The sequence below is a fragment of the Streptomyces broussonetiae genome (assembly GCF_009796285.1).
In the GTDB taxonomy this organism is placed as follows: domain Bacteria; phylum Actinomycetota; class Actinomycetes; order Streptomycetales; family Streptomycetaceae; genus Streptomyces; species Streptomyces broussonetiae.
This window is the reverse complement of sequence record NZ_CP047020.1, coordinates 5793850-5906176: the sequence shown is the minus strand read 5'-3', so window position 1 is coordinate 5906176 and position 112327 is coordinate 5793850. Positions and strand designations below refer to the sequence as shown.

106 protein-coding genes and 2 pseudogenes (2 of these 108 running past the window's edge) are annotated in these 112327 nt (G+C 71.0%); 53 read left to right on the top strand and 55 right to left on the bottom strand.

The window, feature by feature from the left end:
* The 3 genes in view from GQF42_RS27420 to GQF42_RS27410 are tightly spaced (at most 33 nt apart) and all read left to right on the top strand, a layout consistent with a single transcriptional unit that may run on beyond the window.
* On the top strand, positions 1–980 hold the 3' portion of the coding sequence (locus GQF42_RS27420; RefSeq protein WP_158924184.1) for an MFS transporter. 565 nt of this gene lie to the left of the window's left edge; only the last 980 of its 1545 coding nucleotides appear in the window; its start codon lies beyond the left edge, outside the window; it ends in the stop codon at positions 978–980.
* Between the two features lie 5 nt (positions 981–985).
* Positions 986–1618 carry a TetR/AcrR family transcriptional regulator gene (locus GQF42_RS27415; protein WP_158924182.1) on the top strand — a complete coding sequence of 211 codons (633 nt, stop codon included), beginning with the start codon at positions 986–988 and terminating at the stop codon, positions 1616–1618.
* A gap of 33 nt (positions 1619–1651) precedes the next feature.
* Positions 1652–2383 carry a Mut7-C RNAse domain-containing protein gene (locus tag GQF42_RS27410; RefSeq protein ID WP_158924180.1) on the top strand — a complete coding sequence of 244 codons (732 nt, stop codon included), beginning with the start codon at positions 1652–1654 and terminating at the stop codon, positions 2381–2383.
* 34 nt (positions 2384–2417) lie between these two features.
* Here the strand turns inward: GQF42_RS27410 and GQF42_RS27405 are convergent, their stop codons facing one another.
* The 6 genes from GQF42_RS27405 to GQF42_RS27380 form a co-directional block, all read right to left on the bottom strand.
* Positions 2418–4817, bottom strand: a complete 2400-nt coding sequence (locus GQF42_RS27405; RefSeq protein WP_158924178.1) for a galactose oxidase-like domain-containing protein — start codon at positions 4815–4817, stop codon at positions 2418–2420.
* Positions 4814–5983, bottom strand: a complete 1170-nt coding sequence (locus tag GQF42_RS27400; RefSeq protein WP_158924176.1) for a glycosyltransferase — start codon at positions 5981–5983, stop codon at positions 4814–4816. The genes GQF42_RS27405 and GQF42_RS27400 overlap by 4 nt, the downstream gene beginning before the upstream one ends.
* Positions 5980–7635, bottom strand: a complete 1656-nt coding sequence (locus tag GQF42_RS27395; protein WP_158924174.1) for an ArnT family glycosyltransferase — start codon at positions 7633–7635, stop codon at positions 5980–5982. Before GQF42_RS27395 ends, GQF42_RS27400 begins: the two co-directional genes overlap by 4 nt.
* The gene (locus GQF42_RS27390) at positions 7632–8900 is read right to left on the bottom strand and encodes a glycosyltransferase (protein WP_158924172.1); all 1269 of its coding nucleotides are present in this window, start codon (positions 8898–8900) and stop codon (positions 7632–7634) included. Before GQF42_RS27390 ends, GQF42_RS27395 begins: the two co-directional genes overlap by 4 nt.
* 240 nt (positions 8901–9140) lie before the next feature.
* A complete protein-coding gene (locus GQF42_RS27385; RefSeq protein WP_158924170.1) occupies positions 9141–11174 on the bottom strand; it encodes a thioredoxin domain-containing protein in 2034 nt (677 codons plus the stop codon).
* On the bottom strand, positions 11155–11745 hold the full coding sequence (locus GQF42_RS27380; RefSeq protein WP_158924168.1) for an ArsR/SmtB family transcription factor: 591 nt from the start codon (positions 11743–11745) through the stop codon (positions 11155–11157). Before GQF42_RS27380 ends, GQF42_RS27385 begins: the two co-directional genes overlap by 20 nt.
* Positions 11746–11886: 141 nt before the next feature.
* Between GQF42_RS27380 and GQF42_RS27375 the strand changes: the two genes are divergently transcribed.
* Entirely contained in the window at positions 11887–12285 is a 399-nt protein-coding gene (locus GQF42_RS27375; RefSeq protein ID WP_158924166.1) for a hypothetical protein, read from the top strand.
* 76 nt (positions 12286–12361) lie between these two features.
* Complete coding sequence (locus tag GQF42_RS27370; RefSeq protein ID WP_158924164.1) at positions 12362–15565, top strand: tetratricopeptide repeat protein; 3204 nt, start codon at positions 12362–12364, stop codon at positions 15563–15565.
* A gap of 9 nt (positions 15566–15574) precedes the next feature.
* On the opposite strand, the gene GQF42_RS27365 is transcribed toward GQF42_RS27370, so the two are convergent.
* Positions 15575–15814: a hypothetical protein gene (locus GQF42_RS27365; protein WP_199272814.1), complete on the bottom strand. Its 240-nt coding sequence runs from the start codon at positions 15812–15814 to the stop codon at positions 15575–15577.
* Positions 15807–16688 carry a mycothiol conjugate amidase Mca gene (mca, locus tag GQF42_RS27360; protein ID WP_158924160.1) on the bottom strand — a complete coding sequence of 294 codons (882 nt, stop codon included), beginning with the start codon at positions 16686–16688 and terminating at the stop codon, positions 15807–15809. Before mca ends, GQF42_RS27365 begins: the two co-directional genes overlap by 8 nt.
* Positions 16689–16791: 103 nt before the next feature.
* On the opposite strand from mca, the gene GQF42_RS27355 reads away from it, so the two are divergent.
* Positions 16792–17190 (top strand): DUF4307 domain-containing protein, encoded by a 399-nt coding sequence (locus GQF42_RS27355; RefSeq protein ID WP_158924158.1) that lies wholly within the window; start codon positions 16792–16794, stop codon positions 17188–17190.
* Positions 17191–17380: 190 nt separating this feature from the next.
* Complete coding sequence (gene greA / locus GQF42_RS27350) at positions 17381–17881, top strand: transcription elongation factor GreA (RefSeq protein ID WP_158924156.1); 501 nt, start codon at positions 17381–17383, stop codon at positions 17879–17881.
* A gap of 79 nt (positions 17882–17960) precedes the next feature.
* Here the strand turns inward: greA and GQF42_RS46105 are convergent, their stop codons facing one another.
* From GQF42_RS46105 to ilvA, 5 genes are all read right to left on the bottom strand, one after another.
* Positions 17961–19316 carry a SpoIIE family protein phosphatase gene (locus GQF42_RS46105; protein WP_233273481.1) on the bottom strand — a complete coding sequence of 452 codons (1356 nt, stop codon included), beginning with the start codon at positions 19314–19316 and terminating at the stop codon, positions 17961–17963.
* Entirely contained in the window at positions 19256–20380 is a 1125-nt protein-coding gene (locus GQF42_RS46100) for a PAS domain-containing protein (RefSeq protein WP_233273480.1), read from the bottom strand. Before GQF42_RS46100 ends, GQF42_RS46105 begins: the two co-directional genes overlap by 61 nt.
* Before the next feature lie 197 nt (positions 20381–20577).
* The gene (locus tag GQF42_RS27340) at positions 20578–21378 is read right to left on the bottom strand and encodes an ABC transporter permease (protein WP_158924154.1); all 801 of its coding nucleotides are present in this window, start codon (positions 21376–21378) and stop codon (positions 20578–20580) included.
* A complete protein-coding gene (locus GQF42_RS27335) occupies positions 21375–22376 on the bottom strand; it encodes an ATP-binding cassette domain-containing protein (RefSeq protein WP_158924152.1) in 1002 nt (333 codons plus the stop codon). The genes GQF42_RS27340 and GQF42_RS27335 overlap by 4 nt, the downstream gene beginning before the upstream one ends.
* Before the next feature lie 205 nt (positions 22377–22581).
* Positions 22582–23811 carry a threonine ammonia-lyase gene (gene ilvA / locus GQF42_RS27330; RefSeq protein WP_158924151.1) on the bottom strand — a complete coding sequence of 410 codons (1230 nt, stop codon included), beginning with the start codon at positions 23809–23811 and terminating at the stop codon, positions 22582–22584.
* A gap of 162 nt (positions 23812–23973) precedes the next feature.
* Here ilvA and GQF42_RS27325 point away from each other — a divergent pair, with 162 nt between their 5' ends.
* From GQF42_RS27325 to GQF42_RS27315, 3 genes are all read left to right on the top strand, one after another.
* The gene (locus GQF42_RS27325; protein ID WP_199273100.1) at positions 23974–24477 is read left to right on the top strand and encodes a MarR family winged helix-turn-helix transcriptional regulator; all 504 of its coding nucleotides are present in this window, start codon (positions 23974–23976) and stop codon (positions 24475–24477) included.
* A 166-nt stretch (positions 24478–24643) separates the two neighbouring features.
* Positions 24644–25147, top strand: coding sequence for a sigma factor-like helix-turn-helix DNA-binding protein (locus tag GQF42_RS27320; protein WP_158924149.1), 504 nt, complete (start codon positions 24644–24646; stop codon positions 25145–25147).
* Between the two features lie 64 nt (positions 25148–25211).
* On the top strand, positions 25212–25460 hold the full coding sequence (locus GQF42_RS27315; RefSeq protein ID WP_158924148.1) for a hypothetical protein: 249 nt from the start codon (positions 25212–25214) through the stop codon (positions 25458–25460).
* 33 nt (positions 25461–25493) lie between these two features.
* On the opposite strand, the gene GQF42_RS27310 is transcribed toward GQF42_RS27315, so the two are convergent.
* Positions 25494–26648, bottom strand: a complete 1155-nt coding sequence (locus GQF42_RS27310; protein ID WP_158924146.1) for a cystathionine gamma-synthase — start codon at positions 26646–26648, stop codon at positions 25494–25496.
* A gap of 219 nt (positions 26649–26867) precedes the next feature.
* Here GQF42_RS27310 and GQF42_RS27305 point away from each other — a divergent pair, with 219 nt between their 5' ends.
* The 4 genes and pseudogenes from GQF42_RS27305 (at position 26868) to GQF42_RS27290 (ending at position 29966) form a co-directional block, all read left to right on the top strand.
* Positions 26868–27986 (top strand): hypothetical protein, encoded by a 1119-nt coding sequence (locus GQF42_RS27305; RefSeq protein ID WP_158924144.1) that lies wholly within the window; start codon positions 26868–26870, stop codon positions 27984–27986.
* A gap of 131 nt (positions 27987–28117) precedes the next feature.
* Positions 28118–29221, top strand: coding sequence for a hypothetical protein (locus GQF42_RS27300; protein ID WP_158924142.1), 1104 nt, complete (start codon positions 28118–28120; stop codon positions 29219–29221).
* Between the two features lie 156 nt (positions 29222–29377).
* Positions 29378–29524: pseudogene (locus GQF42_RS27295) on the top strand (DUF4291 family protein); the annotation flags it as partial.
* A 76-nt stretch (positions 29525–29600) separates the two neighbouring features.
* A complete protein-coding gene (locus GQF42_RS27290; protein ID WP_158924138.1) occupies positions 29601–29966 on the top strand; it encodes a hypothetical protein in 366 nt (121 codons plus the stop codon).
* Positions 29967–30028: 62 nt separating this feature from the next.
* On the opposite strand, the gene GQF42_RS27285 is transcribed toward GQF42_RS27290, so the two are convergent.
* A complete protein-coding gene (locus GQF42_RS27285; protein ID WP_199272813.1) occupies positions 30029–30310 on the bottom strand; it encodes a hypothetical protein in 282 nt (93 codons plus the stop codon).
* On the opposite strand from GQF42_RS27285, the pseudogene GQF42_RS27280 reads away from it, so the two are divergent.
* Positions 30268–30909: pseudogene (locus GQF42_RS27280) on the top strand (DUF4291 domain-containing protein). The gene GQF42_RS27285 and the pseudogene GQF42_RS27280 overlap by 43 nt on opposite strands.
* Before the next feature lie 150 nt (positions 30910–31059).
* Here the strand turns inward: GQF42_RS27280 and msrA are convergent.
* The gene (gene msrA, locus GQF42_RS27275) at positions 31060–31572 is read right to left on the bottom strand and encodes a peptide-methionine (S)-S-oxide reductase MsrA (RefSeq protein ID WP_158924136.1); all 513 of its coding nucleotides are present in this window, start codon (positions 31570–31572) and stop codon (positions 31060–31062) included.
* 386 nt (positions 31573–31958) lie between these two features.
* Between msrA and GQF42_RS27270 the strand changes: the two genes are divergently transcribed.
* Positions 31959–32339, top strand: coding sequence for a hypothetical protein (locus GQF42_RS27270; RefSeq protein WP_233273479.1), 381 nt, complete (start codon positions 31959–31961; stop codon positions 32337–32339).
* Positions 32340–32363: 24 nt separating this feature from the next.
* Here the strand turns inward: GQF42_RS27270 and GQF42_RS27265 are convergent, their stop codons facing one another.
* Positions 32364–32912 (bottom strand): DUF4142 domain-containing protein, encoded by a 549-nt coding sequence (locus GQF42_RS27265; RefSeq protein WP_158924134.1) that lies wholly within the window; start codon positions 32910–32912, stop codon positions 32364–32366.
* 198 nt (positions 32913–33110) lie between these two features.
* Between GQF42_RS27265 and GQF42_RS27260 the strand changes: the two genes are divergently transcribed.
* Entirely contained in the window at positions 33111–34193 is a 1083-nt protein-coding gene (locus GQF42_RS27260) for a sulfite oxidase (protein ID WP_199272812.1), read from the top strand.
* Between the two features lie 276 nt (positions 34194–34469).
* Here the strand turns inward: GQF42_RS27260 and GQF42_RS27255 are convergent, their stop codons facing one another.
* A complete protein-coding gene (locus GQF42_RS27255) occupies positions 34470–35513 on the bottom strand; it encodes an NAD(P)-dependent alcohol dehydrogenase (protein ID WP_158924132.1) in 1044 nt (347 codons plus the stop codon).
* A gap of 167 nt (positions 35514–35680) precedes the next feature.
* On the opposite strand from GQF42_RS27255, the gene GQF42_RS27250 reads away from it, so the two are divergent.
* The gene (locus GQF42_RS27250; protein WP_158924130.1) at positions 35681–36589 is read left to right on the top strand and encodes a helix-turn-helix transcriptional regulator; all 909 of its coding nucleotides are present in this window, start codon (positions 35681–35683) and stop codon (positions 36587–36589) included.
* 65 nt (positions 36590–36654) lie between these two features.
* On the opposite strand, the gene GQF42_RS27245 is transcribed toward GQF42_RS27250, so the two are convergent.
* From GQF42_RS27245 to GQF42_RS27225, 5 genes are all read right to left on the bottom strand, one after another.
* Positions 36655–39957 carry a S8 family peptidase gene (locus GQF42_RS27245; protein ID WP_199272811.1) on the bottom strand — a complete coding sequence of 1101 codons (3303 nt, stop codon included), beginning with the start codon at positions 39955–39957 and terminating at the stop codon, positions 36655–36657.
* A gap of 254 nt (positions 39958–40211) precedes the next feature.
* On the bottom strand, positions 40212–40895 hold the full coding sequence (locus GQF42_RS27240) for an ABC transporter ATP-binding protein (protein ID WP_158924128.1): 684 nt from the start codon (positions 40893–40895) through the stop codon (positions 40212–40214).
* A gap of 48 nt (positions 40896–40943) precedes the next feature.
* Positions 40944–42419 (bottom strand): ABC transporter permease, encoded by a 1476-nt coding sequence (locus GQF42_RS27235; RefSeq protein ID WP_158924126.1) that lies wholly within the window; start codon positions 42417–42419, stop codon positions 40944–40946.
* Between the two features lie 135 nt (positions 42420–42554).
* Positions 42555–43802 carry a L,D-transpeptidase gene (locus GQF42_RS27230; RefSeq protein ID WP_199272810.1) on the bottom strand — a complete coding sequence of 416 codons (1248 nt, stop codon included), beginning with the start codon at positions 43800–43802 and terminating at the stop codon, positions 42555–42557.
* A gap of 258 nt (positions 43803–44060) precedes the next feature.
* Entirely contained in the window at positions 44061–44396 is a 336-nt protein-coding gene (locus GQF42_RS27225) for a hypothetical protein (protein WP_158924124.1), read from the bottom strand.
* Between the two features lie 109 nt (positions 44397–44505).
* Between GQF42_RS27225 and GQF42_RS27220 the strand changes: the two genes are divergently transcribed.
* Both GQF42_RS27220 and GQF42_RS27215 read left to right on the top strand, forming a co-directional pair.
* Positions 44506–44811 carry an LAETG motif-containing sortase-dependent surface protein gene (locus tag GQF42_RS27220; protein ID WP_158924122.1) on the top strand — a complete coding sequence of 102 codons (306 nt, stop codon included), beginning with the start codon at positions 44506–44508 and terminating at the stop codon, positions 44809–44811.
* Between the two features lie 42 nt (positions 44812–44853).
* Positions 44854–45630: a hypothetical protein gene (locus GQF42_RS27215; protein WP_233273478.1), complete on the top strand. Its 777-nt coding sequence runs from the start codon at positions 44854–44856 to the stop codon at positions 45628–45630.
* 53 nt (positions 45631–45683) lie between these two features.
* Here the strand turns inward: GQF42_RS27215 and hutH are convergent, their stop codons facing one another.
* From hutH to GQF42_RS27200, 3 genes are all read right to left on the bottom strand, one after another.
* Positions 45684–47222 (bottom strand): histidine ammonia-lyase, encoded by a 1539-nt coding sequence (gene hutH / locus GQF42_RS27210; protein WP_158930644.1) that lies wholly within the window; start codon positions 47220–47222, stop codon positions 45684–45686.
* A gap of 88 nt (positions 47223–47310) precedes the next feature.
* Positions 47311–48456 (bottom strand): GGDEF domain-containing protein, encoded by a 1146-nt coding sequence (locus tag GQF42_RS27205; RefSeq protein ID WP_158924120.1) that lies wholly within the window; start codon positions 48454–48456, stop codon positions 47311–47313.
* Positions 48457–48523: 67 nt separating this feature from the next.
* Positions 48524–49318 carry an enoyl-CoA hydratase/isomerase family protein gene (locus GQF42_RS27200; RefSeq protein ID WP_158924118.1) on the bottom strand — a complete coding sequence of 265 codons (795 nt, stop codon included), beginning with the start codon at positions 49316–49318 and terminating at the stop codon, positions 48524–48526.
* Positions 49319–49515: 197 nt separating this feature from the next.
* On the opposite strand from GQF42_RS27200, the gene GQF42_RS27195 reads away from it, so the two are divergent.
* Positions 49516–50112 (top strand): hypothetical protein, encoded by a 597-nt coding sequence (locus GQF42_RS27195; protein WP_233273477.1) that lies wholly within the window; start codon positions 49516–49518, stop codon positions 50110–50112.
* 2 nt (positions 50113–50114) lie between these two features.
* On the opposite strand, the gene GQF42_RS27190 is transcribed toward GQF42_RS27195, so the two are convergent.
* The 3 genes from GQF42_RS27190 to GQF42_RS27180 form a co-directional block, all read right to left on the bottom strand.
* Positions 50115–51221, bottom strand: coding sequence for an adenylate/guanylate cyclase domain-containing protein (locus tag GQF42_RS27190; RefSeq protein WP_158924116.1), 1107 nt, complete (start codon positions 51219–51221; stop codon positions 50115–50117).
* 71 nt (positions 51222–51292) lie between these two features.
* The gene (locus tag GQF42_RS27185; protein WP_158924114.1) at positions 51293–51601 is read right to left on the bottom strand and encodes a hypothetical protein; all 309 of its coding nucleotides are present in this window, start codon (positions 51599–51601) and stop codon (positions 51293–51295) included.
* A 311-nt stretch (positions 51602–51912) separates the two neighbouring features.
* Complete coding sequence (locus GQF42_RS27180) at positions 51913–52779, bottom strand: biotin--[acetyl-CoA-carboxylase] ligase (RefSeq protein WP_158924112.1); 867 nt, start codon at positions 52777–52779, stop codon at positions 51913–51915.
* A gap of 110 nt (positions 52780–52889) precedes the next feature.
* Here GQF42_RS27180 and GQF42_RS27175 point away from each other — a divergent pair, with 110 nt between their 5' ends.
* The 4 genes from GQF42_RS27175 to GQF42_RS27165 all read left to right on the top strand — a co-directional run bounded on the left by GQF42_RS27175 (position 52890) and on the right by GQF42_RS27165 (position 55601).
* Positions 52890–54485 carry an acyl-CoA carboxylase subunit beta gene (locus tag GQF42_RS27175; RefSeq protein ID WP_158924110.1) on the top strand — a complete coding sequence of 532 codons (1596 nt, stop codon included), beginning with the start codon at positions 52890–52892 and terminating at the stop codon, positions 54483–54485.
* A gap of 24 nt (positions 54486–54509) precedes the next feature.
* The gene (locus GQF42_RS27170; RefSeq protein WP_158924108.1) at positions 54510–54719 is read left to right on the top strand and encodes an acyl-CoA carboxylase epsilon subunit; all 210 of its coding nucleotides are present in this window, start codon (positions 54510–54512) and stop codon (positions 54717–54719) included.
* A 103-nt stretch (positions 54720–54822) separates the two neighbouring features.
* A complete protein-coding gene (mmpB, locus tag GQF42_RS46985; protein WP_267906150.1) occupies positions 54823–54951 on the top strand; it encodes a morphogenic membrane protein MmpB in 129 nt (42 codons plus the stop codon).
* A 32-nt stretch (positions 54952–54983) separates the two neighbouring features.
* Complete coding sequence (locus tag GQF42_RS27165; protein ID WP_158924106.1) at positions 54984–55601, top strand: Maf family protein; 618 nt, start codon at positions 54984–54986, stop codon at positions 55599–55601.
* On the opposite strand, the gene GQF42_RS27160 is transcribed toward GQF42_RS27165, so the two are convergent.
* Complete coding sequence (locus GQF42_RS27160; RefSeq protein ID WP_233273476.1) at positions 55573–56160, bottom strand: hypothetical protein; 588 nt, start codon at positions 56158–56160, stop codon at positions 55573–55575. The genes GQF42_RS27165 and GQF42_RS27160 overlap by 29 nt on opposite strands.
* 364 nt (positions 56161–56524) lie before the next feature.
* Between GQF42_RS27160 and GQF42_RS27155 the strand changes: the two genes are divergently transcribed.
* Positions 56525–58297 (top strand): acetyl/propionyl/methylcrotonyl-CoA carboxylase subunit alpha, encoded by a 1773-nt coding sequence (locus tag GQF42_RS27155; protein WP_158924104.1) that lies wholly within the window; start codon positions 56525–56527, stop codon positions 58295–58297.
* Positions 58298–58494: 197 nt separating this feature from the next.
* On the opposite strand, the gene GQF42_RS27150 is transcribed toward GQF42_RS27155, so the two are convergent.
* Together GQF42_RS27150 and GQF42_RS27145 are read right to left on the bottom strand one after the other, a co-directional pair.
* The gene (locus tag GQF42_RS27150) at positions 58495–59430 is read right to left on the bottom strand and encodes a DeoR/GlpR family DNA-binding transcription regulator (protein WP_158924103.1); all 936 of its coding nucleotides are present in this window, start codon (positions 59428–59430) and stop codon (positions 58495–58497) included.
* Between the two features lie 165 nt (positions 59431–59595).
* Positions 59596–61044 carry an NAD(P)H-quinone dehydrogenase gene (locus GQF42_RS27145; RefSeq protein ID WP_158924101.1) on the bottom strand — a complete coding sequence of 483 codons (1449 nt, stop codon included), beginning with the start codon at positions 61042–61044 and terminating at the stop codon, positions 59596–59598.
* Between the two features lie 107 nt (positions 61045–61151).
* On the opposite strand from GQF42_RS27145, the gene GQF42_RS27140 reads away from it, so the two are divergent.
* The 4 genes from GQF42_RS27140 (at position 61152) to GQF42_RS27125 (ending at position 64541) form a co-directional block, all read left to right on the top strand.
* A complete protein-coding gene (locus tag GQF42_RS27140) occupies positions 61152–61589 on the top strand; it encodes a gamma-glutamylcyclotransferase (protein ID WP_158924099.1) in 438 nt (145 codons plus the stop codon).
* A gap of 51 nt (positions 61590–61640) precedes the next feature.
* Positions 61641–61922 carry a type II toxin-antitoxin system RelE family toxin gene (locus tag GQF42_RS27135; protein ID WP_158924097.1) on the top strand — a complete coding sequence of 94 codons (282 nt, stop codon included), beginning with the start codon at positions 61641–61643 and terminating at the stop codon, positions 61920–61922.
* Between the two features lie 110 nt (positions 61923–62032).
* Positions 62033–62857 (top strand): purine-nucleoside phosphorylase, encoded by an 825-nt coding sequence (locus GQF42_RS27130; RefSeq protein ID WP_158924095.1) that lies wholly within the window; start codon positions 62033–62035, stop codon positions 62855–62857.
* A gap of 52 nt (positions 62858–62909) precedes the next feature.
* A complete protein-coding gene (locus GQF42_RS27125; protein ID WP_158924093.1) occupies positions 62910–64541 on the top strand; it encodes a phospho-sugar mutase in 1632 nt (543 codons plus the stop codon).
* Between the two features lie 219 nt (positions 64542–64760).
* Here GQF42_RS27125 and GQF42_RS27120 read toward each other — a convergent pair whose 3' ends face one another.
* Positions 64761–65471 (bottom strand): PH domain-containing protein, encoded by a 711-nt coding sequence (locus GQF42_RS27120; RefSeq protein WP_158924091.1) that lies wholly within the window; start codon positions 65469–65471, stop codon positions 64761–64763.
* 147 nt (positions 65472–65618) lie between these two features.
* Here GQF42_RS27120 and deoC point away from each other — a divergent pair, with 147 nt between their 5' ends.
* Genes deoC through GQF42_RS27105 form a run of 3 tightly spaced genes read left to right on the top strand, consistent with a single transcriptional unit; the run spans position 65619 to position 68913 of the window.
* Positions 65619–66578 carry a deoxyribose-phosphate aldolase gene (gene deoC, locus GQF42_RS27115; protein WP_158930638.1) on the top strand — a complete coding sequence of 320 codons (960 nt, stop codon included), beginning with the start codon at positions 65619–65621 and terminating at the stop codon, positions 66576–66578.
* Between the two features lie 12 nt (positions 66579–66590).
* Complete coding sequence (locus tag GQF42_RS27110; protein ID WP_158924089.1) at positions 66591–68036, top strand: aldehyde dehydrogenase family protein; 1446 nt, start codon at positions 66591–66593, stop codon at positions 68034–68036.
* Positions 68029–68913, top strand: a complete 885-nt coding sequence (locus tag GQF42_RS27105; RefSeq protein ID WP_158924087.1) for an aldehyde dehydrogenase family protein — start codon at positions 68029–68031, stop codon at positions 68911–68913. The genes GQF42_RS27110 and GQF42_RS27105 overlap by 8 nt, the downstream gene beginning before the upstream one ends.
* A 91-nt stretch (positions 68914–69004) precedes the next feature.
* Here GQF42_RS27105 and GQF42_RS27100 read toward each other — a convergent pair whose 3' ends face one another.
* Complete coding sequence (locus GQF42_RS27100; protein ID WP_158924085.1) at positions 69005–69409, bottom strand: hypothetical protein; 405 nt, start codon at positions 69407–69409, stop codon at positions 69005–69007.
* A 160-nt stretch (positions 69410–69569) separates the two neighbouring features.
* Between GQF42_RS27100 and GQF42_RS27095 the strand changes: the two genes are divergently transcribed.
* Positions 69570–70172 (top strand): uridine kinase family protein, encoded by a 603-nt coding sequence (locus GQF42_RS27095; RefSeq protein ID WP_158930636.1) that lies wholly within the window; start codon positions 69570–69572, stop codon positions 70170–70172.
* A gap of 158 nt (positions 70173–70330) precedes the next feature.
* Here GQF42_RS27095 and GQF42_RS27090 read toward each other — a convergent pair whose 3' ends face one another.
* Positions 70331–71074, bottom strand: coding sequence for a SigE family RNA polymerase sigma factor (locus GQF42_RS27090; RefSeq protein WP_158924083.1), 744 nt, complete (start codon positions 71072–71074; stop codon positions 70331–70333).
* A gap of 240 nt (positions 71075–71314) precedes the next feature.
* On the opposite strand from GQF42_RS27090, the gene afsQ1 reads away from it, so the two are divergent.
* From afsQ1 to GQF42_RS27065, 5 genes are all read left to right on the top strand, one after another.
* Positions 71315–71992 carry a two-component system response regulator AfsQ1 gene (gene afsQ1, locus GQF42_RS27085; RefSeq protein WP_199272809.1) on the top strand — a complete coding sequence of 226 codons (678 nt, stop codon included), beginning with the start codon at positions 71315–71317 and terminating at the stop codon, positions 71990–71992.
* Positions 71989–73641: a sensor histidine kinase gene (locus GQF42_RS27080; protein ID WP_233273475.1), complete on the top strand. Its 1653-nt coding sequence runs from the start codon at positions 71989–71991 to the stop codon at positions 73639–73641. Before afsQ1 ends, GQF42_RS27080 begins: the two co-directional genes overlap by 4 nt.
* A complete protein-coding gene (locus GQF42_RS27075; RefSeq protein ID WP_158924081.1) occupies positions 73638–74243 on the top strand; it encodes a hypothetical protein in 606 nt (201 codons plus the stop codon). Before GQF42_RS27080 ends, GQF42_RS27075 begins: the two co-directional genes overlap by 4 nt.
* A gap of 80 nt (positions 74244–74323) precedes the next feature.
* Entirely contained in the window at positions 74324–74902 is a 579-nt protein-coding gene (locus tag GQF42_RS27070; protein ID WP_158924079.1) for a VanZ family protein, read from the top strand.
* Between the two features lie 112 nt (positions 74903–75014).
* Positions 75015–75215, top strand: coding sequence for a PspC domain-containing protein (locus tag GQF42_RS27065; protein WP_158924077.1), 201 nt, complete (start codon positions 75015–75017; stop codon positions 75213–75215).
* Between the two features lie 137 nt (positions 75216–75352).
* Here GQF42_RS27065 and GQF42_RS27060 read toward each other — a convergent pair whose 3' ends face one another.
* Positions 75353–75694, bottom strand: a complete 342-nt coding sequence (locus GQF42_RS27060) for an ATP-binding protein (protein WP_158924075.1) — start codon at positions 75692–75694, stop codon at positions 75353–75355.
* A gap of 150 nt (positions 75695–75844) precedes the next feature.
* On the bottom strand, positions 75845–77032 hold the full coding sequence (locus GQF42_RS27055; RefSeq protein ID WP_158924073.1) for an adenosine deaminase: 1188 nt from the start codon (positions 77030–77032) through the stop codon (positions 75845–75847).
* A gap of 135 nt (positions 77033–77167) precedes the next feature.
* On the opposite strand from GQF42_RS27055, the gene GQF42_RS27050 reads away from it, so the two are divergent.
* Positions 77168–77929: an alpha/beta hydrolase gene (locus GQF42_RS27050; RefSeq protein WP_158924071.1), complete on the top strand. Its 762-nt coding sequence runs from the start codon at positions 77168–77170 to the stop codon at positions 77927–77929.
* A 188-nt stretch (positions 77930–78117) separates the two neighbouring features.
* Here the strand turns inward: GQF42_RS27050 and GQF42_RS27045 are convergent, their stop codons facing one another.
* Complete coding sequence (locus GQF42_RS27045; protein ID WP_158924069.1) at positions 78118–79080, bottom strand: LysR family transcriptional regulator; 963 nt, start codon at positions 79078–79080, stop codon at positions 78118–78120.
* 63 nt (positions 79081–79143) lie between these two features.
* Between GQF42_RS27045 and GQF42_RS27040 the strand changes: the two genes are divergently transcribed.
* The 3 genes from GQF42_RS27040 to GQF42_RS27030 all read left to right on the top strand — a co-directional run bounded on the left by GQF42_RS27040 (position 79144) and on the right by GQF42_RS27030 (position 82800).
* Entirely contained in the window at positions 79144–80436 is a 1293-nt protein-coding gene (locus GQF42_RS27040; RefSeq protein WP_199272808.1) for an MFS transporter, read from the top strand.
* A gap of 92 nt (positions 80437–80528) precedes the next feature.
* The gene (gene dnaN / locus GQF42_RS27035) at positions 80529–81677 is read left to right on the top strand and encodes a DNA polymerase III subunit beta (protein ID WP_158924067.1); all 1149 of its coding nucleotides are present in this window, start codon (positions 80529–80531) and stop codon (positions 81675–81677) included.
* A gap of 109 nt (positions 81678–81786) precedes the next feature.
* Positions 81787–82800: a sigma-70 family RNA polymerase sigma factor gene (locus GQF42_RS27030; RefSeq protein ID WP_158924065.1), complete on the top strand. Its 1014-nt coding sequence runs from the start codon at positions 81787–81789 to the stop codon at positions 82798–82800.
* On the opposite strand, the gene GQF42_RS27025 is transcribed toward GQF42_RS27030, so the two are convergent.
* The 9 genes from GQF42_RS27025 to GQF42_RS26985 all read right to left on the bottom strand — a co-directional run bounded on the left by GQF42_RS27025 (position 82684) and on the right by GQF42_RS26985 (position 92612).
* On the bottom strand, positions 82684–83073 hold the full coding sequence (locus GQF42_RS27025; RefSeq protein ID WP_158924063.1) for an STAS domain-containing protein: 390 nt from the start codon (positions 83071–83073) through the stop codon (positions 82684–82686). The genes GQF42_RS27030 and GQF42_RS27025 overlap by 117 nt on opposite strands.
* Positions 83074–83127: 54 nt before the next feature.
* Complete coding sequence (locus GQF42_RS27020; RefSeq protein ID WP_158924061.1) at positions 83128–83712, bottom strand: Uma2 family endonuclease; 585 nt, start codon at positions 83710–83712, stop codon at positions 83128–83130.
* A gap of 95 nt (positions 83713–83807) precedes the next feature.
* Complete coding sequence (locus tag GQF42_RS27015; protein ID WP_199272807.1) at positions 83808–85085, bottom strand: thymidine phosphorylase; 1278 nt, start codon at positions 85083–85085, stop codon at positions 83808–83810.
* Positions 85086–85158: 73 nt separating this feature from the next.
* Positions 85159–85563, bottom strand: a complete 405-nt coding sequence (locus tag GQF42_RS27010; RefSeq protein ID WP_158924056.1) for a cytidine deaminase — start codon at positions 85561–85563, stop codon at positions 85159–85161.
* Positions 85560–86846, bottom strand: coding sequence for an ABC transporter permease (locus GQF42_RS27005; RefSeq protein ID WP_158924054.1), 1287 nt, complete (start codon positions 86844–86846; stop codon positions 85560–85562). The genes GQF42_RS27010 and GQF42_RS27005 overlap by 4 nt, the downstream gene beginning before the upstream one ends.
* Positions 86846–87970 carry an ABC transporter permease gene (locus GQF42_RS27000; RefSeq protein WP_158924052.1) on the bottom strand — a complete coding sequence of 375 codons (1125 nt, stop codon included), beginning with the start codon at positions 87968–87970 and terminating at the stop codon, positions 86846–86848. Before GQF42_RS27000 ends, GQF42_RS27005 begins: the two co-directional genes overlap by 1 nt.
* Positions 87970–89493, bottom strand: a complete 1524-nt coding sequence (locus GQF42_RS26995) for an ABC transporter ATP-binding protein (protein ID WP_199273098.1) — start codon at positions 89491–89493, stop codon at positions 87970–87972. The genes GQF42_RS27000 and GQF42_RS26995 overlap by 1 nt, the downstream gene beginning before the upstream one ends.
* A 202-nt stretch (positions 89494–89695) precedes the next feature.
* Positions 89696–90751: a BMP family lipoprotein gene (locus tag GQF42_RS26990; protein ID WP_158924050.1), complete on the bottom strand. Its 1056-nt coding sequence runs from the start codon at positions 90749–90751 to the stop codon at positions 89696–89698.
* A 622-nt stretch (positions 90752–91373) separates the two neighbouring features.
* Positions 91374–92612, bottom strand: coding sequence for an amidohydrolase (locus tag GQF42_RS26985; protein WP_158924048.1), 1239 nt, complete (start codon positions 92610–92612; stop codon positions 91374–91376).
* A 233-nt stretch (positions 92613–92845) separates the two neighbouring features.
* Between GQF42_RS26985 and GQF42_RS26980 the strand changes: the two genes are divergently transcribed.
* A complete protein-coding gene (locus GQF42_RS26980; RefSeq protein ID WP_233273474.1) occupies positions 92846–93502 on the top strand; it encodes a class I SAM-dependent DNA methyltransferase in 657 nt (218 codons plus the stop codon).
* 45 nt (positions 93503–93547) lie between these two features.
* Here GQF42_RS26980 and GQF42_RS26975 read toward each other — a convergent pair whose 3' ends face one another.
* The gene (locus GQF42_RS26975; RefSeq protein WP_158924044.1) at positions 93548–93958 is read right to left on the bottom strand and encodes an ATP-binding protein; all 411 of its coding nucleotides are present in this window, start codon (positions 93956–93958) and stop codon (positions 93548–93550) included.
* 185 nt (positions 93959–94143) lie between these two features.
* On the opposite strand from GQF42_RS26975, the gene GQF42_RS26970 reads away from it, so the two are divergent.
* The 3 genes from GQF42_RS26970 (at position 94144) to GQF42_RS26960 (ending at position 95627) form a co-directional block, all read left to right on the top strand.
* Positions 94144–94995: a helix-turn-helix domain-containing protein gene (locus GQF42_RS26970; RefSeq protein ID WP_158924042.1), complete on the top strand. Its 852-nt coding sequence runs from the start codon at positions 94144–94146 to the stop codon at positions 94993–94995.
* An 8-nt stretch (positions 94996–95003) separates the two neighbouring features.
* A complete protein-coding gene (locus tag GQF42_RS26965) occupies positions 95004–95210 on the top strand; it encodes a DUF397 domain-containing protein (protein WP_158924040.1) in 207 nt (68 codons plus the stop codon).
* A gap of 63 nt (positions 95211–95273) precedes the next feature.
* Positions 95274–95627 carry a hypothetical protein gene (locus GQF42_RS26960; RefSeq protein WP_158924038.1) on the top strand — a complete coding sequence of 118 codons (354 nt, stop codon included), beginning with the start codon at positions 95274–95276 and terminating at the stop codon, positions 95625–95627.
* Positions 95628–95651: 24 nt separating this feature from the next.
* On the opposite strand, the gene GQF42_RS26955 is transcribed toward GQF42_RS26960, so the two are convergent.
* From GQF42_RS26955 to GQF42_RS26940, 4 genes are read right to left on the bottom strand one after another with little or no spacing between them, the layout of a single operon-like run.
* Entirely contained in the window at positions 95652–96800 is a 1149-nt protein-coding gene (locus GQF42_RS26955; RefSeq protein ID WP_158924036.1) for a hypothetical protein, read from the bottom strand.
* A 44-nt stretch (positions 96801–96844) separates the two neighbouring features.
* The gene (locus GQF42_RS26950) at positions 96845–97783 is read right to left on the bottom strand and encodes an N-acetylneuraminate synthase family protein (protein WP_158924034.1); all 939 of its coding nucleotides are present in this window, start codon (positions 97781–97783) and stop codon (positions 96845–96847) included.
* 13 nt (positions 97784–97796) lie between these two features.
* Positions 97797–99026, bottom strand: a complete 1230-nt coding sequence (locus GQF42_RS26945) for an N-acylneuraminate cytidylyltransferase (protein WP_158924032.1) — start codon at positions 99024–99026, stop codon at positions 97797–97799.
* A gap of 17 nt (positions 99027–99043) precedes the next feature.
* On the bottom strand, positions 99044–100354 hold the full coding sequence (locus tag GQF42_RS26940; RefSeq protein ID WP_158924030.1) for a DUF6716 putative glycosyltransferase: 1311 nt from the start codon (positions 100352–100354) through the stop codon (positions 99044–99046).
* A 198-nt stretch (positions 100355–100552) separates the two neighbouring features.
* On the opposite strand from GQF42_RS26940, the gene GQF42_RS26935 reads away from it, so the two are divergent.
* From GQF42_RS26935 to GQF42_RS26925, 3 genes are all read left to right on the top strand, one after another.
* Positions 100553–101530, top strand: coding sequence for a glycosyltransferase family 2 protein (locus GQF42_RS26935; protein WP_158924028.1), 978 nt, complete (start codon positions 100553–100555; stop codon positions 101528–101530).
* Complete coding sequence (locus tag GQF42_RS26930) at positions 101527–102861, top strand: polysialyltransferase family glycosyltransferase (protein WP_158924026.1); 1335 nt, start codon at positions 101527–101529, stop codon at positions 102859–102861. The genes GQF42_RS26935 and GQF42_RS26930 overlap by 4 nt, the downstream gene beginning before the upstream one ends.
* A 155-nt stretch (positions 102862–103016) precedes the next feature.
* Positions 103017–104153, top strand: a complete 1137-nt coding sequence (locus GQF42_RS26925) for an acyltransferase family protein (RefSeq protein WP_158924024.1) — start codon at positions 103017–103019, stop codon at positions 104151–104153.
* Between the two features lie 62 nt (positions 104154–104215).
* Here GQF42_RS26925 and GQF42_RS26920 read toward each other — a convergent pair whose 3' ends face one another.
* Complete coding sequence (locus GQF42_RS26920; RefSeq protein WP_158924022.1) at positions 104216–104866, bottom strand: TetR/AcrR family transcriptional regulator C-terminal domain-containing protein; 651 nt, start codon at positions 104864–104866, stop codon at positions 104216–104218.
* A gap of 65 nt (positions 104867–104931) precedes the next feature.
* Here GQF42_RS26920 and GQF42_RS26915 point away from each other — a divergent pair, with 65 nt between their 5' ends.
* The gene (locus GQF42_RS26915; protein ID WP_158930630.1) at positions 104932–106338 is read left to right on the top strand and encodes an FAD-dependent monooxygenase; all 1407 of its coding nucleotides are present in this window, start codon (positions 104932–104934) and stop codon (positions 106336–106338) included.
* On the opposite strand, the gene leuE is transcribed toward GQF42_RS26915, so the two are convergent.
* Entirely contained in the window at positions 106313–106963 is a 651-nt protein-coding gene (gene leuE, locus GQF42_RS26910) for a leucine efflux protein LeuE (RefSeq protein WP_158924020.1), read from the bottom strand. The genes GQF42_RS26915 and leuE overlap by 26 nt on opposite strands.
* 140 nt (positions 106964–107103) lie before the next feature.
* On the opposite strand from leuE, the gene GQF42_RS26905 reads away from it, so the two are divergent.
* The gene (locus GQF42_RS26905; protein WP_158924018.1) at positions 107104–110094 is read left to right on the top strand and encodes a COR domain-containing protein; all 2991 of its coding nucleotides are present in this window, start codon (positions 107104–107106) and stop codon (positions 110092–110094) included.
* A 9-nt stretch (positions 110095–110103) separates the two neighbouring features.
* Here the strand turns inward: GQF42_RS26905 and GQF42_RS26900 are convergent, their stop codons facing one another.
* Positions 110104–111684 carry an acyl-CoA mutase large subunit family protein gene (locus tag GQF42_RS26900; protein WP_158924016.1) on the bottom strand — a complete coding sequence of 527 codons (1581 nt, stop codon included), beginning with the start codon at positions 111682–111684 and terminating at the stop codon, positions 110104–110106.
* 82 nt (positions 111685–111766) lie between these two features.
* Here GQF42_RS26900 and GQF42_RS26895 point away from each other — a divergent pair, with 82 nt between their 5' ends.
* A protein-coding gene (locus tag GQF42_RS26895) for a L,D-transpeptidase family protein (RefSeq protein WP_158924014.1) crosses the window boundary here: on the top strand, positions 111767–112327 show its 5' portion. It continues 288 nt past the right edge of the window; only the first 561 of its 849 coding nucleotides appear in the window; the start codon lies at positions 111767–111769; the stop codon falls past the right edge of the window.

The window sequence follows — 112327 nt, the reverse complement described above, 5'->3', positions numbered from 1 at the left end:
AGACCAGCGACCCCGCCTCCCCCCGGGTCGACCCGCTGTCCACCGTGCTCACCGCGACCGGCCTCGGCGCCCTCATCTACGCGATCATCGAGGCGCCCAGCCGCGGTTGGAGCGACGCCCTGATCCTGGCGATGTTCGCCGCCGCCGCGGTGCTGCTGACCGCGCTGGTGCTGCGCGAGCGGCGGGCCACCCGTCCCATGCTCGACATGACGCTACTGGCCCACCGCGGCTTTCTGTTCAACACCTCCGCCGCGACTCTCGCGATGTTCGTCCTGTCCGGCCTGATGTTCGTGCTGCCCCCGTACATCCAGGCCGTCCTCGGCCACGACGCCTTCGGCACCGGTCTCAGGCTGCTGCCGATGATGGGCGGTCTGATGGTCGCCGCCCGGGGCGCCCAGCCGGTCGTCGCCCGGTTCGGGCCGCGTGCCGTGGTGAGCGCCGGTCTGGTGGTGCTGGCCTTCGCCGCACTGCTCGGCAGCCGTACGACGGTCGACTCCGGCTACGGCTTCACCGCGCTGTGGCTCTCGATCACCGGCGTCGGCTTCGGTTTCTCCATCGTGCCCGCGATGGACGGCGCCCTCGGCACCCTGCCCCGCGACCGGGCCGGCAGCGGTTCCGGGCTGCTCATGACGCTGCGCCAGGTCGGCGCCGCGATCGGCATCGCCCTGCTCGGCAGCCTGCTGGCCGGCATCTTCCGCGACCGGCTCGACGTCACGGGGCTGCCCGGGCCCGTCGCGCACACCGCCGGCAACTCGGTGGTCGCCGCGCACCTGATCGCCCAGAGGACCGGCTCGTCCCACCTCGCCGCCTCCGCCGACGACGCCTACGTCCACGGCATGGGCGTGGTCCTGCTGGTGTGCGGCGTCGCCGCGCTGGCCGCCGCGCTGCTGACCGCGGCCCTGCTGCCGCGGACGGCGCCCGCGCGGGAGACGGAAGGCGGCGCCGACATGGTCGTCCCGGCGGGGGATGCCCGACAATGAACCGTATGACGGCCGCACGTTCCCCCCTCTCCCCCACCGACCTCCCCCGCCTCGGCCTGCGCGAACGCAAGAAGATCAAGACCCGCGAGGCGATCCGCGCCGCGACCTACGCGCTGATCAGGGAACAGGGGTACGACGCCACGACGGTCGAGCAGATCGCCGAGCGGGCCGAGGTGTCGCCGTCGACCGTCTTCCGCTACTTCCCGACCAAGGAGGACATCGTCCTCACGGACGAGTACGACCCGCTGATCGCCGAGGAGTTGCGCGCCCGGCCCGCCGACGAGTCGTGGATGGACTCGCTGCGGCACGTGCTGCACAAGGCCATCGACGCGAACCTGAGCGAGGACCCCGAGGTGCTGCGCCTGCGCACCCACCTCGGGGCGCAGGTCCCGGCCGTCCGCTCCCGGATGTTCGAGAGCATGTCGGAGACCGGCCGGCTGCTCCGCGAGGCCCTCGCCGAGCGGTCCGGCCTGGCCGCCGACAGCCTCGAGATCCGGGTCTACGCGATGTCCCTCATCGGCAGCCTGATGGAGGTCTCCATGTACTGGGCGGAGAACGACTTCGAGGGCGAGCTGCGCGACCTCATGGACCGGGCCCTGGACGTCCTGGAGCACGGCCTGCCCCACGATAACCACTGAGGCGGGGGCAGCCCGGCGTGCGATGCTGACTAGGTGAACGGAGTCGAGATCCACGTCGAAGTCGCCCCCGCGCTCCATCTGTTCGTGCCCCCGCCCCGGCGCCGCGGCGCCACCCCCCTGGCCACGGACGGCGTCTCGACCCTCGGTCATGTCATCGAGTCCCTCGGCGTCCCGCTGACCGAGGTCGGCGCGCTGCTCGCGGACGGCCGCGAGGTGCCGGTGTCGCACATCCCGCAGCCGGGCGAGACGGTGAGCGTACGCCCCGTCGAGCGTCCCCAGCCCGTCCCCGGCGCCCCGCTCCGCTTCCTCCTCGATGTCCACCTCGGCACCCTGGCCCGCCGGATGCGCCTGCTCGGCGTGGACACGGCGTACGAGTCGAGCGACATCGGCGACCCGGCCCTCGCGGCCCGTTCGGCGGCCGAGAAACGTGTGATGCTCAGCCGCGACCGGGGCCTGCTGCGCCGCCGCGAACTGTGGGCCGGCGCCTTCGTCTACAGCACCCGCCCCGACGACCAACTCCACGACGTCCTCGAACGCTTCGCCCCCGAGCTACGCCCCTGGACCCGCTGCACTGCCTGCAACGGCCTGCTGAGACAGGCCACGAAGGAAGAACTGTCCGACCGGCTCGAGTCCGGCACCAGGCGCTCCTACGACGTCTTCGCCCAGTGCACGTCCTGCGGCCGCGCGTACTGGAAGGGCGCACACCACGACCAGCTGGAGGCCATCGTGGAGCGGGCGTTGGGCATGCGCGCCCGGGGGGCCTGAGCACGGAACCGGCTCCCCCCGGGCGCGATGGTCCTCAGCGGCGCGTGACGTCCCCCTTCCCGCACGCCACCCCGTCCCGGTTCGGGTCGAGGCCCAGGGGGTCGTCCCCGCCGTTGACCTTCAGCCGGCCGTAGTCGTTCTGCTGCAGCCAGGCGCAGCGGGCCGCTGTCGTCTTCTTGACCTGCGAGGGGAAGACCGTCGGCACGCACACGTTGATCGAGCCGTAGTGCCGGTCGCAGCCGGAGAGGGTGGGGCTGACCTGCTGCGCCGTCCGCTTCCTGCCGGGCCCCGAGACCTTGCCGGACAGCGAGTCGGCGAAGGAGTGGACGTGCGGGGAAGCGGCGTTCAGGGCCGTCGGGCCCGTCAGGTGCACCCACTGTGCCACCGAAGGCACCCCGTTGGCATCGACCGCGAAGAGCATGTACCAGCCGGGCGGGGCCAGGTTGGGGTTGTTCGTCACGTTCAGGTCGACGTTGTTGCCGTCCACCGAGAGCGGGAGATCCACGAAGCGCTGGTTCGGGTCGGAGGAATGGGTGACCGCGGCGGGGCGGATCAGCTCCGCCTTGGCGATCGGACGGTCGACGGTGATCCGCTGGGTGTCGCCGTACTTCCACTCCTGGCTGATCACCGAGGTGATCGTCGGGCGCGGGCCCTTGAAGAGGTAGGGCGGGGTGTAGATCGACACGTTGTGGTTCCAGCTGCCGTTGCCCGGGTTGTCGCCGGTGGCCATCACCCGGCCGTCGGGCAGCAGGAACGCCGAGGAGTGGTAGCCACGGGCCTGCGGGTCGGCGGTGACCTGGTCGAAGGTGTTGGTGCCGGGGTCGTAGAGCGAGGACTCGTAGACCGGGTTGGCCCGGTTGTGCAGGGCGCCGCCCGTCTCCAGCACCTTGCCGTCGGGCAGCAGCACGGCGGAGACGTACATCTTGCCCTGGTTGCCGGTCTCGGGCACCGGCCCGTTGCCGAGGTCGACCGTGCCCTGCGGCAGCGGCGGACCGGCGACGTACGCCGGGTTGGGCTGCTTCAGATCGATCACGTCGGTGAGGCGGCCCGCGTCGGGGTTGGAGTCGATGTTGCCGCCGCCGATCGTGAGCACCTTCTGGTCCTGCGCCGGCGGCAGCAGCACGCTCGCCGACTGGTCGCGCACGTCCTTGTCCTGCAGGCCCGGGATCTGCGTGATCGTGTTCGCGTTGTAGTCGTAGACCGCCGAGCCGGTGCCGGGGATGTTGTTGCCGAAGACATGGCTGCCCGTGTAGAAGAGGCGGCCGTCCTGCATCAGGACCATCGCCGGGTACAGGCCCCAGTACGACCAGGTCTGGTTGACCTGCGAGGTCGGCAGCCACTGGTTCTGCGCGGCCGAGAACCGCTCCGCGGTCACCGACCCGGTGGAGTCCTCGCGCAGCCCGCCGAAGGTGATGACGTCACCGTTGCCCAGCTCGGTCGCCGAGGGGTACCAGTGGCCGTCGTTGAGGTCGTTGGTCCTGGTGTAGGTCTCGGTCTTGGGGTCGAAGACGTACGAGTCCCTGAACCCCTCGTAGCCGTGAGTGCCGTTCGGGTCCGGGTAGGCCTTGTTGCCGCTCAGCACGAGCACCCGGCCGTCCTGCAGCTGGACGTGCCCGGCGCAGAACATGTCCTTCGGGGTGGGGATGACCTTGTAGGTGCCGTCGGCGGGGTTGTACACCGCGCTCGTGAACGTGCCCGCGTTGAAGGCGTCCTGGCTGTTGCCGGAGCCGGCGATCAGCAGCACCTTGCCGTCGTTCAGGACGACGGAGTGCATGGAACGGACCGGGTTCTGCGTCGGCAGGACGGACCAACTGCCGTTCGTGCACTGGTCGTTCGTACCAGTGCACTGGGCGGGCGGGATCGCGTCCGGGACCTGGTCCATGGTGTAGTCGTCAGTGGTCGCCGAGCCGGTGCCGTAGACCGAGACACCCCAGGTGATGCGGTCGGTGCCGGGCGGGATCTCGGGCGTGCGGACGGTGGCCTGCGTCCAGGCCGAGGCCATGTCGAGGGTCTTGACGTCGGTCCAGTACTGCCAGCCGGCACTCGTGTCGTGCCGGAACAGCGTGACGTTGGCGTCCGGGGTGGTGGTCTTGTACCAGACCCCGAGGTCGTACTGCTTGCCGACGGTCACGGCCGGTGCGCAGTCGGTGGACTCGGTGAGCATCGCCTTGCGGTCGCCGTCGACCCGGCGGGTCAGCGTGACCTTCATGGCCTTCGACCCGGAGTGCGCGTCCGAGGTCGTCTCGAAGCTGAAGTCGTTGTCGCCCCAGCCCGACTTCTCCCAGCAGTACGGCATGCCGTCCGTACCGGCGGTCTCGAAGCCGGGGTTCTTGATCAGGTTGGCGGCCTCGGCGCTCTGCGGCGCGGCGAGGAGCAGCCCGGCGGTCAGGGCGCCCACCCCGGCCAGCGCGGTCCGTCTGCGGTACTTGCTCAAGCGGCTCTCCTTGCTCGGCTCCCCCGGCGGCGGGGGAGGTAGACCAGCGCTTCGGTCCCGGCGAAGCGCACGACGAACGTCATGACCAGCGCGAGCGCGGTCGCGGGCAGCACGCCCATCCCGAACCGGTCCACGAGCAGCGCGATCAGCGGGATGCGCAGCACCAGGTCGGCGTTGGCGAGCAGGCCGAACCGGCCGAGCCGGTCCCACCAGCGGCGGTGCGCCCTCCGGTCGCGGAACAGCAGCTGCTCGATGAGCAGGAAGTTCCAGGCGACGCCGAGCTGGTTGGCGAGGATCTCGGCGGGCACGTAGGGCACGGTGAGTGCGGTGAGCGCCCACAGTCCGACCAGGTTGGGCACGAAGCCGCTCGCGCCGATCAGCCCGAAGCCGGCCAGGCGGGCCGCCGGTGAGGCGGTGCGCAGCCCGGCCAGATGGCGCAGGAAGCGCAGGCCCTCCCGCGCCGTCGACTTGGACTCGCCCGCGAACCGGTCCCGGAAGACGAACGGCACCTCGGCGACCTGCCGGGGCCGGCTGCGCACGGCCAGCTCGAGGAGGATCTTGTAGCCGAGAGGCTTGAGCACCTCGGCCGTGACCGCGCTGCGCCGGATGGCGAAGAAGCCGCTCATCGGGTCGCTGATGCCGCGCAGCCGGCGCGGGAAGAGGGCCTTGGCCAGCAAGGTCGCGCCACGCGAGACGGCCACCCGGTAGCCGCCGGCGAGCCCGGCCCGGCTGCCGCCCTCGAGATATCGGGAGGCGACGACGAGAGCGGCGTTCGTGCGCTCGCCGGCCTCGATCAACTCCGGGACCAGGGACGGCGGATGCTGGCAGTCGCCGTCCATGACGACGATCCACTCCGAGGCCGCCGCCTCGAGCCCCTCGACGACCGCACCGCCGAGCCCGCCGACGGGTTCGTCCCGGTGCAGGACGGCCACCGGGTACGGGCAGTCCTTCGCGGCCTCGCGGACGACCTCGGGGGTGTCGTCGGTGGAGTCGTCCACGAAGAGGACCTCGCACGCCATCCGCGCCGGCACCGACTCGGTGATCTGGTGCAGCAGCCGCCGGACGTTCGCGGACTCGTTGAAGGTCGGTACGACGAGGGTGACGGCCCCGGGTTCCGGGACCTCCACGGCGTCGAGGCCCTGCGCCGGGGCCGTGTGCTCGCTCACCGGCCGCCCCCTTCGGCCGCCGTGCCCCGGATGCGCCGGATCTCGATGCGGTCGTCCCCGGTGCCGAAGGTGGCGACCGCGGTGGAGTGCCGGATCGCGGCCCTGACGTTCGGCAGGTCCTTGGCGTCACGGCGGACGGTGGGTGAGGCGACGACGTAGTCGATGTCGCGCCAGCCGTGCGGCATGGTCCTGGTGACGGCCGGGTCGAGGTCGGCCTTGTAGAACCAGATGGCGCCGAGTCCCGGCCGGTATCCGGCGTGCACGAGATCCAGCCAGAGGGCGTCGTCCACGAGGACCCGGGTGTGCTTCGGGTCGGCCACCTTCGTGCCGAGCCAGTGGGAGGCCTGCCGGTAGGGCTTGTTGGCGTCGGCGGTGACGGCGGTGCGGTCGCCGTCGTACCAGTGCGGTACGACGTAGGCGCAGGCGGCGAGGGCGAGGCCGGTGACGAGCAGGTGACGGCCTGCGGTGACGTACCGCTTCTCGCTCTCGGTCCGCCACCTGCGGACGACCACGTGCGCCACGGACGCGGCGCCGCCGGCCAGCACCAGGGCGAGGAAGGGCAGCGCGCCGATGACGTACATGGCGGGCAGATAGCCGCCCGGGCGCAGCGCGACCAGGGCGAGGACCGCGACGGTCAGGGACGGTCCGGCGAGCGCGCGGGCGGTGACCGACCGGCGCCAGGTGACGATCAGCAGCAGGGCCCCGGCGAGGCCTCCGAGGGGCAGGACCCGGTCGTAGTACAGCCAGGAGTGCAGCACGTCGTACGAACCGGAGCCCCGGTCGAGGATGAACCCGGAGCCGGGCCGGGACATCTGGTAGGTGATGCCGTCCCACAGCGAGACATGTCCCGCGCCCGGGAACAGCTCGCCCTTGAGCAGGGCGAAGAGCGGATAGGACAGGCCGATCAGGGCGCAGGCGGTGACGGCTCCGGTGAGGGCGAACTTACGGGTGTCGCGGTGGCTGTGCCGCCACATGGTGACGAACAGGGCGGGCAGGACGACGAGCATCGTCTCCTTGGTGAGCACGGCCGCGGCGGCGGCGAGACCGGCACCGAAGTGGTGCCAGAGGTGGCGGCTGGGCGAGGCGGCGAGGCAGAAAGCCAGCAGCAGCCACATCACGGCGATGTTGTCGAGGAAGATCTCCCGGCTGAGCACGACCGCGAGCGGCGAGAGGCCGAACAGGGCCATGGCGAGTCCGGCGGCCCAGCGGGGCAGGGAGAGCCGGCGGCCGAGCACGTAGACGAGGACCGCGCTGGCCCCGCTGATCCCGAGCATGGCGATGCGCATGGTTTCGACCGTCATGGAGCCGGGGCTGAGCTTCGAGGGGATCCAGCCGAGCAGGGCTATCTGGATCCAGCCGAGCGGCGGGTGGTCGTACCAGTAGGTGTAGTGGGCGAGGCCCCGGCCCTGCTGGACGGCCCAGGCCTGGGCGAGATAGGTGCCCTCGTCGTCGCTGAGGGTCGGGTAGTCGGTGATGTTCCAGCCCTGGACGACCAGGATCAGCACCAGCAGGGCGGCGCAGAGCAGCAGGTCGGGGCGGGAGGAGCGGAGTCGTACCGGAGGCTGTGTTCGACCGGTCGAACGGCTCGCGGGCGCAGGTTGGCCTGGCGCGGGGACCGTGGCTGCGGTCACCGCGGGAAGAGTGGAGGTCACGCGGGAATGTCCTCTCGGAGGGCCTCGGCCGCGGTGAGGTGCGCGCCGACGTGCGTGGTCAACTCCCAGTCGTTACGGCCGCGTTGCTCGCGCCACACGGCACGGATCGCGGCGCCGGCGAGGAGGACCTGGTAGAAGGGGCCGCCCACGACGAGCTTCACGTAGTGGACGAGGCGGACCCTCAGGTCGTACTGGACGCCGAAGTCGTGCAGGCCGACCACCTCGAAGACGAAGGTGACGGCGGCGGTGACGAGCGGCAGGAAGGTGAGGAAGGCGACGCCGACGGGGACGTCGAGGAAGAGCGCGACGGCCGCGTTGAGCGGGATGATCACCCCGGAGAAGGCCTGCAGGAACGGGGTCATCAGGGTGTAGCGGGCGAGCAGCCGCTGCCCGAATCCCGGCAGTTGGCGCCAGTCCTTCTTCCGGTACACCTGGAGGAAACCCTGGTTCCAGCGGGTGCGCTGCTTGAGCAGCGACATGAGGCTGCCGGGTGTCTCCTCGCGGGTGACCATGTCGGAGTCGTAGGCGACGACGACCTTCCTGCCGACGGACGACAGCCGGACACCCAGGTCGCAGTCCTCCGCGAGGCAGTCGGGGTCCCAGCCCTCGGCTTCCCTGAGCACGTCGGTGCGGACGAAGACGGTGTTCCCGCCGAGCGGGATGAACCCCTTCTGCGCGTGCAGGTGCAGCCGGGAGCGGAACCAGAAGAAGTACTCCAGGCAGTTGCGCAGGCTGTACCAGCTGGAGTGGAAGTTGATGAGCTGGACGCCCCCCTGGACGACGTCCGCCTGTGTGGTCCGAAAGGCGTGGTCGACGTGGGCGAGCAGCTCCGGGTGGACCTGGTCCTCGGCGTCGAAGACCCCGACGACGTCGCCGCGGCAGTGCGGCAGCGCCGTGTTCATGGCCTTGGGTTTGTTCTTCTTCTCGTGGGTGTCGACGACGACCCTGACGCGCGGGTCGCGTTCGGCGGCCGCCTCGGCCACCGCCGTGGTCTCGGGGTCGTCGTGCCCCACGATCACGATGATCTCGAAGTCGGTGTGTGTCGACTGAAGCAGCCGCTGGATGGTGTGGTCGAGCACCGCCTGTTCATGGCGGGCCGGCAACAGCAGTGAGAACGAGACGTGTTCGTCGCCGTCCGGTCTGCCGAACCGGGTGGAGGCGAGCACCTCGGGCGTGCGCCACGCGTGCATCTGCCACCACAGGGTGAAGGCCGCCATCCAGAAAAGGGCAAGCGAGACGGCAGCGATGAAGACAGACGTCAGCAAAAGATCCCCCCAGATCCCCCTGAAACCCCCTGTGCGCACGACGGTGAGTAACATCTGTCGTACGCGCTGTGGAGAGCGTAGGGGGGATCTGTGAAATGCGGGCGCTGTTCCGATAAATAGCTTGTTTCATAACGGTCGTGCGGTAAGCGGTACCTATCCGAACACCTGCTCAGTTTCGGACAGTTGCCGCTTTCCGCCGCCGGGCCGCCGTCACCCCCTCGGCGCCCCTTCCGCGTGCCTTCAGTGGTCGTTCAGGGCCGTGCGCAGCCGCTCCGGATCGGCGGTCGGGGCGTCACAGGTGAAGTTGCGGCAGACATAGGCCGCCGGTCCACCGGCCACCAGAGGCCGGTCGGCCAGGAGCGGGAACTCGTCACTGTCCGGAGCGCCGACGGCGACGACGGCCCCCGGAGCCGTGGACAGAAGTGCCGTGCGGTGCAAGGCGGTTGTCCTGTTGTCGTCCGGGGCGGGGCCCACGACGGCGACCTCCCTCGGTCCGTCGAGGAGGGCCTCGGCGACGGCGAGCCCCCAGCCGATGAACCGCGGCACACGCGGCCCGAGCGTGGTGACGACGCCCAGCGCCCGCTCGGCGGCGGTCCGGTGGGCCTCGGAGCCGGTGTGCGCGGCATAGCCGAGCAGCGCGCCCGCCGCGGCCGTCCAGCCGGAGGGGGTGGCGTTGTCGGTGGGGTCCTGCGGCCGGCGGATGAGCCGCTCGGCGTCGGCGGCCGTGTCGTACAGGGCGCCGGTGTCCGGGTCGGTGAAGCGGACGAGTACGTGGTCGAGGAGCAGCCCGGCGAAGTCCAGCCAGACACCTTCGCCGGTGACGGAGGCGAGCGCGAGGAAGCCCTCGGCGACGTCCGCGTAGTCCTCCAGCACCCCGGCGTTGGGGCCGACACGGCCGTCCTTGCTGGTCCGGGCGAGCCGGGCCTGTTCGTCGAGATGCACCCGCACGAGGAGGTCGGCGGCGCCGAGGGCCGCCTCGATCAGATCGGGCCGCTCGAAGTAGGCGCCGGTCTCGGCCAGCGCGGCGATGGCGAGCCCGTTCCAGGCGGCGACGACCTTGTCGTCCCGTCCGGGCGCGGGGCGTGCGGCACGCTCGGCGAGCAGTCGCTCCCTGATGGAGGCGATCTTCTCCGCGTCGAAGACGCTGCTGCTCTGCGGCAGTTGGAGGACGGACAGGCCGTGCTCGAAGGTGCCCTCGTCGGTCACGCCGAAGTACTGGGCGGCGAGGTCGCCGTCCGCGTCGCCGAGAGTGGCGCGCAGCCGCTCGGGCGTCCAGGCGTAGTAGACCCCCTCGACGTGCCGTCCGCTGCCGTCGTCACTGTCGGCGTCGAGCGCCGAGGCGAACCCGCCCTGCTCGGTGCGCAGTTCGCGCACGAGGAAGTCGGCGCTCTCCAGGGCGACGCGCCGGGCGAGGGCAGAGCCCGTGGCCCGCCACAGATGCGCGTACACGCGGCACAGCAGCGCGTTGTCGTAGAGCATCTTCTCGAAGTGCGGCACGACCCAGTCACGGTCGACGGAGTAACGGGCGAAGCCGCCGCCGAGCTGGTCGTAGATGCCGCCGCGGGCCATGCGCTCACAGGTGTCCCGGGCCATCTGTAGGGCGCCCTCGGAGCCGGTGCGCGCGTGCCGGCGCAGCAGGAACTCCAGCACCATGGACGGCGGGAACTTGGGCGCCCCGCCGAAGCCGCCGCGCTGCGGGTCGTACTCCCGGGTCAGCCCGAGCAGGGCCTGGGCCAGCTCCTCCTCGCCGGGCGTCCGGTCGCCCTGGTGGCTGATCTCCCGCTGGGCGAGGTCGCGCACGATCTTCCCGGCGACCTCCGCGACCTCGTCGCGGCGCGTGTCCCAGGCCTGCCGGACCCCCTCCAGCACCTGCCGGAAGGAGGGCATGCCGTGCCGGGGCGCCGGCGGGAAGTAGGTCCCGAAGTAGAAGGGTTCGGCGTCCGGGGTGAGGAACACGGTCATGGGCCAGCCGCCCTGGCCGGTGGCGGCCTGTACGGCCTCCATGTAGACGGCGTCGACGTCGGGGCGCTCCTCGCGGTCCACCTTGACGCTGACGAAGTGCTCGTTGAGGTAGTCGGCGGTGGCCTGGTCCTCGAAGGACTCGTGGGCCATGACGTGGCACCAGTGGCAGCTGCTGTAGCCGACACTCAGCAGGACGGGTCTGTTCGTCTTGCGGGCCTCGTCGAAGGCCTCGGCCGACCAGGGCCACCAGTCGACGGGGTTGTCGGCGTGCTGGAGGAGATACGGGGACGTCTCATCGGCCAGTCGGTTCACCGTTCCACTCTCCCACGGGCTCGGGGGCGGCGTAGAAACGCATCTGCACCGGGCGCGCCCCGGCCGGGGCCTCCTCGCGCGGATGGCCGTAACGGCCGAGCAGCGCGTGGTACTCCCGCATGAAGTCGAGGAGTTCCTCCCTGGTCAGCCAGGTTCCGCTGCGCTGGACCTGGGCCCACCCCTCGGGGCCGCGGTACTCCTGGTGGGCGCGCCGGTACAGGACGGTGTCGAACTCGATCTTGAGATGGGCCAGCTCGGCGGCGGCCGCGTACTCCTCGGGAGCCATTGCGGCGGGGTCGGGCGTGGTGTGGCTGAAGGGCAGCGAACGCCACCAGCGCTCGCGCCCGCCGGATTTCTCCGGGATCTCCTCGATGAGCTTCTGCTCGGCGAGTTTGCGCAGGTGGTAGCTGGTGGTGCCGGAGCTTTCGCCGAGTTCGCGGGCGAGGACGGTGGAGTTGGCCTCGCCGTGCCGGCCGAGGTACTCGAGGATCCGGCGGCGCAGCGGGTTGCCGAGGGACTTGTAGAGGGCGGTGCGCTCCAGGCCGGTCATCTCGGGCATGCCGTCGGTCATGCCGCCACGGTAACCCTGAGGACCCTGAGCCGTCCCCGATATCCGCCGAGATTTCTTTGCAGACTTTTCTCTGCGTTCTACGGTGGAGGCAGTCGGAGGTTCCGGGGAGCAGCCGGTGGAGGCTGCGGGATGGGGGGTGTGATGAGGGCGAAGTGGGCACTGATCGCGCTGGCCGCGGCGGCGGTCCTGCTGGTGCCGTGGATGGTGGTGCTGGCCGTGACACTGCCGGGCAGCACTCGGGTGGACAACTGGCCGCTGGCCTGGATCGGCATGGACGTCCTGATGGCGGCGGGCTGCGCGGCCACGGCCGTGCTCGGCCTGTGCGGCGATCCCCGCTCCCGCCTCACCGCCTCCGCGACCGCCTCGGTGGCGGTCCTGGACGCCTGGTTCGACATAACGACGGCCCGGGCCGGCAGCGCATTGGTCCAGGCTCTGGCCTGCGCGGTGGCGGAGGCGGCCCTGGCCGCGGCGTGCGTGGTGCTGGCGGTGGCCCACCGCGGCCCCGCGAAGCCGCCACGGAACCCTCACCGCACCCGCTGATCGTCGCCCCCTCGCCATCGCGTCCTGCTCGAAGGACACTCGTAGGCACGGCAGTTGCCTGCGGAGGGGACGGGACATGCGGGAGAGCCATCGGACCGAGGCCGAGCGGTTGCTGGCACGGGCCGTGGAGGAGGAGGTACGGCGTTCGGGCGGGCGGATCGACGGGCCGGTGCTGCTGTCGCGGGCACGTAGTGCGCTGGATGCGATGGCACAGGCGGCCGGCGAGGAGTACGAGACGTACACCCACGCGCTGGACGAGGCCGGGGCCGGCCAACTGACCTTCGGGCAGCGCTACGCCCGCGAGGGTGCCGCAACGGCCCTGCTGGTGGCGGTCGTTGCCGCGGTCGCCGCCGCGGTCGCCGACCTGTCCCTGGGCACCGGTGCCGGTACGGCCGTCGGCGCGGGCGTGGCCGCCGGGGTGGCCGGTGCCGCCGCCTCCGTGGCGAAGGCGGCCGGCACCCATCTGCCGGCTGCCCACCACCGAGCCGGCGCGGCCGGGCAGCCCGGTGGCCCGGAGCAGTTGCGGCTGCAGTGGCTGACCGCCCTGGAGGTGCGGGGCATCCGCCCCTTCCTCGACCAGCAGCGGATGCTCAGCGCCTCCACGGGCCCGAAGAAGCCCGCGAGCCCCGCGCTGCGCGGCGCGGACAAGAGCGCGGCGGCCCGCAGGCGCACAGTGCTGGAGCAGTCCTTCGGCCAACTCCCCGATCCGGACGGCCCGTTCGCCGGACGCCGGGCGGAGCTGGCGCGGATCCGGCAGTGGGCGCAGGCGGCCCGCGCGACCACCGAGACCCGGCCGACGGTGGTCGTGCTGCACGGCGAGCCCGGCTCCGGCCGGACCACGCTCGCGGTGCGCGCGGCACACGACCTGCGGGACCACTTCCGCGGCGCGGTGGTCGTGGACCTGCGCGGCGGCAGGCGGGAGGAGACGCCACTGCCCACCCGGGACGCCCTGCTGCATCTGCTCAACCGGCTCGGCGCGCCCCGCGAGCAACTGCTGTTCCGGGAGCGCTCCTCCCCCGACCAGCAGGTCAAGCGGCTCGCCGAGCTGTACCACCGGCAGCTGACCGGTCTGCCGGTGACGATCGTGCTGGACGAGGCCTCGGACCCGGAGCAGGTGCGGGCGCTGGTGCCCGAGCGCTCCGACAGCCTGGTCCTGGTCACCGCCCGCACCGCCCTCGACCTGCCCGCGGACCTGCCGGCCTGGGTGCACCACCTGCCGGTCGAGGCACTGGACGCGGCGGGCGCCGAGGAACTGCTGGGCGCGGCCGCCGAGGACACGACGGGCCCGTACGACGCCGAATCCGCCGACCGGATCCGCGAATTGTGCGGTGGTCTGCCGCTGGCGCTGCGGGTGGCCGGCTCCGCGCTCGGCCCACGCTCGCCCCGGCAGCTCGCGGCGGACCTGAGCGCGTACGGCCCGGTGGAGCCGGTCGAGCGCGCCCTGTGGCTGCGCTACAGCGACCAGCCCGAGCCCGCGCGCCGGCTGTTGCGAAGGCTCGCGCTCGCCGGGCGGGCCTCGCTCGGCACCGCGGCGGCGGCAGCCCTGCTCGCCACGGACGAGGGTGAGGCCACCCGCCGTCTCACCGCCCTCGCCCGGGCCGGCCTCATCGACCATGTGCGCGGCAGCCGCTACCGGCTGCACGACCTGGTGCGCGCGTTCGCCCAGGCCCGGCTGCTGGACGAGGAGGACCCGGCCGAGCGCACGGCGGCGCAGGAACGGCTGATCGTGAACTACGCGGACCTGGCCGACTCGGTGCTGCGCCTGGTCGACGGGAACATGTCGACGCGTTCGCACCAGTTCGGCTCGCACGGCTTCACCTCGCTGGACGAGGCGCTGCGCTGGCTGGACGACGAGTCCAGCTTCATCACGGCGACCCTGCGCCAGTCGGAGGACGTGAACCGGGCGGCGGTGCTGAACCTGCTGGGCGCACTGTGCGACTACTGCCTGCTGCGCGGCGATCTGTACCGGCTCGGCGAGATCAGCGAGCTGGCGCAGGCCGTGGACGAGGGGCTGCTGGTGCGCTCGGTGCAGTGGCGCACCGGTATCGCGGCCCGCCAGCTGGGCGAGCTGGACCAGGCGCGCACCACGCTGGCCTCGGTGGTCGACCTGTACCGGGAGGCGCATCACGACGCGGGGGCGGCCCGCGCCCTGTGCTCGCTCGGCATCACCCTGCACCACCAGGGCCAGCTCACCGAGGCCGCCGCCAAGCTCCAGGAGGCGCTGGATCTGCAGGCGGCGCCGGAGCTGGCGACGGACCGGGCCTGGACGATGCACGCCCTGGCGGCCGTCCAGCGCGACCGGGCCCGGCTGTCGGAGGCACTCGAGCTGCTCACCCGCTCCCTGGTCCTGCACCGCGAGGGCGGCTCGGTCCACGGCGAGGCCTGGGCGCACTTCCAGCTCGGCCAGCTGGCGCTGCGGATGGGCGACGTACCGCGCGCCCAGACGGAGCTGCGCTGCGCCCTGGAGCGGTACGGGCAGACGCACGACGCGCGCGGCGAGGCCTGGGCACTGACCCAGCTGGCCCGGGCCCGGCTGGTGGACGGCGACCCCGCACCGGCCGTCGAGGGTCTCAGGCAGGCCGCCGCCCGGCACCGCGAGAACGAGGACGCGCGCGGCGAGGCATGGACGCTGTACTACCTGGGCCAGGCGCTGGAGGAGTCCGGCGAGCTGGACCGGGCGGTGCGCGACCTGGAGCGGTCCCGCACGATGTTCTCCCGGATGCGGGACGTCTACGGCCTGGCCTGCGCCCGGCACCACTCGGCCCGGGTCACCCGTGACCAGCGGGCCGCGCAGACCGGCTCGCTGCGCAACTCCGGCTTCGCCCGGCAGCTCCTGGTGGACGCCCGGGCCGACTTCCAGCGCATCGGCGTCGCGCACGGCGAGGCATGGACCTGCCTGGAGCTGGCGGTGGTCGACGCGGGCAACGCACGCACGCAGCAGGCGCTGGCCCTGTGCGACGAGGCACGGGACCTGTTCGCCTCCTACGGCGACCGGCGCGGCGAGGACTGGGCCCGCTTCCTGCGCTGCACCCTGCTGCCGTACGCCGCGCCGGGCGGGGTGGAGGTGGGCACGGCGGTCGCCCAGGAGGAGCTGGCCCAGCTGACCCGCGCCACCCATCCCCTACGGGACGAAAAGCTCACCGCCGGCCTCACCGCGTACACCCTGCTGCTGGAGCGGGGCATCAGCCTGGAGGCCGGCTGGCAGGCCTGGCACCTGCGCATGACTCCGGCCCGCCACGCCCGGGAGGTGATGGGAGTGGCGGTACCGGCGGAACGCTGACGTGCGGGGTCAGCCCCGCTGCGCCGCGGCGTCGGCCTTCTGATCGGCCTCCGTGTCCGAGGCTTCCTTGAAGTCGACCTTGTTCATGTGCTTGCTCATCGACTTCATCAGCCCCCACACCGCCAGGGCCATCACCGCGAAGACGATGAAGCCGAGGACACCGGGGGTGACCTTGTTCTCGTCCACCTCCTTGGCGAGGGGGACGAGGTGCGTCACTGCCAGGCTCACGCTTGCGCTCATGTCAGGCATTGTCGCGGATGCCCGCGAAGAGGTCGTCCTCGGGGAGGGAGGTATCGACGTACGACTTCGCCAACTCGTACTCCTCCGTCGGCCAGACCTCCTTCTGCAGCTCCATCGGCACCTTGAACCAGCCGCCGTCCGGGTCGATCTGCGTGGCGTGCGCGATCAGCGCCTTGTCCCGGATCTCGAAGAAGTCCGCGCACGGGATGTGCGTGGTCAGCGTGCGCTCGGCGCGCTCGAACTCGCTCCAGCGCTTGAGCCACTCCCCGTACGGGGACTCCAGGCCGCGCTCGAGCATCGCGTTGTGCAGCGCCTCGGTGCGCGGACGGTTGAAGCCCTGGTTGTAGTAGAGCTTCTGCGGCTGGTGAACAGGCCCGAACTCACCCTCGGGGTACTTCTCCGGGTCCGCCGCGCCCTCGAAGGCCACCATGGAGATCTTGTGGGTCATGATGTGGTCGGGGTGCGGGTAACCGCCGTTCTCGTCGTAGGTGGTGATCACCTGCGGGCGGAAGGCGCGGATCTTGCGGACCAGCTCACCGGCCGCCTTGTCGACGTCCTCCAGGGCGAAGCAGCCCTCGGGCAGCGGGGGCAGCGGGTCACCTTCGGGCAGACCCGAGTCGACGAAGCCGAGCCACTCCTGCCCGACGCCGAGGATCTCGCGGGCCTCGTCCATCTCCTTCTTGCGTACCTCGTGGATGTGCTCCTCGATGTACTTGTCGCCCTGGAGCTTGGGATTGAGGATGGACCCGCGTTCTCCGCCGGTGCAGGTGACCACCAGCACGTCCACCCCCTCGGACACGTACTTCGCCATGGTGGCCGCGCCCTTGCTCGACTCGTCGTCGGGGTGCGCGTGTACAGCCATCAGTCGCAGCTGGTCAGTCAAGACTCGATCCTCGGGTAAGTCGGCGCCCCGCGGCTTGGGGTGCGTACGGCGGCTTCTATAGTGACCGAATCGGGGGGCGAATAATTCCGCGGAGAGGACGATCATGAGTACGGCGAGCACGCGGCTGCCCGAGGGCCGCTATGGCCGCTCCTCGGACGAGCGCGCCGACCGCAAGCTCAGGATCGCCGCCATGGTGCTCGGCACGGCCCTGCTCGTCCTGGTCGGCTACTTCGCCTATCACTACGTCGTCGAGACGAAGATCAGCGCCCAGGTGATCACCTTCGAGGCCTCGGACAACGCGGTCAAGGTACATCTGGAGGTCCACAAGGACTCCGGCACCGACGGCTACTGCACCCTGCGCTCCCAGGCTGCGGACGGCTCCGAGGTGGGCCGGGCGGACTTCCGCTTCGACGGCAAGGCCACGCGGATCGACAAGGTCGTCACGCTCCGTACGACGGCGAAGGGCACGACGGCCGAGCTGCTCGGCTGCCACACGGGCTGATCTGTCGCCCACCGGCTGACACATCACCCGGACCGCCTACGCACTGACCTGCGTTGATGCAATTCTTATGGCTTATGTCCTCCCCCTTTCGCCACTGAATTGTTAGGCTCGTGGTTTCGCCCATCCAAGAGGGAACATTCTTCTGGGTAGGGCGATGCTTTGTATTCCCAGTACCGACGAGGAGCACCCTGTGACCCAGACCAGCGAGAACGTCACCTGGCTGACCCAGGAGGCGTACAACAAGCTCAAGGTCGAGCTTGAGTACCTTACTGGTCCTGCGCGCACGGAGATCGCCGCCAAGATCGCCGCCGCGCGTGAGGAGGGCGACCTGCGCGAGAACGGCGGGTACCACGCGGCCAAGGAGGAGCAGGGCAAGCAGGAGCTGCGTGTGCGGCAGCTGACCCAGCTTCTCGAGAACGCCAAGGTGGGCGAGGCTCCGGCCTCCGCCGACGGTGCCGTCGCGCCGGGCATGGTCGTCACGATCGCCTTCGACGGTGACGAGGACGACACGATGACGTTCCTGCTCGCCTCCCGCGAGTACGCGAGCGCCGACATCGAGACCTACTCGCCGCAGTCCCCGCTCGGCACCGGCGTCATCGGCCACAAGGTCGGCGAGGACGCGCAGTACGAGCTGCCGAACGGCAAGAAGGCCTCGGTGAAGATCCTCAAGGCCGAGCCGTACTCGGGCTGACCCCCGGGACCCTGCCTGGCCTCGAGCCCCCGCTGTCCGCCGAATCCCGCGGACACCGGGGGCTTCGCCGTACCAGGGGTCATGCGGTCGGCAGCGGCTGCTCCGTCCAGACGGTCTTGCCGTCGTGGGAGTAGCGGGTGCCCCACCGCTCGGTGAGCTGCGCGACCAGGAAGAGTCCGCGTCCGCCCTCGTCCGTGCTGAGGGCCCGGCGCAGGTGGGGGGAGGTGTGACTGGTGTCGGACACCTCGCAGATCAGGCAGTGCGTGCGGATGAGGCGCAGGGTGACGGGGCCGGCCGCGTACCGGTAGGTGTTGGTGACCAGTTCACTGGCGACCAGCTCGGTGGTGGAGGCCAGTTCGGTCAGCCCCCACTCGGTCAGCTTCGCCGTGACCAGCTCCCTGGCCCGGGCCGCGGCGGTCGCTTCCAGGGGCAGCTGCCACGAGGCGACGTTCTGCGGGCGCAGCACCCGGGTACGTCCGATGAGCAGTGCGATGTCGTCGAGGGGGAGATGGTCCTTGGGCAGCAGCGCTTCGACCACGGTGTGGCAGATGTGGTCCAGGGGTTCCGTGGTGTGGGTGAGACATGCGCGCAGGTGCTCCAGCGCGGCGTCTATGTCGCCGTCGCGTGCCTCCAGGAGGCCGTTGGTGTAGAGCGTGAGCAGGCTGCCCTCGGGGAGTTCCAGATCGTGCGTTTCGAAGGGCAGTCCGCCGAGACCCAGCGGTGGACCCGCGGGCAGCTCGAGCACGGTCACCTCGCCGTCCGGGGTGGACACCAGCGGCGCCGGGTGGCCGGCACGTGCCAGGGAGCAGTGCCGGGAGACCGGATCGTAGACCGCGTAGAGGCAGGTGGCTCCGAGCACCTGCTCGATCGCCGACCGGTTGCCTTCGGCGTTCGCCTCCAGCTCGGAGGCCAGCAGACTGACCAGGTCGTCCAGCCGCGCCACCACCTCGTCCGGATCCAGGTCGAGGCTGGCCAGGGTGCGCGCCGCGGCGCGCAGACGGCCCATCGAGGCCGCCGCGTGGATGCCGTGGCCGACCACGTCGCCCACCACGAGGGCGACCCGGGCCCCGGACAACGGGATCACGTCGAACCAGTCACCGCCGATGCCCGGTTCGCCGCTGGCCGGGAGGTACCGGCAGGCCGCCTCCACGGCCGGCAGGTCGCATGCCGCGCTCGGCAGCAGACTGCGCTGGAGAGTCAGAGCGGTGCTCTGCTGCTGGGTGAACCGGCGGGCGTTGTCGATGCAGACGGCCGCACGCGAGGCAAGCTCCTGGGCCACCGCCGCATCGTCGTCCTCGAAATGCTCTGAATTGCGCGCCCGCCACAGGCTCACCACGCCGAGGACCAGGCCGCGGGCGACCAGGGGTACCGCGATCAGCGAATGGACGCCGAGCCCCAGGGCGATCTCGATCCGCCGCCGGTCCGGGCGTACCACTCGGGGCGCAGGGACAGCAGCCCTTCGAGAATCGGGCGGCGCTCGGCCATGCACCGCGCCTGCGGGGCTTCCGGAAGCAGCGGGACCGCATCGCCCACCCGGAACGGCACGCGGTGTTCGGGTGGTGAGAAGGCGACCCGGAGCAGCGGACCCGCGGTACCGGGAACCGGTTCGTCACCCAGTGTCACAGGCTTGAGGAGGTCCACCGAGCAGTAGTCGGCGAGGCCGTGTGCGACGACCTCGGCCAGTTCCCGGGCGGTCTGTGTCACGTCCAGCGAGGTCCCGATCCGGGCGCTCGCGTCGTTCAGCAGAGCGAGCCTGCGTCGCGCACGGTGGCGGTCGGTGACGTCCTCGATCGTCTCGGCCACGCCGAGAACCCGGCCCGAGGGGTCTTCCATCCGGAACGCCGAGACGGACACGAACCGTTCCCGACCCGGGTCGTGACGGGCCCGGGCGGACTGCTCCGTGAAGATCAGCGGCTCGCCGGTCTCCAGGACGTGCCGTACCCGTTCCTCTGCCGGACCCGCGTCCTCGTCGACCATGAATTCGCTGGGGCGACGGCCGACCGGCGCCTCGGCCGGGACGCCGCTCGCCTTTTCGACGGCCCGGTTGACCCGGATCACCCTCCTGTCCGGGCCGTGGACGACCAGGCCGATCGGGGACCGGCGGTACAGGCCGTCCAGCAGCGCACGGTCCCGCTGCCAGGCAATGACCTCCGCGGCGGGAGCACCGACCAGGAGCCATTCCTGACCGCCTCCCTCGCGGGTGACCGCACGGACCCGGAAACCCATCTCCACACGGCGTCCGTCGCGGCGCCGGACGGGCAGGACACCGAACCATCCCCCCGCCTTCACGGCGTTCACGGCGACGGACCGCGCGACGGACAGGTCACGGGCGTCGACCAGGAGGTCCTGCCACGCCCGGCCGAGTACTTCCTTGGCCGGGTAGCCGAGCAGCTCCTGTGCACGTGCACTCCAGCCGACCACGATGCCTTGGTCGTCGAGCACGGCCGACGCGCCGTGCCCGAGGGCGAACGGATCCTCGGGGCTCTCGCTGAAATGCATCGACGGCGTCCCCATAGCCACCACCTTGCCTCCGTGACTCCGATGTTCCTCCCCGTGCTCTCCGTCCGCGACTCCCCCGTTCGGCCGGACGGCTCGGTCGTCGTGCCGCGCCCATGAGGGTCGACGCCCCGGTACGAGAAGAGCCCCCTCCGTCCAGGAGAGGGCTCCGCTGCGGGTCGCCGTATCCGGCGGAGCTGTCAGCCGGCCGCCCGGCGGTACTTGCGGACCGCGAGCGTACGGAAGATCACGATGATCACGACCGACCAGATCAGCGAGGCCCACACGGGGTGCTGCATGGGCCAGGCGCCGGACGCGTGGAAGCCCGGGGGAAGGTTGCCGAACAGCTCGCGGGAGGCCTGGACGGTGGCGCTGAACGGGTTCCACTCCGCGATGTGCCGCAGGAAGGACGGCATCTTGTTCGCGTCCACGAAGGCGTTCGAGATGAACGTCAGCGGAAACAGCCAGACCAGACCGCCCGAGGTCGCCGCCTCGGGAGTGCGCACGGACAGGCCTATGAGCGCGCCGATCCACGAGAACGCGTACCCGAGCAGCAGGAGCACGCCGAATCCGGCGAGCACCTTGGCGAGGTTCTCGTGCGTGCGCCAGCCGACGATCAGGGCGACGACGGCCAGGACGACGAGGGTGAGCGCCGTCTGGACCAGGTCGGCGAGGGTGCGCCCGGTCAGGACCGCGCCACGGGCCATGGGCAGGGAACGGAAGCGGTCGATGAGCCCCTTGTGCATGTCGTCGGCGATGCCCGCACCCGCGCCCGCCGTGGCGAACGTGACGGTCTGGGCGAAGATGCCGGCCATCAGGAACTCGCGGTAGGCGTGGGTGGAGTTGGACGCGCCGACCTGGATCGAGCCGCCGAACACATAGGTGAACAGCACCACGAACATGATGGGCTGGATCAGCCCGAACACGAGTATCTCGGGGATCCTGCCCATCCGGATCAGGTTCCGGCGGGCGACGACCAGGGAATCGTTCACGGCGCTCACTTGACGGCCTCCTTGCCGCTCTCCGCGGAGCTGTCGCCCCGGGCGTCCTGGTCGGCGGCCTCGGCCACATGCCCCGTCAGTGACAGGAAGACGTCGTCGAGGGTGGGGCGGCGCAGTCCGATGTCGTCTATCTCGATTCCCCTGGTGTCCAGCTCCCGGATGATCTCGGCGAGCAGCTTGGCGCCGCCCGTGACGGGGACCGTGAGCCTGCGGGTGTGTTCCTCGACGCTGGTGTCGCCCTTGCCGAAGCCCGTGAGCACCTCGGCGGCGGTCGCGATGTGCTCGCGCTCGTGCACCACGACCTCGACGCGCTCGCCGCCGGTGCGGGCCTTGAGCTGGTCGGACGTGCCCTTGGCGATGACACGGCCGTGGTCGACCACCGCGATGTCGTGGGCGAGGTGGTCGGCCTCCTCCAGATACTGCGTGGTGAGCAGCAGGGTCGTACCGCCGGAGACGAGCTGTTTGATGACCTCCCACAGCTGCTGGCGGTTGCGCGGGTCGAGGCCGGTCGTCGGCTCGTCCATGAACATCACCGGCGGCGAGACCACCAGCGCCGCGGCGAGGTCGAGGCGGCGCCGCATGCCGCCGGAGTAGGTCTTGGCGGGGCGGTCGGCGGCGTCCGCGAGGTGGAACTGCTCGAGCAGCTCCGCCGCGCGCGCCTTGGCCGCCTTGGCCCTCATCTGGTAGAGCTGGCCGACCATCTGCAGGTTCTCCCTGCCGGTCAGGTACTCGTCGACCGCCGCGAACTGGCCGGACAGGCCTATGGAGCGGCGCACCGTGTCGGGGTGCCTGAGTACGTCCACGCCCGCGACGACCGCCTTGCCGCTGTCGGGGCGCAGCAGGGTCGTCAGGCACCGGACGGTCGTCGTCTTGCCGGCGCCGTTCGGCCCGAGCAGGCCGAGGACCGTGCCCTCGGGCACGTCGAGGTCGACGCCGTCCAGAGCCTTTACGTCGCCGAAGGTCTTCACCAGACCTTCGGCATGGATGGCGCCTGGCATGTCTTCTCCACGTCGTCAGGGATTCGTAGTCCGGAGTTCTCCGGCACAAAGCTAAGTTGGCGCGCTCGAATACGTCTGCGATTCCACCGCATCGGCGGACGACCCGGCGACCACACGACACACCATAACGCGATGTATCGCGTCCCTCAATGGGTTTGACTCGAACGAGTGAGCGTGGGCGGACCCTGCCAGGCCGGTGCCGGGGTCAGTCGATGACCGTGTAGCCCGCGTCCCGCAGGGCCTGGCCGACCTCGGCGCAGTGCACCGGACCCTTCGTCTCGAGGTGCAGCTCCACCTCCGCCTCCGTGAGCCCGAGCCGTGGATCGGTTCGGACGTGGCTCACGTCGAGGACATTGGCGTCGGCCGCCGACAACACCCCGAGCAGCATGGCGAGGGCACCCGGGCGGTCGGTCAGCCGCAGCCGGACGGCCAGGTACCGGCCCTGTGCGGCCATGCCGTGCCGCAGCACACGCTGCATCAGCACCGGGTCGACGTTGCCACCGGACAGCACCGCCACGACCGGACCCTCGAAGCTGTGCGGTGCGGCCAGCAGCGCCGCCACCGGGCTCGCCCCCGCCGGCTCCACGACCAGCTTGGCCCGTTCCAGGCACAGCAGCAGCGCGGCCGACAGCTGGTCCTCGCCGACTGTGCGCACCTCGTCCACCAGATCCTTGACGATCGCGAACGGCACCACGCCCGGCCGCCCCACCTTGATGCCGTCGGCCATCGTCGCCGGGTTCCGGACCGACACCGGATGTCCGGCGGCCAGCGAGGGCGGATAGGCCGCCGCGCCCTGCGCCTGCACGCCGACGATCCTGACCTCCGGCCGGATCGCCTTCACCGCGACCGCGATGCCGGCCGCGAGCCCGCCGCCGCCGATGCCCACGACGATCGTGCGCACCTCCGGGCACTGCTCCAGGATCTCCAGGCCGACCGTGCCCTGACCTGCGATGACGTCCGGGTGGTCGAAGGGATGAATGAACACGGCGCCCGTCCTCGCCGCGTACTCCTCGGCGGCGGCCAGTGTCTCGTCGACCACCTGGCCGTGCAGCCGCACCTCGGCGCCGTACTCGCGCGTCGCGCTGATCTTCGGCAGGGGCGCACCGTTCGGCATGAACACCGTGGCGTGCACGCCGAGCAGCGCGGAGGCCAGGGCCACGCCCTGCGCGTGGTTCCCGGCGCTCGCGGCCACCACCCCGGCCGCCCGCTCCTCCGGCAGCAGCCCGGCGATCCGCACATAGGCGCCGCGCAGCTTGAACGAGCCGGTCCGCTGGAGGTTCTCGCACTTGAGATGCACCGGCGCGCCGACGAGCTGGGACAGGTACCGGCTGCTCTCCATCGCGGTCACCCGAGCCACGCCCGAGAGCATCTTCTGGGCGCCGCGCACGTCGTCGAGGGTGACGGAATGCAAGGAGTCAGCCGTGCCGTAGCGCATGACTCCAGCATCGCAGTTCACGGTCGTACCCGGCGGGTGTGACCAAGCTCCGAGACCGGTTTGCGCAGCGCCGGTACGGTCCGCCCCCGGGCCGCGTACCCTGTCCCCCAACCCAGCAGCCCTTCATGAAGCGAGCCTCCGGCCATGCCCACAACACCTGAAATGTCGATGGACATGACGACCGTCGGTGACACCGGTCTTCTCGACACCCTCCAGCACGAGGTGGCGGTGTTCGCCCGCCGTGCCGAACAGACGCGGCTGGGCGGTGTCGGGCAGGTGCGCAACTCCATGGACCGCGCGGCGTATCTGCTGCTCAACCGCCTCGACAGGGAAGGCCCGATGGGCGTCAAGGCGCTCGCCGCGAGCATGGGCATCGACTCCTCGACGGTCACCCGGCAGGTGGCCCCGCTGGTCGACACCGGGCTCGTCAAGCGCACGTCGCACCCCGAGGACGGCCGGGCCGTGGTGCTTCAGCTGTCCCCGCGCGGGTCGGCCCGGCTGGAGGAGGTGCGCTGCTCCCGGCGGCAGCTGATGGCGGAGCTGACCGACGACTGGGCGCCGGAGGAGCGCGAGCAGTTCTGTGCGCTGCTGACCCGCTTCAACCGCGCGCTCTCCGCGCGGATGACGCCGGGGACCTCGTCGGCGGACCAGCCGACGGCCTCCTGACCGCGCCGGGCGGCCACCGGCTGCGCAGCTCCGGATCCCCGCAAGCGCCGGTCTGTTCCGGACTCTTGACCCCGGGGCCGCCGCGGGCCTCATATGAGACCGGGTCCTGCGTCGTACGCGGTTCACCTGTCCCGTACCGGACAGGGCCCCTCTAGGGGGAGGCGCGGTGCGTGATCGGCAGGTGGCCCGAAATGCCCGCCGGGCCCGGGAGTTCGAGGCATTCGTCGCGGGCGCGGCCGGACGTCTGCTGCATGCCGCCACGCTGCTCACCGCGGAGGCGCCCGGCGGCAACCCGCGCGCGCGGCGCCTGCTGACGCAGGCGCTCGCCCACACCTACGCGCGCTGGGACCGGCTGCGCGGCGAGGATCCCTACGAGTGCGCCCGCCAGCACCTCGCCGGCCGGTTCGCACGCACGACGTGGCACCGGTACGGCGCCTTCGGCCGCGCCCGGCCGGATCCGCGCAGTCCGCTCGCCGACCTCGGCCCGCAGGAACGGCTCATCCTGGTGCTGCGGCTCTACGAGGGTGTCGCCGAGCAGCAGACGGCGGCCCTGCTGGGCCTGCCGACCGAGCGCGTGCACACCATCTGCGACCGCGCGACCGCCACCCTGCTGCACCCGGTCCGCCCGGCCGCCCCGCGCGCGATGGGCACGAAGGTGGCGCCGTCATGAGGCAGGGCGCCCGTCACGGGTCGGAGGGTGCCGTGGTCAGGCCCACGCGCGCGTGGAGGATGCCGTGAACCGGCCCGAGCGGGAGGCCGCGGTGCGGCAGATCATGGAGCGGGCCCCGGCCGCGGTGCCGCCGGACCTGTACACGGAGGCGGTGCGCCGTGGTGAGCGCCTGCTGCGGCGCAGGCGGCTGGTCCATCGGGTGCTGTGGCTGCTGGCGTGGACCGCGGCCGTCGCCTTCGCCGTGTGGGCGGCCCGCGTGCACCCGTGGACGCAGCCGCCCTCCCGGACGACCCCGCCGATCACCGGATGGTGAGCCCACCGGCCCGGTGATCGGCGCCCGAAGGCCTCAGCCCAGGGCCTGCTGGAGGTCCTGGAGCAGGTCGTCGACGTTCTCGATGCCGACCGACAGGCGCACCAGGTCGGCGGGGACCTCCAGCGCAGAACCCGCCGCCGAGGCGTGCGTCATCCGGCCGGGGTGCTCGATCAGGGACTCCACGCCGCCCAGCGACTCGCCGAGAGTGAACACCTTGGCGCGGTTGCACACCTCGACGGCGGCCTCCTCGCCGCCGTCGACGCGGAAGGACACCATGCCGCCGAACGCCCGCATCTGCTTGGCGGCGACCTCGTGGCCGGGGTGGTCGGGCAGACCCGGGTAGAGCACCTGCGTCACGCGCGCGTGCCGGGTCAGCATGTCGGTGATCTTCGTGGCGTTCTCGCTGTGCCGGTCCATGCGCACCGCGAGGGTCTTGGTGCCACGCAGCACCAGCCAGGAGTCGAAGGGGCCGGCGACGGCGCCCATCGCGTTCTGGTGGTAGGCCAGCTCCTCGCCGAGCGCCTGGTCGGAGACGATCAGCGCACCGCCGACGACGTCCGAGTGACCGCCCATGTACTTGGTCAGGGAGTGCACGACGACGTCCGCGCCGAGCGACAGCGGCTGCTGGAGGTAGGGCGTGGCGAAGGTGTTGTCGACGACGAGCCTGGCGCCCGCGTCGTGGGCGACCTGGGCGACGGCGGCGATGTCGGTGATGCCGAGCAGCGGGTTGGAGGGGGTCTCCACCCAGACGGCCTTGGTCCTGGGGGTGAGCGCGGCCCGCACGGCCGCCGGGTCGCTGGTGTCGGCGACGGACCACTCCACGCCCCAGCGGGTGGCGACCTTGGCGAACAGACGGAAGGTGCCGCCGTAGGCGTCGTTGGGAATGACCACGTGGTCGCCGGGGGTGAGCAGCGTGCGCAGCAGGGTGTCCTCGGCCGCGAGACCGGACGCGAACGCGAGGCCGCGGCGCCCGCCCTCCAGCGCGGCGAGGTTCTCCTCGAGGGCGGTACGGGTGGGGTTGGCGCTGCGGCTGTACTCGTAACCGCCGCGCAGCCCGCCGACGCCGTCCTGCTTGTAGGTCGAGACCTGGTAGATGGGCGGGACGACCGCGCCGGTGAGGGGATCCGCGGTGTTGCCCGCGTGGATCGCAAGGGTCTCGAAGTGCTGACTGATGTGCCTGTCGCTCATGGACACCGAGCGTAGTGCGCTTGGCCGAATGCCGTCGCCCGCCGGGCTCGAGAGGCGCCGGCGGGAGCGTCGGCCCGAGGGTTTTCCCTGTGCAGCGCACGGCCCGGCGTGGACCGACGCGGCCGACCCACCACGTGTCTGTCATGACCAGGACCGGAGTTTTCCACAGCTCGGCGGCGGGGTTGGCCAATTGTCGGCGGCGTCTGGTTCGCTTGACGCATGGCGATTCTCTGGCTGCTGATGGCGCTGCTCATGCTGAGCTTCGTCCTGCTCCCCTTCCTACGGCGCAGGCGCGGAGTGATCGAGCAGGTTCCCCCGGAACACCCGGACGCCGCCGACCCGGCGGCCTACGGCTTCGTGCGCCAGGAGGAGCTGGACATCCGGATGCCCGGCCCGGACCAGGACCTGCTGGACGTGCTGGAGCTGGTCCAGCGCACACAGGACTATCGAGCGGCGGCCCAGCTGCTGGCCGGCACCGAGTCCCAGGGCGAGGTGCGCTGGCAGCGGGTGCAGGCCTTCGCGGGCGCCGCCGCGCTGGAGCTGCAGCAGCGGCCCGGCGGGGTGCACGAGACGCCCGGCGGCCAGTGGCTGCGGGTGTGGCGGGCCGAGCAGCCCAAGGACGCGGGCGGCGCCGCTGTGCACGCGGAGTTCCTGGTGCAGCAGGCCTGGCGTACGTCGACGCCGGGCACGGACGACTTCCGGATCATCATGGAGGAGGCCCGGGAGGCGTGCGGGCAGGCGGCACTGCTGGCGCCCGGCGACCCGGTGCCGTACATCATCGAGCTGTCCATCGCCCGTGGACTGGCCTGTCCGCAGGCCGAGTTCGAGCAGCTCTGGCTGAAGATCCTCGACCGCGCGCCGCATCACATGGGCGCGCATCTGGCCGCGCTGCACTACTGGTGCGAGAAGTGGCACGGCTCGCGCGAGCAGGCGTACGCCTTCGCCCAGGCAGCCGCCGCCCGCGCCCCGCAGGGCTCACTGCTCGCCGCACTGCCGCTCTTCGCGGTCTTCGAGCACCTCCCCGAGGTGAACCTGGTGGCGGGCTTCTACCAGAGCGAGGTCGTCACCAAGGCGATGCACGGTGCCCTGTACGCGGTGCACTCGGCGCGTCCCGACGACCCGATCCTGGCGCACGTGCGCCATCTGCTGGTCTTCTTCCTGGTCCGCGCCGAGCGCTGGGCGGAGGCCGTGCAGCAGCTGATACACGTCGACGGGCACGTCGGCGCGCTGCCCTGGACCCTGTCCGCCGACCCGGCCGCCGAATTCGCCGTCTACCGCGCCCTGGCGGTGGCCGGTTACGAGGCCAACGGCGGCAGCCCCGCGAACCTGCCCGGCTGATGTGCCCCGGCAAGACCCGGGAAGACCCGGGAAGGAATGACATACCGGTGACGGCGAGGCCGGCCGGGCCACCGGGTAACGGATGAGGCACGACGGCTCCCGGCAGCAGCAGGATTCCTACTGTCTTTGGCATGGACGGAATCGATGTAGCCAACGGAGTGGTGGGCGCCGTGCTCGGCATGGTCTGCGCGGTGCTGTTCCAACAGCCGTTACAGGACGCCTGGTACCAGCTGCGCAAGCGCTCCACGACCGCGATCCGCACCATGCGGCGGCAGGAGGAATCGGGGCCCGCATGGCAGACGTTCTCACTCGGGCCCCTGCGGACCTCCGCGTTGATCGTCGAAGGCGACGGAACGTCTCCAGTGCCTCCGGAAGCCATCAACATCCAGGTGCTCGACGATGAGGCGGTGCTGCCACCGGACATGGCCGACTGGCGGGACGAAATCGTCGAAGAGGGCAAGCGGCTGAGGACGCAGGGGCGCACGCCGCTGTGGAACGGCCCTCGCTACGCCGTCGAGTCCTTCGACATCTCCCGTACCCCGCTTGACGAGACGCCCGAGATCCACCTGAGGCTGCGCCCCACCGACTATTACACCTTTCTCGCCGCTCAGCAGCTGGACCGCAGGCTCTCCGACGGCACCACGCCCCGCACCCGCTATCTCGATCCCGATGACCCGCTGACGGCTCCGTCCTTCCTCCAGTGCAGCTTCGCCGTCAACGTCGCCGTGGTCACCGCGGACGACATGCTCGTCGTGAGCCAGCGCAGCAACCGGGTACGCATGGCACCGGGTGTCTGGAACTCCTCTGTGAACGAGGGCCTTTCGAGGCACATCGACTCTTCGGGCAGGAGCGCACCGGACCTGCACGCGGTGGCCCGCCGCGGGATGCGGGAGGAACTGTCCCTGGAGCCCCATGAATACTCCCTCGATCTCCTGGCCTTCGTCCTGGACGTGGACAAGCGCCACTGGAGCGGTCACTTCCACGCCAGGCTGAAGGACCTCTCGAGCGCGGGCCTTCAAGCGCGCATGAGCCGGGGTGTCGCCGATCGCTGGGAGCACCACACCATCGACTACGTTCCCTTCCGGCCGGCAACGGTGGTCAAGTACATGCTGCGGACCAACCGCATCCACCGCTGGGCGCCGTTGGCACCGTCCCTCTTCCACCTCTCCCTCGTGCACACGTACGGCCGCACGCTTGTCGAGCGGGTGGAGGCACAGGTCCTGCGTCGCCTGTAAGAGGCCCGACGGACCCGCCGGGACGGGGGCAAGCTCCAGGTCCTGTCGTCGAACTCCCGCCCTCCGCGCGGAGGGCGGGAGTTCGACGACAGGACCTGGTGGACAGCAGCCGATAACCAGTGGCCGCCTGGACCGGCCACGCCCACGCTGTACGCCATGGCAGAACCACAACGCCGGATCCGCGCCGCCCACACGGAATCCACGGTCACCGTCTACCAGGCGTACTCCCCGGAGACAGGGCTACTCACTGTCCGTGACGGCCGTTTCCCCTCCGTGTGGAAGCGGGACAGGATGACGTGGATCACCAAGGCGCGTTCACAGCCCCATCCGTAGTCGTAAGATCCTCCGCTGGTGGTCGACACAGCTTGTGGGGGCGAACTTGGAGAGACCGGACGACCGCATCGCATCCGTTCTGCGCTTCGCTGCGGAACTCGTCGCCTGGGTGGCCAGTCCCTGGGCCTTGTCCAAGTACTCGTGGCTGCTTGCCGTCTTGGCGGTGGTGGTGCTGATTGGCCTCCCGACCGTCTTCTCCACTCCGGGAGACAAGGCGCAGGTGATCATCCCTGTTCCGGGTACGGTCACGATCCTGCTCGTGCTGCTTCAGCTCGCTGCTGCCGCGATCGCCGCATGGTTGGCGTGGCCCATCTATGCGGCAGTCCTCGTGTCTCTCCTGGTGACCGCCACCCTCGTCACGGAACGTCAACGCTGGCAGTGGCTACTCTCCACGGACCGGCACACCGGCTGAGCTGAGAGAGGGGTGGCACCGGACGGCGTTCGCCCTCCGGGCAGGCCCGCTGCTTCCCGGCCTCATCCTTCAGTGAAGTAGGCGTACGGCGCGACCGAGACTCCTTCGGAGACCGCGCGTTCGTCGTCCTCGCCGGCCTCCGGGTCGAGGTCGCGCGCCCACAACGAATGCATGGACCACACGGAGAAGCCGGCGTGGAAGTCGTGGCCGATGTCTGAGGGTGTGCTTGAGTGCCCCAGGGCGTGGAGGTCCGCGACGACATCATCCAGAAAGCGATGGGTCAGTTGAACCCCGTCGTAGTGTGCTTCGGCATCGCCGCCTTCGCCGCTGTAGCCGATCTCCACGACTCCCCGATCCTGACGAGGGCCACACCTTGTCCTGGAATGATCTCCATGTTGACCATCCTGCCGGCCAGGACACCCACTCGGGAGTCTGCAGAGAAATCAGATCGCTGCCGCTCCCTCCGGCAAAGGTCTGTGAGCACGGCTTGACGTGGATCAAGCCCTCGTTCCTGTGGATGATGTACCGGTGCGGCTGGGGCGCCAAGGAGGGGCAGGAGTCCGTCCTGGCCGTCGAGATCAACCGTGACGGCTCCGAGTGGGCGCTGCGGCAGGCCTGCCTGTCGAGCTACGGCGCGGGGTCCACCCCGACCGGACAACGTGGCAGCGTGAGGTGAAGCGCGCCCACTCGCGTGCAGTGGGACCCCGAGCGGGACCTGCGCCTGCGGCCCCTGCCGTACCGCTCTCTGCAACTCGGCCTCTGCGGTGAGGCCGCACGACGCTCTGCGGACGAGTGGACAGTCGCCATCCGCGACGTGACCCCACTCGCCCACAGGATCCATGCCCTGGTCAACAGGGGTGATCCGGACTCCGCCGCCCGGCTGCTGCCCCGAGAACGCCCCTATCCCGTTGCGGACGAGCTTCTTGCCCACCTGCGCGGATGACGGGGTGCTCCACCCGGCAGCCTGCTCCGGCCCCCTGGGTCATCTGGCAGCACGGGCTCGCCGGTACCGGCGTCTCCCGCCCGAAGACGTGGAGCCCGTCGGCAGGCCCCCGGCCGACCGGCCTCCACCTTCTGCCGGACCCCCTCGCGGTCAGCCCTCCGCGCGGGTGGGCAGCCGCCATCCCGGACGCGGGAAGTGGCAGGTGTAACCGTCCGGGTAACGCTGCAGGTAGTCCTGGTGCTCGGGCTCGGCCTCCCAGAAGGGACCGACCGGCTCCACCTCGGTGACGACCTTGCCGGGCCACAGTCCGGAGGCGTCCACATCCGCGATCGTGTCCTCGGCGATCCGCTTCTGCTCGTCGTCCACGTAGTAGATCGCCGAGCGGTAGCTGAGGCCGATGTCGTTGCCCTGGCGGTTCTTGGTGCTCGGGTCGTGGATCTGGAAGAAGAACTCCAGGATCGCTCGATAGTCGGTCTTCGCAGGGTCGAAAAGGATCTCGATGGCCTCCGCGTGCGTGCCGTGGTTACGGTACGTAGCGTTGGGCACGTCACCCCCCGTGTATCCGACCCGGGTCGCCGTCACGCCCGGAAGCCGGCGGATCAGCTCCTCCATCCCCCAGAAGCATCCACCTGCCAGCACGGCCCTCTGCGTCTGCGCAGCCATTACGGCCCCTCCAATATCTGTTAGCTCGGCCACTCGGGCTGCTCGGCTCGCACTCCACCGGCATCCCCTACCCAGTGTCCTCAACGCAGGAGGGTTCCAGGCGATTCCGTGCCCGCCCGACCCCCGCTGCGTTCACGGGCCGCATCAGGGTTGCCGGCAGTAGGCCGGACCCCCGTGCGGAGGATCTCCCCACTTCTACTCCGTGGTCGACGACGAATTCCTCCGCGGTGATCCCGCTACCGGGTCGGTCGATCACGCAGCCGGTACCCGAGATGTGCCCGGCCCGGCTCCGCCGACTGCCCTGGCCAGGCGCTTTCGCCTCGCCACGGGCCGACGCGAGACAGGACGGGATCGGTGTGAGACTGGGCGCGGAAGGGGTGATCCCCGTGTCGGACCCACCACACGCGTCCTTCGGTCCCGATGTCGCCATCGACGAGAACCGGCTGGAGGAGCTGATCATCGAGGCCCGGACCGCCCTGCCGTTCGCACTGCCCGACCTGGTGAACCGCTGCGCCTCGGCCCTTGTCCTGGGATCCGCGCTGATCTACCTCGTCGACTTGCAGCAGCGGCTGCTCGTCCCACTCGATGAGGCCATGGATCCGCTGCCGGTGGGCGACTCGTCGGCGGGCTGGGCGTACCGAACGGTCTCCTCGCGGGTGGCCGAGGCCGACGACGGCCTGATCGCCGTCCTTGACCACCACGGCAACCAGCTTCGGGACGACGCGACGATCCTGCTCCTCGAATGGCGTCCGCAGCGCCAGCGGTGACGCACAGGCACAGCTCAGTTGCCGCTATGCGTGGCACACACCGTCGTTGACCATCTGGGTGTGGCGTGCGACCACCGGGCGCGCACTCTTGGCCAGGGACTTCACGCTCGGGTTGGTGCCCGAGGCGATCACCTTGTCGATGAGCGCGAGGGTCTGCACGTGGGCGGGGTACTGGGCCTTGAGCCACGCGGCATCGTAAGCGGGCTTCCCGGCGAGGGACTTGAGGGCGGCGGTCTGCTGCAGCTGCGCGCCCGTTTGTCCGGACGGCAGTGTCACACCGAGTTCTGCTGCGGTCTTGACGACACCGGCATCCAGGGCGCGGTGGTCGCGGATGAAGGTGACGGCGACCTGCTTGACGCAGGCGGTGGTCGCGGCGCTCTGAGCCTGCTGACTGGCCGCGATCTCCCACAGGTTGCCCTGGTGGGCCGCGGTCAGGAGCTGCCTGTCCAGGGTGGAGACCGCCGATGTCGAGAACGACGACGCGGCGAGGGCCGGGAGCGACGTGGCACCCAGGACGCACAGGGTGGCGGCGCAGACGGCGGCGGAACGGGCACGGGATCGAGTCGTGTACATGAGTCCTCCGCAGGTCGCACGTGCAAGCCCCGACAAGAACCCCTATGCCATGATTCACCCGGTTGAATTGCTCGGCAACCGAGGACTCCGGCGCGCGTGTCGGCTTCCGGTGGCCGGTCGGCTCGGCTCCGTGCCTCCTGGTCGCCGGCGTGAGCGTTCGGGAGGTCGGGTCCGGCCGAGACGACGAACATGGACTTCATGGGTAGCTGGAACAAACGCGACGACATGCTCGTGCACCAGGACGAGCCCTACAACGCCGAAACGCCTCCCGATGCCCTCGTGGACCGGATCACCTCCCTGGAGGCGTTCTACGGCCGCAACCACGCGCCGATCCCCCGCATCGACTCCGGAAGTTGGCGGCTGCGCGTGGACGGTCTGGTCGGTCGTCCGCTGGAGTTGTCGATGGACGACCTGCGCCGCTTCCGCGAGCGGACGGTGGTGGCGACGCTGCAGTGTGCAGGCAACCGCCGGGCCGATCTCATCGAGGTCCGCGACATACCCGGCCAGGTCGCCTGGGGGCCAGGAGCCATCTCCACGGCGAGCTGGAGCGGGGCAGGGCTGGCAGACGTGCTGGCCGAGGCCGGGATCCGGCCGGAAGCGGCGCACATCGCCTTCGAGGGCGCCGACGAGTCACAGCAGGCCGACCCGCCCCAACTCTTCGGCGGCTCCGTACCGTTGGCCAAGGCCACCTCGAGCGAGGTGCTCCTGGCCTGGTCCATGAACGGCCAGGCGCTGCCTCCCGCGCACGGCGCTCCCCTGCGCGTGATCGTCCCGGGGTGGATCGGTGCCCGCAGCGTCAAATGGCTCCAGCGCATCAGCGCACTGGCCGAGCCGACCGACAACTACTTCCAGACCGAGTACAGCCTCCTGCCCCCCGAAGTCGATCCCAGGACGGCGGGACCGGGCGACGGCATCACCCTCGGCCCGATCGCCATTCACTGCGCCTTCCTGCGGCCCTGCAGGGGTGCCCGCCTGACTGCCGGACCGACCGAGGTCAGCGGGTTCGCCTTCGCCGGGGACGACCGAACCGTGGCCCGCGTGGACGTCTCCGCAGACCGCGGCAGCACCTGGATCCACGCCGATCTCGACCCACCGGCGAATCCCTGGACCTGGCAGCACTGGCGCGCCACGCTCACCCTGCCCCCCGGCGAGGGCGAGCTGGTCGCACGGGCCTGGGACTCCACCGCGGCGGTGCAGACCGAATCTCCGGCGACCGTCTGGAACCCCCGGGGATACGCCAACAACGCCGCTGCTCACCTGCACATCTCCTGCAGCGCCTGACCGGCCCCCGGCCCCCGCTCCAGCGCTCTCGGAGCCGGTGCGTCCCCGCGCACGCTGCTGTCGCCGCTGGAGATCCCGGTGGGTTCCCTCACCGCGCTGGTCGGCGGACCGTACCTGCTGTGGCTACTGGGCCACCGCAGCCGCACCACCACGGCGGACCAAGCGCCCACGACGACCGGCCACCCCGCCACGAACCGCGGTCAAGCCGCCATGGCCGGACCGAATACCACCGGCCGGGCAGGGGCTCCTCGCAGGAGCTGCCTGCCCGGTCATGGCTCAGATCGTGGCCGTGTCGATCACGAAGCGGTAGCGGACGTCGCTGGAGAGCACCCGCTCGTACGCGTCGTTGATCTCCTCGGCGCTGATCAGCTCGATCTCGGCGCCGACACCGTGCTCGGCGCAGAAGTCCAGCATCTCCTGGGTCTCGGCGATGCCGCCGATGCCGGAGCTGCTCACGCTGCGGCGGTTGCCGAACAGGGTCTGCAGGACGATCTGCACCGGCTCCTCCGGCAGGCCCACGTTGACCATGCTGCCGTCGGTGCGCAGCAGGGAGAAGTAGGGCGCGAAGTCCAGCGGGGCCGAGACCGTGTTCAGGATCAGGTCGAACGTGCCCGCCAGCTCCTCGAAGGTCTTGGGGTCGCTGGTGGCGTAGTAGTGGTCGGCGCCCAGCTTCAGGCCGTCGTCCTTCTTGCGCAGCGACTGGGAGAGCACCGTGACCTCGGCGCCGAGCGCGTGCGCGAGCTTCACGCCGACGTGGCCGAGGCCGCCGAGGCCGACGACGGCGACCTTCTTGCCGGGGCCGGCGTTCCAGTGGCGGAGCGGGGAGTAGGTGGTGATGCCGGCGCAGAGCAGCGGGGCGGCCACGTCCAGGGACAGGCCGTCCGGGATGCGGACGACGTAGTCCTGGTCGACGACGATCTTCTGGGAGTAGCCGCCGTAGGTGGGCTGCCCGTCCTTGCCGGTGCCGTTGTACGTCCAAACCGGGCCGCCGCCCGAGCAGTACTGCTCCAGGCCCGCCTTGCAGTTGTCGCACTCGCGGCAGGAGTCGACCATGCAGCCGACCCCCACCCGGTCGCCGACGGCGTACTTCGTCACGCCGGGGCCGACCTCGGAGACGACGCCCGCGATCTCGTGGCCGGGCACCATCGGGAAGGTGCCGGGCCGCCAGCCGTCGCGGGCCTGGTGGATGTCGGAGTGGCAGATACCGGCGAACTTGATGTCGATCAGGACGTCGAACTCGCCGACCGCGCGCCGCTCGATGGTCGTCCGCTCCAGCGGAGCCTTCGCAGCGGGGGCGGCGTACGCAGCAACAGTGGTCATGCCGGGGTTCTCCTAGAGGGTTCAGCGTGTCCGGCTGTCTTCCGCCGGCACGCTTCCAGCCTGCCGCATCTGCCACGGTTCACCCAGGTCACGGCCTTGCGTACGACTGCTGTGCCTACTACTGGCGGGGTCAGGATGCTCTGCGTACGACCAGGAATACTGGACGTATGGAACGCAGGGACGAACGGCCGGAAGCCGCCGCCGGGCACTCGCTGGACCGGCGGGCCGAGCTGAGCGAGTTCCTGCGCAGCCGGCGGGCCCGGCTGAAGCCGGAGGACGTGGGGCTGCCCGCCTTCGGACGGCACCGGCGGGTACCGGGGCTGCGCCGCGAGGAGCTGGCGCAGCTGGCCGGGGTGTCCGTGGCGTACTACACACGCCTGGAGCAGGGCAACGGCCGGAACGTCTCGGCGGAGGTCCTGGACGCGATCGCCCGTGCCCTGCGGCTGACGGACGCCGAGCATGCCCACCTCACCCACCTGGCGAAGCCCAAGTCGCACAAGAAGAAGCCGGCGGCGCGCCAGCAGCAGGTCCGCCCGGCGCTGCGGCAGCTGCTCGACACGATGGCGGGCGTACCGGCGTACGTCGTGGGGCGGCGCTCGGAGATCCTGGCGTGGAACCGGATGGCGGCGGCGCTCTTCGGCGACTGGGCGGAGCTGGCGCCTGCCGAGCGGAACTGGGCGCGGATGGTGTTCCTGCGGCCGGACTACCGTGATCTCTTCGTCGACTGGGAGCAGAAGGCGATCGACATCGTCTGCGCGCTGCGCATGGACGCCGGCTGCTACCCCGACGACCCGCGGCTGTCGGCGCTGGTGGGCGAGCTGTCGGTCAAGAGCGAGGAGTTCCGGCGGCTGTGGGCCACGCATGACGTCAAGGAGAAGAGTCACGGCGTCAAGCGTCTGCACCATCCGCTGGTCGGCGATCTGTCCCTGCACTACGAGTCCTTCCGCCTGGCGGACGACTCGGACCAGTCCCTGATCACGTATCACGCCGAGCCGGACTCCGCGTCCGCCGACTCCCTGCGCCTGCTGGCCAGCTGGGGCACGGACGCGACGCGCACGGCCTCGTCCCTCCCGTGACGACGAGGGGCACACCGGGAGTCGTTCCCCGGTGCGCCCCTCGGTGGTGCACAGAGCGCCACGGCTCACTTGCCGAAGTACGCGTCCCAGATCGTGATCTGCGACGTGTTGCCCTGCTTGTCGGTGATCTGGGCGCGGAGGGTGACGGACCTGCCCTTCGCGGGGTTCTTCACCGTGATCCTGCCGCCGCGGACGTCGACCTTCTTGAAGGTCTTGCCGTCGTAGGAGACGTAGACGGCCAGGGACTCGAGGTTCCTGCCCGCGGCCGAGCCCTCGACGGTGACCGGGAAGGTGACCGCCTTGCCGGCCGCGACGCGGCTGTCCAGACCGGTGTCGATGCCGTAGTGCAGAACGGAGGCCGGCAGCTCGGCGAAGTCGCCCGAGGGCTTCTTGGAGTGGAAGGTCCAGGTCGCGTCGATCCGGGAGGAGGCCCGGGCGACCTCGGCCGAGCGCCTGACCGAGGTGGTCAGCTTGTAGGCGGCGTCACCGGCCGGGACCTTGAAGGTCTTCTCGCCGAACAGCGGGTCGTCGTTGACGGCGACCTTGGTGCCGCCCCGGTACAGGGTCGTGCTCACCGAGGAGAACGCCGAGGACCCGGTGTGCCTGCCGGAGTCGGCGACCAGCGGCAGCGAACCGTAGATCTCGTTGCCGTTGCGGAACAGGCCGAAGCCGCCTCCGACGTGCGGGCCGAAGACCGCGGTGTTGACCGTCTTGGTGTAGGTGCGGCCGGCCTTGAAGGTGAACTCGCCGAGCGTGTACGACGCCTCGGTGATCGGGAAGCCGTCCCGGTCGGTGCCGCCGTCCTGGGCGAACTCCAGCTGCCAGTTCACCCCGCCCGTGGCGGACAGGTGCAGGGTCCGGGTGCCGGGCAGCTTCTGCGGGATGCCGATGGAGGAGGCACCGCTGCTGCCGGGCAGCCATCCGACCGCGTTGACCGAGCCGGTCCTGCCGCTCGCCGAGGCACCGAGCCGTGCCTTGACCGTGGCCAGCTCACTCGCCGTGAAGTGCTTGGTGTAACCGGTGGCGAGCTGCTTGACCGGACCGCCGGCGGTGACGTCGTACTCCTCGCTCGCGCCCTTGGTCCAGTGGCCGTCCCACTGCTGGTACAGCGATCCGGGGGGCAGCTGCGGGCCCAGGTGGAGGGTGCGGAAGTTCTTGTACGAGTCCAGGAACCAGCCGTAGCCGTACTGGCCCTTGCCGACGATGACGTCGTACTCCGGGGCGGCGAACGCGGACTTCACACCCGTGGCCGGGACGCTGATGCCGACCGGCCTGGTCCTGCGCGCGTCGATCGTGATCGTCTGCTTCCTGGCGACGGTCAACTTGGGCTGGGCGATCCAGTCGACGCCCTTGGTGGCGTCGGCCGGGTCCGCGTAGAGGGAGGAGTTGAGGATGTACGTGCCCTTGGGCGCGCGCACCTTCACCGTGCCGGACCTGTCGTACGGGTTGAAGTCCTTGCCGCTCGCGAGGCCGGCGACACCGTTGAGGTCGGCGTTGTAGAACGGAGCCGGCTTGCCGTCGCGCCCGATGAACTTCAGCGTGACGTCGTACGACTCCACTTCGCGCGTCACCGCGGCGGCCGTGCGGACGCTCTGGCCGGCGCCGGTCGCGGTCACGTACGCGGAGTAGGCGCCGTCGAGGGTGCCGCCCAGCCTGGTGTCGACGGTGAGGCCGACGGAGGCCGTGCCGTGCGCCGGGACGGTCACCTTGGTGGCACCCAGCTTGAAGAAGCCGGCCGGGGCCGCCTTGCCCCTGGGGTCGAGGCCGGTGCTGCTCAGGGTGAGCGTGGCGGCCTTGTCACCCAGGTTGCGGTACGTGACCTTCCTGGTGACCGGTTTGTCGTCGGTGTGCGGCCACTGCTGGACACCGAAGCTCAGCGAGACCGGGTCGGCGATCACGGACTGGGTGATGGCCCTGTCCACCGCGATACGGCCCGACCCCTGCTGGAACGGCGTGTAGGCGCCGCCCCTGGCGGAGCCGGTCAGCGCGCCCTTCAGCTCGGCGTAGCCCCAGTCCGGGTGCTCCTGCTTGAGGATCGCGGCGGCGCCGGCGACATGCGGCGTGGCCATCGAGGTGCCGGAGAGGGTCAGGTAGCCCTCGGGCTTCTCGCCGACCTCCTGGTCGATGACGCTGCCCTTGGCCGCGGCGGCGGTGATGTCCACGCCGGGCGCGGTGACGTCCGGCTTGATGGCGCCGTCGCCGACGCGCGGGCCGGTGGAGGAGAAGTCGGCGAGCCTGTCCTTCTTGTCGACGGCGCCGACGGTGAGCGCGGCGTCCGCGCTGCCCGGCGAGCCGATCGAGTCGGGGCCGTCGTTGCCCGCGGCGATCGCGAACAGGATGCCCTTCTCGGCGGACAGCTTGTCGACCTCGGCCTCCAGCGGGTCGATGCCGGGGCTGTCGGTGCCGCCCAGGCTGAGGTTGACGACGGAGGCGCCCTGTGCGGCGGCCCACTCCATGCCGGCGAGGATGCCGGAGTCGTCGCCGGAGCCGGAGTCGTCCAGGACCTTGCCGTTGAGGATCTTGGCGCCCGGCGCGACACCGGTGTACTTCCCGCCGGACTTGGCGCCGGTGCCCGCCACGATGGAGGCGACGTGCGTGCCGTGCCCGAAGTGGTCGGTGGCGTCCTTGGCGCCGGAGAAGTTCCTGGACTCGATCACCTGGTCCTTGAGGTCCGGGTGGCGGGTGTCCACGCCGGTGTCGAGGACGGCGACCTTCACGCCCTTGCCGGTGTAGCCGGCCTTCCACGCGACCGGCGCGCCGATCTGCGGCACGGACTTGTCGAGGGAGGCCTTGCGGACGCCGTCGAGCCAGACGTGCGCGATGCCGGAGGCGGACCTGCCGCCGTCGGTGACGGCGTGCCACAGCGCGGCGGTGTCCTGCACCGGGGCCTGTACGGCGTCGGCGTTGAGCGCCGCGAGGCTGTGGCGCAGGCGGCCCGCGTCCCGCACGTCGGCCCGGGCGGTCGCGGCGGTGCCGCGGTAGCCGACGATGACCTTCAGACCGTTCTTCTGGTCCTTGCGGGTGGCCGCCTTGTTCAGCTCGGTGATGTCGAACAGCCGCTGGTCCAGGGTGCCGGAGGCCACCAGGGGGGCCGCGTCGGCGGGGACGACCAGCGTGTGCCCCTCGGTCCTGCGGACCTGGAAGGGTATGTGCTCGCGGCCCTTGGCCCGCTCCACTCCGACGATCCGGCCCTTGGCGTCGAGGGCGACACGATCACCGGTGATGAGGGTGACACGGGTCTTGGCGCCGAGCACCGAGGCGCCGGACGAGGTGCGCTCCGTGGGCCTCGCCGATGCCGGGCTGGTCATGCCCGCGGCGAGGGCGACGGCTGCGGCCGTTGCCGCACCCGCCGCAGCAGCAGTTTTCACTTGTCTGCGCAAGTTCTCCCCCTGGAGACGGAGTACCGGGCGAATTCCCCGTTCGTCCGGCCGGGGGGAGTGGTCTCGCACGTATGCACGTCACCCCCCGGATCACGCAGTATGCCGGGGGCGATCAGCCGTCTCAACAGATGAAAGGACGGTAAGAGGAAGGTCGGGAAACTGTTACGCGGCGGGCGGGACACCGTTACACAATCGCGAAGTGCCCTATGGAAAAGGGGTGTTGTCCCGCCTCAGACGCACCGTCAGGCGCCGGCGTTCTCCCTTACCGTGATCTTTCCCTTGCGGATGGTGGCCAGCCGCGGGGCCTTCTTCGCGATCGCGGAGTCGTGGGTGACCATGACGAAGGTCAACCCGTGCTCCTTCCACAGGCGTTCGAGTACGTCCATGATCTCGTCCCGCATGCCCTCGTCGAGGTTGCCGGTCGGCTCGTCGGCGAGCAGCACCTTGGGCTTCTTCACCAGGGCGCGGGCGATGGCGACGCGCTGCTGCTGGCCTCCGGACATTTCGCCGGGCAGATGCCCCAGGCGTTCACCGAGACCGACCGAGTGCAGGGCCTCGGCGGCCAGTTCACGGCGCTCCTTGGCCTTGATACCGAGGGGGACGAGTGCCGTCTCCACGTTCTCCTGGGCGGTGAGGGTGGGGATGAGGTTGAACGACTGGAAGACGAAGCCGATGTTCTCGCTGCGGACTCCTGTCAGCCTGGCCTCGCTGAGCTTGGCCAGGTCGGTGCCGTCCAGGATCACTTCGCCGGAGCTGGGCCGGTCCAGGCCGCCGAGCATCTGCAGCAGCGTGGACTTGCCGCCGCCGGTCGGGCCCTGGATGACGAGCCTGTCCCCGTCGCCGATGATCAGGTCCACGCCGTCGAGGGCGTGGACGGTGTCCTTGCCTCTCGTGTAGCGCTTGGTCACGTTTTTCAGTTCGTACATGGTGGCTCCTGGATGAGGGTCGAGGTGTGCGCTCGGGTCGGGCGTCCGTCACTCCACCCGCCTCAGCGCGTCGGCCGGTCGCAGGCGGCTCGCCCGCCAGCCGCCGAACGCTCCCGCGATCAGGCCGCCCGCCACCGCGAGGCCCACCGCGAGGACGATCGTCGTCGCGCTGACCGGGGCCGTGAGGGCCACCTGAAGGGTCTTCGCCGCCTGGCGGCCCGGGCCGCCGAAGCCGCCACCACCGCCGAAGCCACCGCCGCCGGAACCGCCGAAGCCACCGCCACCGGTGCCGCCGCCACCGCCGAGCTGCGCCTGGAGGGTGGGGCTGATGGCCGTGACGACGTAGGCGCCGACCAGGCCGAGGGCGATGCCGAGGGCTCCGCCCACCAGGCCGTTGACGACGGCCTCGCCGACCACCTGCCGGGTCACCCGGCCCGACTTCCAGCCCAGCGCCTTGAGCGTGCCGAACTCGCGGACGCGACGGGAGACCGCGGAGGAGGTCAGCAGGCCGGCCACCAGGAACGCGGCCACCAGGACCGCGATGGACAGCCACTTGCCGACGTTGGTGGCGAGCGAGGAGGCGGTGGACAGCGAGCCCGAGACCGTCTTCGCCAGGTCGGCGGAGGTGGTGACCGTCGTACCCGAGACGTTCTTCTGGATGGCGCTCTTGACGGTGTCGATCTGCTGGGAGTCGGTCGCCTTGACGTAGATCGTGGTGACCTTGTTCGCGTTGCCGCTCAGGCTCTGTGCCTGCTCGAGCGGGATGTACAGATTGGCCGCGGAGTCGCCGCTGTCGGCCGTCGCGATGCCGATGACCGAGTACTTCACGTCCTTGATGGTGACCGTGGAGCCGACCTTGAGGCTCTTCTCCTTGGCGTACGACGCGTCGGCGACGGCGACCTTCGCGTCCGTCTCGGTCGACTTGAAGGCACGGCCGCTGGTGATCTTCGAGGAGGTCAGCGGGCCGAGCGCCGGCTTGGTCACGTCGGTGCCGAAGACCGAGTACTGGTTGATGTCGAAGTTGGCGCCGCCGCCCTTGACCTCACCCTGCGGCCGGCCGCTCTCGCCGCCGCGCCGGAATCCCCCGCCGCCCCCGCCTTGCTGGAACTGGCCGCGCGTGAACTGGCCGCTGACCTTGAGCACCCTGAGGCTCAGCCCGCCCACGGCGGACGAGACGCCCTTCTGGTTGCCGACCTGGGTGACGGTGGAGGAGCCCAGGGTGGTGAAGCCCTGCACCATGACGCGGTCGCTGCTCTGCGTCGAGTTGTCGCCGTTGTCCTTGGCGCCGAACTGGAAGCGCGGACGCTGCGCGTCGCCGGTCTGGGCGTTCGCCGCCTTGGTGACGGTCATGTCCGTGCCGAGGCCGTACAGCGACTGCAGGACCTTGTCCTGGGCCTTGCCCATGCCGTTCGACACGGAGTTGACCACGATGACCAGCGCGATGCCCAGCGCAAGTCCGGAGGCGACGACGAGAGCCGCCTTTCTGCGGCGGCGCAGTTCGCGCCTCAGGTAGGTGAAGAACATGGCCGCAAGCTAGGGACAGACCGTGACGGCACCCTAAGGCCGGCATAAAAGAACCATGAGAAGGCCGTGTCCGGCCCCGGAAACACCGATGCCGCCCCTGGGGGGCGGCATCAGGAAACTGTGGAGAGCCGGGGGTCAGACGGCCGAACCGGCCTTCCACTGCGCCCAGTTCATGTTCCAGCCGTTGAGGCCGTTGTCCGGGGAGACCGTCTTGTCGCCCGTGTTCTGGACGACCACGACGTCACCGACCAGCGAGTGGTCGTAGAACCACGCCGCCGGCGTGCCCTTGTCGCCCGCGCCCTTCACGTCCTGCAGGCCGACACAGCCGTGGCTGGTGTTGACGGAGCCGAAGACGGACGGGGCACCCCAGTAGTTGCCGTGGATGAACGTGCCGGAGCTGGTCAGGCGCATGGCGTGGGGGACGTCCTTGATGTCGTACTCGCCCTTGCCGTCGGAGTCGGTGAAGCCGACCGTCGCGCCGTTCATCCGGGTCTGGGTGAACTTCTCCGATATCACCATCTGGCCCTCGTACGTGGTGTGCTCGGGGGCACCGGCGGAGATCGGGATGGTCTTGATGACCTTGCCGTCCTCCGTGACCTTCATCTGCTTGGTCTTCGCGTCGACGTAGGAGACCTGGTTGCGGCCGATGTGGAAGGTGACCGTCTTCTGCTGGACGCCGTAGACGCCGCCGGCGCCCTCGACGCCGTCGAGTGCCAGCTTGAGGGTGACGGTGGAGCCCTCCTTCCAGTACTGCTCGGGCCGGAAGTCCAGGCGGTTGGCGCCGAACCAGTGGCCGACGACCTCCTGGCCGCTGCTGGAGGAGACCGTGATGCCCTTCTGCACGGCCGCCTTGTTGGTGATCGCCTTGTCGAAGTTGATCGACACGGGCATGCCGACACCCACGGTCGAACCGCTGTCCGGGGTGAAGCTGCCTATGAAGCTGTTGGCCGGCGAGACGGTGGTGAAGGACGCGTTCTCGTGCGCCACGCGCCCCTGGGAGTCCGTGGCCTCGGCGGCGACCTTGTACGTGGTGGAGCGGTCCAGCTGGACGGTGGGCTTCCAGCTGTGCTTGTCGGCGGCAAGCTGACCGGCGACGGCCTTGCCGTCCTCGGTGGTCATCGTGACGCCGGTGAGCGTGCCCTTGCTGACCGTGACGGCGGCGGAGTTGTTGATGGAGGCGTTGTTGGAGCCGTCCTTGGGCGTGATCGTGATCTGCGCCTCCGACGACTTCTTCGCAGCGGCCGCGTCGGCCTTCGCCTGCGAGCTGTCGCCGTTGCCGCCGGTGGAGGCCTTGCCACCGCCGGAACACGCCGAGAGCATCAGCACACTGCCGAGCAGGGCGGACGCGGCCATCAGGCCCCTGCGCCGCTTGCTGTCCGTCATCACAAGCTTCTCCATCGTTGCCGAGTCGCGAATCCCCGAGAATCCCCGTAAGACCAGAACCTTCAACGCTACGGCCCCGCCGTCCCGTTCCGCATCCACTGGATCTGTGGGGCACACCACGTCCGCGGCACTGCGGGTGGTGCGAGAGACGGGCCGTGCGCTCACCGAACCGTGCGCTCACTGAGACGACGAAACCCCGGACGGCGGTTGCCGTCCGGGGTCACTTCTGCCCCGGGACGCTCAGCCCATGCCGTCCGCTCACTCGTCGTCGGCGTCGTCCTCCTCATCTTCCTCGTCGAGGTCCCAGTCGGGCGAGTCGGGGTCATAGTCGACCCGCTCGCTGGACCAGGAGGCCTGCTGCAGCTCCACTCCGGGCACCTCGCTGACCAGGTCGAACGGGTCGACGAGATACGCGAGGGCCTCCGCGGTGTCTTGGGTCACAGCGGCCTCGGCCTGGGCCCGCTCCTCTTCCGGCAGTTCCGGATCCTGGGCGAGCCGGCGCAGCGCGGCCTTGCTCAGCCCGCCCTCGTCCTGGACCTCGAGGACCAGCTCCACGCGAAGCCGTACAAAACGTGATGTCTCTTCAACACTCATGGCGCGAGCGTACGGCCGAAACCTCCCGTGACTTTCCTGTGACCCGCGACTTTCACTAACATCGCCCCACACGGCCAATTCGCCAGCGTCACAAGGGGATCGATATTCCGTGTCATCCGCTCGCCGTCCGCTGCTGACCGCCACCGCCGCGGGCACTCTGCTCTGCGCGCTCTGGTTCGTCCCGTCCGCGAACGCGTCGCAGGACTCCCCGGCCAAGGCCGACGCGGAGACCTCCGCGACGCGTCTGACACAGCAGGCGAGGGCGGTGTCGGCGGCGGCTGCCGAGGACAGCACCGAACTCGCCGACACCGGAAGCCCCGACACCACGCCGTACGTCGTCGGCGGCTCGCTCTTCCTCGCCGTGGGCGCCGGATTCGTGGTGTATTCGGTGCGCCGCGAACGTCTCGGCTTTTAATTTCCCTTGACGAGTCCTTGAACGTGCACAGATAGTGCGCGCATGAAGAGATCATCGGGTGTGCGCCTGTGCGCCGCAGCAACTGTGGGTGCGCTGTCGTTCGCCCTTGTCACGGGCTGTTCCGGCGGGGGATCGGACGAGGGGTCGAAGGATTCCGGTACGGCCGCGAAGGCGCCGAGCGCCGCGGAGTTGAAGAAGCTGATCGTCGCCGACGGCGAGGTGCCCGGCTACAAGGTGGCGGCGGTGCCGGCCACCCGCGCCAAGCCGATCACGACCGACAGCACACGGTGCCTGCCGCTGGCCCGCGTGATGAGCGGGCTCCCGCCGGCCGGGGCGGCGGCGCAGACCGACCGCCTGGCCACGGAGAACCGGCCCAAGAGCCCGTCGGACAAGGCGACTTCCCTGGACGACCTGGCCGACGGGAAGTTCGAGGAAGCGATCCACAAGTCCCTGGACCGGGACGTCACCACGATCACCCTGGCCTCCTACGACGGGGACGGCGCCGGGAAGGCACTCGCGTCGCTCCGCACCGCCGTGCCCGCCTGCGCGAGCGGGTTCCCCGCCGCGCAGGCGGGCACGAAGGTGAGGTTCACCAAGGTCGCCGAGGAGCGGGCCGTGACCACCGGGGGCGGTTCGGTGGCGTTCAGCGCGACCATGGACACCGGCGACGGGGACCCGGCTCCCGTCCACGCCGCGGTCGTACGCACCGGGAACTCCCTGGCGGTCTACTTCACGACGAACCTGGGCGCGATGATGGACAAGAAGGCGTACGTGGTCTCACCGGAGGTCGTCAAGGCCCAGCAGGCCAAGCTGAAGTGATGCGGGAACAGGGCCCCGCACACGGCAGGGGCCCCTGTCTCCTGGTACGACGGTTACTGCAGCGGGCCGGTGACCGACTCCGTCACGGCGACCAGGTGTCCGCCGCGCACGAAGGCGTCGGCGGCGGCCAGGTCGGGCGCGAGGAACCGGTCCGGGCCCGGACCCTGCACACCGGCGGCGCGCGCGGCCTCGATGACGGCCCGGGAGGCGGGTGCGGGGGTCAGGCCCTCACGCAGTTCCACGGCGCGGGTGGCCGCGTACAGCTCGATCGCGACGATCCGGGTCAGGTTGTCGACGGCGGTGCGCAGCTTGCGCGCGGCCGACCAGCCCATGGAGACGTGGTCCTCCTGCATGGCGGAGGACGGGATGGAGTCCGCGGAGGCCGGTACGGCGAGCCGCTTCATCTCGCTGACCAGGGCGGCCTGCGTGTACTGGGCGATCATCAGGCCGGAGTCGACCCCCGCGTCGTCGGCGAGGAACGGCGGCAGGCCGTGGCTGCGGTTCTTGTCCAGCAGCCGGTCGGTGCGGCGCTCGGCTATGGAACCGAGGTCGGCGGCGGCGATGGCGAGGAAGTCCAGGACGTAGGCGACGGGCGCGCCGTGGAAGTTGCCGTTGGACTCCACGCGGCCGTCGGGCAGCACGACCGGGTTGTCGACGGCGGAGGCCAGCTCGCGCTCGGCGACCAGGCGGGCGTGCGTGACGGTGTCGCGGCCGGCGCCCGCGACCTGCGCGGCGCAGCGCACGGAGTAGGCGTCCTGGACGCGCGGGGCGTCGTCCTGGTGGTGCCCGGTGAGCTGGGAGCCCTTGAGGACGGCGAGCATGTTGGCGGCGGAGGCGCCCTGGCCCGGGTGCGGCCGGATGGCGTGCAGTTCGGGGGCGAGCACCTTGTCCGTGCCGAGCAGCGCCTCCAGGCTGAGAGCGGCGGTGATGTCGGCGGACTTGTAGAGGGTGTCGAGGTCGGCGAGGGCCATGATCAGCATGCCGAGCATGCCGTCGGTGCCGTTGAGCAGGGCCAGGCCCTCCTTCTCGCGCAGCTCGACGGGCTCGATCCCGTGCTCGGCGAGCAGCTCGCCGGCCGGCCGTACGACCCCGTCGGGGCCCTCGGCGTCGCCCTCTCCCATGAGGGTGAGGGCGCAGTGGGACAGGGGCGCGAGGTCGCCGGAGCAGCCGAGGGAGCCGTACTCGTGCACGACCGGGGTGATCCCGGCGTTCAGCACGTCGGCCATGGTCTGCGCGACCTCGGGGCGAACGCCGGTGTGCCCGGAGCAGACGGTCTTGAGCCGCAGGAACATCAGGGCCCGGACGACTTCCCGCTCGACCCTCGGCCCGAGGCCGGCGGCGTGCGAGCGGACGATGTTGCGCTGTAGCTGGGCGCGCAGTTCGGGGCTGATGTGCCGGGTCGCCAGGGCTCCGAAGCCGGTGGAGACGCCGTAGACCGGGTCCGGCTTCGCGGCCAGCGCTTCCACGATCTCCCGGGCCGCGGCCAGGGCCGCCACCGCCTGTGCCGACAGCTCGATACGGGCACCGCCGCGCGCCACGGCGAGAACGTCGGACGCCGTGACACCGGACGTCCCCACCACCACAGTATGCATATCCATATTCAGGAGCGTACGCATTGAATGCAGGGATGTCACTAGTGGGAAACGGGAGTGACCCTTACCGGCCGGTGTGGGCTTCGCCTCACGGCCTGCGCCCGCGGAACCGGCGCCGCTCGGCAGGAGCCGGGTGCGGCGGCTCGTCCGCCAGTTGTACGACCGGGTCCTGAGGCCCCTCCCGGCCCGCCACCACCGGCCGCTGCGCGCGCAGGGCCTTGGCCCGGTACTGGGCGGCGTCGGCGAGCCGGAACAGCCGCCGGGCGTCGAGCACCGGACCGATCGGATCCTCGGTCGAGGCGACCCCGCACGCCACGCCCTCCCCCAGCTCCAACCCCCCTGCCCTGCGGCACAGCTCGTCGGCGGCCTCGACGACGTCGTCGGCGGACGGGCCCACCGCCAGCAGGCAGAACTCGTCCCCGCCGAGCCGTGCGGCCAGGGCGCCCGGCACCATCGCCCCGCACAGCGACAGCACCGAGCCGAAGCGTTCCAGCAGGCGGTCGCCGACGGCGTGCCCGAGGGTGTCGTTGACCCGCTTGAGCCCGTTGAGATCGCAGACGACGAGGCTGACGACCACGCTCTCGGTGCGGTGCCGCTCGACGGCCTCCTCCAGGCCGACGTCCACGGCACGGCGGTTGGCGAGCCCGGTGAGCGCGTCGGTGTACGCGAGCCGGCGGGCCTCCTCCAACCGTTCGGTCTGCGCGAGCCCGGCGGCGACGACGGCCGCCAGGACGGTGGCGAAGTCGGCGTCGGCCCGGCCGAACACGGGGGCGCCGGTGGCCCGCGCGACGTACACCTCGCCCCAGGCCCTGCCGTGCAGCACGACCGGGACGACGACACAGCAGCCGCGGCCCCGGCGGCGCAGGGCGGCGACGCGGTGGTGGAAGTAGCCGGGGGTACCGGTGGCGGCGCCCTCGGCGGTCTCCACCCAGGCGTTGGGCCCGCCCCCGCCGGCCCACCGTTCGTGCAGGAACTCGGTGATCTCCGGGAACTGGTACACCGGATACGTCTCGGCCTCGGGGAACTCCTCCTCGTCCGGGCGCCGGTCCCCCACGTTCACCAGGACCCGCAGCCGCCCCAGCTCCCGCTCCCACACCGACAGTGCGGCGAAGCTGCCGTCCAGCGCCCGGCAGGCACCGAGCGCGGCGGCCTGCCAGGACTCCCGCGGAGTGCGTGCCGCCGCCATCCCCTGGGCCAGCGCCACCACGGCGGCGAGCCGCTTGTCCTCAGCCATTACTCCAGGCTAGGGAGAATTTTGGGCAATCGAGACATCGGTACGGCGAACAGGTGGCTGAACCGGGCTACTCGCCCGGCCACTGCGGCCTGCGCTTCTCGTTGAAGGCCGCCACGCCCTCCGCCCGGTCGCCCGAGAAGGCCACCGTGCGCCACGCCGCGTCCTCGACCTCGAGGCCGGCCCGCAGATCGAGCCCGTGACCGAGCCGCAGCGCCCGTTTGGCGGCGCGCAGTCCGACCGGCGAGTTCGCCGCGATCCGCGTGGCCAGCGCCAGAGCCTCCTCGCGGTCCTCGCCCTCGTCCACGAGCCGGTCCACCAGCCCGAGTTCGGCCGCCTCCGCCGCCTCCACCCGCCGCGCCGAGAAGACCAGCTCGGCCGCGCGCGCCGCGCCCACCCGCCGGGGCAGCAACTGCGTACCGCCACCGCCCGGGATCACGCCCACGGACACCTCCGGCAGTCCCACCACCGCCGTACGGTCGGCCACGATCAGGTCGCAGGACAGGGCCAGCTCGAATCCACCGCCCAGCGCAAAGCCGTGCACCGCGGCGACGGTCGGCATCGGCAGCTCCAGCACCCCGGTGTACGCCCCGCGCGTCACCGGCCGCTGCCGCCGCAGATCGGCGTCACTGAAGGAGTTTCGCTCCTTCAGATCGGCCCCGACGCAAAAGGCCCGCTCGTGGGAGGAGGTCAGGACCACCACGCGCGCGTCCCGGTCGGCGGCCAGTGCCGTGCACGCGGCGGCGAGGGAGCGGGCCATCTCCGTGGAGACGGCGTTCATGGCCTTGGGCCGGTCCAGCACCAGTTCCGCGACGTGTCCGTGCCGCCGCACCAGCACGAACTCCCCGAACCGCTCCTCGCTCATGACACCCTCCGGCTCACGCGTTAACGCGGGTTAACTCACTGACGGCCCGATCATCGCAGCCGCACCGATTCCGGGAAACCCCGGGGGGCTACGCCCGTTCGAGTGACATCCCGGCCGTCTCACCCCACATCGCCCACAGGACCGCATAGCGTGCGTCCGCCGCGGCGCACCCGGGGCGCACGGCGGGGAGGGAAGCCATGACACCGATACGCGCACAGGTCCCGGCGGAGCCGGACGAGAGCGTCGGGCCCGGCGGTGTGGGGCGCGGGCGGCACCGCAAACCGCGCCCCCGCAAGGTGCTGCTTGCCGCGGGCGGCCTCGCCCTGGCCGCGGGAGCGCTCAGCCTGGTCCGGGTCGCCGCCCCGGGCCCGGGGGTCGGCGCCCCCGGCACGGCGCAGGCCGAGCCCCGCCTCGGCGTCGGCGGGGGCACCACGGACCACGCGGCGAACACGGCCGCCACGGTCGGCGCCTCCCCGGCCGCCCTGCCCTCGGCGACCTCCGTCATGGGCGGCACAGGCCCCGCCGCGACGGCCACCGGCCCGGCGCAGGCCCGTACGGCCCCGGTCGCACCCGCGGCGGCTCCGTCCGGCCGGACCGCGGCCCCGGGCACCGCACCGGTCATCACCCCGGCGCCCTCGTCGCCGCCGACCGGCGCGCATCCGGACCCGACGACGTCGCGCCCGGTGCCCACCACCCCGGCGCCCGCTCCCAGCGCATCGACGCCGGATCCCGATCCGGGCAGGCTGTGCGTGCCGGTGATCGGCCTGTGCGTGGACCTGCCGGGAGGCGGGTAGCGTCAGGGGCGGCTCTCGCGGCGGTTGAGCAGCCACGGCTCGACCACGCCGAGCCCACGGACCGGGCGCTGCCACATCGGCTGGAGCGCGAAGCGGTACACCGGCGGCTCCTCGCCCTCCTTCTCTGCGGCCGCCGCGGCCTCGGCCGCCTCCGCCTCCGAGGCGGGGGCCTCGCCTGTGCGGATCAGCTCCTCGGCGAAGGCGCTGTCCACGAGCACGGAGTCACGCGGTGCTATCGAGGTCAGCCGGGAGGCCAGGTTCACCGTCGTACCGAACACATCGCCCATACGGGTGGTGACCGTGCCGAACGCCATGCCGACGCGCAGCTCGGGCATCGTCTCGTCGTTCGCCATCGTCTCGACCAGCCGCATCGCGATGTCGGCCGCCGTACCCGCGTCGTCGGCGGCGTACAGCACCTCGTCACCGAGGGTCTTGATGAGCCGCCCACCACGAGCCGCGACCAGGTCGGCGGCAGTGGTCTCGAAGGCCTCGACCAGCTCGCCGAGTTCCTCCTCCTCCATCCGGCGGGTCAGTCTGGTGAACCCGACGAGATCGGCGAAGCCGACCGCCAGGCGCCGGTCCACCATCTCCTCGTCGTCCGCCGACTGCACGACCCGGCCGGCCGAGGCGGCGAGCTGACGGCGCCAGACGTAGACCAGGAACTCCTCCAGCTCGGGCAGGAGCAGCTCGACGATCGGGTACGTCACCTCGGTGCGGGTCATCCCCGGCTCGGGGGGCTCGGTCAGGCCCTCCAGGAAGGAATCCATCTGCCACTCGGCCAACCGGGCGGTGGTCTGCCCCGTCGACCGGGCCACCTGCACCGCCATGGCCTCGCTGAGCAGTCCCGCCTCGACCAGACCGGCGAGGCGGCGCAGGGCCAGTACGTCGGCCTCGGTGAGCGCCTTGGCCTGCCCGATGTCGGCGAAGCCCATGGCCCGCCAGAAGCGTGACGCCAGCTCCATGGAGACACCGGCGCTGCGGGCCGCCTGGAACGGCGTGTAGCGGCGCTCGGCGCCCAGGATGAGCTGCTCCAGGCGCAGGGCCAGCGGGTCCTCGCCGGTGTCGGCGGCGTCCGCGCCCTCGCCGGAGCCCGTGTCGTCGACGGTCACGCCTGCTGCCCTTCCGATCTGCCGCGGTCAGGGATCGACCGGCCTCAACTCTACGGCAGGTGTGCGCCAGCTCACTCCGTTGGGTTTGGCCAGGGGTATGTGCACGATGCCGACCACGCGTCCTTTGCGCCGGTAACGCCCGGGTCCATCGTGCCGCCGGCGCCCGGGTCCTGTGCCCCGGTGACGGCCGAGTCCTGTGTCCCGGTGACGGCCGAGTCCTTCGTGCCGGTGACGGCCGAGTCCTTCGTGCCGGTGGCGGCCGAGTCCTTCGTGCCGGTGACCGCGGGGTCCTGTGCCCCGGTGACGGCCGAGTCCCTTAGACCGCTGGCTGCCGGGCCCTTTGTCCCGATGGCGACCAGGTCCTTCGTGCCGCCGGCCACCGGGTCCTGTGTGCCGGTGGCCGCCAGGTCCTTGTGCAGCGCTGGCGGCCGAACCCTTTGCGCCGGTGGCCGCCAAGCCCTTTGTCCCGGCGGCGACCGGGTCCTTCGTCCTGGTGGCCGCCGACGTGCCCTTGTCGCCCGAGCCCTTTACGCCGATGGCGGCCGAGTCCCCTGTCCCGGTGGCCACCGAGCAGACTCCCCGACGGCCGCCAAGCCCTTTGCACCGGTGACGGCCGAGCCCCGTCCCGGTGGCTACCGAACGGACTCCCCGGCGGCCACCGGGCAAAGCCGGGCGCTCGGCGCCACCGCCCCTACGCAGGCCGCACATGCACGATGTCCCCCGCCCCCACCGGCTCCTGCACGCCCTCCCGCGTGGCGATGACCAGGCGTCCGTCCCCGTCGACCGCTACCGCCTCGCCGACGAGCGCGCGGTCCCCGGGCAGCAGGGCCCGCACGCTGCGCCCCAGCGTCGCGCACCCCGCCGCGTACGCCTCCTGCAGTCCGCAGGCGGCGGGGTCGCCGCCCGCCGCCCGCCACCGCCCGTACCACTCCTCCAGCGCCCGCAGCACCGCCCGCAGCAGCGGATCGCGGTCCGTGCTCGCCGCCCCGGCCAGCGCCAGCGACCCCGCCTGCGGGACCGGCAGTTCCTCCGCCCGCAGGGTGACGTTGATGCCGACGCCGACGACGACACCGTCCTCGCCGGCCCGCTCCGCGAGGATGCCACCGGCCTTGCGCTCCTCGCCGTCGACGGTCACCAGCAGGTCGTTCGGCCACTTCAGCGCCGTGTCCACGCCCGCCGTCCGGGACAGCCCGGTCGCCACGGCGACACCCGTGAGCAGCGGCAGCCAGCCCCAACGGGCCACCGGGACCTCGGCCGGCCGCAGGTAGACGGAGAAGAACAGGCCCGAGCGCGGCGGTGCCGTCCACCGGCGGTCCAGGCGGCCCCGGGCGGCCGTCTGCTCCTCCGCCACCAGCACCGCGCCCTCCGCCGCCTTTCCGGCGACGGCCCGGGCCACCAGGTCGTTGTTGGTCGAGCCGGTCCGCGGCGTGACCTCCACATCGGTCCACAGCCCGCCCTCGCGCACCAGCGCCCGGCGCAGCGCGGTCGCGTTCAGGGGCGGGCGGTCGAGGTCGGACCAGCGGCTGCCGTTGTCGTCTGCTGCATCTCGGGGCGTCATGCAAGCCACCCTAGGTGTGGTAAACGACGCAGTGCTGATCGGTAGGCCCGGCACTACCCTACGGATGAGTAACCGTCCCCCCTTTTGAGCAGGCAGGGAGCCGCATCCCGATGTCCGAGCCGGAAGAGATCGACATTCACACGACCGCGGGCAAGCTCGCGGATCTGCAGCGCCGTATCCACGAGGCGACGCACGCCGGCTCGGCACGCGCTGTCGAGAAGCAGCACGCCAAGGGCAAGCTGACGGCCCGTGAGCGGATCGAGCTGCTACTGGACGAAGGTTCCTTCGTGGAACTGGACGAGTTCGCCCAGCACCGTTCCACCAGCTTCGGCCTGGAGAAGAACCGCCCGTACGGCGACGGTGTCGTCACCGGGTACGGCACCGTCGACGGTCGTCCCGTCGCCGTCTTCTCACAGGACTTCACCGTCTTCGGCGGCGCCCTCGGCGAGGTCTACGGCCAGAAGATCGTCAAGGTCATGGACTTCGCGCTCAAGACCGGCTGCCCGGTCATCGGCATCAACGACTCCGGCGGCGCCCGCATCCAGGAGGGCGTCGCCTCGCTCGGCGCCTACGGCGAGATCTTCCGCCGCAACACCCATGCCTCCGGTGTGATCCCGCAGATCAGCCTGGTCGTCGGCCCCTGCGCGGGCGGCGCGGTGTACTCCCCCGCGATCACCGACTTCACGGTGATGGTGGACCAGACGTCGCACATGTTCATCACCGGCCCGGACGTCATCAAGACCGTCACCGGCGAGGACGTCGGCTTCGAGGAGCTGGGCGGCGCCCGCACCCACAACACCGCCTCCGGCGTGGCCCATCACATGGCCGGTGACGAGAAGGACGCCATCGAGTACGTCAAGCAGCTGCTGTCGTACCTGCCGTCCAACAACCTCTCCGAGCCCCCGGTCTTCCCGGAGGAGGCGGACCTCGCCGTCAACGACGAGGACCACGAGCTGGACACCGTCGTGCCGGACAGCGCGAACCAGCCGTACGACATGCACACGGTCATCGAACACGTCGTGGACGACGGCGAGTTCTTCGAGACTCAGTCGCTCTTCGCGCCGAACATCCTCACCGGCTTCGGCCGGGTCGAGGGCCACCCGGTCGGTGTCGTCGCCAACCAGCCGATGCAGTTCGCCGGTTGCCTGGACATCGACGCGAGCGAGAAGGCCGCCCGCTTCGTGCGCACCTGCGACGCCTTCAACATCCCGGTGCTGACCTTCGTGGACGTGCCCGGGTTCCTGCCCGGCGTCGACCAGGAGCACACCGGCATCATCCGCCGCGGCGCGAAGCTGATCTACGCCTACGCGGAGGCGACGGTCCCGCTGATCACCGTGATCACCCGCAAGGCCTTCGGCGGCGCCTACGACGTCATGGGCTCCAAGCACCTGGGCGCCGACCTCAACCTGGCCTGGCCCACCGCCCAGATCGCGGTCATGGGCGCGCAGGGCGCGGTCAACATCCTGCACCGGCGCACCATCGCGGAGGCGGAGACGAACGGGGAGGATGTCGAGGCCGTGCGCGCCCGGCTCATCCAGGAGTACGAGGACGCCCTCCTCAACCCCTACGTGGCGGCCGAGCGCGGCTACATCGACGCGGTGATCATGCCGTCCGACACCCGCTCCCACATCGTCCGCGGCCTGCGTCAGCTGCGCACAAAGCGGGAATCCCTGCCTCCCAAGAAGCACGGCAACATCCCCCTCTAGGCCCCGCGGACCCCGGGAGTGGTCATGAACATCAAGGTCGTACGAGGCAACCCGACCCCGGAGGAGCTGGCCGCCGCCCTGGCGGTGGTCCGCGCCCGCGCCGTGGCGGCGGCGACCACCCCGCCCGGCGCGGCAGGCCCGAGGGACGCGTGGTCGGACCCGTCCCGCATCGCGGTCCACCACGTCCCGGCCCCGGGCCCGGCGAGCTGGACCCGGACCTACTGGCCGAGCTGATCCTCGAAGGGGCGCGGGAAACCGCGCACAGGGGCACCGCACAGGGCGCCAATTGAGTACCGGTACTCAGGCGCCTTCCGCTGCCGGGCCCCACGCTGGTGGCATGCTGTGGTCGGACCCGGAAGACGAGCCGCCGGAGGACCTGCGCGAAGCGCAGGACATGCTCCGGCGGCTCGGCTTCTTCATGGCCGTGGCCATGGTCCTGGCCATGCTGGTCATCGGCCTGAGGTGAGCCGGGCGGCACCGCGTGGCTAACCTGACCGCATGACAGCAAAGCGCCGCAGGCGACTCGTGCTCGCTTCCCAGTCCCCCGCCCGTCTGGGCCTGCTGAGGCAGGCCGGCCTCGAGCCCGAGGTGATCGTCAGCGGGGTCGACGAGGACGCCGTCACCGCCCCCACCCCGGCCGAGCTGGCCCTCGCCCTGGCCGAGGCGAAGGCCTCCGTCGTGGCGGCGAGACCGGAGGTGCAGGGCGCCCTGGTGATCGGCTGCGACTCGGTGCTGGAGCTGGACGGACAGGCTCTCGGCAAGCCCGCGGACGCCGAGGAGGCGATCGCCCGCTGGAAGGCGATGCGCGGGCGGGCCGGCACCCTCCAGACCGGGCACTGCATCTGGGACACGGAGGCCAAGCGGTACGTGTCCGCGACCGCCTCCACCGTCGTCCGCTTCGGCGAGCCCAGCGACGAGGAGATCACCGCGTACGTGGCCTCCGGCGAGCCGCTCTACGTCGCCGGGGCCTTCACCCTGGACGGCCGTTCGGCGCCGTTCATCGAGGGCATCGACGGCGACCACGGCAATGTGATCGGCATCAGCCTGCCCCTGGTGCGCAAGCTGCTGGCCGAACTGGGTGTCGGCATCACGGAGTTGTGGGCACCGGCCGAGTGACGATCCGGGCCGGCGCGGAGTCCTGCGGCTCGTCGTCGCCGTCCTGCGGCTCGCCGGTACGCGGGGCCGGCACGGCCGCCGTTGCCTCGGCCGTGGCCGGCTCGCCGCCGGCCTCCGGCTCCCCGCCCCGGTCCGGCCTGCCGCCGGAGGCGGCCGGCTGCGGGCCGCCGTCGCGGTCGTACGTCATCAGGAGCAGGACGACGAGTCCGAGCACCACGACCATGAACAGGAACGCCGTCCAGCCGACCAGGCCCCAGGCGAACGCGCCGAGCAGGCCGTGGACGACCGCCACGCTGATCAGCAGGACCCGGCCGAAGCCCGCCGGGGCGCGGTCGCGTATCGCGACCAGGACGGCCACCAGGGCGCACAGGGCGAAGTAGAGGCCGAAGAGCACACCGCCGATCTTCGAGGACGTCGCCATCGTGGACGGGTCGAGGCCGGCCAGGGACATGTCCTGCCGGTCGACGACGACTCCGAGGAACCAGTTCAGCGCTGCGATGAAGACCGCCTCCGCCAGGAGGACGACCGCCACCACGCATGCCACCGGTCTGCGCACCACCGGTCCCCACCCACTCTCCACCCAGCGCCGTGTTACCTCAGGTACGTTCAAGTCATCGCGAACGCTACTAACGGGTAAACCGGGGGACAAGGGTTTGCGCGGCAGCAAAGAATCATTGGGCCATTCGTAGGGACTCCACAAAGAAACAGAGTGGGTCGCAGCACGCTCTCACAGAGACCTTGACCACACGACAGGACTAGGGTTTCCGGGAGGAGCCCTGCGTGCCGAGGTGCGACAAGGGCTTTCGTAGGTCGAGCAAGCCTCGAATCACGCTCCGTGTGGGCAAGCTCACCATTGGGGACGGGTCGAAGTGCCGTGTCGGCAGTCCCTAAACTCGGCTTGTTTCAAGGAGGGAGCCTCAATCGTGCGCAAGGTGCTCATCGCCAACCGTGGCGAAATCGCTGTCCGCGTGGCCCGGGCCTGCCGGGACGCCGGGATCGCGAGCGTTGCCGTCTACGCCGACCCGGATCGGGACGCTCTGCATGTCCGCGCCGCGGATGAGGCGTTCGCCCTGGGCGGTGACACCCCGGCCACCAGCTACCTGGACATCGAGAAGGTCCTGAACGCGGCACGCGAGTCGGGTGCGGACGCCATCCACCCGGGCTACGGCTTCCTGTCGGAGAACGCCGACTTCGCGCAGGCCGTGCTGGACGCGGGTCTGATCTGGATCGGCCCGCCGCCGCAGGCCATCCGGGACCTGGGCGACAAGGTCGCCGCCCGGCATATCGCCCAGCGCGCCGGCGCCCCCCTGGTGGCCGGTACGCCCGACCCGGTCAGCGGTGCCGAGGAGGTCGTGGCGTTCGCCGAGCAGCACGGCCTGCCGATCGCGATCAAGGCGGCCTTCGGCGGCGGCGGTCGCGGTCTGAAGGTCGCGCGGACCCTGGAAGAGGTCCCGGAGCTGTACGACTCGGCCGTGCGCGAGGCGGTCGCCGCCTTCGGCCGCGGCGAGTGCTTCGTCGAGCGCTACCTGGACCGGCCCCGCCACGTGGAGACCCAGTGCCTGGCGGACAAGCACGGCAACGTGGTCGTCGTCTCGACCCGTGACTGCTCGCTGCAGCGCCGGCACCAGAAGCTGGTGGAGGAGGCCCCGGCGCCGTTCCTCTCCGACGAGCAGGTCGCCGAGCTGTACCGCGCCTCGAAGGCCATCCTGAAGGAGGCCGCCTACGAGGGCGCCGGCACCTGTGAGTTCCTGGTGGGCCAGGACGGGACGATCTCCTTCCTGGAGGTCAACACCCGCCTCCAGGTCGAGCACCCGGTGACCGAGGAGGTCGCCGGTATCGACCTGGTCCGCGAGATGTTCCGCATCGCCGACGGCGAGGAGCTGGGTTACGACGACCCGGCCCTGCGCGGGCACTCCTTCGAGTTCCGCATCAACGGCGAGGACCCGGGCCGCAACTTCCTCCCGGCCCCCGGCACGGTGACGAGGTTCGACGCGCCCTCCGGCCCGGGCGTCCGCCTGGACGCCGGTGTCGAAGCGGGATCGGTCATCGGCCCGGCGTGGGACTCCCTGCTGGCCAAGCTGATCGTGACGGGCCGTACCCGCAAGGAGGCCCTGGAGCGGGCCGCCCGCGCCCTGGACGAGTTCCAGGTCGAGGGCATGGCGACAGCCATCCCCTTCCACCGCGCGGTCGTGCGGGATGCGGCCTTCGCCCCCGAACTCACCGACTCCACGGACCCGTTCACGGTCCACACCCGCTGGATCGAGACCGAGTTCGTCAACGAGATCAAGCCCTTCACCGCCCCGGCCGACACCGAGGCGGAGGAGGAGACCGGCCGTGAGACGGTCGTCGTCGAGGTGGGCGGCAAGCGCCTGGAGGTCTCCCTCCCGTCGTCCCTCGGCATGTCGCTGGCCCGTACCGGCCTCGCGGCGGGCGCCAAGCCCAAGCGCCGCGCGGCCAAGAAGTCCGGCCCGGTGGCCTCCGGCGACACCCTCGCGTCCCCGATGCAGGGCACGATCGTCAAGATCGCGGTCGAGGAGGGCCAGGAGGTCAAGGAGGGCGACCTGATCGTCGTCCTGGAGGCCATGAAGATGGAGCAGCCCCTCAACGCCCACAAGGCGGGCACCATCAAGGGCCTCAGCGCCGAGGTCGGCGCCTCCATCACCTCGGGCGCGGCGATCTGCGAGATCAAGGACTGACAGCGCCTGCTGAGCAACGCGCCCGGCAGACCGACTCCGGTCGGTCTGCCGGGCGTTACGCTTTCAGCTCGTGAGGGGCAGCCGACTCAGGGGCCCGGGGCCGTGTCCGATATGCGGCGGAGTCCGCCGGGGCACGGGTGACCACGGCGAACCCGCCCCCGCCGGACCACCAGGCGCCGCACGGCGGCCAGGCACCCTCAGCGCCTGCGAAGGTCGGCCACCCGACCCCGCTCGACCCCTGCCGACTGCTCCCCCAGTCCCGCACCCGACCTGAGCGCCACATGCCCCCTGCGCGGCCCCGGCAGAGGTGCGCGCCGCGCCGGGGCCTGCTCACCCCCCGGAGCGGCTCCGCCCGCCCCGGCCACGGCGATCTGCACCCCCTGGTCGGCAAGGGCCTGCAACTCGGTGGCGGCGCGGTCGTCGTGCCCCGGGGGCTCGTCGGTGACCAGGCGGGTGATGAGGTCCGTCGGCACGGTCTGGAACATGGTGTCGGTGCCGAGCTTGGTGTGGTCGGCGAGGACCACGACCTCGGCGGCGGCCTGGACCAGCGCCCGGTCGACGGAGGCCGAGAGCATGTTGGACGTGGACAGGCCGCGTTCGGCGGTCAGGCCGCTCCCGGAGAGGAAGGCCTTCGACACACGCAGGCCCTGGAGGGACTGCTCGGCGCCGGAACCGACGAGGGCGTAGTTGGAGCCGCGCAGGGTGCCGCCGGTCATCACGACCTCCACCCGGTTGGCATGGGCCAACGCCTGTGCGACCAGGAGGGAGTTGGTGACGACGGTCAGGCCGGGCACCCGCGCGAGCCGGCGGGCCAGCTCCTGCGTGGTGGTACCCGCGCCGACCACGATGGCCTCGCCCTCTTCGACGAGACCCGCGGCGAGATCGGCGATGGCCGTCTTCTCGGCGGTCGCGAGATGGGACTTCTGCGGGAAGCCCGACTCGCGGGTGAAACCGCCCGGCAGTACGGCACCGCCGTGCCGGCGGTCGAGGAGTCCTTCTGCCTCCAGTGCCCGCACGTCCCGCCGTACGGTCACTTCGGAGGTCTGGACGACGCGGGCGAGTTCACGGAGCGACACGGCACCGTTCGCTCGCACCATTTCGAGGATCAATTGGCGACGTTCAGCAGCGAACACGAAACTGACAGTAACCCCAGCGACCGTCTGCTTTCAGCAGTTTGCGCCGAATAACAGAAGTTGTTCGCATGGTGGGGCGGGAAGTGGTATAGGACCTGGCCGCCCCGGCCATGCCGTACGCAGACCCGACAACTCCCCGTGATCAGCGGGGAGTTGGGTCCGCCGTCAGGCCTCCGCGCCCGCCTTGCGCGTGTGGAGCTGCCGGGCCACCTCCGCGATCGACCCCGAAAGGGAGGGGTACACGGTGAACGCGTTCGCGATCTGTTCGACCGTCAGATTGTTGTCGACGGCGATCGAGATGGGGTGGATCAGTTCCGAGGCGCGCGGCGCGACGACCACTCCGCCGACCACGATGCCCGTGCCCGGCCGGCAGAAGATCTTGACGAAGCCGTCCCGGATGCCCTGCATCTTGGCGCGCGGGTTGCGCAGCAGCGGCAGCTTCACCACCCGGGCGTCGATCTTGCCCGCGTCCACGTCCGCCTGCGTGTAGCCGACGGTCGCGATCTCGGGGTCGGTGAAGACGTTGGAGGAGACGGTCTTGAGGTTGAGCGGGGCCACCGCGTCGCCGAGGAAGTGGTAGACGGCGATACGCCCCTGCATGGCGGCGACGGACGCGAGCGCGAAGACACCGGTCACGTCACCGGCCGCGTAGACGCCGGGCGCGGTCGTCCTGGACACCTTGTCGGTCCAGATGTGACCCGAGTCGCGCAGCTTGACGCCCGCCTCCTCCAGGCCCAGCCCCGCGCTGTTCGGGATGGCGCCGACGGCCATCAGGCAGTGCGAGCCGGTGATGACCCGGCCGTCGGAGAGAGTGACCTCGACACGGTCGCCGACCCTCTTGGCGGCGGCGGCGCGGGAGCGGGCCATGACGTTCATGCCACGGCGCCGGAAGACGTCCTCCAGCACGGCGGCGGCGTCCGGGTCCTCGCCGGGCAGCACGCGGTCGCGGGAGGACACCAGGGTCACCTTGGACCCGAGCGCCTGGTAGGCACCGGCGAACTCGGCACCGGTCACACCGGAGCCGACCACGATCAGCTCTTCCGGCAGCTCGGTGAGGTCGTAGACCTGGGTCCAGTTGAGGATGCGCTCGCCGTCGGGCCGGGCGTCGGGCAGCTCGCGCGGGTGACCACCGGTGGCGATGAGGACGGCGTCGGCGACCAGGGTCTCCTCGGTGCCGTCGGCGGCGGTGACGACGACCTTGCGGGAGCCGTCCAGGGCCTGCATCCCGTCCAGCCGGCCACGACCGCGCATGACCCGGGCACCGGCGCGGGTGACGGAGGCGGTGATGTCGTGCGACTGCGCGAGCGCGAGCCGCTTCACCCGGCGGTTGACCTTGCCGAGATCCACGCCGACCACCCGGGCGGTCTGCTCCAGCGGCGGGGTGTCGTCGGCGACGATGATCCCCAGCTCCTCGTAGGAGGAGTCGAAGGTGGTCATCACCTCGGCCGTAGCGATTAGGGTCTTCGACGGCACGCAGTCGGTCAGTACCGACGCTCCGCCCAGACCGTCGCAGTCGACGACGGTCACCTCCGCGCCGAGCTGAGCGGCCACCAGCGCCGCTTCGTATCCGCCGGGTCCGCCACCGATGATCACGATCCGAGTCACGTACTCCATTGTCCCGCACGCTTCAAGGTGCTACTGCCCGGGGGCGCGCCAGACGTACCCCGGGCGCACTCCCGGTACGGAGGGGACAGGAGTTTCCACTGCCGTACCCTCTCTTCATGTCGCTCTATGCCGCGTACGCGGGCAACCTCGACGCAGGGCTGATGTCCCACCGTGCCCCGCACTCCCCGCTGCGCGCCACCGGCTGGCTGAACGGCTGGCGGCTGACGTTCGGCGGCGAGCACCTCGGCTGGGAGGGCGCGCTGGCGACGATCGTCGAGGATCCGCTCGCGCAGGTCTTCGTCGGCCTGTACGACATCGCGCCCCCGGACGAGGAGTCCCTCGACCGGTGGGAGGGCCTCGGCCTGGATCTCTACCGCCGGATGCGGGTGCGCGTGCACACCCTCGACGGCGAGGAGTCGGCGTGGACGTACGTCCTCAACGGCTACGAGGGCGGCCTGCCCTCGGCGCGGTATCTCGGCGAGATCGCGGATGCGGCGGAGTCCGCCGGGGCACCACACGATTACGTGATGGAACTGCGGAAACGGCCCTGCTGACCGGGCACCGACTCTAAAATTGAGTGCACCGACGCGCCAACGGGAGAGCACATGCCCCCCACGACGACCTACGACGTCTACTACACGGTCCAGGCCGCCGCGGCCCGCGACCGCCTTGACGACCGGCAGCGGAACGCATTCGACAAAGGCATGGCCATGCTGGCCCGCGACCCCTTCCTCCCGGTGTCCCGGCCCATAGGCTCCACCGGTGACGACCGTACGATCCGGCTCACCCAGAACATTCTGGTGGAGTACACGGTGAGCCGCGGCCGTCTGCTGATCTTCATCGTCGAGGTCTTCAACGACAAGGACATCCTCATCCCCGAGGAGTGACGGCCCTGGCCCACGGGGCCCGCTTTCGTTGGAAACGACAAGACAACGATCGCCATCCCGTGAGGTCTGTCATCTACGCGCGTAGGCGAAGACGAGCTACCCTCGTCGGCGTGAACGCATCTCTTCTTCCGGACGACATCCAGGGCGACCCGTACGCCGCCGCCGACGCCGCCGCCGCGCGCCTGCGCGAACTCACCGGCGCCGAGACCCACGACGTCGCCCTCGTGATGGGCTCCGGCTGGGCTCCGGCCGTCGACGCCCTGGGCGCACCCGACGCCGAGTTCCAGGTCACCGAGCTGCCCGGCTTCCCGCCGCCGGCCGTCCAGGGGCACGGCGGCACGATCCGCTCGTACTCCTTCGGTGACAAGCGCGCGCTGGTCTTCCTGGGCCGCACGCACTACTACGAGGGCCGCGGCGTCGCCGCCGTCGCCCACGGCGTGCGCACCGCGGTGGCCGCCGGCTGCAAGACCGTGGTGCTCACCAACGGCTGCGGCGGCCTGCGCGAGGGCATGCGCCCCGGCCAGCCGGTCCTGATCAGCGACCACATCAACCTGACGGCCACGTCCCCGATCGTCGGCGCCAACTTCGTCGACCTGACGGACCTCTACTCCCCTCGCCTGCGCACCCTGTGCAAGGAGGTGGACCCCTCCCTGGAGGAGGGCGTCTACGCACAGTTCCCCGGCCCGCACTACGAGACCCCGGCCGAGATCCGCATGGCCCGCACCATCGGCGCGGACCTGGTCGGCATGTCCACGGTCCTCGAGGCCATCGCCGCGCGTGAGGCGGGTGCCGAGGTGCTGGGCATCTCCCTGGTCACCAACCTGGCGGCCGGCATGACCGGCGAGCCCCTCAACCACGAGGAGGTCCTGCAGGCCGGCCGTGACTCGGCATCGCGGATGGGCCAGCTGCTGGCGCAGGTGCTGGGCAGGATCTGAGCAGTTCGCGGACATCGCGGTAGCGCGGAGACCAGGAGAGGTTGATCCCAAAGTGCACGACGATCTGACCGCCCGGGCCAAGGTGTGGCTCGCCGAGGATCCCGACCGGGAGACTCGCGACGAACTGGCCGAGCTGATCGACGCCGGCGACGTGAGCGAACTGGCGGCCCGCTTCAGCGGCACCCTCCAGTTCGGCACGGCAGGCCTGCGCGGCGAACTCGGGGCCGGCCCCATGCGCATGAACCGCAGCGTCGTCATCCGCGCCGCCGCCGGCCTCGCCGCGTACCTGAAGAAGCAGGGCCCAAGCGGCGGGCTCGTCGTCATCGGCTACGACGCCCGCCACAAGTCCGCCGACTTCGCCCGGGACACGGCCGCCGTGATGACCGGCGCCGGCCTGCGCGCCGCCGTGCTCCCCCGCCCGCTGCCCACCCCGGTCCTCGCCTTCGCCGTACGGCACCTCGGCGCGGTCGCGGGCGTCGAGGTCACCGCCAGCCACAACCCGCCCCGGGACAACGGCTACAAGGTGTACCTCGGCGACGGCTCCCAGATCGTGCCGCCCGCCGACGCGGGGATCGCCGCCGAGATCGACGCGATCGCCTCGCTGCACGACGTGCCGCGCCCGGACTCCGGCTGGGAGATCCTGGACGAGTCGGTCCTGGAGGCCTACCTGGCGCGTACGGACGCGGTCCTGGCCGACGGCTCCCCGCGCACCGCCCGCACGGTCTACACGGCCATGCACGGCGTCGGCAAGGACGTCCTGCTGGCCGCGTTCGCCCGGGCCGGCTTCCCCGAGCCGGTGCTGGTCGCCGAGCAGGCCGAGCCCGACCCGGACTTCCCCACGGTCGCCTTCCCCAACCCGGAGGAGCCGGGCGCGATGGACCTGTCCTTCGCCCGGGCCCGCGCCACCGACCCCGACCTGGTCATCGCCAACGACCCCGACGCCGACCGCTGTGCGGTGGCCGTCAGGGACGGCGGCGAGTGGCGGATGCTGCGCGGCGACGAGGTCGGCGCGCTGCTCGCCGCCCACCTGGTCCGCCGGGGCGCGCGGGGCGTCTTCGCCGAGTCGATCGTCTCCTCCTCCCTCCTCGGCCGCATCGCCGAGAAGGCGGGGCTGCCGTACGAGGAGACGCTGACCGGCTTCAAGTGGATCGCCCGCGTGGACGGCCTGCGCTACGGCTACGAGGAGGCCCTCGGCTACTGCGTGGACCCCGAGGGCGTGCGCGACAAGGACGGCATCACCGCCGCGCTGCTGATCACCGAACTGGCCTCGCAGCTCAAGGAGGAGGGCCGCACCCTCCTCGACCTCCTCGACGACCTCGCCGTGGAGCACGGCCTGCACGCCACCGACCAGCTCTCGGTCCGGGTCCAGGACCTCTCGCTGATCGCCGACGCGATGCGCCGCCTGCGCGAGCAGCCGCCGACCGAGCTGGCGGGCCTGGCCATCACGCGCGCCGAGGACCTGACGCAGGGTACGGACCGGCTGCCGCCCACCGACGGCCTGCGCTACACCCTCGACGGCGCCCGCGTGATCGTCCGCCCGAGCGGCACGGAGCCCAAGCTCAAGTGCTACCTGGAGGTCGTCGTCCCGGTCGCCACGCACGCCGGCCTGCCGGTCGCGCACGCCCGCGCGACGGAGCTGCTCACCGCGATCAAGCGGGACCTGTCGGCGGCCGCCGGCATCTGAGCCGTACGACATCGATGGGGTGCCCTGTTCCGGGGCACCCCGTTTTCAAAAGGAGTTTCAGCGGCGGCACGAACGGTGCCCGCCTCGAAACAGCCCCCCGACCGTCCACGTCCGCGACCCCGAGAACACCGCGGGCCCCACTGCCACCCTCGCCCGCCGCCTGGACCGCCTTCGCCCGAAGCGTCGGTCGGACGTGGTCCGCAGTGCGCCCCCTTCACCTCAGTGCACGGCGAACAGAATCACCATCAGCACCGCACCCGCCACCACCGGCGCGGCCACCTCGTACGCCCAGCGCACGCTGATCTCCCCCTGCGCCGACTCGGCCTCGCCGCGCTGCTCCAGCAGCTCGCGCAGGTCGTCCATGGCCTGGTCGGTCTCCGCGCGGGTCGCACCGGTCGGGGTGATGGAGCCGCCAGCGCCGCCCCCGAAAAGGCCCATGCCGCCGGCGCCCAGGCCGCCGAGGCCCCGGCCGGCGGGCCGGTCGCCGCGTGCCGCGTCCGCCGCCGCCCGCGCCTTGCGCGCCTCCGCCTTCTTGCGGCCGCGCAGCGAGACGGGCAGGGCCCACAGCTGGTACTTGCGGCCCGCCTTGTCGACGACCTCGTTGGAGTAGCCGGACCGCAGTGCGGCGATCTCACCCCAGGGAATGCCGATCACCCGGAACGGGTTGCGGATGCGCAGCCGGTCCTCGCCGGCGAAGACCGCCGGGCGGAGCGTGAAGGCGATCACCAGCGGCACCACCAGGATCATCCCGGCGAGCGCCAGCCACGGCGTACGTCCGCGCCCCTGGATCAGGGCGTCGAAGCCCAGCCAGGCGATGACGGCGAGCAGCAGCACGCCGCCCGCCAGTGCCATGGGCGAGCGGTAGATCCGGTCCTTCGCGACGGGCAGCGGGGGCTGCGGCGCGGGTGACTGGTGGTCCGGGGTCGTCATGGTGCCGATTCTCCACGACCGGGACCGCTGTGCCCCACGCGCCCCGACACCGGCGCTCATCCGTGACATCCGGACGAGAGATGAGCAGCCGGGACCATCCCGGGGGTATACATTCGCTACGCGCGTAGATATGCTCGTCTGGTGACCATGCCCACTACCGCACCCACAGCACACGCTCTCGCCGACGTCACCGCGTCCGACAGCACGCTGCGCCGCTTCCTCCATGGGCTGCCCGGCGTCGACGCGGTCGGCCTGGAGGCGCGCGCCGCGTCCCTCGGCACCCGTTCCATCAAGACCACCGCGAAGGCGTACGCCATCGACCTCGCCATCTCGATGGTCGACCTGACGACGCTGGAAGGCGCGGACACCCCGGGCAAGGTCCGGGCGCTCGGCGCCAAGGCGGCCCACCCGGACCCGACGGACCGGACGACCCCGACCACGGCGGCCGTCTGCGTCTACCCCGACATGGTGGCCGTCGCCAAGGAGGCCGTCGCCGGCTCCGGCGTGAAGGTCGCCTCCGTCGCCACCGCCTTCCCGGCCGGCCGCGCCGCCCTCGACGTGAAGCTGGCCGACGTCCGCGAGGCCGTCGCCGCGGGCGCCGACGAGATCGACATGGTCATCGACCGGGGCGCGTTCCTGGCCGGCAAGTACCTCAAGGTCCACGACGAGATCGTCGCCGTGAAGCAGGCCTGCGGCACCAGTGCCCGGCTGAAGGTCATCTTCGAGACCGGCGAGCTGTCGACGTACGACAACATCCGCCGCGCCTCCTGGCTCGGCATGATCGCCGGCGCCGACTTCATCAAGACCTCGACGGGCAAGGTCGCGGTCAACGCCACCCCCGCCAACACGCTGCTGATGCTGGAGGCCGTGCGGGACTTCCGCGCGCAGACCGGCGTCCAGGTCGGCGTGAAGCCCGCCGGCGGCATCCGCACCACCAAGGACGCCATCAAGTTCCTGGTCCTGGTCAACGAGACCGCGGGCGAGGACTGGCTGGACAACCACTGGTTCCGCTTCGGAGCCTCCTCGCTCCTGAACGACCTGCTCATGCAGCGTCAGAAGCTGGCCACCGGCCGCTACTCCGGCCCCGACTACGTCACGGTGGACTGAGACCCCATGAACATGGAAAACAAGCCTTCCGCATTCGCGTACGCACCGGCGCCCGAGTCCCGCTCGGTCGTCGACATCGCCCCCTCCTACGGCCTGTTCATCGACGGCGAGTTCGTCGAGGCGGCCGACGGCAAGGTCTTCAAGACGGTCAGCCCCAGCACGGAAGAGGTGCTGTCGGAGGTCGCCCAGGCCGGTGCCGAGGACGTCGACCGCGCCGTCAAGGCCGCCCGCAGGGCGTTCGAGAAGTGGTCCGCGCTGCCGGGCTCCGAGCGCGCCAAGTACCTGTTCCGCATCGCCCGCATCGTCCAGGAGCGCAGCCGGGAGCTGGCTGTCCTGGAGACGCTGGACAACGGCAAGCCGATCAAGGAGACGCGGGACGCCGACCTCCCCCTGGTCGCGGCCCACTTCTTCTACTACGCGGGCTGGGCCGACAAGCTCGACCACGCGGGCTTCGGCGCGAACCCGCAGCCGCTGGGCGTGGCCGGGCAGGTCATCCCGTGGAACTTCCCCCTCCTCATGCTGGCGTGGAAGATCGCCCCGGCGCTGGCGACCGGCAACACGGTCGTCCTCAAGCCCGCGGAGACCACGCCCCTGTCGGCGCTGTTCTTCGCGGACATCTGCCGCCAGGCGGGCCTGCCCAAGGGTGTCGTCAACATCCTTCCCGGCTACGGCGACGCGGGCGCGGCCCTCGTCGCGCACCCGGACGTCAACAAGGTCGCCTTCACGGGTTCGACGGCCGTGGGCAAGGAGATCGCGCGCACGGTCGCGGGCACGCGGAAGAAGCTCACCCTCGAGCTGGGCGGCAAGGGCGCGAACATCGTCTTCGACGACGCCCCCATCGACCAGGCCGTCGAGGGCATCGTGACCGGCATCTTCTTCAACCAGGGCCAGGTGTGCTGCGCGGGCAGCCGCCTGCTGGTCCAGGAGTCGATCCAGGACGAGCTGCTGGACTCCCTCAAGCGTCGCCTGTCCACCCTGCGCCTCGGCGACCCGCTGGACAAGAACACCGACATCGGTGCGATCAACTCCGCCGAGCAGCTGGCCCGGATCACCGCGCTGGCCGAGCAGGGCGAGACGGAGGGCGCCGAGCGCTGGTCCCCGGCCTGTGAACTCCCGGACAGCGGCTACTGGTTCGCCCCGACGCTCTTCACCAACGTCACCCAGGCGCACACCATCGCCCGCGACGAGATCTTCGGCCCGGTGCTGTCCGTCCTCACCTTCCGCACCCCGGACGAGGCCGTCGCCAAGGCCAACAACACCCAGTACGGCCTGTCCGCGGGCATCTGGACGGAGAAGGGCTCCCGGATCCTCGCCGTCGCGAACAAGCTGCGCGCGGGTGTCGTCTGGTCCAACACGTTCAACAAGTTCGATCCGACCTCGCCGTTCGGCGGTTACAAGGAGTCGGGCTTCGGCCGCGAGGGCGGCCGCCACGGCCTGGAGGCTTACCTCGATGTCTGACCGTCTGAGCGTCTTCAAGACCTACAAGCTGTACGTCGGCGGGAAGTTCCCGCGTTCCGAGAGCGGCCGGGTGTACGAGGTGACGGACTCGAAGGGCAACTGGCTGGCGAACGCTCCGCAGTCCTCCCGCAAGGACGCCCGGGACGCCGTGGTCGCCGCGCGCAAGGCGTTCGGCGGCTGGTCCGGCGCCACGGCGTACAACCGCGGCCAGGTCCTCTACCGCGTCGCGGAGATGCTGGAGGGCCGCCGCGAGCAGTTCGTGCGCGAGGTCGCCGACGCCGAGGGCCTGTCGAAGTCGAAAGCGGCGGCGGTCGTGGACGCCACGATCGACCGCTGGGTCTGGTACGCCGGCTGGACCGACAAGATCGCCCAGGTGACCGGCGGCGCCAACCCGGTCGCGGGCCCGTTCTTCAACCTCTCCTCCCCCGAGCCGACGGGCGTGGTGGCCGTCCTGGCCCCGCAGGAGTCGTCGTTCCTCGGCCTGGTCTCCGTCCTGGCCCCGGTGATCGCGACGGGCAACACGGCGGTCGTGATCGCGAGCGAGAAGTCCCCCCTGCCCGCCCTCTCCCTGGGCGAGGTCCTGGCCACGTCCGACGTGCCGGGCGGCGTGGTCAACGTCCTGTCCGGCCGCACTTCGGAGATCGCGGCTCCGCTGGCCGCGCACCAGGACGTCAACGCGATCGACCTCGCGGGCGCCGACGAGGTGCTGGCGAAGGAGCTGGAGATCGCCGCCGCCGACAACCTCAAGCGGGTCCTGCGTCCACAGGCTGTGGATTACTTCGAGACGCCCGGGACCGACCGGATGACGGCGTTCCTGGAGACGAAGACGGTGTGGCACCCGACCGGGTCGCTGGGCGCGTCCGGGTCGTCCTACTGACAGGACGGCGGCGGGGAACCGCCGCGGTCTGCCGGGTGCGGGTCGCACCCGGCAGACCGCGCGGTTCCCCGCACTGCTTCACGGCGCGCCTTCAGCGGCCCACCGCCCCCAGGGCCTGACCGGCCACGGGCAGGGCGCCGAGAGTCGGGGCCTCGGCGACCGGGGACGTCAGCATCCGCGAGCCGACCGGCTTGAAGTCGGCCAGCTGCGTGCCCACCCCGTTGTCCAGCGGGTCGACGCCCGTGCCCGCCAGGGGGTTGGGCTTGAGGCCCGCCGCCGGGCCCACGGCGTAGCCGACCGTGCCGGGGAGGACCGCCAGGCCCGCCTCAGGGTCGATCCTGCCGAGCGAGGTCGGGCGCCAGGGCACCTGCACGACCGGTGCGGCCGACTCCGCGTACGCCGTGCCGGCGCCCGCGCCCAGGGCTGCCCCCACGGTCGCGACGGCGATCAGGGCGCGCTGGGCGACGGGGTGTTGAGGGGAGGTCTGTCGGGCCATCGCTGGTGCCACCTTATGATGCGCAGGGTAATGATGTCGACACGTAGGGTAGTTGAGGCGGGAGTCACGCTCAAAAGCCGACCCGCGGGGTCGGCAGGCGGCCCACCATGCGTCAAACTGGTGTTCCGTGAGCATTCATCCTCCGTCCCCCGCCCGCGTCGTGCTGCTGTGCGGCCCCTCGGGCTCGGGCAAGTCACTCGTCGCCGCCCGCTCCGGGCTCCCCGTGCTGCGCCTGGACGACTTCTACAAGGAGGGTGACGACCCGACACTGCCCCTGGTGGAGGGGAGTTCGGACATCGACTGGGACCATCCGGAGTCCTGGGACGCGAACGTCGCGATCGAGGCCATCACCCGACTGTGCGCCTCCGGGTCGACGCCTGTGCCGGTGTACGACATCGGGCTGAGCGCCCGCACCGGCGAGGACACCCTGCGCATCGGCCGCACCCCGCTGTTCATCGCGGAGGGCGTCTTCGCGGCGGAGATCGTCGAGCGCTGCCGGGAACTGGGCGTGCTCGCGGACGCGCTGTGTCTGAGCCGCGGCCCGGTGACCACCTTCCGCCGGCGTTTCCTGCGGGATCTGCGGGAGGGCCGCAAGTCGGTGCCGTTCCTGCTGCGCCGCGGCTGGCGGCTGATGCGCACGGAACGGTCGATCGTCGCCCGGCAGGTGTCCCTGGGCGCGTATCCGTGCGATCGCGACGAGGCGCTGGGGCGGCTCGCCGCCGCGGCTGCGGGACGGCAGACCCGGCAGCAGACGGCGGCGTAACCGTCGTACGGAACCTACGGAAACGGAAACGGGACTGGAGAGGCCCCCCGGCCCTCCAGTCCCGCTCCTGTTTCCCCCGTGGACCCACCCCCCAGTGGACCCCGCTTTCCCCCGTTTTCCCCGTCCCCCCTCGGGCCACCCCCCGGTGACCCCGACCTTCAGGCGACCAGTTCGCCGAAGGCGTTCTCCTCGTCACGGCCGAAGCTGAGGACCTCGTCCTCGCGCAGCCGGCGCAGCGAGCGCCAGATGCTGGACTTCACCGTGCCGACACTGATGTCGAGGATCGCCGCGATCTCCGGATCCGTACGGCCCTCGTAGTAGCGCAGGACCAGCATGGTGCGCTGGAGTTCGGGCAGCCGGGCCAGCGCCTGCCACAGGACCGCGCGCAGTTCGGTGCCGCGCATCGCGTCCGTGTCGGAGGGCGTCTCCGGCAGTTCCTCGGTCGGGTACTCGTTGAGCTTGCGGCGCCGCCAGGCGCTGATGTGCAGATTCGTCATGGTGCGGCGGAGGTACCCGCCGACCGCCGCCTTGTCACTGATCCGTTCCCAGGCCTTGTACGTCGAGAACAGCGCGCTCTGCAGCAGGTCCTCGGCCTCGAAGCGGTCGCCCGTCAGGTGGTACGCGGTGGCGTACAGGGAGGCGCGGCGCTCCTGGACGTAGGCGGTGAACTCCGCCTCCGTCAGCGAGCGGCGCTGCTCCCCCGAGTCCTCCCTGTACGCGGATCCCCCGTGCGCTTCCCCCGGGTGCGCGTCAACCACCGACATGTACGCCGGATGCTGACGCCCGGTGCCGCGAGCGCACCCCCGCCCGCTCACGGCACCGGACTTCTCGGAACCGGACCGGTGCACGTCGTGCAGACGCGTGACCACTGCGCTGGTGCTGATGCTGTGCAGCGTGTTCATCTCGCGCTCCCCGTCGTGGACTTCCGGTGGTTCGGTCTTGCCGGGCCGGTTCCGGCTGACCGTCCGGCCCGTGACCAAAAGACTGCCGGGGCCACTTCATGGCCGTGTCCGTCGACTGTCACAGACCTGTCACAGGGGTCCTGCTCAAAGGCGTCACAGGAAGTGCACATGTCGTGGCGGTGGGAAAGGGCTGGTGCGGGCAGGTCGTAGGACGGCCGGTCCATGGGCCAGAATGAGCCCGTGCCTTCCCTGTTGCTGATCGAGGACGACGACGCCATCCGCACGGCCCTGGAGCTCTCCCTGACGCGCCAGGGGCACCGGGTGGCGACCGCTGCCAGCGGTGAGGACGGTCTGAAGCTGCTGCGCGAGCAGCGGCCCGACCTGATCGTGCTGGACGTGATGCTGCCCGGCATCGACGGCTTCGAGGTGTGCCGCCGCATCCGGCGCACCGACCAGCTGCCGATCATTCTGCTGACCGCGCGCAGCGACGACATCGACGTCGTGGTCGGGCTGGAGTCCGGCGCCGACGACTACGTCGTCAAACCCGTCCAGGGCCGGGTGCTGGACGCCCGGATCCGGGCCGTGCTGCGCCGCGGTGAGCGTGAGTCCAGCGACTCGGCGACCTTCGGCAACCTCGTCATCGACCGGTCGGCGATGACCGTGACGAAGAACGGCGAGGACCTCCAGCTGACCCCGACCGAGCTGCGGCTGCTGCTGGAGCTGAGCCGCCGGCCCGGCCAGGCGCTGTCCCGGCAGCAGCTGCTGCGGCTGGTGTGGGAGCACGACTACCTCGGTGACTCGCGGCTCGTGGACGCCTGTGTGCAGCGGCTGCGCGCCAAGGTCGAGGACGTGCCCTCGTCCCCGACCCTGATCCGTACCGTCCGTGGTGTCGGCTACCGCCTGGACAGTCCTCAGTGACGGACGGGCAAGGAGGGCTGCGCGGCTGGGCCGCGGGGCGCAAGGGACATCTGTCGCGGCTCAGGTTCACCAGCCTCAGGCTGCGGCTTGTCGTGGTTTTCGCGCTGGTCGCGCTCACCGCCGCCGTGTCGGCGTCCGGCATCGCCTACTGGCTGAACCGGGAGGCGGTGCTCACCCGCGCCCAGGACGCGGTGCTGCGCGACTTCCGCCAGGAGATGCAGAACCGCGCGGGCGCGCTGCCCTCGCATCCCTCGCAGGACCAGCTCCAGCGCACCGCCGGGCAGATGGCGACCAGCAGCCAGAGCTTCAGCGTGCTGCTGGTCGGCCAGGACGCGCGCGGCAAGACGGTGTACGGCAACTCCGGCGGCATCAACGGCTTCTCGCTGGAGGACGTGCCCAAGTCACTGCGCGCGGCGGTGAACAAGCAGCAGAAGGTCACCGACGCCAACAAGGAGCCGTACCACCTGTACTGGCAGCGGGTCGTGAGCCACGGCACGCCGTATCTGGTGGCCGGTACGCAGGTCATCGGCGGCGGTCCGACCGGCTACATGGCCAAGACGCTGGAGCCGGAGGCCAAGGACCTCAACTCGCTGGCCTGGTCGCTGGGCATCGCCACCGGTCTCGCGCTGATCGGCGCCGCGCTGCTCGCGCAGGCCGCCGCCACGACCGTACTGAAGCCGGTGCACCGGCTCGGGGTCGCCGCCCGGCGCCTGGGCGAGGGCAGACTGGACACCCGGCTCAGAGTCTCCGGCACCGACGAACTCGCCGATCTCTCCCGGACGTTCAACAACGCGGCCGAGGCGCTGGAGAAGCGGGTCTCGGAGATGGCCGCGCGGGACGATGCCTCACGCCGCTTCGTCGCCGACATGAGCCACGAACTGCGTACGCCGCTGACCGCGATCACCGCCGTGACGGAGATCCTGGAGGAGGAGCTGGAGGCGGAGTCGGGCAGCGTCGACCCGATGATCGAGCCGGCGGTGCGGCTGGTGGTCAGCGAGACACGCCGGCTGAACGACCTGGTCGAGAACCTGATGGAGGTCACCCGCTTCGACGCGGGCACCGCCCGGCTGGTCCTGGACGACGTCGACGTGGCCGACCAGATCACCGCCTGCATCGACGCCCGCGCCTGGCTGGACGCCGTCGAGCTGGACGCCGAGCGCGGCATCCACGCCCGCCTCGACCCCCGCCGGCTGGACGTCATCCTCGCCAACCTGATCGGCAACGCGCTCAAGCACGGCGGATCGCCGGTGCGGGTGTCCGTGCGGGAGGCGGACTCCGAGGTGGTCATCGCGGTCCGCGACCACGGGCCGGGCATCCCGGAGGACGTCCTGCCGCACGTCTTCGACCGCTTCTACAAGGCGAGCGCCTCCCGGCCGCGCTCCGAGGGCAGCGGGCTGGGCCTGTCCATCGCCATGGAGAACGCCCATATCCACGGCGGCGGGATCACCGCCGCCAACTCGCCCGACGGCGGCGCCGTGTTCACCCTGCGGCTGCCGCGGGACTCCTCACGGCTGACTCAGGAGGCGGAGGAGGGCGAGCAGGACACCCGGGCCGGCACCGACGATCCCGACGGCACGCACGACACGAACGACACGCACGACAGGAACGCCGGGAACGGCAAGGACAGTTCAGGAAAGGAGGGGTCATGACCGTACGACGCCTGATGGCGCTGCCCCTCCTGGGCCTGCTGCTGTCCGGCTGCGGCATCCGGGCCACTCAGGTACCGACCGACTTCGGACCGGCGCCCTCCCGGGTGCCGTGCTCGCTGGCCGGGCCCGACCTGGCCACGCAGTCCTCGCACGGGGTGCCCGTGCAGGTCTTCCTGCTGTGTGAGGCGTCCCTGGTGACCGTCGACCGTACGGTGCCCGTCCCCGACGGCACGGCCGACGCCCGGCGCCGGGTGATCGTGGCGCAGGGCCTGCTGGACCAGCTCGCGGAGTCGCCCTCGTCCGCGGAACGCTCCGCGGGCTACACGACGTACGTGCCGGGCGGCCTGAGCGTGAGCGGGCCCGGCCCGAACGACCCCGAGGACACCCTGCGCCTGAGCACCGCCCCGGCGCGGCTCACCTCCTACGCCCTGGCCCAGGTGGTGTGCACCCTGTCCGACTCGGCGGCGACGGAGGGCGACGGCTCGGTCATCCTGGCCGGCCCCGCCCCCGACACCCCCCGCCGCTACGCCTGCACGGACGAAGTCCGCAACCGCCCGGGCACCACCGAACCGCCCTCCGGTGACGCGCTGGGCAAGTCCTGACCCCGTGGCCGCGGGCGGTCGCGCCGAGTCGGGGAACCCGATGCGGAACCGATCGTGCCCGGCGGTGCGTCTAGGGGTTCGTGCAGCGTCAAGGCTCCTTCGGCGGCAGTGCCACGATCCGTGTCCGGGCGACAGGGGGTGTGCTCCTCGTCGCCCACCTCGCGCTCGTCGCCTGGCTGACGCTGCGCCCCCTGGACGTGCCCTGGGTGACCCCTCCCAACCTGCACCCGCTGGCCGGTATCCGGGCCGATCTCGCGCTGGGCTGGCCGCAGGCCGCCCACCGCATCGGTGACGGCCTCGCCCTGCTCGCCCCGCTGGGCGTGCTGCTGCCGACGGTGCACGGCAGGCTCACCGTCTCCCCGCTCGCCTCCCTGATCCGTACCGCCGCGGCGGGCGCCCTGATCTCCCTCGGCATCGCGCTGGTGCAGACCGGCGTGCCCGGCAGGGTCGTGGACATCGACTCGCTGCTGCTGAACACCGCGGGCGTCGTCCTCGCCCACCTGGCCGTCGTACCGGCGGGCCGGGCCTGGCTGCGGCGGCGCGACACGCGTGACGCGCGCGAGGACGCCGACGCCGGTGCCGAGTGGTTCGTCACCGTGCAGGAGGAGCTGTCTCAGGGGCGTACCCCGACGATTCCCAGGGTCGGGATCGCCCCGTAGAGCGACGTTTCACCCTCTTCGTCTCCCTACCGTGGAAGAAGGTCGAGGGACGCCACCGGGGCGGCCCAGGCCACCGGCCCGCACGCGGGCCGACGACCACGGAGGAGACCCGATGACCGCCCTTGCCCGCCCCACCCACGGCCGCGTGATCGGCGGAGTGTGCGCCGCGCTGGCCCGGCGCTTCGGCACCTCCGCGACGACGATGCGGGTGATCTTCCTGCTGTCCTGCCTGCTGCCGGGCCCGCAGTTCCTGCTCTATATAGCGCTGTGGATCCTGCTGCCGTCCGAGGAGAAGACCCGCACCGCCTGGTGACACAGGCGGCTCCACCGGCGTCCGCGCACGCCGGTCCGCACGCAGAACGCCGCTGGGGCGCTCCCGGACAGCAACTCCGGGGCGCCCCAGCGGCGTCGTACGACCTTGCGGTGCGGGCCGCGGCCTCGCGCCGGGCGTCAGCCGAGCGGGATCCCGTTCGCCGACATGCCGTGCGTGGGCAGGCCCGTGTGGTGGGTGGGCAGTCCGCCGAGCAGCCCGGCGGCCGGGGCGGTCGGCCCCTTCGCGAGCGCGCTCTGGACGGCCGGCTGCGCGGCGGCCACCCCGGCACCCACGGCACCCCTCCCCTGGGCCAGCGCCGCGGCGGCGCCCGGCAGTGTCTGGGTGACGGAGCCCAGGGCCTGCGTGGCCTGGCCGGTTTGCGGGAGGGCCGGGGCCGCGTTGGCCGCGCCCGCGCCGACGGCGGCGAAGGCGGCACCGAGGGCGGCGACGCCGAGGGTCTTGGCGGCAGACTGCTTCATGGTGAATGCGTCCTTGAATGCGGAGACGGGAGATCAGAGATGATCTGAGCGGTCCACGACCGTAAACATGCAGGACCGCCCCCCGCAAACACCGAAATGCGGACACCCCGTGAAAGCGTGTCCGCATTCCGCGACGACGGAAAGGTGCGATCAGTCCGTCGCGCCGAGAGAACCGCTGGTGGAGGCCGTCTGCTGGAACAGCCATTCGGACTTCAGCTCGGCATATCCGGGCTTGATGACGTCATTGATCATAGCGAGTCGTTCATCGAAAGGAATGAACGCTGATTTCATCGCATTGACGGAGAACCACTGCATGTCGTCGAGCGTGTAGCCGAACGCCTCGACGAGGTGCTCGAATTCCTGGCTCATGCTGGTGTGCGACATCAGCCGGTTGTCGGTGTTCACGGTGGCCCGGAAGTGCAGCCGGCGCAGCAGCCCGATCGGGTGCTCGGCATACGAGGGTGCGGCCCCGGTCTGGAGGTTGGAGCTGGGGCACAGCTCCAACGGGATCCGCTTGTCCCGGACGTACGACGCCAGCCGCCCGAGCCGCACCGAGCCGTCCTCGAAGACCTCGATGTCGTCGATGATCCGCACCCCGTGCCCCAGCCGGTCGGCCCCGCACCACTGCAGCGCCTGCCAGATGGAGGGCAGCCCGAAGGCCTCACCCGCGTGGATGGTGAAGTGGTTGTTCTCGCGCTTGAGGTACTCGAAGGCGTCCAGGTGCCGGGTGGGCGGATAGCCCGCCTCCGCGCCCGCGATGTCGAAGCCGACCACGCCCGAGTCCCGGTGGCGGTTGGCGAGTTCGGCGATCTCCAGGGAGCGGGCCGCGTGCCGCATGGCGGTCAGCAGGGCGCCGACCCGGATGCGGTGGCCGTTCTCCCGGGCGAGCCGCTCGCCCTGCCGGAACCCCTCGCCGACGGCCTCGACCACCTCCTCCAGGGTCAGGCCCCGCTCGAGGTGCTGCTCGGGCGCGTACCGCACCTCGGCGTAGACGACACCGTCCTCGGCGAGGTCCTCGGCGCACTCGCGGGCGACCCGGACGAGCGCGTCCCGGGTCTGCATCACACCGACGGTGTGCCGGAAGGTCTCCAGATACCGCTCCAGCGAGCCGGAGTCCGCGGCCTCCTGGAACCAGATGCCCAGCTTGTCCGGATCGGACTCGGGAAGGCCCGAGTAGCCGGTCTCCTGGGCGAGTTCGACGACGGTGCCCGGGCGGAGCCCGCCGTCGAGATGGTCGTGCAGCAGAACCTTGGGCGCCCGGCGGATCTGGTCCGGCGTCGGAACGTGCGCCGGGACGCTCACCGAGAAGGTCCCGGCCGGTGCAGTCTGGCTCATCATCTCCGCACTCTAGCGCCTACGCGCGTAGAGCATCTGGTGAACGCGACAGCTCTTTCCGGGCACTTTTTCCGTCGATACCCAACGGTGACCGCACGTGAGGGTTTCGCACACCGCCCCTTCTGACACTGTTCTGTCATGGGACAGCAAGCGACGCCGGTCCGAACGGCCGGGCTGGGGAAGGCGGTCGGCCCGGGGCCGACTGCGGTGAGCGGAGCGGTTGTGCTGCTCCCCGGCGGGGAGGAGATCTCCGCCCGCAGGCCCTCCCCCGTACGGGCGGCGATCGCGCTGCGCTCGCTGAGCCGCCGGCTCGCGCGCGCGGGCCGGACGGAGGGACTGGCCGTCCACACCGTCCGCTACCGCTACCGGGGCTGGAACGGCAGCGAGGCACACCTGGCGGCGGACGCGCGATGGGCGGCCGACGAGGTCGTACGGCGCTACGGGGACGTTCCCGTGTGCCTGGTGGGGGTGGACATGGGCGGCCGGGCCGCACTGCGGGCGGGCGGGCACGAGGCCGTCAACTCCGTGGTGGCGCTGGCCCCTTGGCTGCCCGAGGACGACATGGCCGCACCGGCCGAGCCGGTGAAGCAGCTCGTGGGGCGGCGGGTGCTGATCGTGCACGGCACGAACGACCAGCAGACCGACCCCGAGCTGTCGTTCCGGTTCGCCGCGCGGGCGAAGAAGGTGAACCGGGAGGTGTGCCGGTTCGAAGTGCACTCCGACGGGCACGGGTTGAGCGGGCACCGGGAGGAGGTCGGCTGCCTGGCCGTCGATTTCACGCTCGGGGCGCTGTTCGGGCAGCACGTGTCGCGCCCCGTCGAGGACGCGTTGGCCGCTCCGCCACCCATCGGTCTGAGGATGCCGCTGGCAGCGGGGTTCGGTCGGTCGTTGAGACGGTGACAGGTAGGAGGCGGGGACTTCCACCGTCCTCAGGACGCGGGTTCGCCGGGCCGCGGGTTCGTCGGGCCGCGGGTTCGCCGGGACGCGGGTTCGCCGGGACGCGGGTTCGCCGGGACGCGGGTTCGCCGGGACGCGGGTTCGTCGGGCCGCCGTTTCGTCCTGGTGTCTCGCGCAGTTGCCCGCTCCCCTCAGGACGGCAGCAGGTTCCCTCTTCTGGAGAGCAGGAACTTCTTGAACTCCGCCACCGGGGGTGTGTCCGGCCGGTCCGCCGGCCACGCGACACCGATCTCCCGCACCGCCCTCGGAGCCGTGACCGTCAGTTCCACCACCCCCGGCCGCGGGACCGTCGGCGGCGGCAGCAGGGCGACCCCCAGACCAGCCGCCACCAGCCCCCTCAGCGTCTCCGCCTCCTCGCCCTCGAAGGCGACCCTCGGCCGGAAGCCCGCCTCGCGGCACAGGGCGTCGGTGATGCGGCGCAGGCCGTAGCCGGGTTCCAGGCTGACGAAGATCTCCTCGGCGGCCTCGGCCAGGCGGATGCGCCTGCGGGCGGCCAGGGAGTGGTCGGCGGGGACGACCAGACGGAGCTTCTGCTCGTCCAGGCGGCGGGCGACCAGGTCGGGGGCGTCGGGGACCGGGGAGGTCAGGCACAGGTCCAACTCGCCGGCGCGCAGGCCCTCCAGCATGGCCTCGCCGTGGTTCTGGACCAGGCTGAAGCGGACGCGCGGGTGGTCGGCACGGAAGGCGTGCAGCAGGCCGGGTACCGTCTCGGCGCCCATGGTGTGCAGGAAGCCGAAGGCGACCTTGCCGGTGGCCGGGTCGGCGTCCGCGCGCACCTCCTCGGCGGCCCGCTCGACCTCGGCGAGGGCGCGCTCCACCGAGGCCAGGAAGGTGCGCCCGGCGGTGGTCAGGGAGACCGTGCGGCCGTGCCGGGCGAAGAGGTCCACGCCCAGGTCCTGCTCCAGGCGGACCATCGCGCGCGAGAGGGTGGACTGGGGGACGTTCAGGTCCAGGGCCGCCCTGGTCACGTGCTCGGTGCGGGCCACGCCGGCGAAGTACGCAAGGCGGGGAGCGAGCACCTTCGACATCTCGGACATGTCTTCTGTGTCACTGTTCGATGACAGGCGAGCCCGTGAGCTTTGCTGATGCACCATGGGATCGATTATGGCGATTCCGTGCATTGGACGCATGAGGCGGGCCGTACATACGGTCGAGACATGTCTCCCGCCAGTACCGGGGCGTCCACCACCGTGGGCGCCACCTCTCCCGTCCCCGTCGCCGCCCTCCCCGACAACGACTCCCGGCTGACCCCGGGCGGCCCCGGCTACCGCCGGATGAGCTTCGCCCTCTTCCTCGCCGGAGTCGCCACCTTCGCGCTGCTGTACTCCACACAGGCCCTGCTGCCGCTGATCTCCGGCGAGTTCGGGGTCGCGGCGAGCGAGGCGAGCTGGACCGTGGCGGCCGCGACCGGCGGACTGGCCCTGTTCGTCCTGCCGATGAGCGCCCTGTCGGAGCGCTTCGGCCGCCGTACGGTGATGACGGCCTCGCTGGCCGTCGCGGTCGCCGTCGGCCTGCTGGTGCCGTTCGCGCCGTCGCTCGGCGTGCTGGTGGTGCTGCGCGCGGTGCAGGGCGCGGCGCTGGCCGGTCTGCCTGCCTCGGCGCAGGCCTACCTGGCCGAGGAGGTCCGGCCCAAGGCGCTGGTCACGGCGATCGGCCTGTTCGTCGCGGGCAACAGTGTCGGCGGCATGAGCGGCCGGTTGATCACCGGCTGGGTGGCCCAGGAGTGGGGCTGGCGGGTCTCGGTCGGCGTGATCGGCGTGATCGCCGTCGGGTGCGCGATCGCCTTCCGGCTGCTGCTGCCGGCCCCGCGGCACTTCAAGGCGGGCTCGCTGCGGCCCCGCGTCCTGCTGGACACGGTCCGCGACCACCTCGCCAACCCGCTGCTGCGCCGCCTGTACGCGATCGGCGCGCTGTTCATGACGGTCTTCGGCGGCGTGTACACGGTGATCGGCTACCGCCTGACGGAGGCGCCGTTCGGGCTGCCGCAGGGCGTCATCGGTTCGGTCTTCCTGGTCTACCTGGTCGGGACGGTGTCCGCCTCCACGGCGGGCCGGCTGGTGGGCCGCCTCGGCCGCCGGGGCGCGCTGTACCTGGCGGGCGGTACGACGGCCGCCGGTCTGCTGCTCTCGCTCGCGCCCTCGCTGCCGCTGGTGCTGCTGGGCCTGGTGCTGATCACGGCGGGCTTCTTCGCGGGGCACGCGGTCGCCTCCTCGGCGGTCAGCAAGACCGCCACCGAGGGCCGTGCCCAGGCCTCGGCCCTGTACCAGTCGATGTACTACATCGGCTCCAGCGTCGGCAGCACGGTCGGCGCGACGGCCTTCCACGCGGACGGCTGGGGCGGCACGGTCGGTGTGGGTCTCCTCGCGGTCCTCGGCGTCGTCACGATCACCGTCGCCGGCTCGCGGGCGGCCCGGGTGGCGGCCCGGCAGGAGCCGGTCGCGGCGCACTGAGGTTTCGGCGAACCCCCTGCTCAGGGCCCGTTGTCAGTGGGCGCGGATAGCGTCCACCGGTCAACTGGGCCATCGGGCAGGGGGTTTGTCGTATGGACATCCGGATCACGCGCGCGGAGCTGGCGGAGGCGGTGGCCTGGGCGGCGCGGGCGCTGCCCGGGCGGACGCCGGTACCGGTGCTGGGCGCCCTGCTGCTGACCGCCGAGCCGGGGCGGCTGGCGGTGTCGGGGTCCGACCTGGAGACCTCGGCCCGGGCCGGGGCGGACGCCGAGGTGGCGGTGGCCGGCCGGGTGCTGGTCCCCGGGCGCCGGCTGCTGGACATCTGCCGGGTGCTGCCCGACGGCCCGGTGAGCTGCGTGCGGGAGGGGAACCGGCTGACGGTGGAGGCGGGCGGTACGCGCTTCGGGCTGTCGACCCTGCCGTACGAGGAGTACCCGGCGCCGCCCGCGACTCCCCCGGTGTACGGCGAGGTGGACGCGGCCGCGTTCGCGACGGCCGTCGGACAGGTGGCGGTCGCGGCGGGCCGCGACGACACGCTGCCGATGCTCACCGGGGTCCAACTGCGGCTCGAGGGCGAGGAGATGACGCTGTCGGCGTCCGACCGGTACCGGTACGCGGTGCGGCGGCTGCCGTGGCAGCCGCCGGCGGCGGGCGGGAGGGCCGGGGAGGCCGTGGAGGTGCTGCTGCCGGCGCGACGGCTGGCGGAGGTGGCGCGGGCGCTGGGGCGGTGCGGGATGCTGCGGCTCCTGCTGGATCCGGGCGCGGCGGACGGCGCGGGGGCCGTCGGCTTCGAGGGCGGACTCGGGGGGAGGAGCACGCGGGCGCTGCTGCGGCGGCTGGAGGGCCGACTGCCGGGGTACGGGTCGCTGTTCGAGCTGGCGGGGGCGGCCGTGGCCGGGGCGGAGTGCGGGGCGCTGGCCGAGGCCGTGCGCCGGGTGGCCGTGGTGGCGGACGGGCACAGCCCGGTACGGCTGGACTTCTCGGCCGCCGAGGACTCGCTCCTGGTGCGCGCCGGATACGGCGACGACGTGGCGGCACAGCGGCTGCCGGCCGTGCTGCGCGGGGCCGAGGAGGTCTCGGTGGCCTTCAACCCGGCCTATCTGCTCGACGCGCTGAACTCCTTCGAGGGCCCTGAGCTGCGACTGGAACTGCTGGGGTCGGGACAGCGGGTGCTGCTCGGGTCGGGCGCGGGGCACAGCCTGCACCGTCATCTGCTCATGTCTGTGAAGCAACTGGTCTGAGCTGGGCTCTTTCGCACTCCGGGGTCCATTGTCAGTGGGCTGCGGTAGCTTCCGAAGTGCTGGGGCGCGACGGAGCGCGGACAGGTACGGCCACAGGGGTGGGTGGACGATGGGCGACAGCACGGCGACGGCGGATCTCGACGTCGCACTGGAGAAGCACCGGACCGAGCTGACCGGGTACTGCTACCGGATGCTCGGCTCCTCCTTCGAGGCCGAGGACGCGGTGCAGGACACCCTGGTGCGGGCCTGGCGGAGCTACGAGAAGTTCGAGGGCCGCTCCTCGCTGCGCTCGTGGCTGTACCGGATCGCGACGAACGTCTGCCTGGACATGCTGACGGCGGGCAACAAGCGGGCGCGGCCGATGGACCTGACCGAGTCGACCCCGCTCGCACAGGCGGCGCTCTCCCCCCGCCCGGACAGCACCTGGCTGGAGCCGATGCCGGACGCGCGCGTGCTGCCGGCGGTGCAGGATCCGGCCGAGGCGGCCGTGGCCAAGGAGACCGTCCGGCTCGCGTTCATGGCGGCGCTGCAGCAACTGCCGCCCAAGCAGCGGGCGGTGCTGATCCTGCGCGAGGTGCTGGCCTGGAAGGCGAGCGAGGTCGCCGAGCTGCTGGGCACCACGGTCGCCTCGGTCAACAGCGCGCTCCAGCGGGCCCGGGCCACACTCGCCGAGCGCGCCGACGCGGGCCCCGAGGGCATGGTGTCCGACCCGATGGACGAGGAGCAGCAAAAGCTCCTGGAGCGGTACGTCGAGGCCTTCGAGGGCTACGACATGACGGCCCTGACGGCGCTGCTCCACGAGGACGCCATCATGACGATGCCGCCGTTCGACCTGTGGCTGCGCGGTACGGCGGACATCACCGGCTTCATGACCACCCTGGGCGCCTCCTGCGCGAGGTCCCGCCTGCTGCCCGTGCAGGCCAACGGACTGCCGGCCTTCGCGCACTACAAGCCGGACCCGGAGCAGGGCGGGTTCAGCCCCTGGGCGGTGCAGGTCCTGGAGATCTCAGAGGGCCGGATCACCGGTTTCCACTGCTTCCTCGACGTCCAGCGCTGGTTCCCCCTCTTCGGTCTGCCCCTCCGCCTGGAAGGAGAGCCCGGCCAGATCCAGAAGTGCCCCTAGCGCCGGGTCGGGATCCCGCAGCCGTATCCGCCCGCCGGCGCGACGGGCGGTCAGCTCCAGCCGCGCCAGCAGGTCGACGACGGCGAGCCCCGGCGGCCCGAGCCCGCCCACGTCGCACACGACGACCCGCTCGCGACCGCCGCCCTCCAACAGTGCGCGCACGGCAGCACACAGCCCGGCCACCTCGTCACGACGGACGGGGCCGGGCAGCACGAGCACGGCGGGTTCCTCGGTGTCCACGGTCGGTAGACCGGCGGGGCGGAGGGAACTCATCGCGCACCCGCCGAACCGCCGCAGCGCGGGGCCGCGGCCGTGCCCGGGTGGGGGTCAGTCGACGGGGAACTCGCCGGTGTCGATCGTGACGTCGAACGGGGCCGGGAGCCTGATGGGATCGCCGAACTTCACGGCGCTCAGGACCCGGTAGACATCTCCCTTGGGTTCCCCGTAGAGGGTCGCGGTGGGGCCTCCGGGTGCCCAGCGGTCGATGAGGAGGTAGAGCGGGATCCCTGCGGTGGCGTAGGCGGCGGCCTTGCTGACGCGGTCGTGGCGGGCGTTGGACTTGGAGGTCACCTCGACGACGAGTTCGGCAAGGGCGGCGGGGAGGTAGGAGTCCGTCTCCGGGGGCTCATGTACCGGCACCACCAGCAGGTCCGGGATGAACATGCCCAGCCGTGACGGTACGGCGATGGACAGCGTCTGAAAAACTTCCCATTCATCAGGGATCACGGAGTAGAGGCGACGCTGGACACGGGCCGCGATGATGTTGTGGCGGAACGCGGGAGTGGGTGACACGGTGATGATCCCCTCGATGATCTCCACCTTGCTGCCCTCGGGCCATTCCATCTCCTCCCAGTACCGGACGAGGTCGTCCCAGTTCTGGTCGGGGTCCTGGCTCACGGTGAGTGCGCTCATGGCGGTCTCCTATCGGTGCGTCACCGATCCCAGCATGCCCAAGGGGACCGGCACAGGTCCACCGGTCCCCTTCACCCGAACGTGAAATCCCCTGGTCAGGCGATGCGTTCCAGCACCACCGGCGTGGCCGGGAACTCCGTACCCGGCGCCGCGATGTCGTACGAGCCCTCCACCGCCTGCAGCGCGTATGCGAAGCGCTCCGGGGTGTCCGTGTGGAGGGTCAGCAGGGGCTGGCCCTCCTGTACCTTGTCGCCCGGCTTGGCGTGCATCTCCACGCCCGCCGCCGCCTGCACCGGGTCCTCCTTGCGGGCGCGGCCGGCGCCCAGGCGCCAGGCGGCGATGCCGATGTCGTAGGCGTCGAGGCGGGTCAGGACGCCCGAGGACGGGGCCTTGATCACGTGCTGTTCCTTCGACGTGGGCAGCTCGGCGTCCGGGTCGCCGCCCTGGGCCGCGATCATGCGGCGCCAGACGTCCATCGCCGAGCCGTCGGCCAGCGCCTTCGCCGGGTCGGCGTCCTTGATGCCCGCCGCGTCCAGCATCTCGCGCGCCAGCGCGAGCGTCAGCTCGACCACGTCCGCCGGGCCGCCGCCCGCCAGGACCTCCACCGACTCGCGGACCTCGAGCCCGTTGCCGGCCGTGAGGCCCAGCGGGGTCGACATGTCGGTCAGGAGCGCGACCGTCTTCACGCCGTGGTCCGTGCCGAGGCCGACCATCGTCGACGCCAGTTCACGGGCGTCCTCGATCGTCTTCATGAAGGCGCCGGTACCCACCTTCACGTCCAGGACCAGCGACCCCGTGCCCTCCGCGATCTTCTTCGACATGATGGAGGAGGCGATCAGCGGGATCGCCTCCACCGTGCCGGTGACGTCACGCAGCGCGTAGAGCTTCTTGTCCGCCGGGGCCAGGCCGTCGCCCGCCGCGCAGATCACCGCGCCCGTGGTGTCCAGGACGTTCAGCATCTCCTCGTTGGACAGCAGGGCGCGCCAGCCCGGGATCGACTCCAGCTTGTCCAGGGTGCCGCCCGTGTGGCCGAGGCCCCGGCCCGAGAGCTGCGGGACCGCGGCACCGCAGGCGGCCACCAGCGGAGCCAGCGGCAGGGTGATCTTGTCGCCCACGCCGCCCGTGGAGTGCTTGTCCGCCGTCGGGCGGGACAGCGAGGAGAAGTCCATGCGCTCGCCCGAGGCGATCATGGCCGCCGTCCAGCGGGCGATCTCACGGCGGTTCATGCCGTTGAGCAGGATCGCCATGGCGAGCGAGGACATCTGCTCGTCGGCGACCTCGCCGCGAGTGTAGGCGTCGATGACCCAGTCGATCTGCTCGTCGGTCAGCTCACCGCGGTCCCGCTTGGTGCGGATGACGGAGATGGCGTCCATGGCCATGGCGTTCCCTTCGGAGAATTGCGAAGCGTACGGCCCCTCTGAAGAGGCCAGAGGGGCCGTACGGGCGTTACTTGGTGAGATGGTCCGGGCCGAAGGCCTGGGGCAGCATCTCGGAGAGCGGGAGGATGCCCTCGGGGGTGTCGAGGAGCAGGTCGGGCCCGCCGAACTCGTACAGGAGCTGGCGGCAACGGCCGCACGGCACCAGCGCGGCGCCCTTGCCGTCCACGCAGGCGAAGTGCGTGAGACGGCCGCCGCCCGTGCGCTGCAGGTCCGAGACCAGCCCGCACTCGGCGCACAGGCCGAGGCCGTAGGAGGCGTTCTCGACGTTGCAGCCGGTGACGGTACGGCCGTCGTCGACCCGGGCCGCCACGCCGACCGGGAAGCCGGAGTAGGGGGCGTAGGCGTGGGACATCGCCTCGCGCGCCACCTCCCGCAGCGCCTCCCAGTCGAACTCGGCGGCTTGCGTCGTCACTTGCCCTGGCCCTTCCGGTAGCGCATGCCGTCCGCCTTCGGCATCCGCAGGCGCTGCGCCGACAGGGACAGCACCAGCAGCGTGACGACGTACGGCGTCGCGCCCACGAAGTCGCTCGGGACCTCGTCGGTGAGCAGGTACCAGACCAGGACCAGCGCGGCCGTGCCGGCGCTGATCACGCCCTGCCACACCGCCTTCTTGTACAGCTTCCACCCTGCCAGCGCCGCGAGCAGCACGACCAGCAGGAGCAGCAGCGCGTGCACCGTGACACCGCCGTTGCGCAGCTGGAGCGCGTCGGAGTAGCCGAACAGGCCCGCGCCCATCGCCAGGCCGCCCGGCCGCCAGTTGCCGAAGATCATCGCCGCGAGGCCGATGTAACCGCGGCCACCGGTCTGGCCCTCCAGGTAGGTGTGCGAGGTGACCAGGGCGAGGAAGGCACCGCCGAGGCCGGCGAGACCGCCGGAGACGGCGACGGCCGCGTACTTGTAGCTGTAGACGTTGACGCCGAGGGACTCGGCGGCGGTCGGGTTCTCACCGCAGGAGCGCAGCCGCAGACCGAACGGGGTGCGCCACAGCAGCCACCAGGTGCCGACGAACAGCAGCGCCGCGAGGATCGTCACCACGGACAGGTCCGTGACGAGGCCGCCGAGGATGCCGGCGATGTCGGAGATCAGGAACCAGTGGTGGTTCTCGATCGAGTGCAGGCCGCTGGACAGGCCGGGCACGGTGATCTGGGGCAGCGAGTCGACCGGCGGGGACTGCTTGGGGTTGCCGCCCGCGTTCGCCGCGCTGCCGCTGTTGAAGAACAGCTTGGCGAGGTACTGGGTGGCGCCGAGCGCGAGCAGGTTGATCGCGACACCGGAGACGATGTGGTCGACGCCGAAGGTGACGGTGACGACGGCGTGCAGCAGACCGCCGAGGGCGCCGAAGGCGATGCCCATCAGCAGGCCGAGCCAGGGGTTGGTCTGCCAGCCGATCCAGCCGGCGCCGAAGGTGCCGAGGATCATCATGCCTTCGAGGCCGATGTTGACCACACCGGCCCGCTCGGACCACAGGCCGGCGAGACCGGCGAGACCGATGGGCACGGCGAGACCGAGGGCGGCGCTTACCTGGCCGGCGGAGTCGAGGGAGTCGGAGCCGGTGATCATGCGGACGGCTGCGACGAGCAGCAGCGCACCGGCGACGATCATGAGGATCTGGCCGACGGAGCGGCCCGAGCGCTGCGGCGCGCCCGCCGCCTTGGGCGCCGCGGGCGGCGGCGTGTCGGTCATCGTGGCAGTCATCACGCCACCTCCTGCTTCTTCGTCGCGGCGGCCTGAGCGGCGAGTTCCGCGCCGACCTTCTGCTGCTGGCGCTTGAGGCCGTAGCGGCGTACGACCTCGTAGGCGATCACGACGCACAGGACGATGACGCCCTCGATGACGCCGAGGATCTCCTTGTCGTAGCCCTGGAACTCCAGGTGGTTGGTGGTGCGCTCCAGGAAGCCCCACAGCAGGGCGCCGAGCGCGATGCCGATCGGGCTGTTACGGCCGAGCAGCGCGATGGCGATGCCGGTGAAGCCGATGCCGACCGGGAAGCTGTTGTCGAACTGGTGGCTCTCGTTGAGCAGGGTCGGCATGCCGACCAGGCCGGCCACCGCACCCGAGATGATCATGCTGGTGGCGACCATCTTCTTCACCGACACACCGCTCGCGGAGGCGGCGCTCTCGGACTGGCCGACGGTGCGCAGGTCGAAGCCGAAGCGGGTGCGGCCGAGCACGAACCAGTAGGCGAGACCGACGAGTACGGCGACGACGATGAAGCCGTCCAGCTCACCGGCCGGTCCGGTGTTGATGCTGAAGAAGTACGACGAGGACGGCAGCGGCTTGGTGGAGACCAGGGTGCCGCCCTGCTGCAGCTCGCCGAGCTTTCCGGGCTGCAGCAGATAGGCGATGACGGCGGTGGCGATCGAGTTCAGCATGATGGTCGCGATGACCTCGCTGACGCCCCGGGTCACCTTGAGGATGCCGGCGACGGCGGCCCACAGGGCGCCGGTCGCCATGGCGCAGATCATGATCAGCGGGATGGCGATCCAGCCGGGCACGGTCAGTGCGCCGCCGAGGACGGCGGCGACGAACGCGGCGAGCCGGTACTGGCCGTCGACACCGATGTTGAACAGGTTCATCCGGAAGCCGATGGCCACCGAGACACCCGCGAGGTAGTACGTCGTCGCCTTGTTCAGGATGTAGACCTGGCTGTCGCTGGCGAAGCCGTAGGTCATCATGTCGCTGAACGCGGCGCCCGGGTTCTTGCCGGTCGCGAGGATCACCAGGGTGGTGACGACGAGCGCCGCGACGATCGCCAGCAGTGGTGCCGCGATCCCGAGGAGCAGCCGCTCCCTGTCGATCCGTGAGGTCAGCCTGTTCATCACTCGTCGTCCTCTGTGTGCTCCAGGTGGCCGGTGGCCGCACCCGTCATGGCGGAGCCCAGCTCCTCGGGGGTGATCGTGGCGGGGTCGGCGTCGGCGACCAGGCGGCCGCGGTACATCACCCGCAGGGTGTCGGAGAGCCCGATCAGCTCGTCCAGGTCCGCGGAGATCAGCAGCACGGCCAGGCCCTCGCGGCGGGCCTCCCGGATGTAGTCCCAGATGGCGGCCTGGGCGCCGACGTCCACACCGCGGGTGGGGTGGGCGGCGATGAGCAGCTTGGGGTTGTGGCTCATCTCGCGGCCGACGATCAGCTTCTGCTGGTTGCCGCCGGACAGCGAGGCCGCGGTGACGTCGATACCGGGGGTGCGGACGTCGTAGGCCTCGACGATCCGCTCGGTGTCGGAGCGGGCGGCCTTGATGTCGAGGAGCCCGCCCTTGGAGTTGGGCTTCTCGGTGACGTGGCCGAGGATGCGGTTCTCCCACAGCGGCGCTTCCAGGAGCAGGCCGTGGCGGTGGCGGTCCTCGGGGATGTAGCCGATGCCGGCCTCGCGGCGGCGGCGGGTGGCGGCGTGCGAGATGTCGGCGCCGTCGAGGGTGATCACACCGGCGTCGGGGTCGCGCATGCCCATGATCGCCTCGACCAGTTCGGACTGGCCGTTGCCCTCCACACCGGCGATACCGAGGACCTCGCCCTTGTGGATGGTGAAGGAGACCTGGTCCAGGACGATGCGCTCGATGCCGTCGAGGTCGGTCTGCGCCAGGTGCAGGCCGTCCAGCTTGAGCATCGGGACGTCCGTGACGGTGGACTCCGAGGTCTCCGGGGTGGGCAGCTCGGCGCCGACCATCAGCTCGGCGAGCTGCTTCGGGGTGGTGCCCCGCGGCTCGACCGTGCCGACCGTCGTACCGCGCCGGATGACGGTGATCTCGTCGGCGACGGAGAGCACCTCGCCCAGCTTGTGGGAGATGAAGATGACGGTGAGGCCCTCGGCCTTCAGCTCACGCAGGTTGTCGAAGAGCGCGTCGACCTCCTGCGGCACGAGCACGGCGGTCGGCTCGTCGAGGATGAGGGTCTTGGCACCGCGGTAGAGGACCTTGAGGATCTCCACGCGCTGGCGGTCGGCGACCCCCAGCTCCTCCACGAGCACGTCCGGGCGGACGTTCAGGCCGTACGCGTCGGAGATCTCCTTGATCTTGGCGCGGGCCTTGCCGCCGATGCCGTACAGCTTCTCCGCGCCGAGGACGACGTTCTCCAGCACGGTGAGGTTGTCGGCGAGCATGAAGTGCTGGTGCACCATGCCGATGCCGCGGGCGATGGCGTCGCCGGGGTTGTGCAGGACGACCTGCTCCCCGTTGACCGTGATGGTGCCCTCGTCCGGCTGCTGCATGCCGTAGAGGATCTTCATCAGGGTGGACTTGCCGGCGCCGTTCTCTCCGCACAGGGCATGGACGGTGCCCGTGGACACGGTGATGTCGATGTCGCGGTTGGCGACGACGCCGGGGAAACGCTTGGTGATGCCGCGCAGTTCGACGGCAGCGGGAGGGCTGGACGCGTTGATGGCGCACTCTCCTCGGGGAAAGGGGCTGCGTAGGGGAGGTGGCAGGCGTCGGCGACGCTAGCGCGGCAACTCGACGCTACACGCGTAGAGTTGACACATTGTTATGGCTCGGCGGGGGGCTGCCGAGGGCGCCCCGCGCCGAGCCGTTGTCAGACCTGTCAGGCCAGGGTCACGGGGTGGTCTTGACCTTGATCTGACCGGAGACGATCTTCTGCTTCGCGGCGTCCAGCTTGGCCTGGATGTCGTTGATGAAGCCGCCACTGGTGGCCAGGGAGACACCGTTCTTGGCCAGCGAGTAGACCTGGTTGCCGGCCAGCGGCTTGCCGTCGTGGGCGGACTTGATGAGGTCGTAGACGCCGACGTCGACGTTCTTGACCACGGAGGTCAGGATCGAGTTCTTGTACTTGGCGAGACCCGGGATGTTGTACTGGTCGGAGTCCACGCCGATGGCCCAGGCGCCCTTGGTGCCGTTGACGGCCTCGATCGCGCCGTTGCCGGAGGAGCCGGCCGCGGTGTAGACGACGTCCGCGCCGTTGTCGAGCATGCCCTGCGCGGCCTCCTTGCCCTTGTCGGGGCTGGCGAAGCCGGAGGTGTCCGAGCCGTGGCTCAGGTACTGGGTGTCGACCTTGATCTTGGGGTTGGTGTCCTTGACACCCTGGGTGAAGCCCGCCTCGAACTTCTTGATCAGCGGGACGTCCACACCGCCGATGAAGCCGACGTGGTCCTTCTTCGTCTTCAGCGCGGCGGCGACACCGGCGAGGTAGGAGCCCTCCTCCTCGGTGAAGGTGATGCTGTCGACGTTCTTGGCGTTGACGACCGAGTCGACGATGCCGAAGTTGGTCTTCGGGTACTTCGCGGCGACCTTGGTGATGGAGGGCGCGTAGGCGTAACCGACGGCGATGATCGGGTTGTAGCCGGCGTCCGCCAGGTCGGACAGGCGCTGCTCGCGGTCGGCCTCGGTGTCGGAGGTCTTCGCGGTCAGCTCCTTGACGGAGCCGCCGAACTCCTTCTCGGCCTTGTCGGCACCGCGCGCGGCGGAGTCGTTGAAGGAGCGGTCACCGCGGCCGCCGACGTCGTAGGCGAGACCGATCTTGATGCCCTTGCCGCCACCGGAGGAGGAGGGCGAGCTGGCGTTGTCGGAGGACGTGCTGCCACACGCGGTGGCAGTCACGGCGAGTGCCGCGGTCGCGAGACACGCAGCGGAAAGCTTGGCTACCCGGCGCACGGGAGGCTCCTTCACCTGACCTGAGCGCCGTGTCGGCGCTTGATGGGAGCACCTTGCCAGTGCTCCAGCCCAGACGCCCTGGCGGCGTCGGCTTCGCGGCATCGTAACGCGCGTAGATGTCGCAAAAAACCCCCTCTCGAAGCCGTTATCGATTCGAGGCAAACAGCATCTGAACTCGGAGTCGGGGCCCTTGCACGCCGCCATTGCGGGCGGTGCACGAGTGGCTTACGAGTGTGTTGCGCCGATCAGCGGAACGGCTCTCACCACGGCCGCCGCCCTCGTCCCAGGCCCCGGCCGCCCGTCCCGAGGACACCGACGACAGCCCTTCCGCACCGCGCGGTCGCGGACTCGCAGCGAGACGCGGGCCGCGATCGAACACCCCCTGCACCCACCTGCGCGGTGGCCGGTTTGAGACCGTCGATCTTCGGCCACTGCCCGAGGCCGACCATTTGTTGGTCATTCACGGGGGAACTCTTTGAATTTCCTGGCGACACCCGTTTCGGTGTGCGCCCTCGCCCACAGCACATGGGTAGGGCTGTCCGGTGTGCCACACCGGACAGCCCTACCCATGTGACTCACGGGACTCACGGGGCCCGTGGGGGCCATCGGGTCCGAACGTGGCTCAGACCTCCATGGCAGACATCGTGTCCAGGCAGGCCGCCGCGGTGAACAGCTCCACGCCCACCGTGATCGCGTGCTCGTCGGCGTCGAAGTCACCCTGGTGCAGATCACGCACGGTCCGCTCACCGGGCCTGCGGACCCCGAGCCGGGCCATGGCCCCCGGCACGTTCTCCAGGTACCAGGAGAAGTCCTCTCCGCCCAGGCTCTGCTCGGTGGACTCGACGGAGTCCCGGCCGCGCCGGGCCGACATCGCGCGACGCAGCAGTTCGGTGGACTCCCGGTCGTTGACGACGGGCGGCACCCCGCGGAGGTAGGTGATCTCCGACTTGGCGCGGTGCAGGGTGGCGACCTCGTCGATGGCCGCGTGCACGATGTCGGGGGCCAGCCGCCAGGCCTCGAGGTCCAGGCAGCGCACGGTGCCGGACAGCTCGGCGTGCTGCGGGATGACGTTCGGCGCGTGCCCCGACTCGATGCGGCCCCAGGTCAGCGCCAGCCCGACCCGGGTGTCGACCCGGCGGGCGATCACCGCGGGTACGTCGAGGGCGACCCGGGCGGCGGCGGTGACGAGGTCGGTGGTCAGGTGGGGCCGGGCGGTGTGCCCGCCGGGGCCGTCGAGCGCGATCTCCAGCCGGTCGCAGGCGCTGGTGATCGCCCCGTGCCGCAGCCCGACCCTTCCGGCGTCGACCCGGGGGTCGCAGTGCACGGCGAGGATCCGGCCGACGCCGGCCAGCACCCCGTCCTCGATCGCGTCCATGGCACCGCCGGGCAGCACCTCCTCGGCGGGCTGGAAGATCAGCCGTACGGGGCGGGGAAGCAGTCCATTGGCATGCATCTCGGCGAGTACGAGCCCGGTCCCGAGCACCACGGTCGTGTGCACATCGTGCCCGCACGCATGCGCCCGATCGGGCACGGTGGACCGATAGGGGCAGTCGGTCTTGGTGTCCGGGATGGGCAGGGCATCGATGTCCGCGCGCAGGGCGAGCAGCGGTACGGCCGACCGCTCACCCTCGGTGATTCCGATGTCACACACGAGTCCGGTTCCCTTGCCGAGCACACGGGGCCTCAGCCCGGCCTGCTCCAGCCGCTCCTTGATCGCTGCGGTCGTACGGAACTCCTGATTGCCCAGCTCAGGGTGCATGTGCAAGTCGCGACGGAAGGCGACGAGTTCGGCGTGCAGGGCTTCGCTCAGCGCGCCGGGGAGCACATCCCCCGCGAGGCCGGCCTCGGACTCTAGGGACATCAATTGCTTCACCCTCTGAAGGGTAGGACGCCCGGGTGGTCAACTACCCCTCGATCAACAAAAGTTCAGCCCGTTAGGGGAAGAAAATCTGACCGGCGGACGCTTGGCGGCGGACTCGGATGGGTAAAACCACTGTTTCTCCTTCCACGGATACCATGCCTCGCCATAGTCACGCTCGACTTGTCCAGGAGCCGGACCTCGCAGCGAACCCCTTCCCGGTAGGGTCCGGACCCGTGACCGACGCGACGCAGACGTTCCTGCAGACGACCCGTAGCTCCTACGACACGATCGCGAAGGACTACGCAGCGCAGCACCCGATCGGGCTCGGCCATCCTCTGGACCGCACCTTGATCACCGCGTTCGCCGAGCTGGTCACGGCGGACGGTCCGGCCCCCGTGGCCGACCTGGGCAGCGGCCCCGGCGGGGTCGCGGCGCTCCTGCACGCGCTGGGCGTGCCGGTCTTCGGCGTGGACCTCTCCCCGGCCATGGTCGCGCTGGCCCGCGAGACCCACCCCGAACTGCGCTTCCACGTGGGCTCCATGACGTCGTTGGACCTGCCGGACGCCACGCTCGGCGGCATCCTCGCCCTGTACTCCACGATCCACGTCCCGGACGCACACCTGCCGGCGGCCTTCGCGGAGTTCCACCGCACCCTGCGACCGGGCGGCCACGCCCTCCTCGCCTTCCAGACCGGCACCGAGCCGGGCCATCTGCACCTGGCGGAGCGGTTCGGCCAGACGATCGACCTCGACTACTACTGGCGTACGCCGGAGCAGATGACGGGGCTGCTCACCCAGGCAGGCCTGGAGCTGGTGGCGACGGTGCGCCGGGAGCCGTCCGCCGAGGAGACCAGGCCGCGGGCGTTCGTCCTGGTCAGGAAGGTCCGCTGAGTCAGTCGCCCGGCTCCGCCGCATGCACGATCGGTCGCCGTCGATCTAGGCCGCCACAAGTTCGCACCACACGTACTTCCCCCGGTCCCCGAACCTGGCTGACGGCATCCACCCCCAGTACTCCGCACACGCCACGACCAGCCCCAGCCCCCGCCCCTCCTCCAGCTCCACCACCTGCTCCAGCGGGCGCGGCGGGTCCGGCGGCGCCGGGTCGCTGTCCCACGCCCCGATCCACACCACCCCCTCCCGGGTTCGGCGGACCCTGAGCGCGGCGGGCCCCTTCGTGTGCCGTACGGCGTTCGACACCAGCTCCGTCGCCAGCAGCTCCGCCGTGTCCACCAGGCCGATCAGACCGTGCAGGGTCAGGATCAGGCGCAGGGTGCGGCGACACACCGTGACCGCTCTGAGGTCGTTGGGGACGTAGAGCGTGTAGTCCCAGGTTTCGTTTTCGGGCATGCGTCATCAGCTCCGTTGAGGTGAGGGGTTTTCGCGCAGGGTGGCGTTGCCGCGCATGCGGTGCACTTCCGCTGCGTGTGCGGTACGTCACTGACGGTAGACCTATCTTTTTAAGTTCCGCAAGCCGATCACGTAACCTGACCCTCGAACGGGTGTTACCCGCAAGGGGGTTGAGAGGAGAGTCCATGGCCTTGAGGAGCGAACCAACAGCGCGTCAGATGCGGCTCTCGGGAGAGTTGCGCAGGCTCCGCGACGCTGCCGGCCTGTCGGCCCGCGAGGCGGCAACCCTGCTTGGGGTGAGTTCAGCGCAGATCAGCCAGATCGAGACCGGCCTCACGGGGGTGAGCGAGAAACGGCTGCGCCGCCTCGCCGCCAACTACTCCTGCACCGATGAAGAGTTGATCGGTGCCTTGGTGGCCATGGCGAAGGACCGCACACGGGGCTGGTGGGAGGAGTATCGGGAGCTGTTGCCCACTCCCTTCCTCGACCTGGCCGAGTTGGAGCATCACGCGACGTACCGACGGGACGTGGAGTTCCTTGTCGTCCCGGGCCTGCTTCAGACAGAGAGCTACGCCCGAGCCGCGTTCTCCTCCAGGGTTCCCGAACTCCCAGAGGAGGAGCTGGAGCAACGGGTGCGACACCGGATGCAGCGCAGGGTGATCCTCGACAGGCCTGACCCCGTACCGTACGAAGCCGTTGTCCACGAAGCAGCGCTCCGGATCAAGGTCGGCGACCGCACCATCTCACGAGCCCAGCTCAGTCGCGTCCTGGAACTCTCCGAGGCCGACCACATCACGGTGCGCGTCATCCCGTTCGCGCTCGACGGTTTCGGGGCCGCTTGGTTCCCCGTGATGCTCGCCGGAGGCGCCGTGCCCAGGCTGGACACCGCCGTCCGTGAAGTCCTCGACGGCAGCGGCTTCATCGATTCGGAGGCTCAACTCAACGTATTGCGAACAGTCTTTCGTAAAATGGAAGTGGCGTCACTCGACCCCACCTGTTCGCGCGACTTCATCCACAGACTGGCCAAGGAACTGTGAGGCCCACCATGAGCAGCACTCTCGACACCTGGCGGAAGTCGTCCTACTCCGGCGGCAACGACGGAGCCAACTGCGTAGAGATCGCCACCCGCCCCACCCACATAGCCGTCCGCGACTCCAAGAACCGCACCCTCGGCATCCTCACCTTCCCCGCCGAAGCCTTCACGCCCTTCGTCCGAGCCCTCAAAGACCCAACAGACCGCACTGTTGGATGAAACCGGATGTGACGGTCCGTCGGATCCGCGACATTGGACGGGCCGACATCCGGGAGGAACAGCGTGACCAGAGAACAGCGCCGGCGGATGCTCATGGAGGTCCACGCCGAACGGGACCGGCTGCTCCCGCTCCGTGCGGAGGCGACGCGGACCACGATCGAGATGGTGCGGAAGAACGCGGCGCACGTCGAAGACCCCGACCTCGTGCCCTATCTGAACCTGGCCTACCTGCTCGGGGTCAAGCGCGGCCTCGGCGAGGACGAACTGATGGCCTTCGCCCTGTCGTTGGCGAACTGGACCGTCGCGGCGATCTCCGACCTCGCGAAGTACACCGAACGGACGGTGGAACAGGTCATCGACCTCTACGAGACCGCGATCATGGAAGCGGCGGAAGCCGACGGCGAGGACCCGACCTGACCCACCCGGCCCGTCCGGCACGGCCTAGGCCAGCCTGACCGTCTCCAGCCGGTGCACGTCCCGGGCCGTGCCCGTGACCCCCGACAGGAAGCCCTGGGCGCGCGGGGACGCGGTCTCCGTCAGCCAGGTCGGGTCGATGTCGCACACCGCCACCCGCACCCCCGTGCCCACCAGCGCAAGCGGCAGGGTGTGCACGACCGTGGACGGGAAGCTGAGGACCGTACGGCCGATCGGGCCCCGGCGGGCGATGAGTTCGAGGGGGAGGTCCGGGCGGACTATCTCCAGACCGGTCTCCGCCGCGAGGCGGTGCAGCTTCTCCGCGCTCTCCCTGCGGTGGGCGAAGTACCGCTTCGCGCCATGGGTCTTCGCCAGGTTGCGGACCGCCTCGAGGTAGCGCTCGCCGTCCACGACGCCCGTCTCCACCAGCGAGGTGCCGACCATGTCCGCGCCCTTGGTGATGCGCGGCGGTCCGAAGCGGGAGCGGGTCCAGGAGAAGTCGTTCGTGGTGACCGTGACGCCCTGCGGGGTCTCCGTCACCGGCATCGAGGAGAACACCTCCACCCGGCGGCGGTCGTTCGGCGTCAGCCGGCGGCGGGCCGAGGAGGAGACGGGGGCGAACAGCAGGTCCCTGGGCCCGGGTCGGCCGCCCTTGCGGTGCCAGCGCACCAGGCGTTCGCCGCGTGCGAGTTGGGCGACGAACTCCATCGTCGCCGTGCCGTCGTCCACGACCACGAGGTCCTGGGCACGGGTGATCGTCAGCAGCAGTTGTACGTAACGCGAGAACGGGTCGCCCATGACGACCCGGTCGGCCCGGCGCAGCACGCCCGCCAGGCCGCCGATCGTCGAGAAGGGCGCGGTCGTACCGCCGCGCGCCTCCTCCCAGCGCACCCGGTGCCCCTCGTCCCGCGTCAGGTCCGCCATGCGGCGCAGCTGGCCCCGGGTCATCGGGTCGGTCGGGGCCAGGACGACGACGGTGAGTTCCGGGCCGGCCGGTGGGGGGTCACCGACCACCGTCCGCCGCACCTGCGCGGGCACGGACGGCAGCGGGTCCGGGTCCGTGCCGCGCAGTCCGCGCAGGTGTGTCCACTCCAGTACGTTCAGCAGCTGGACCGGGCTCTCCACGAAGGCGAGCGTGCGGGGAGGGTGGCCGGACTGACCGGCGCGGGGGCTCATCGGCGTACGACCGTCCCGTCGTAAGGGGCTCAAGGGACCAGCGGTCAGACCGTGACGGGCTCGCCGGCCGCCGCCGCGATCTCCGCCTCGGTCACCACACCGGCGACACGGCGCAGCTTCTTCATCGGGCCCAGCTCGGAGTCGTAGACCTTCTTGACGCCGTCGCCGAGGGAGGCCTCGATGGTGCGGATGTCGCGCACGAGGCGCTGAAGGCCCTGCGGCTCGACGGAGGCGGCCTGGTCGGAGCCCCACATCGCGCGGTCGAGGGTGATGTGACGCTCGACGAAGGTCGCGCCGATGGCGACCGCGGCGAGCGTGGTCTGCAGGCCCGTCTCGTGGCCGGAGTAGCCGATCGGGACGTTCGGGAACTCCTTCTCCAGCGTGTTGATCACGCGGAGGTTCAGCTCCTCGGCCTTCGCCGGGTAGGTGGAGGTGGCGTGGCACATGAGGATGTTGTCCGAGCCGAGGACCTCGACCGCGTGGCGGATCTGCTTGGGGGTGGACATACCGGTGGAGAGGATGACCGAACGCCCGGTGGCGCGCAGGGCCTTGAGCAGCTCGTCGTCCGTCAGGGAGGCGGAGGCCACCTTGTGGGCGGGGACGTCGAACTTCTCCAGGAAGGCGACGGCCTCGGTGTCCCACGGGGAGGCGAACCAGTCGATCCCCTTCTCCTTGCAGTACTCGTCGATCTGGCGGTACTCGTCCTCACCGAACTCCACACGGTGGCGGTAGTCGATGTAGGTCATCCGGCCCCAGGGGGTGTCGCGCTCGATGTCCCACTGGTCGCGCGGGGTGCAGATCTCCGGGGTGCGCTTCTGGAACTTGACGGCGTCGCATCCGGCCTCGGCGGCCACGTCGATCAGCTTGAAGGCGTTCTCCAGCTCACCGTTGTGGTTGATGCCGATCTCGCCGCAGATGTAGACGGGCCTGCCGGGGCCGACCTCACGCGAACCGAACGTACGCAGACGGGAGTTGGTGCTCATCAGGGAGATGTCCTTACTTGGGGAGGGAATCGAGAGAGGGGCCGAGGATCCAGCTGGCGATCTCTCGGATCGCGCCGTCACCGCCGGGGACCGTGGTGACCGCGCGTGCGGCGCCGCGTACGACGTCGTGAGCGCTCGCGACCGCCACCGGCCAGCCCACGAGGGCGAAGCACGGGAGGTCGTTGACGTCGTTGCCGACGTAGAGCACGCGCTCCGGCGCGATGCCCTGCTCCTCGCACCACTGCTTCAGCGCGAGGTCCTTGCGGTCGATGCCGTGCAGCACGGGAAGCTTGAGCTTGCGGGCACGGGCGGCGACCACAGGGTTCTGTTCCGTGGACAGGATCAGCATCTTCAGGCCGCTCTTGCGCAGGGCCGCGATGCCGAGTCCGTCCCCGCGGTGCACGGAGACGACCTCCCGTCCGTCGGAGTCGATCAGCACCCGGTCGTCGGTCTGGGTGCCGTCGAAGTCCAGTACGACCGCGTCGATGTCGTCGGCGGTCGGCAGCGAACCGGGGCGGTCCGCGTCGAAGAGGGGCGCCAGCGCCCGGGCCCGCGCCAGGTCGTGCGGGTCGTCGATCTCCAGCACGCGCGCGGGGTCGGTGCGCACGAGTTCGGTGCGGCCGAAGAAGCGGTGCTGGTGCTCGCGGAAGCCGACCGCGTCCATCGCGTAGGCGGCGCCGGTCTCCAGGAAGTCCTGGGGGCGGTCCTGGCGGCGGGGGCGGAAGGACTTGTCGTGGTTGACGCCCACCCCGCCCTCGGACTCCACGTCGGCCTCGCGCCAGACGAAGCCGTGGAAGGGAGCCACGGTGACCGCCGTGTCCGCGCCGTTCTCGGCGACCGCGCCGGCCACCCCGTCGATGTCCTCACGGACGATGAACGGGCTGGTGCACTGCACGAGCAGGACCACGTCGACCGGCGCGCCGTGCAGCGCCTCGTGGGCGTCCATGGCGTGCAGGACGGCGGCCTCGGAGGTCGCCGTGTCCCCGGCGATGACGGCGGGCCGCAGCACGACCTCGGCGCCGGCCTGCCGGGCGGCGGCGGCGATGGCCTGGTCGTCGGTGGAGACGACGACGTCGGTCACCAGCCGGCTCGCCCGGCACTCGCGCACCGCGCGGGCCACCAGCGGGACGCCGCCGACGGGGGCGAGGTTCTTCGCGGGCACGCCCTTGGAGCCGCCGCGCGCGGGGATCACCGCGAGCACCCGGCGCACCGTCGCGCCTGGGCCCGCCTGCGGGTTGGACATGGAGTCTCCTTGGAAGGTCACAGCTCCCCCATCCGCCGGATCACCGGGGCGACCCGCTGGACGCCGTGGCGGTAGGCGCCGCGGGCGGCACGGCGCACGATCTGGCGGACCGCTCCGGGTTCCTTGTCGGCGGCGGGCGCACCGGGCAGCGGGACGCCGTCGGGGCCGAGGTGGTGGCGGGCGAGGATGCCGGGCAGGTATCCGGGCGCCGTCTCGGGGGTGTAGTAGGGGGCGAGGGGTGCCAGCCCGCCCGGGCGCCCAAGCAGCTTGGCGATGCGCTCACGGGCGACGTCGAAGGCCGTCTCGTACGAACCGTCGGCGGCCACGCCCTGGCGGGCCACCCACTGCTCGTCCGGCACCGGCCGGTGCCCGGCGTCGAGCTGGTCCCAGGAGGCGAGGCACCCGGAACCGGTGAAGTGGTGGTTGCCGAGCACCTCACGCACACCGAGGTCGGTGAGGACGACCGTGGGGACCCGGCGGTGCAGGGCCTCCAGGGCGGCCGTGGAGCTGACCGTGACCAGCAGGTCGGTGTGGTCCAGCACCTCACCCATGTGGCCGTACACCAGGCGGAAGTTGGCGGGCACGTCCTTGCCCTGGACCAGCTTCTGGTACGGCAGCTCCTCGATGTGGGTGGTGTGTTCACCCGGCTTGGAGCGCAGCTTGAGCAGCACCTCGCGCTCGGGGTGCTTGCGGGCGTGCCCGATGAGCCGGTTCAGCAGGTACGTACGGTCCTTGCGGCTGTCCGGTACCGACGGCTGGGCCGCGAACACCACCGTGTACGGCTTGTGTTCACCGGTGTACGGCGCCCCGCCGAGGAAGGGCAGCGCGACCTCGGTGACCGCCGAGGCGTCCGCGCCCACACCCTCGTACACGGCGCGGAACCGTTCCGCGTCGTGCCGGGAGTTGGCGAGGACGAGGTCCGCACCGTGCCGCAGCAGCAGTCCGTCGGCGAGCTTCTCGTAGACGACACCGACGTACCCGGTGACCACGACGGGGCGCTCGCCCGTCCCCCAGGCGGCCCGCAGCCCGTGCAGCATCGCCTGCACGCCGCCGCCGACCAGCGCGAGGACGAGAATGTCGTAGGGCTCCTCGGTCATCGCGCGCAGGAACTCCACGCCGGTGACCTCGCGGAGCGAGTCCGCACGGACGCCGACTTCCCTCAGCTGGCGGGCTGTCGGGGTGGCTCGTCCCCTCAGGAGGTAGCCGTCGAGCCGGATCTCGGCATCCGCCGGAAGGAGGCGCTGCGCGGTGAGCGCGCCCCATTTCCACCGGGTGTCGGAATCGGCGAGGACGGCGACCCGCAGAGACTTCGTAGCACTTGCTGGCACGCCGAAGACGCTAGGAAGCCATTCCGAGGTCCCGCCCAACCTGAATACAACAAACGGTTAACAGCACATCGCCGAATGGCGAATCGGGTCGTGAGGGCACGGGAAAAAAGCCCGGTTCACAGCTTCGCCACGTGCCGTTCACTCAGCATCAAGCAAAGCGTCAAGACGAATGACGGGCTTCCCCCTAACGTCCCTGACGTGGTCAAGCTCTCCGTCATCGTGCCGTTCTACAACGTGCAGCAATACGCGCCCGACACGCTCAGGAGCCTGAAGGCGAACGCGCGTGAGGACTTCGAATTCATTCTCGTCGACGATTGTTCTCGCGACGGGACACCAGAGATTCTCGCGCGCGCGGAGCGCGAGCTGCCCGGAGCGGTGTACGTCCGGCACGAGCAGAACGGAGGGCTGGCGACCGCGCGCAACACCGGCATCGACCGGGCGCGCGGCGAGTACCTGACCTTCCTGGACGGCGACGACTGGCTCGCCCCCGGCTACTTCCCGCAGCTCGTCGCGGCCATGGAGGAGTTGGGCTGCGACTTCATCCGCACCGACCATGTGCAGTGCACCGGCCGGTCGCGCCAGGTGTTCCGGGTGCCGGTCGGCCGGCGGGGCGTGGTGCTGGACCCGCGCGAGGCGATCCTGCCCGCCGACCGCTCGACGTCCGTGGACTACGCGTACGCATGGGCGGGCGTCTACCACCGCCGGCTGGTGGACAAGGGCCTGCTGCACTTCACCGACGGGCTGCGCACGGCCGAGGACCGGCCGTGGATCTGGAAGTTGCACCGGGAGGCGGAGTCCTTCGCCGCAGTGAGCCTGCTCGGCGTTTTCTACCGGCGTGGGGTGGCCTCGTCGCTCACCCAGATCGGTGATGTCCGGCAGCTCGATTTCATTCGCGCGTTCGATCAGGTCGTCGCGGAAACCGCACAGGATCCGCAGGCGGATGAACTGCTGCCGAAGGCCGTCCGTACCTATTGCGCCATCATTTCCCATCATCTGGGATCCATCGAGAGGTTCGAGCCAGCGGTGGCGAGAAAACTGAAATCCATGAGCGCCGCGGCCCTGCGGCGCATGCCGCAGGACGTACTGGACGAGGCACTGGACTCCATGGACATCCAGCGCGCCTCCAAGCTGCGCCGGCTGCGCCGCCGTCCGGCCTCCGCGGGAGCCGCCGCGTGACCACCCAGATCTTCCAGGCGTCGACGCTGTACGGCACGGCCACGCTCGCCGCCGCCCTGGACTCCGGCTGCTTCCGCCCGGCCGACCGGCGGATCCTGCTGGTCTGCAACAACTCCGCCACCCCGGAGACGACGCCCGGCCTGGACGAGGCACCCGGCTTCGAGAAGCTGCGCGACCGGTTCGACGACGTGATCTCGTACAACGAGACCATCCACCCGTTCCACCCGGGCGGCTGGGCACCGCGCGTGGACGACATGCCGCTGTGGGAGCGTTTCCTGCGCCACGAGTGGCACCTGGGCGACGAGGACGTGGAGCTGGTCGTCGAGTCGATCCAGGTCAACCCCTCCCTGGCGCTCGGTCAGATCTTCACCGGCGCCCCGGTGACGGTCTACGCCGACGGCCTGATGAGCTACGGCCCCACCCGCAACAAGATCGACCCGCTGGTCGGCACCCGGGTGGACCGGGTGCTGCACCTGGACCTGGTGCCGAGTCTGGAGCCGCTGCTGCTCACCGAGTTCGGTGTGCCCGGCGAGATCGTGCCGACGGCCGCCTTCACCAAGGTCCTCGCCGAACTGGCCCCCGTGGGCGAGGGGTTGCCCGAGATCGAGGAACCGGCGCTGCTGCTCGGCCAGTACCTCTCGGCTTTGGAGATCCTCACCGTCGAGCAGGAGGAGCACCTGCATCTGCGGATGCTCAGGGGCGCGGCCGCGCTCGGGCACACCAAGGTGGTGTTCAAGCCGCATCCGTCCGCCCCGCCGAGCTTCACCCGCTCCCTGGAGAAGGAGGCGCAGCGGCTGAAGGTCGAGCTGACCGTGCTCGACACCACGGTGCTGGCCGAGGTGCTGTACCAGCGGATGCGTCCCGCTCTGGTCGTCGGCTGCTTCTCCACCGCCCTGCTCACCGCCTCCGCGCTCTACGGACTGCCGGCCGCCCGGATCGGCACCGAGCTGCTGCTGGAGCAGCTGGTCCCGTACGAGAACAGCAACCGGATCCCGGTCACCATCGTCGACGCGCTGCTGCCGGAGCTGACCGACACCGCAGCCGTCACCGAGCAGCGTCCGGGCATGGCGGTCGAGGCGCTGAGCGGCCTGCTGGGCGCGGTGGGCTTCGCGATGCAGCCGAAGATCCTGCCGAGGCTGCGCGACGAGGCCGAGGCCTGGCTCGCCAAGAACCTGAACTCCCGCACCCTGCGCTACTTCAAGCGGCGGCGGCTGTCGTCGCTGGCCCTGCCCGGCGGGGTGCCGTCCCAGTTGGCGTTCATCCCCCGCAACGCGACCGTGCGCCGGGTGGCCCGCAAGGCGCGCAGCCTGCGCCGGGGCGCACGGAGTTAGCCGGGCCGGGGCGGCGGGCCGCGCACGGCGGCAGGCCGCACACGGCCGGGTGAGCCGTCACAGCAGCAGGCCGGCCCCACGTGCAGGGAGCCATCCGCAGCCGGTGAGCCACGAGCGGGGCCGGCCGCACAACCGAATCAGGAAGGAAACCGCACATGGCTGCTCCATCCCCCGGCCTCGCCGCCGCACCCGGCCCCTTGATACCCCGCGCGGCCACCGCGCCCGCCCGCTCCGACGGGCGGGGGAGCCGTCTGCTCGCCCTCGACGGCCTGCGGCTGGTGGCCGCCCTGATGGTCTGTCTCTACCACTACGCCGGCCGTGGCGGCCCTGTCTCCGCCTCCTGGCACGGCAGCCCGTCGCACATCTTCCCGACCCTGTCCCGCGCCGCCGTCTACGGCAATTTCGGGGTGCAGTTCTTCTTCGTCATCAGCGGTTTCGTCATCTGCATGAGCAGCTGGGGCCGCACCCTCGGTGACTTCTTCCGCTCCCGGGTCGCGCGCCTGTACCCCGCCTACTGGGTGGCTCTGGTCCTGGTCACGGGGGCGTCCCTCGCCCTGCCCGCCGTCGTCCATGCGGTCCGGCTGGACGAGTTCCTGGTCAACCTGACGATGCTGCAGCAGCCGATGGGCGCGACCCGGGTCCTCGGCGTGTGCTGGACGCTCTGGGTCGAGCTGCGCTTCTACGTGCTGTTCGCACTGCTCGTCGTCCTGCGCGGGGTGACCTACCGCCGGACGGTGCTGTTCGCCTGCGTCTGGACGCTGGCGGCCGTGCTGTGCCACAGCTCCAGGAACGCGCTGCTGGACCAGGTGATCATGCCCGAGTACGCCCCCTTCTTCATCGGCGGTCTGGCGCTGTACCTGATCCACCGCTTCGGCAGCGATCTGCTCACCTGGGGCATCGTCGCGATGTCCTGGCTGCTCGCCCAGCGCGAGGCCACCGTCGGGCTGTGGGGTCCCCACCCGCACCGGAACCCGTACGTCGTGATCCTGATCGTCACCGTCGCCTTCGCGGCCGTCGCCGTCGTGGCCCTCGGCTGGACCCGCTGGGCCTCCTGGCGCTGGCTGGTCACGGCCGGCGCGCTGACGTACCCGTTCTACCTGGTCCACGAGCATCTGGGCTGGTTCGTCATAAGGGCTCTGCACCGGGGCCTGGGCCTCGGTCCGTGGCCGACGCTCGCGGTGACCGTGCTGGGCATGCTGGTGCTGGCGTGGCTGATCCACCGGTTCGTGGAGAAACCGCTGGGGCCCCGGCTCAAGCGGGCGCTCAAGCCGGTACGCATACCGGCGGGCTGATCCCGGTCGGCTCGCACCGGTGAGCCGACCGCGGTGAGCCGACCGCGGTCAGCCGATCGAGGTCAGCCGATCCCGTACCGCGCTCCGATCCCCGCGATCACGACCGCCAGTCCTTCCTCGAACTGGCGGTCGTAGTCGTCGAAGAGCCGTTCACCGGCCGCCGCCGCGAGCGGGAAGTCCGCCAGTCGCCGGGCCCGCTCGTCGATGTCGTACCCCTCCCGGCGCTCGCCCGGCAGGGGCCGTACGCCCTGTTCCTCGGTGACGAAGCCGATGGTGTACACGTTCACCGTGCGGCCCGCGTCGACCGCCTGCGCGAGGCCGAGCCCGGCCTGCGTGAGCAGCCGCAGGTTCGCCTCGAGGGCCGGGGCGTGCTCGATGCCGGTGAAGCGTGAGCCGCTGAAGACCTTGGCGCCGTCGCGATAGCCGAGCAGCGCTTCCCGCAGCCCGCGGCCGACCCGCGACAGCCGCTCCTGCCAGCTGTCGTCCGGATCGAGCACGCTCCCGGCGGTCATCCGCCGGTACATCTCCGTCGCCATCTCGTCGAGCAGCGCCTGCTTGTCCTTGAAGTGCCAGTACAGGGCGGGCGCCTTGACGTCCAGCTCCTTGGCGATGGCGCGCAGCGTCAGCCCCTCCAGGCCGGTCTCGTTCAGCAGGCGCAGCGCCGTGTCGGCGACGCGTCGGCGGTCCAGGGGGGCGCGTTTCTCGGGGCTCACACTTGACAGCTTAACAGCGTTAAGGGCACGCTCATGGGCAACGGCACTTAACGGCGTTAAGGAGAATTCTCGTGGACGTCCTGATCGTGGGCGCGGGCCCGACGGGCCTGACCCTGGGCATCGACCTCGCCCGCCGGGGCGTGGACGCACTGGTGGTGGAGCGGGACGGACGGCTCTTTCCCGGCTCGCGCGGCAAGGGGATCCAGCCGCGCACCCAGGAGGTCTTCGACGACCTGGGCCTGCTGGAGGCGATCCGAGCGGTGGGCGGGCCGTACCCGAACCGGACGGTCTGGCGGGGCGGCGAGCGCGTCGGCGAACAGCCGGTGTTCGACAGGATCGAGGCGGACGAGGGCGCGCCGTACACCGAGCCCCTGATGGTCGCGCAGTGGCGCACCCAGGAGGCGCTGTACGCGCGGCTGACGGAGCTGGGCGGGAAGGTCGCCTTCGGGCGCGAGCCGACCGGCCTGGACCAGGACGCGGACGGCGTGCGCGCCCGCTTCGCCGACGGTACGACACTGCGCGCACGGTACGTCGTCGCGGCCGACGGAGGACGCTCGGCGATCCGGCGCGCGCTGGGCGTCGGCATGGCCGGCGAGACGGTGGACCCGGCGCCGTTCCTGGTGGCGGACGTACGGGTACGGGGCCTGGACCGCAACCACTGGCACATGTTCCCGGGGCCGGACGACACCTATCTCGGCCTGTGCCCGCTGCCCGGCACGGACGACTTCCAGCTGCAGGCACGCCTGCCGCAGGGCACGGAACCCGATCTGTCCGCGGACGGCATCCGCAAGCTGGTCGCCGCGTACACGCACCTCGGCGGGGACGCCGTCACCCGGCTGCGCTGGGCCTCGGACTTCCGCCCGCGCGCGGCGCTGGCGGACCGTTTCCGGGTGGGCCGCGTCTTCCTCGCGGGCGACGCGGCGCACGTCCACTCCCCGGCGGGCGGCCAGGGCCTGAACACCAGCGTCCAGGACGCCTACAACCTGGGCTGGAAACTGGGCGCGGTGCTGCGGGACGGTGCCGCGGAAGCCCTCCTGGACACCTACGAGGAGGAGCGCCGGCCGAACGCCGCCGCGATGCTGGACCTGTCGACCGGGGTACACCGGGGCGAGGTCCGCCGCGGCAAGGCGACGGTCCAACTCGATCTGGGATACCGGGAGTCGTCGCTGACGCGGGAGACCCGTGCGCACCCGGGCCCGGTACGGGCGGGCGACCGGGCCCCCGACGGCACGGTGAACGGCGTACGCCTCCTCGACGCGTTCAGGGGGCCGCACTGGACCCTCCTGGGCGCACAGACCACGGCCGGGGGTCTCAGGTCGCTCCCCGCGGCCCCGGAGTCGTACGGCCCGGGGGTGTTCCTGATCCGCCCGGACGGCTACGTGGGCTGGGCGGGCGAGACGGCGCGAGGACTGCGGGCCTACCTGTCCGGGACCGGTCTTCGACCGGCTACGAACCGGCCAGCGACAGCTTGACCGCGAACCCGAGGAACAGCGCACCGGCAGCCGAAGTGGCCGTCGCCGACAGCCGCTTGCGGCGCCGGAACGCGGTGGCCAGGCGGGTCCCGCCGAATATCAGCGTGCTGAGGTACAGGAAGCTGGCCAGCTGCCCGAAGGCGCCGAGGATGGCGAAGGAGAGGGCCGGGTAGGCGTAGCCCGGGTCGACGAACTGCACGAAGAAGGCGACGAAGAACAGGATCGCCTTGGGGTTGAAGAGGCTGACGACGAGGGCCCGCCTGAAGGGCCGCTCCTCGGCGGCCCGCGCGGGCGCCTCCTCCTGCACGGCCTGCTCCCGCCGCGTCCGCCACAGCTGCCAGGCCGAGCGCAGCATCCCGAACGCCAGCCAGGTCAGGTATCCGGCGCCTGCGTACTTCACGATCCCGAACAGCACGGCGTTGGCCTTCAGCAGGGAAGCCACCCCGGCGGCGGACAACGTCATCAGCACGGTGTCCCCGCAGAACACCCCCGCGGCAGCGGTGTACCCGGCCCGCACCCCGCGCCGGGCGGCGACGGACAGCACATACAACGAGTTGGGCCCGGGCAGCACCACGATCAGCGCGAGGCCGGCCAGATAGGTGGGGAGATCGATGACGCCGAACATGGAAAGGAGTGTCGCACGGAAGCACGAGTGCGGACGGATTCCCGGATTGTCCTGACCCGTGAGTGACGCAATCCCTACCCTGTGTGTCTCACGAGGGACAAAGGAGCCCTCCGGGCGAAGTACAGGGTGGGGGACGGGAATTGGCTTCGACGGACGACGGTCTCGCTGAGGCGCGCGAACGGATCGACGCGTGTCGGGCGACCGAGCGCCAGGTGCTCGACCTCGCCGGGCTCGACCTGACGACGGTGCCGGAGGAGGTGCGCGGGCTGACGCACCTCACCAGGCTCATCCTCGACTCGAACAGCCTCGAAGAGCTGCCCGAGTGGATCGGGGACCTCACCGGGCTCGAGCAGCTCTCCGCAGATCACAACGCTCTCGTCACCGTTCCGGAGTCGGTCGGCGGACTCACTCGCCTCGTCGGCCTGGGACTGGACTTCAACGAGGTGGTCGCGATCCCGGACAGCCTCGGCAACCTGACCCGGTTGAGGCAGCTCCAGCTCTACGGCAACCGCCTCGCCACCTTGCCCGACACGCTCCAGCACCTCACCAGGCTCACGTTCCTCGCACTCGGCGAGAACTCGATCGAATCCCTGCCCGCCTGGATCACGAACCTCACCGAACTCGAAACGGTGTGGCTGCCCGCCAACTTCCTGACCGCCCTGCCCGAGGACATCGGCCGCCTCGCCCGACTCCAACGCCTGGAACTGGCCGGGAACCACCTCTCCGAACTTCCCGAGAGCATGGGCGCCCTCCGCGAACTCCGCTCACTGGGGCTCCACGGCAACCCCCTGACCAGCCCACCCCCCGAGGTGGTCGCCGCCGGCGCGCAGGCCGTCGTCACCTTCCTCGCCGAGACGCAGGCCGACCCCGTGCGCCAGTGGTCGTCCAAGGTCGTCGTGGTCGGCGAGGGCCGCGTGGGCAAGACCTCGCTCCTGCGGGCCCTGCGCGGAGAGACCCACAACCCGAACGAGGACAGCACCCACGGGCTCACCGTCGGCACGCTGGACATGCCGCATCCGCATCCCCCCGCCGGGGAGGACGTGACCATGCGGCTGAGCACATGGGACTTCGGCGGTCAGGAGATCTACCACGCCACCCACCAGTTCTTCCTGACCGACCGCTCGCTCTTCCTGCTGCTGTGGGACGCGCAGATCGGCTGGGAGGGCAGCAAGCTGCACTACTGGCTCGACATGATCAAGGCCAGGGCGCCGCAGGCTCCCGTCGTGCTGGTCGCCACGCATCTCGGGCCGCGGCCCCCTGACCTCCCCCTGGACGAGTTGCAGGAGACGTATCCGGGGCTGATCGTCGAAAGTCTCAGTGCGGACAGCGCGAGCGGTGCCGGTGTCGCGCAGGTGCGCGAGGTCATTCGCCGACAGGTCGCCGGACTCCCCCTGATGGGCGTGACCTGGCCGCGTACCTGGCTGCGGGCCGCGGACACGGTACGGGCGGCCGAGGACAAGCACATCACGCCGGAGGAGCTGAACGAGCTGCTCTCGGCGGCCGGTGTGCGCGAGCCTTCGCACCAGGTCTCGCTCACCGCCGCACTGCACAGCCTCGGCGACCTCCTCTACTACCCGGACGACGAGGAGCTGTGCGATCTCGTCGTCCTGCGCCCCCAGTGGCTGACGGCCTACATCAGCCGGGTGCTCGACTCCGAGGACGTCCTCAACGAGGGAGGCCTGTTCCACCACTCCTTCGGGGCCACGCTCTGGCGGGACGTCGAGCGGTCCATGCGGCGTCACCTCATCCGCATGATGGAGAACTTCGACCTCTCGTACCGGACCGAGGACCAGGCCGCGAGCCTCGTGGTGGAACTGCTGCCCTGGAACCCGCCGCCGTACCAGGACGAGTGGAACTCCCCGGAGCGCCTCGGTCAGCGGGAACTGCGCCTGCGCTACCGGCTGCACACGGTCCCTCCGGGCATCCCCACCTGGTTCATCGCCCGTGAGCACCGGTTCTCCACCCCCGTGCGCTGGCGCTCCGGAGCGCTGCTCCGGCATCCGGACGGTGTGCACGCCGCGCTGGTGACGGTGGACCGCCATGCGAAGACGGCCGAGCTGCGGGTGCGGGGCTCGTACCCGCACGACTTCTTCGCCGTGCTCAAGGACGGATTCGAGCAGACCCTCCAGCGCTATCCCGGCCTCGACATCACCCGCCTCGTTCCGTGCCCGCACCGGTACCCGGACGGCAGCGCATGCCCGCACGAGTTCCGGCACGAGCAGTTGCGGGCCCGGCTCGACCGCCGTCCTCCCCTCGAGACGATCGAGTGCCCGGAGCACCTGGAGGACGTCGAGGTCTCCTTCCTGTTGCAGGGCATCGAACGGCCGGCCGCCGACCGGTCCGAACAGATGACACGCCAGGTCCTCGAGAGACTCGACCGGATGGAGATCATCGGGCAGCGCCGGCACGCCGAGGTGCGGGACGGGATCGAGCAGGCCCGTGCCGAGGTGTCGGCCATGGTGGCCGAGCAGCAGCGGGGATTCCTCGCGCTGCTGCGCCGCGAGCAGAGCCAGCAGGAGGCGATCTGCCCCAGCGTGCTCTGGGTGCGCCGGGTGTCGCGTCGTGAGGCGGGCCACCGGCTGCGGCCCGGGGACGTCTTCCAGCTGCACCTGTGCTGCGAGGCGCCCGGCGAGTGGCACCTGCTGGAGGGGGCCGAGCCGTACGAGCTGCCCGCGAACTCGGAGTTCACGAAGGTCGTGCTGCCGTACGTGCATCTGTCGCTCAAGGTGCTCAAGTACGTCGTCCCCGTCTTCGGTGCGGCCGTCGGAGCGGTGTCCGAGGACCTGAGCAAGGCGATGAAGGACGATCTGGAGCTGATGAAGGCGCTGCTCGACTCGCTTCCCGACGAGACCCGCAGACAGCTGAGCGACCGGGAGTCGCGCTCCACGGTCGTGGCGACGGATCATGCCGAGTACCGGCAGATGTACGCCCTGCTCAAGCAGCTCGACCCGGAGGAGCACTGGGCCGGCCTCAACAAGGTCACGACCCCCGAAGGCCCGGCCTACTGGCTGTGCCGGGAACACGCGCGCTTCTACCGGCAGGGCGTGCTCGGCGCGGGCACCGGGCACGAAGCACTCGCGCTGCCGTCCCAGGCCGGCAACGTCGGTGCCCCGCCTCGGCAGCAGGCCTGAGCCGGGGGATCAGAACGCGTCCGACGGCACATGGCTGCCCCACACCTCCCGCAGTGCGTTGCACACCTCCCCGACCGTGGCCCGGGACCGCAGCGCCTCCTTCATCGGGTACAGCACGTTGTCCTCGCCGCCCGCCGCCTTCTTCAGCGCGGTGAGGGCCGCGTGCACCGCCGTTCGGTCCCGCTCCGCCCGCAGGCGCTCGAGGCGGTCCCTCTGGCGGGCCTCGATCGCCGGGTCCACCCGGAGGGGTTCGTAGGGCTCCTCCTCGTCCAGCTGGAAGCGGTTGACGCCCACGACCACCCGTTCCCCGGAGTCGGTCTCCTGGGCGATGCGGTAGGCGTTGCGTTCGATCTCGGCCTTCTGGAAGCCCTGCTCGATCGCCGCCACCGCCCCGCCCAGGTCCTCGATCCGCCGCATCAGGCCGACGGCCGCCTCCTCGACGTCGTCCGTCATCCGCTCCACGGCATAGGAGCCGGCGAAGGGGTCGACCGTCGCGGTCACGTCCGTCTCGTACGCCAGCACCTGCTGGGTGCGCAGCGCCAGCCGGGCGCTGCGTTCCGTCGGCAGCGCGATCGCCTCGTCGAAGGAGTTGGTGTGCAGGGACTGGGTGCCGCCGAGCACCGCGCCCAGGGCCTGGACGGCGACCCGGACCAGGTTCACCTCCGGCTGCTGGGCGGTCAGCTGCACGCCGGCCGTCTGGGTGTGGAAGCGCAGCATCAGCGACCTGGGGTTGCGCGCCCCGAACTCCTCCTTCATCACCCGCGCCCAGATCCGGCGCGCCGCACGGAACTTGGCGATCTCCTCCAGCAGCGTCGTACGGGCCACGAAGAAGAAGGACAGGCGGGGCGCGAAGTCGTCGACGTCCATGCCGGCCGCGACCGCCGTACGCACGTACTCGACGCCGTCGGCGAGCGTGAACGCGATCTCCTGCACGGGCGAGGCGCCCGCCTCGGCCATGTGGTAGCCGGAGATCGAGATCGTGTTCCACCTGGGGATCTCCGCGGTGCAGTACCGGAAGATGTCGGCGGTCAGGCGCAGGGAGGGGGCGGGCGGGAAGATGTACGTCCCGCGCGCGATGTACTCCTTGAGGACGTCGTTCTGGATCGTGCCGGTCAGGCGGTCCGCCGGCACGCCCTGTTCCTCCGCCACCAGCTGGTAGAGAAGGAGCAGCAGGGCCGCCGGGGCGTTGATCGTCATCGACGTCGAGACCTGGTCCAGCGGGATGCCGTCGAACAGCACCCGCATGTCCTCGACCGAGTCGACCGCCACGCCGACCTTGCCGACCTCGCCGTGCGCAAGGGGCGCGTCGGAGTCGTGGCCCATCTGGGTGGGCAGGTCGAAGGCGACCGACAGGCCCGTGGTGCCGTGCGCGATCAGCTGCCGGTAGCGGGCGTTCGACTCGGCGGCCGTGCCGAAGCCGGCGTACTGGCGCATGGTCCAGGGGCGGCCGGTGTACATGGTCGGGTAGACCCCGCGGGTGAACGGGTAGCCGCCCGGTTCGCCCAGTTTCGTCGCCGGGTCCCAGCCGGTCAGCTCGGCCGGCCCGTAGACCGGCTCGATCGGCAGACCCGATTCCGACTCACGCGCCATGGATGCCTCCGCAGTACGTTCTGTCTCCCCCCTCACCATGCCCCGTAGTTCGGCGGCGGTCACGCGGGGAAACATCCCCGGCATGAGGATCAGGGGTCCGCTCGCCGCCGTACTCACCTCCTGTGCCGCCCTCGCCGCCCTGTGCGGCTGCACCGTGCAGCAGCCGACGGGCACGGACGGCAGACCCGGCCCGCCGGTGCACATCCGGCTGCCGTCGGGCCCGGGGTCCGTCACCACCCGGACGGCCCAGGCCCCGACCCCGTCCGCCCCGGCCCCGACCCCGTCCGCCGCAGCGCCGTCCCGCGTCCTGTGGTCGCTCGGCGACAGCGGGCCGGGGGTGCGGAACCTGCAGGCCCGGCTGCGTCAGGTGGACTGGCTGTTCGACGGACCGACGGGGTCGTACGACGATCTGACCGCGCGGGCCGTCGAGGGCTTCCAGGGCAGGCGCGGGCTGCCGCCCACCGGACAGGCGGACACCGTCACCTGGCAGCGCCTGGTGGCGATGACGCACGCCCCTGGTACCTGGGAGCTGTATCTGATGGGCGGTCAGCCGGCCGGCGCACCCGACCCGCGCTGCCTGACCGGACGCGCGCTGTGCATCGACAAGACGACGCGCACGCTGCGCTGGATGGTCGACGGGCGG

Excerpts from the sequence above, each read along its gene's own strand:
- GQF42_RS26970 (WP_158924042.1), top strand. The coding sequence starts at position 94,144 with ATGGCCTTGAGGAGCGAACCAACAGCGCGTCAGATGCGGCTCTCGGGA.
- GQF42_RS27375 (WP_158924166.1), top strand. The coding sequence starts at position 11,887 with ATGAGGGCGAAGTGGGCACTGATCGCGCTGGCCGCGGCGGCGGTCCTG.
- GQF42_RS27110 (WP_158924089.1), top strand. The coding sequence starts at position 66,591 with ATGGAAAACAAGCCTTCCGCATTCGCGTACGCACCGGCGCCCGAGTCC.
- GQF42_RS27140 (WP_158924099.1), top strand. The coding sequence starts at position 61,152 with ATGTCGCTCTATGCCGCGTACGCGGGCAACCTCGACGCAGGGCTGATG.
- GQF42_RS27355 (WP_158924158.1), top strand. The coding sequence starts at position 16,792 with ATGAGTACGGCGAGCACGCGGCTGCCCGAGGGCCGCTATGGCCGCTCC.
- GQF42_RS27380 (WP_158924168.1), bottom strand. The coding sequence starts at position 11,745 with ATGACCGACGGCATGCCCGAGATGACCGGCCTGGAGCGCACCGCCCTC.
- hutH (WP_158930644.1), bottom strand. The coding sequence starts at position 47,222 with ATGCATACTGTGGTGGTGGGGACGTCCGGTGTCACGGCGTCCGACGTT.
- GQF42_RS27045 (WP_158924069.1), bottom strand. The coding sequence starts at position 79,080 with ATGGTGCATCAGCAAAGCTCACGGGCTCGCCTGTCATCGAACAGTGAC.
- GQF42_RS27020 (WP_158924061.1), bottom strand. The coding sequence starts at position 83,712 with ATGAGCGCACTCACCGTGAGCCAGGACCCCGACCAGAACTGGGACGAC.
- GQF42_RS27415 (WP_158924182.1), top strand. The coding sequence starts at position 986 with ATGACGGCCGCACGTTCCCCCCTCTCCCCCACCGACCTCCCCCGCCTC.
- GQF42_RS26925 (WP_158924024.1), top strand. The coding sequence starts at position 103,017 with ATGGCTGCTCCATCCCCCGGCCTCGCCGCCGCACCCGGCCCCTTGATA.
- GQF42_RS27055 (WP_158924073.1), bottom strand. The coding sequence starts at position 77,032 with ATGATGAGCCAGACTGCACCGGCCGGGACCTTCTCGGTGAGCGTCCCG.
- ilvA (WP_158924151.1), bottom strand. The coding sequence starts at position 23,811 with ATGCGCTACGGCACGGCTGACTCCTTGCATTCCGTCACCCTCGACGAC.
- GQF42_RS27265 (WP_158924134.1), bottom strand. The coding sequence starts at position 32,912 with ATGTACACGACTCGATCCCGTGCCCGTTCCGCCGCCGTCTGCGCCGCC.
- GQF42_RS27030 (WP_158924065.1), top strand. The coding sequence starts at position 81,787 with ATGGGCGACAGCACGGCGACGGCGGATCTCGACGTCGCACTGGAGAAG.
- GQF42_RS27240 (WP_158924128.1), bottom strand. The coding sequence starts at position 40,895 with ATGTACGAACTGAAAAACGTGACCAAGCGCTACACGAGAGGCAAGGAC.
- GQF42_RS27180 (WP_158924112.1), bottom strand. The coding sequence starts at position 52,779 with ATGACGCCCCGAGATGCAGCAGACGACAACGGCAGCCGCTGGTCCGAC.
- GQF42_RS27040 (WP_199272808.1), top strand. The coding sequence starts at position 79,144 with ATGTCTCCCGCCAGTACCGGGGCGTCCACCACCGTGGGCGCCACCTCT.
- GQF42_RS27325 (WP_199273100.1), top strand. The coding sequence starts at position 23,974 with ATGTCGATGGACATGACGACCGTCGGTGACACCGGTCTTCTCGACACC.
- GQF42_RS27105 (WP_158924087.1), top strand. The coding sequence starts at position 68,029 with ATGTCTGACCGTCTGAGCGTCTTCAAGACCTACAAGCTGTACGTCGGC.
- deoC (WP_158930638.1), top strand. The coding sequence starts at position 65,619 with ATGCCCACTACCGCACCCACAGCACACGCTCTCGCCGACGTCACCGCG.
- GQF42_RS27015 (WP_199272807.1), bottom strand. The coding sequence starts at position 85,085 with ATGGACGCCATCTCCGTCATCCGCACCAAGCGGGACCGCGGTGAGCTG.
- GQF42_RS27310 (WP_158924146.1), bottom strand. The coding sequence starts at position 26,648 with ATGAGCGACAGGCACATCAGTCAGCACTTCGAGACCCTTGCGATCCAC.
- GQF42_RS27250 (WP_158924130.1), top strand. The coding sequence starts at position 35,681 with ATGGAACGCAGGGACGAACGGCCGGAAGCCGCCGCCGGGCACTCGCTG.
- GQF42_RS27090 (WP_158924083.1), bottom strand. The coding sequence starts at position 71,074 with ATGAACACGCTGCACAGCATCAGCACCAGCGCAGTGGTCACGCGTCTG.
- mmpB (WP_267906150.1), top strand. The coding sequence starts at position 54,823 with ATGCTGTGGTCGGACCCGGAAGACGAGCCGCCGGAGGACCTGCGCGAA.
- GQF42_RS26975 (WP_158924044.1), bottom strand. The coding sequence starts at position 93,958 with ATGCCCGAAAACGAAACCTGGGACTACACGCTCTACGTCCCCAACGAC.
- GQF42_RS27050 (WP_158924071.1), top strand. The coding sequence starts at position 77,168 with ATGGGACAGCAAGCGACGCCGGTCCGAACGGCCGGGCTGGGGAAGGCG.
- GQF42_RS26965 (WP_158924040.1), top strand. The coding sequence starts at position 95,004 with ATGAGCAGCACTCTCGACACCTGGCGGAAGTCGTCCTACTCCGGCGGC.
- GQF42_RS27305 (WP_158924144.1), top strand. The coding sequence starts at position 26,868 with ATGGCGATTCTCTGGCTGCTGATGGCGCTGCTCATGCTGAGCTTCGTC.
- GQF42_RS26945 (WP_158924032.1), bottom strand. The coding sequence starts at position 99,026 with ATGTCCAACCCGCAGGCGGGCCCAGGCGCGACGGTGCGCCGGGTGCTC.
- GQF42_RS27145 (WP_158924101.1), bottom strand. The coding sequence starts at position 61,044 with ATGGAGTACGTGACTCGGATCGTGATCATCGGTGGCGGACCCGGCGGA.
- GQF42_RS27370 (WP_158924164.1), top strand. The coding sequence starts at position 12,362 with ATGCGGGAGAGCCATCGGACCGAGGCCGAGCGGTTGCTGGCACGGGCC.
- GQF42_RS27300 (WP_158924142.1), top strand. The coding sequence starts at position 28,118 with ATGGACGGAATCGATGTAGCCAACGGAGTGGTGGGCGCCGTGCTCGGC.
- GQF42_RS26950 (WP_158924034.1), bottom strand. The coding sequence starts at position 97,783 with ATGAGCACCAACTCCCGTCTGCGTACGTTCGGTTCGCGTGAGGTCGGC.
- GQF42_RS26985 (WP_158924048.1), bottom strand. The coding sequence starts at position 92,612 with ATGTCCCTAGAGTCCGAGGCCGGCCTCGCGGGGGATGTGCTCCCCGGC.
- GQF42_RS27120 (WP_158924091.1), bottom strand. The coding sequence starts at position 65,471 with ATGACGACCCCGGACCACCAGTCACCCGCGCCGCAGCCCCCGCTGCCC.
- GQF42_RS27065 (WP_158924077.1), top strand. The coding sequence starts at position 75,015 with ATGACCGCCCTTGCCCGCCCCACCCACGGCCGCGTGATCGGCGGAGTG.
- GQF42_RS27215 (WP_233273478.1), top strand. The coding sequence starts at position 44,854 with ATGAAGAGATCATCGGGTGTGCGCCTGTGCGCCGCAGCAACTGTGGGT.
- GQF42_RS46100 (WP_233273480.1), bottom strand. The coding sequence starts at position 20,380 with ATGCATTTCAGCGAGAGCCCCGAGGATCCGTTCGCCCTCGGGCACGGC.
- GQF42_RS27365 (WP_199272814.1), bottom strand. The coding sequence starts at position 15,814 with ATGCCTGACATGAGCGCAAGCGTGAGCCTGGCAGTGACGCACCTCGTC.
- GQF42_RS27100 (WP_158924085.1), bottom strand. The coding sequence starts at position 69,409 with ATGGCCCGACAGACCTCCCCTCAACACCCCGTCGCCCAGCGCGCCCTG.
- GQF42_RS26955 (WP_158924036.1), bottom strand. The coding sequence starts at position 96,800 with ATGAGCCCCCGCGCCGGTCAGTCCGGCCACCCTCCCCGCACGCTCGCC.
- GQF42_RS27175 (WP_158924110.1), top strand. The coding sequence starts at position 52,890 with ATGTCCGAGCCGGAAGAGATCGACATTCACACGACCGCGGGCAAGCTC.
- GQF42_RS27060 (WP_158924075.1), bottom strand. The coding sequence starts at position 75,694 with ATGAAGCAGTCTGCCGCCAAGACCCTCGGCGTCGCCGCCCTCGGTGCC.
- GQF42_RS27260 (WP_199272812.1), top strand. The coding sequence starts at position 33,111 with ATGGGTAGCTGGAACAAACGCGACGACATGCTCGTGCACCAGGACGAG.
- GQF42_RS27195 (WP_233273477.1), top strand. The coding sequence starts at position 49,516 with ATGACACCGATACGCGCACAGGTCCCGGCGGAGCCGGACGAGAGCGTC.
- GQF42_RS27000 (WP_158924052.1), bottom strand. The coding sequence starts at position 87,970 with ATGAACAGGCTGACCTCACGGATCGACAGGGAGCGGCTGCTCCTCGGG.
- GQF42_RS27135 (WP_158924097.1), top strand. The coding sequence starts at position 61,641 with ATGCCCCCCACGACGACCTACGACGTCTACTACACGGTCCAGGCCGCC.
- dnaN (WP_158924067.1), top strand. The coding sequence starts at position 80,529 with ATGGACATCCGGATCACGCGCGCGGAGCTGGCGGAGGCGGTGGCCTGG.
- GQF42_RS27235 (WP_158924126.1), bottom strand. The coding sequence starts at position 42,419 with ATGTTCTTCACCTACCTGAGGCGCGAACTGCGCCGCCGCAGAAAGGCG.
- GQF42_RS27200 (WP_158924118.1), bottom strand. The coding sequence starts at position 49,318 with ATGAGCGAGGAGCGGTTCGGGGAGTTCGTGCTGGTGCGGCGGCACGGA.
- leuE (WP_158924020.1), bottom strand. The coding sequence starts at position 106,963 with ATGTTCGGCGTCATCGATCTCCCCACCTATCTGGCCGGCCTCGCGCTG.
- GQF42_RS26900 (WP_158924016.1), bottom strand. The coding sequence starts at position 111,684 with ATGGCGCGTGAGTCGGAATCGGGTCTGCCGATCGAGCCGGTCTACGGG.
- GQF42_RS27335 (WP_158924152.1), bottom strand. The coding sequence starts at position 22,376 with ATGCCAGGCGCCATCCATGCCGAAGGTCTGGTGAAGACCTTCGGCGAC.
- msrA (WP_158924136.1), bottom strand. The coding sequence starts at position 31,572 with ATGGCTGCGCAGACGCAGAGGGCCGTGCTGGCAGGTGGATGCTTCTGG.
- GQF42_RS27025 (WP_158924063.1), bottom strand. The coding sequence starts at position 83,073 with ATGAGTTCCCTCCGCCCCGCCGGTCTACCGACCGTGGACACCGAGGAA.
- GQF42_RS27255 (WP_158924132.1), bottom strand. The coding sequence starts at position 35,513 with ATGACCACTGTTGCTGCGTACGCCGCCCCCGCTGCGAAGGCTCCGCTG.
- GQF42_RS27225 (WP_158924124.1), bottom strand. The coding sequence starts at position 44,396 with ATGAGTGTTGAAGAGACATCACGTTTTGTACGGCTTCGCGTGGAGCTG.
- GQF42_RS27230 (WP_199272810.1), bottom strand. The coding sequence starts at position 43,802 with ATGACGGACAGCAAGCGGCGCAGGGGCCTGATGGCCGCGTCCGCCCTG.
- GQF42_RS27165 (WP_158924106.1), top strand. The coding sequence starts at position 54,984 with ATGACAGCAAAGCGCCGCAGGCGACTCGTGCTCGCTTCCCAGTCCCCC.
- GQF42_RS27005 (WP_158924054.1), bottom strand. The coding sequence starts at position 86,846 with ATGACTGCCACGATGACCGACACGCCGCCGCCCGCGGCGCCCAAGGCG.
- GQF42_RS27170 (WP_158924108.1), top strand. The coding sequence starts at position 54,510 with ATGAACATCAAGGTCGTACGAGGCAACCCGACCCCGGAGGAGCTGGCC.
- GQF42_RS27075 (WP_158924081.1), top strand. The coding sequence starts at position 73,638 with ATGACCGTACGACGCCTGATGGCGCTGCCCCTCCTGGGCCTGCTGCTG.
- GQF42_RS27205 (WP_158924120.1), bottom strand. The coding sequence starts at position 48,456 with ATGGCTGAGGACAAGCGGCTCGCCGCCGTGGTGGCGCTGGCCCAGGGG.